The sequence below is a fragment of the Gordonia namibiensis NBRC 108229 genome (assembly GCF_000298235.1).
Taxonomy (GTDB): Bacteria; Actinomycetota; Actinomycetes; order Mycobacteriales; family Mycobacteriaceae; genus Gordonia; species Gordonia namibiensis.
Genome location: NZ_BAHE01000002.1, coordinates 287,718 through 382,821, shown reverse-complemented (window position 1 = coordinate 382,821; position 95,104 = coordinate 287,718). Strand labels below are relative to the sequence as shown.

The following is a 95,104-nucleotide window of genomic DNA, read 5'->3' as shown; positions in this document are numbered from 1 at the left end:
TTTCAGAAGGGCCCCGTATTCGATGATTTCTTTCGTCGAATACGGGGCTTTTCTCGTTCGCGCACGTCGTATCGACGTGGCCGGCGATGCTTCCCATCAAGGTTCAAGGGCATAGATTGGCAGCTATGAGTGATCGTGATCGTCCGCGTCGTGACGGACGTGGTGAACGTGATATGCGAGATCAGCGGGAGTCGCGGGGCCAAGGTGGCCCCCGAGGTCAGCGGGGTACCCGCAGCCAGGGCGACTCCAACCGTGGTGATTCGAGTCGGGGCCGTCGCCCGGACCGTCCGGGTCGCGAGCGCGGCGACGGTGGCCGCCGGCAGCAGGGCCCACCGCTGCCCGATGATGTCAATGCGTCGGATCTCGATCCGGAAGTCCGTCGCGATCTCCTGACCCTCGACAAGGCGAATGCCGAGATCGTCGCCAAACACCTGGTGATGGTTTCGCGGCTGCTGCTCGAAGAGCCGGCTCTCGCCCTCGAACATGCCCGAGCCGCACGAGGCCGCGCGTCACGGGTGGGCGTGGTCCGCGAGACCACTGGTATCGCCGCGTACAACGCGGGCGAGTGGCAGGAGTCCGCCACCGAGCTGCGTGCTGCCCGACGCATCACCGGCAACAACGCTCTGCTGCCCCTGATCGCCGACTGTGAGCGCGGGCTCGGGCGTCCGGAACGTGCTGTCGAGATCGCACGTGGCGACGAGGGCCGTACCCTCACCGGTGAGGACGCCACCGAGATGCGGATCGTCGAAGCCGGCGCACGGATCGACCTCGGTGAGCCGGAGAAGGCGGTCGTCACCCTGCAGGCCGAGAACCTCAAGCCGGGCCAGGTGGGAACCGCGCCTGCACGCCTCTACTACGCCTACGCGTCGGCGCTGTACGCATCGGGTCGTCGCGACGATGCCATCACCTGGTTCATGAATGCGGCAGCCGCGGACATCGACGACGTCACCGACGCCGAGTTCCGCCTCACCGAGCTCGCGAATGACGACGCACCCGTCGGAGACGCCGAGCCCGGCGTCGACGGTGTGGATGTTCTCTCCGACAGCGCGGTGTCCGAGGTTCCGCCGACAGCCGAGCAGGCGACGCCGGAGCCCGTCACTGCCAAGCCCACGTCGACAGAATCGATCGTGACCCCGGAGCCGGTGGCTGCACCAGAACCGGTTGCCGAACCCGAACCTGAGCTGGTGACGCCTGAGCCGGTCGCTGCGCCTGAGCCGGTCTCTGCGCCCGAGCCGGTAACGCCCGAGCCCGTTACCGCACCCGAGCCGGTCGCTCCCGAGTCGGTTGCTTCACCGGAGCCCGCCGACACCGACACGATCGACAACCTGGAAGGGACCGCCGACCTGTCGGCGACGTCGAGCTACGTCGCCGAAGGCAGCACCGGGTCGCAGGCACTCGTCGACCGGTACGACGCGCTGCTGCTGGATCTCGACGGGACCGTCTTCGCGGGCCATCAAGCGCTGCCGAACGCGGTCGACACCCTCGACCGGCTCGACATCCCCCGTTTCTTCGTGACCAACAACGCGAGTCGTCGGCCCGCCGATGTCGCGGCACACCTACGTGACCTCGGCTTCGACGCGACCGACGACCTCGTCGTCACCTCTGCGCAGTCGGGGGCGCGGTTGCTGTCCGAGCATCTGCCTCCCGGGTCGCGGGCGCTGGTCATCGGCACCGACGGTCTGGCGCAGGAGGTCCGCGAGGTCGGCATCGGTGTCACGCGGAGCGCCGACGACCGTCCCGCAGCGGTCATCCAGGGCCATTCGACCGAGACCGGCTGGGCGCAGCTCTCGGAGGCCGCTCTAGCGATCCGCGCCGGCGCACTGTGGGTGGCGACGAACGTCGACGCCACTCTGCCGTCTGAACGCGGTCTGCTCGTCGGCAACGGCTCGATGGTCGCCGCATTGCGCAACGCCACCGGCAAGGAGCCGCTCGTCGCGGGCAAGCCCGCCGCCCCGCTGATGGCAGACGCCATCGCCCGTGCGGCGGCGAATTCGCCGCTCGTCGTCGGGGACCGTCTCGACACCGACATCGAGGGCGCACACGCCGTCGGGATCGAGAGTGCACTGGTCCTCACGGGTGTCAGCACGGTCACCGACCTGCTGGCCGCACCTCCGGAGCAGCGGCCCACCTACGTCATCGACGATCTGGCCGGCGTGTTCGACGACATCGACGCGGTCCGCGTGGCCGACCAGCCGGGCTGGACCGTGACCGTGGACGCATCCACCGTGACGGTCTCCGGCTCGGGTGACGAGATCGGTCTCGTCCCTGCTCTCGCTGCTGCCACCTGGGCCGCGATCGACGCGGGCACCGCCGATCCGGAGGAACTGCGGATCCGTGCCGAGGGCACGGCGCGGGAGAAGCTGGCGTCGCTGGGTGTCACCCTCGTCGGCTAGCGTGGTTCACGATGACTTATCCGAGTGACGAGAACAGTCGTTCGGACCTGAGCAGCGGTCCGACACCGAACAGCCTGGCGCCCCGACCCGGTCCGGGCGCCATGCCGCGTCGCCAGTACGACCCGATGGCAGCATTGCACGACGCCCCGTCGTCGGAAGCGGACACCGAGCTCGATCTGCCCGACGTCGAGGCCACGGTCGCGCAGCTTCTCGCGCAGGTCGACGAGCTCCGGGAGTCCGTCGGGGACACCTTCTCGCTGGCTGCGCTCGAGCGCCAGGCGAACCTCCTCGAGCAGGCCCACGACGCGCTCACCGCGGCGCTCGACGCGGTTGACCGCCGATGATCCGACTCCGGATGCGGTACTGACGATGGCGACCAGAGCACGACTCGACGCGGAACTCGTCCGGCGTGGGCTGGCCCGATCCCGCGAGCAGGCGCGCGAACTCGTCGATTCCGGCGTCGTGAAGGTCAACGGAACGGTGGCGGCGAAGGCCGCGACCGGCGTCACCCGGGATACCCCGATCGTCGTGGTGGAGACCCCGAAGGACGACTGGGCGTCGCGTGGCGCCCACAAACTGCTCGGTGCTCTCGAGGCGTTCGAACCCCAAGGGTTGACCCTGGCGGGTCGCCGGTGTCTCGACGCCGGCGCCTCGACCGGCGGCTTCACCGACGTCCTGCTGCGGCGCGACGTCCGGGAGGTCGTCGCCGTGGATGTCGGATACGGACAACTCATCTGGCGCCTGCAGAACGACGATCGCGTACACGTACACGACCGCACCAACGTCCGGCACCTCGAACCGGAGGCAATCGGCGGGCCGGTCGACGTCGTGGTCGCCGACCTGTCGTTCATCTCGTTGGGACTTGTCCTACCGGCGTTCGCACGCTGCGCGGTGCCGGGTGCCGATCTGCTGCCGATGGTCAAGCCGCAGTTCGAGGTGGGAAAGGAGCGCGTCGGCTCGGGCGGCGTCGTGCGCGACCCCGCTCTGCGAGCCGAGGCCGTGCTGGCCGTGGCGACAGAGGCGGCCGCTCTCGGGCTCGAGACCCGCGGCGTGGTGGCCAGTCCGCTGCCGGGCCCGTCGGGCAACGTCGAGTTCTTCCTCTGGCTGCGCAAGGAGCACAGTGGCCGGGCGGGCGAGGAGTCGGGGGAGAGCGATAGGGTCGACCCGTCGGCCTCGACCGACGAGCTCCGCTCGATGATCGAGCGTGCGGTCGCGGAGGGGCCGAGCTGATCGGCCTACCGGCCGGCGCCCGCTCATCCCGTTCTCGCTCGACCACACACGTCCGACCACACTTCTCTGGAGGGAACCACCAGTGACCGACGATTCGGTAGCCGAGTCCGCCGGTGCCCGCGAGTTCTTGGTGGTCGCCCACACCGGACGTGAGAACGTCCTCGAGACGATCGAGGCCATCGCCCGCCACTGCGGTGCCGCCGGTGTCGCGCTACGCGTCGTCGACCACGACACCCTCGACCGGGATGCCCCCGATCACGACGTGATCTACCGCAACCGCGACGATCGGCAGTCGCGACCCGGGAACGTGCCCGTCGATCCCGAGTACCTCCGGTCGCTGGGCGCTGTCGTCGAGGTGACCACCGCCGAGTCCGCATCGGCCGAGGGATGTGAGCTCGTCATCGTCCTCGGTGGTGACGGCACCTTCCTCCGTGCCGCCGAGCTGGCGTGTCCGGCGGGGGTGCCCGTCCTGGGCATCAACCTCGGGCACATCGGTTTCCTGGCGGAGTCGGAGGCGCACAAGGTCGACGAGGTGATGGCTCAGCTCATCGCCCGCGACTACCGCATCGAACCGCGGATGACGCTCGAGATCGACATCGTCGACCCGGCCGACCCCGACCCGCCGACGGCGAGCAGTTGGGCGCTCAACGAGGTCGCGATCCTCAACACCAGCAAGAACGGTGTGCTCGAACTCGTCACCGAGGTCGACGGCCGACCGGTGTCGGCATTCGGCGCCGACGGCGTGCTGGTCGCGACCCCGACCGGGTCGACGGCCTACGCCTTCTCGGCGGGCGGCCCGGTGATGTGGCCCGACCTCGAGGCGATTCTCGTGGTGCCCAACAACGCACACGCGCTGTTCGCGCGGCCCATGGTGACGAGCCCGCGGTCGCGCATCGCGGTGGAAGTGGACAAGAACGGACGCTCGGCGGTGGCGCTGTGCGACGGCCGTCGAGCACTCGACGTGCCGGCCGGCGCCCGCGTCGAGGTCGTACGCAGCGATCGTTCGGTGAACTGGATCCGGATCGACTCCGATCCCTTCGCCGACCGGCTCGTCACCAAGTTCGCCCTCCCGGTCACGGGATGGCGAGGGAGGCAGGCATAGGGGTGCTCGAAGAACTGTCGATCACCGGACTCGGTGTCATCGAGGAGGCGCAGGCGCGTTTCCATCCGGGCTTCACGGTGCTGACCGGCGAGACCGGCGCGGGCAAGACGATGATCGTCACCAGCCTGCATCTGCTGTCGGGTGCGCGTGCCGACGCGACCCGCGTCCGAACCGGTAGTGCCAAGGCGATCGTCGAAGGCCGCTTCCGGCTGGCGAACGCCGAGGGGGTGCAGAAGGATCCGGTGGTCGCCGACATCCTCGACTCCACCGGAGCCGAACTCGACGACGACGACACCGTGATCGCGGTGCGCTCGGTCAGCGCCGACGGACGCTCCCGCGCTCACCTGGGTGGCCGCTCGGTGCCCGTCGGCGTGATGGGTCAACTCACCACCGCGGTCCTGGCCATCCACGGTCAGAACGATCAGCTGCGCCTGTTGCGCCCGGAGCATCAACGTGCAGCTCTCGACACGTTCGGCGGATCGAAGGCTGCGTCCGCGCTCGAGGCCTACCGGAAAGCACGAACAGCGTGGGTCGACATCCTCGACGAACTCGATGCCCGTCGTGCCAACTACCGCGAGCTCGCCCAGGAAGCCGACCGCCTCCGCTTCGGCATCGACGAGATCACCGCGGTCGACCCGCTCCCGGGCGAGGACGAGGAGCTCACCGCGACGATCCGGCGCCTGTCCGACCTCGAGTCGATCCGCGGTGCCGCCGATCAGGCCCACCACATCGTCGCCGGCGACTCGGGATCGTCGGTCATCGAGGGACTGGGTTCAGTGCGCACGCTCCTCGAGGGCGCAGCCGACGACACCCTGCGAGGACTGGTGCCCCGCGTTTCCGAGGCGCTCACCGTCATCACCGACGTCGGTGCCGAACTGACCGCGTTCACCTCGAGCCTCCCGGCGGACGCCGACGAACTCGACAAACTGCTGGCACGCCAGGCCGAACTGAAATCCCTGGTGCGCAAGTACGCGCCCGACGTCGACGGCGTCATCGACTGGCGGCACAAGGCACAGGCCCGGCTCGCCGAGATCGAGGACCCGCGGGCGTCGATCGAGGAACTCGAATCCGCGGCTGCCACGGCGCTGGAGAAGGTCGAGGTCGCCGCGGCCAAACTGCACACGCTGCGCGTCAAGGCGGCGTCGTCGATGGCGGACAAGGTGTCCAAGGAGCTGAAGGGCCTCGCCATGGGCGACTCGGCGCTGGCGGTCTCCGTCAGCCCCGAACCGGCCTCGCCCGAGGATCGGCTCGCGATCACGGTCGACGGGACCCGCGCCCACGCCGGGGCCGACGGCGCCGACAAGGTGGAGTTCGCACTCGTCGCGCACCCCGGGGCCACGCCGCTCCCGATCGCGAAGTCGGCATCGGGCGGCGAGCTGTCGCGCGTGATGCTCGCGCTGGAGGTTGTCCTCGCCGCTCCGACCTCCGGCTCGGTCATGGTGTTCGACGAGGTCGACGCCGGTGTCGGCGGTCGTGCGGCGGTGGAGATCGGCAAGCGCCTTTCGAGGCTGGCCCGAGCCCATCAGGTCATCGTCGTCACGCACCTGCCGCAGGTCGCGGCATTCGCCGACAACCACCTCGTGATCGGCAAGTCCAAGAAGGGCGCGCTGGTCACCAGCAGCGTGCGGACCCTCGACCGCGACGAGCGTGTCGCCGAACTAGCACGCATGCTCGCCGGCCTGGGGGAGTCCGACACCGGACGCGCCCACGCCGAGGAACTGCTCGCGACCGCCGAGGCGGAACGGGCCGCGCACTGACCTCGGACGGGCTGGTGCCCGTGTTGCTTGTGTGACAAAAGTTTCTCGTGTTACGGCGCGCCTCCCGGGCTCCGTCGTGTGTTCGGTCAATCATTGCGGGCATGAAGATGCCTGCACTGCTCGCGCGTAACACCGAAGAACTGCCTGGCGTGACCGGTATCGCCAGGATCGACAAGAACACCAAGCGGCTGCTCAGTCGGGTCGGCCCGGGTGACATCGCCATCCTCGACGAGGTCGACCTCGACCGCGTCACCGCCGACGCCCTCGTCGAGGCCAACGTCGTCGCGGTGGTCAACGCCTCCCGCTCGATCACCGGCCGCTACCCGAACCTCGGTCCGGAGGTGCTCGTCGCCTCCGGCATCGTGCTGCTCGACGATGTGGGCCCGGAGATCTTCAAGCGCGTCAAGGACGGCGCCAAGGTGCGCGTCCACGACGACCGTCTGTTCGTCGGGGAGCGTCGTCTGGCTCTGGGCACCGAACTCGACGAGCGCGACATCGCCGATATCATGATCGGCGCCAAGGCAGGCCTCGTCGATCACCTGGAAGCCTTCTCGGGCAACACGATCGAGTTCATCCGCAGCGAGTCCCCGCTGTTGATCGACGGTGTCGGCGTGCCGGACATCGACGTCGACCTCGCCGGCCGGCACGTCATCATCGTCGGCGAAGGCGCCGACCGTGCCGGAGATCTGCGTGCGCTCAAGCCGTTCATCAAGGAGTACCAGCCGGTGATGGTCGGCGTCGGTACCGGTGCGGACACCCTGACGAAGGCCGGTTACAAGCCCGCGATCATCGTCGGCGATCCGGAGAACATCAAGACCCCGACGCTCAAATCCGGTGCGCAGCTGGTTCTTCCGGCCGACACCGACGGACACGCCGCGGGACTCGAACGCATCCAGGATCTCGGTATCGGTGCGACCACCTTCCCCGCAGCCGGCTCTGCGGAAGACCTCGCCCTGTTGCTGACCGACTACCACGGTGCCGACTTGATCGTCACCGTCGGCTACCCCGGCACGCTCGACGACTTCTTCGACCGTTCGCGCCGTGAGAGCAACCCGTCGATGTTCCTGACCCGACTCAAGGTCGGTCAGAAGCTCGTCGACGCGAAAGCCGTTGCGACGCTGTACCGCAGCCGTGTCTCCGGTGCTGCGATCGCCTGTGTCGTCCTGGCCGCACTGGTCGCGGTGATCGCGGCGCTGCTGCTGTCGAACACCGGCACCGACGTCACCGATTGGATCGTCGCGCAGTGGAATGCGCTGCTCGACTGGGCACGAGAGGTCTGGAACCGATAGGCGATGATTTCGCTACGACAACATGCGATCTCACTGGTCGCGGTATTCCTGGCATTGGCGCTCGGACTGTTCCTCGGCTCGGGGTTCGTCGGCGATCGCGTGAACTCGATGACCGGCACCAGCCGGGACCGCATCGGTGATCTCGAGGAGCAGCGCGACGACCTGAACGCGAAACTGAACGCCGCCAACAGTTTCGATCTGGCGATCGGGCCGCGGCTCATCGCCAACACCTTGCGCGGCCAGTCGGTTCTCGTGGTGACGGCGCCGAATGCGGCAGAGGCCGACGTCGACGCCGTGAAGGAGAACATCTCGGGAGCCGGCGCGCGGTTCGCCGGTCAGATAGCGCTGTCGGAGTCTCTCCTCAGCGACCAGAACGCCGAGCAGCTGCGCACCATCGTCGACCAGACGATCCCGCCGGGAGCGATTCTGCGTGCTGAGCTGACCGACTCGGGCAGCCGGGCGGGTGACCTGCTCGGAACGCTGGTTCTGTCCGGAAAGTCGACCCGCCCCGCGTCGTCGGCTGACCGTCGGACCGGGCTCGCCGCCCTGCGTGACGGCGGGTTCATCGACTACGCCAACAACGCCGTCACGCCCGCCGATCTGATGGTCGTGGTGACGGGTGACGAGTTCGGGCCCGATTCGGGCGCCCAGGGGGCGCTCGTGGCACGCCTGGCCGCCGCGGCATCCGTGCGCGGTGTCGGAGGTGTGCTCGTCGGTCGTACCGGGTCCGCGAACGGCGGCTCGCCGATCGCGGTGGTCCGTGCGGATCCGTCGCTGGCCAACGCCGTGTCCACCGTCGACAACGTCGACCAGCCGACCGGCCTGATCACCACCGTCCTGGCGCTCGCCGCCGAGGGCAAGGGTGCGACCGGGTCCTACGGGACCGGCGCCGGGGCGACTGCGGTCACCGTCGGGGCCGACGGCAAGCCGGCCGCCTGACGCCGCCGAAACCGCCACGAATCGAGCCGATCACGTCCTCGGAGTGAGTACCGCCACGCCGCGTCCGGGTGTGGCGGTACGGCGTGGCGGCCCAGTGGTGTTACCCTGGAGTCCCGTAGGTAATCAGGGCATCCGCTCCGATTCGGCCGACGGGAGACACGCTTTTGCGACCTTTGCGACACGTTCACGACACCAAGCACATTTTCGTCACTGGTGGCGTCGCTTCTTCACTGGGTAAGGGCCTCACGGCCTCGAGCCTGGGTCAACTTCTCACCTCTCGGGGCCTGCGGGTCACGATGCAGAAGCTCGATCCCTATCTGAATGTCGATCCCGGCACGATGAATCCGTTCCAGCACGGTGAAGTCTTCGTGACCGAGGACGGCGCCGAGACCGACCTCGATGTCGGGCATTACGAGCGCTTCCTGGACCGCAACCTCTCGCAGTCGGCGAATGTGACCACGGGACAGGTGTATTCGACGGTCATCGCCAAGGAGCGACGCGGCGAGTACCTCGGTGAGACCGTGCAGGTCATCCCGCACATCACCGACGAACTCAAGGCCCGCGTGCTGGCGATGGGCGAGCCCGACGCCGACGGCGAGGTCCCGGACGTCGTCATCACCGAGATCGGTGGCACGGTCGGCGACATCGAGTCGCTGCCGTTCATCGAGGCCGCGCGCCAGGTGCGCCACGAGGTGGGCCGCGACAACGTCTTCTTCCTCCACGTCTCGCTGGTGCCGTACCTGGCGCCGTCGGGCGAGCTGAAGACCAAGCCGACCCAGCATTCGGTCGCCGCGCTGCGCAACGTCGGTATCCAGCCCGACGCGCTGATCCTGCGGTGCGACCGCGACGTGCCCGAGGGGCTCAAGAAGAAGATCGCGCTGATGTGCGACGTCGAGCTCGACGGCGTGATCTCCACCCCCGACGCACCGTCGATCTACGACATCCCCAAGGTGCTGCACAACGAGCACCTCGACGCCTACGTCGTCCGCAAGCTCGGACTGCCGTTCCGCGACGTCGACTGGACGGTCTGGGGCGAGCTGCTCCACCGCGTCCACGAGCCGCGCGAGACGGTGCGCGTCGCCCTGGTCGGCAAGTACGTCGACCTGCCCGACGCCTACCTGTCGGTCACCGAGGCCATCCGCGCCGGCGGTTTCGCCTGGAAGGCGCGCACCGAGATCAAGTGGGTGCCGTCGGATGACTGCGACACCCCGGCGGGGGCGCAGGCCGCCCTCGGCGACGTCGACGCGATCCTGATCCCCGGCGGCTTCGGCATCCGCGGCATCGAGGGCAAGGTCGGGGCCATCTCGTACGCCCGCCGCCGCGGCATCCCGCTGCTCGGTCTGTGTCTGGGCCTGCAGTGCGTGGTCATCGAGGCCGCCCGCTCGGTGGGTCTCGACGAGGCCAGCTCGACGGAATTCGATCCCGACACCCCGCATCCGGTCATCTCGACCATGGCCGACCAGGCGGACGCGGTCGCCGGCGAGGCGGACCTGGGCGGCACGATGCGCCTCGGCGCCTACGACGCCGTCCTGAAGGCGGGTTCGGTCGTGGCCGAGTCGTACGGCTCCCGTGAGGTGTCCGAGCGTCATCGTCACCGCTTCGAGGTGAACAACGCCTACCGCGACAAGATCGCCGATTCAGGTCTGGTGTTCTCGGGCACCTCGCCCGACGGTCACCTCGTCGAATTCGTCGAGTACCCGAAGTCGGTGCACCCGTTCTTCGTCGCCACCCAGGCGCACCCGGAGCTCAAGAGCCGGCCGACGCGCCCGCATCCGCTGTTCCGCTCGTTCATCGAAGCAGCACTGAAATACAAGGCGGCCGAACGGCTCCCGGTGGATCTCGGTGACGACTACGAGTCGAACGACGCGCCGGCCGACACCGTCGCGGCGGTCAACGACGTCACCGTCGAACCGGTTGCCGGAATCGACCAGACCGGCGCCGAGGGCTGACCGGGTTGGGCGGCCACGAGTTCGACGTCAAGAGCACTCGCACCGTCTACGACGGGGCGATCATCACGCTGCGCGTCGACGAGGTCGCCATGCCCGGCGGTCGCGTCGCGGAGCGGGAGGTCGTCGAGCATTTCGGTGCGGTGGCGATCCTCGCCCGCGACGAGAACGGCCGCATCGCCATGGTGCGGCAGTACCGCCACCCGATCGGTCGGCGCCTTCTGGAGTTGCCCGCCGGTCTGCTCGACCAGGACGGTGAGGCGCCGCTGACGGCGGCGCAGCGCGAACTGGCCGAGGAGGCCGACCTGGCCGCCGACACCTGGCACGTCCTGGTCGACCTGGCGTCGTCCCCGGGATTCTCCGACGAGGCGCTGAGGCTGTACCTCGCCGAGGACCTCCATCACCTCGACGAGGCGGAGCGCGTCGACGAAGAAGCCGACATGACGGTTGAGTGGCTGTCCCTCGACGACGCGGTCGCGATGGTGCTGTCCGGGGAGATCGTGAACGCCACGAGCGTCGCGGGCATCCTGGCCGCCTCGGCGGCGGACCGGACGGGAATCGCGCTGCGGGACGTCGACGCGCCGTGGACCGACGAACCGACCGCGCTGCGCGATCGCCGGCGCTCGTGAGCTCGGCAGTCGTGGGTCGCCTGTGACGATCGCCGCCGACATCTCGCGCTTCCTCGACCATCTCACCGTCGAGCGGGGTGCGGCGGCCAACACCGTCTCGTCGTATCGCCGGGACCTCGAGCGGTACCGGCGGTACCTCGAATCGCGCGACATCGAGTCGATCGACGCCGTCACCGAGGAGGACGTCCGCGAGTTCCTCGTCGACCTGCGACGCGGCGACCCGGACGCCGGGCACACTCCGCTCGCGGACAGCTCGGTCGCGCGAACCCTGGTCGCCACCAGGCGTTTCCACAAATTCGCGGTGGAGGAGGGGATCGTCGCGACCGACGTCGCGCATGCGGTCCGTCCGCCTCGTCCGGCGCGGCGTCTACCCAAGTCGCTGCCGGTCGAGGAGGTGCTGGCGATTCTCGAAGCTGCCGGCGCCGAAGATCATCCCCGCGCTCTCCGCGACCGTGCCCTGCTGGAGTTCCTCTACAGCTGCGGGGCCCGCATCACCGAGGCAACCTCACTCGACATCGACGACCTCGACCTCGACACCCGGGCCGTGCGTCTGAGAGGCAAAGGTGGCAAGGAACGTCTCGTCCCGCTCGGCGGGCCGGCGATCGACGCCATCGACGCCTACCTGGTCCGCGGTCGTCCCGCGTTGGTGTCACGGGCGACCCCGGCACTGTTCCTCAACGCCCGGGGCGGACGCCTCTCGCGGCAGTCGGCGTGGCAGGTGCTGGTCACCGCCGCCGAACGGGCCGGGTTGGACAAGGCCGTCTCCCCGCACACCCTGCGGCACAGCTTCGCGACGCATCTGCTCGACGGCGGCGCCGACGTCCGCGTCGTCCAGGAGCTTCTCGGGCATGCGTCGGTGACCACCACGCAGGTCTACACACTCGTGACGGTGAACACGATGCGTGAGGTCTATGCCGTCGCACATCCGCGTGCCCGCTGACCGCGCGCCGACCGCGGGAGAACGTCCGCGATGTCCTAGGCTGATACGAGTCGTCGACCAGGGACCGGCATCCGCCGCCCGGCCGACACGCATCGGACACCGAAGAGTGAAGGGAGCGGCGGGCACGTGACCACTCCGAGCGCACCGCGGTCTGGCACCCGCCTCGAGTGTTCGGGGACGTGGTCGTGACCTCCGCGGGGGACCAGTACAGCATCCAGGTCTCACCGGGTCATGACGCCGACGAGGTCGATCACCACGCGGCCGACGAGATCGGCCCCACCGGACGGCCCTATCGCGAGGTTCCCGAACCGCGACCCCTCGATCGTCACGGTCCGGCGACCGTCATCGCCGTCTGCAATCAGAAGGGCGGGGTCGGCAAGACCACCTCGACCATCAATCTCGGTGCCGCGCTCGCCGAGTACGGGCGTCGCGTCCTGCTCGTCGATCTCGACCCGCAGGGTGCGTTGTCGGCGGGTCTCGGTGTGCCGCACCACGAACTCGAGCAGACGGTCTACAACCTCCTCGTCCCGCCGCAGGTGGCCACCGACGACGTGCTGATGCGTACACGCGTCGACGGACTCGACCTGCTGCCCAGCAACATCGATCTCTCCGCCGCGGAGATCCAGCTCGTCACCGAGGTGGGCCGGGAGCAGTCCCTGGGCCGTGCACTGCACCCCGTCTTGGACCGCTACGACGTGGTGCTCATCGACTGCCAGCCCTCGCTCGGGCTCCTCACCGTGAACGCCCTGGCCTGCGCGGACACCGTGCTCATCCCGATGGAGTGCGAATACTTCTCACTGCGCGGCCTGGCGCTGCTCACCGACACGATCAACAAGGTGCGCGACCGCCTCAACCCGCGCCTGGACCTCGGCGGCATCCTCGTCACCATGTTCGACGCCCGCACGCTGCACTCCCGCGAGGTGATGGCACGTGTCGTCGAGGTGTTCGGCGAGGCCGTCTACGACACCGTGATCTCGCGTACCGTCCGCTTCCCCGAGACGAGCGTCGCCGGTGAACCGATCACGTCCTGGGCACCCCGCTCGGCCGGTGCGAAGGCGTATCGGGCGCTGGCGCGTGAGGTGATCGCGCGCAACCTCAAGGGCGCATGACCGTCGACACCGACCCGGCCGTGTCCGATCCTTCTGCGCCGGAAGTGGACGGACCCGACGTGGACGGGCCTGAGGTGGACGGACCCGGAGCGGCCGCGCCGATCGAGGCGTCGGCGCCGGCCGGTGACGCGCCCGAGGAGAACGACGAGGCCACCGAATCCGGCTTCCGGGTCAAACTGCGCAACTTCGAGGGCCCGTTCGACCTGCTGCTGAACCTCATCTCGCAGCACCGGCTCGATGTCACCGAGGTCGCGCTGCACGTGGTGACCGACGACTTCATCGCCTACACCCGCGAACTCGGGCCGGAGGTCGGGCTCGACCAGACCACCGAGTTCCTCGTCGTGGCGGCCACGCTGCTCGACCTCAAGGCGGCACGGTTGCTGCCCTCGGGCGAGGTCGACGACCCCGAGGACCTCGCACTTCTCGAAGCCCGCGACCTGCTGTTCGCACGACTGCTCCAGTACCGCGCGTACAAGCAGGTGGCGCAGCTGTTCGGCGAGCTGGAAGCCGCTGCACTGCAACGCTATCCGCGTGCGGTCTCGCTGGAGCAGCGGTTCGAGGACCTGCTGCCGGAGGTCACCCTGGGTGTCGACGCCGCTGGTTTCGTGCAGGTCGCCGCGACGGCGCTGACCCCGCGGCCGGTGCCGACCGTCGGACTCGACCACCTGCACGACGTGCAGTCGGTTTCGGTGCCGGGTCAGGCGCGTCGGATGGCGGCGCTGCTCAGCGCGTCGACCGGCGAATGGGTCCCGTTCCGCGTGCTCACCGCCGACTGTGAGACCGGCCTGGAGATCGTCGGCAGCTTCCTCGGCCTGCTGGAGCTCTACCGCGAGGCAGCCATCACCTTCGAACAACCCGAGGCTCTCGGCGATCTCGCGGTGATGTGGACCGGAGAACGCGAGATCGACGACCTGCGCATCGACAAGGCAGAGGATTACGGATGACCGACGGACCGATCGACGACGCCGACGATGTGAACGACGAGGCCATGAACGACGAAGCCGTGGCGGACGCGGACGAGCCGGGTGCGGTGGCCGAGGCCGTGCCGTCTGACAACGGTGCGAGCGATCCCGGCCCGGCCGATCCCGAACAGACGGCGCTGACAGGGGAGGACGAGGTCGAGGTCCTCGATGACGCGACGCTGCGGGCGGCGCTGGAGGCCGTGCTGCTCGTCGTCGACACCCCGGTGACCACCGAGGAACTGGCCAACGCCGTCGACCAGGACCGGTCCCGGGTGCGCGACATGCTCAACGCGATGTCGTCCGAGCTCACCGCGGCGCGCAGCGGCATCGACCTGCGGTTCGCCGGCGACGGCTGGCGTTTCTACACCCGCGCGGACTACGCGCCGTACGTCGAACGATTGCTGCTCGACGGGGCACGGTCGAAGCTGACGCGCGCGGCACTGGAGACACTGGCCGTGATCGCCTACCGGCAGCCGGTGACCCGCGCGCGGGTCAGCGCGATCCGAGGTGTGAACGTCGACGGCGTGATCCGGACCCTGGTCGCCCGTGGCCTGATCAACGAGGTCGGCCAGGACCCGCAGACCAACGCCACGACCTATGCGACCACCGAGTTGTTCCTCGAACGACTCGGCCTCGCATCGCTGTCGGAACTGCCCGATCTGGCGCCCCTGCTACCCGACGTCGACCTCATCGACAGCCTCGACGACGAGCTGCTGTCGGATCCCCGATTCGCCAAACTGTCGCCTCAGGCGTCAGACTCGAAGGTACTGGTCACCGACGGTGACCTGAACGATGACTAGATCCGCACGGATCCGACGAACACAGGATTGAGAAGAATGGCTTCCGCTGGCCGAGATGGCTCACCGGGAAAACGCCGTAAGGGCGCCCCCGCACAGCAACCGCGAACGAAGAAGACGCACCGCAAGGGGTCGTCGAAACCCAATGCCGACGTCGGGAAGATCCGGCTCAACAACGCCCGGCCCGCACGCCACCAGGTGGCTCCGGAGCAGGTGAGCGGCAACGGGCCGGAATTCGTCGCAGACGGCGTCCGACTCCAGAAGGTCCTCGCCCAGGCCGGTGTGGCCTCGCGCCGCGGCGCCGAGGAGATGATCGCCGCCGGACGTGTGAAGGTCGACGGCAAGGTCGTCACCGAGCAGGGTCTGCGCATCAACCCCGACACCGCGATCATCCACGTCGACGATGCGCGCGTGATCATGGACGAGACCAAGCAGTACCTCGCCTTCAACAAGCCCAAGGGCTGGCAGTCGACCATGGCCGACGACCAGGGGCGTCCGTGCGTCGGTGACGTGGTCGCCGAACGCGTGATGGCCGGCCAGCGTCTGTTCCACGTCGGCCGGCTCGACGCCGACACCGAGGGTTTGCTGCTCCTGACCAACGACGGGGAGCTGGCCCACCGGCTGATGCACCCGTCGTTCGAGGTGCCCAAGACCTACCTCGCCACCCTGAAGGGCGAGGTGCCGCGCGGCATCGCCCGTCACCTCCGCGAGGGCATCGAACTCGACGACGGCCCGGTCAAGGTCGACAAGTTCACCGTGATCGAGGTCCACGAGGGACAGTCGCTGGTGCGGATCACCTTGCACGAGGGTCGTAACCGCATCGTGCGCCGCATGATGGACGAGGTCGGTTTCCCGGTCACGAAACTCGTTCGCACCCATGTGGGTACGGTCGCGCTGGGGGAGCAGCGGCCCGGCAGCCTGCGTGTTCTCGGCAACGACGAGGTCGGCGGCTTGTACAAGGCGGTCGGACTGTGACCGCTGGCACGACGCGCGTCGTCGCGATCGACGGGCCGGCCGGCACGGGCAAGTCGTCGGTGTCGAAGCTGCTCGCCGACAAGGTCGGCGCCAGCTACCTCGACACCGGTGCGATGTACCGCGCGGTGACCCTGGCGGTTCTCGACGCAGGTGTGGCACTTGATGATCCGGCCGGTATCGCCCGGGTCGTCGATGCGGTCGACATCGAGCTGATCCCCAACGGCGACGGGTCGTCGACGGTGCTGCTCGACGGTCGCGACGTGTCCGGCCCGATCCGGACCGACCACGTCACCAGTGCGGTGTCGGCGGTGTCCGCGGTTCCCGAGGTGCGCACCAAACTCGTTGCGCTGCAGCGACAGAACGCGCAGGGACGCTTCGTGGTGGTCGAGGGTCGCGACATCGGGACCGTGGTGTTCCCGGCTGCCGACGTCAAGATCTTCCTGACCGCGACGCCGGAGGCCCGAGCAGACCGGCGGCACAAGCAGAATGTGGCCGCGGGACGCGACAGCGATTACGCATCGGTCCTCGACAGCGTGAACCGTCGAGATCATCTGGATTCGACGCGCGCGGTGTCGCCGCTGCGTGCCGCCGACGACTCCGTCGTCGTCGACACCAGTGACAAGACCCTCATGGAGGTGCTCGACGAACTGAGTGGCCTCGTCGAGACCCGGATCGGAGTATCAGAACGGTGAGCGACAACTTCGAGACCGACCTGACAGCGTTGCCCGGCGACGGCATCTGGTCGGACGAATCCGATTGGCAGCTGGCCGATATCGAGGGCGCCGACGGCGCCGCCGAGGTCGAGCACATGCCGGTGCTGGCGATCGTCGGACGCCCGAACGTGGGCAAGTCCACCCTCGTCAACCGCATCCTCGGCCGGCGCGAGGCCGTCGTCGAGGACATCCCCGGCGTCACGCGCGACCGTGTGTCCTACTCGGCGAGCTGGTCCGGACGCAGCTTCACCGTCGTCGACACCGGCGGCTGGGAGCCTGACGCGAAGGGCCTGCAGCAGGCCGTCGCGGCGCAGGCCGAACTAGCGATGCGCACCGCTGATGCGATCGTCGTGGTCGTCGACGCAACGGTCGGTGCCACTGCGACCGACGAGGCCGTGGCACGCGTCCTGCGCCGGTCGAAGACGCCGGTGATCCTGTGCGCCAACAAGGTCGACAGCGAGCGGATGGAGGCCGACACGGCCGCCCTGTGGTCGCTGGGGCTCGGTGAGCCCCACCCGGTGTCGGCGGCACACGGCCGCGGTGCCGGCGACCTGCTCGACGTCATCCTGCAGAAGCTGCCGGCGACTCCGCGTGAGGCACCCGTGCTGGGCGGTCCGCGCCGCGTGGCGCTGGTCGGCAAGCCGAACGTGGGCAAGAGCTCGTTGCTGAACAAGCTGGCCGGCACCGAACGTTCGGTGGTCGACAACGTCGCCGGGACCACCGTCGACCCCGTCGACGAGATCGTCGAACTGGGCGGCAAGGTCTGGAACTTCGTCGACACCGCCGGTCTGCGTCGCAAGGTGCGCACCGCGAGCGGTCACGAGTACTACGCGTCGCTGCGCACGCGGGCGGCGCTCGACGCCGCCGAGGTGGCGATCCTGCTGATCGATGCCTCGCAGCCGATCACCGAGCAGGACCTGCGGGTGTTGTCGCTCATCATCGAGAGCGGTCGCGCGCTGGTCATCGCGTTCAACAAGTGGGATCTGGTCGACGAGGATCGTCGCTACCAGCTCGACAAGGAGATCGACCGTGAGCTCGCGCGCGTGCCGTGGGCGCGTCGGGTGAACATCTCGGCGTCGACGGGTCGTTCGGTGCAGAAGCTGGTGCCCGCGATGGAGAGCGCGCTCGAGGCGTGGGACAAGCGCATCTCGACCGGACCGCTGAACAGCTGGCTCAAGGACGTCATCGCGGCCAACCCGCCGCCCCTGCGTGGTGGTCGCCAGCCGCGCGTGATGTTCGCGACCCAGGCGTCGGTGCGTCCGCCGACCTTCGTGCTGTTCACCACGGGCTTCCTCGAGGCCGGCTACCGCCGCTTCCTGGAGCGTCGTCTGCGCGAGGAGTTCAACTTCGACGGTTCGCCGGTGCGCATCAACGTGCGTGTCCGCGACAAGCGGGAGCAGCGCCGCAAGCGCTGATGGCCGCCGTCACAAACCCCACCCTTTTTCGGCAAACCCACCCCCTCGTCGGGTGGAGCGTTTGCCGAAAAAGGGTGGGTTTGTCCATTCCTGGTGCTCGCTCGTCGGCGCGTTGATCGTCGCCGGCGGCTGGATCTGGTTCAAGAAGCGTTCCGCGGGCTAGGCCCCGGCAGTAGATGTCGTTGATCGTGGCGGTCGACGCCACGTTCCGCGACATCTGCAGACCGGCCGGAAAGACCGTCTGACCAGGCGATTGGTTCCGAACGGCAGTCGTCGGCTAGGCTTTACATCGCTCCGCTTCAGCAGGGGAGCAAACGGGCTGTGGCGCAGTTTGGTAGCGCACTTGACTGGGGGTCAAGTGGTCGCAGGTTCAAATCCTGTCAGCCCGACAATATGGCCAGCACTGAAGGTGCTGGCCATTGTTGTTTGTACTGCGAGCCGTCAGCGATACTCGAGCTCACCGAATCGCGCGAGCAACCGGTCGATCGCGCTGCAGTCCTGGAGGAATCGCCGACGCTCGGGGTCCGCGGCGACGTCGCGCAGCATCTGATCTGCGTCCGGGACCTGCTCTGCGGCCAGGATTGCCGACCACACAGCCCCGTCGGTGGCGGTGAACGCGTCGACGCCGTCGCGTAGTGCCCGCGCCAGGAAGCTCCGGTCCTCGGCACCGAGTTTGTCGTGGACCGAGGCGATCATCTCGGCGGCCACCGAGGCATGGGCGCGCTCGTCGCGGCGGTGGAGCGCGATGGTGGCCTGGTGTACCGGCTGGATCGTCTGGTCCCCGGCGATCAGGCTCAGGTAGTCCGCGATCGACGTCTCCGCGACCGTCGCGAACGCCAGTGTCGTGAGCGCGGCCGCTCGTGGGGACTCCGCCTGTGCGCGGGCCTCCCGATGTCGCCGCACCGTCGACGACTCCGGCAACGTCGTGTCCGGCAACGCCCAGCCGCGACGACGTCGGGTCAGCGCAGACGCGTTCAGGTGCATGAGCGTGTGGTATTCCTCGTCGACCATCGACTGCACCACCGCTGCGCGGTCGGCGTCAGAGAACCCGGTGCCGAACACGTCCCGGAACAGGAGCCCGAAACCGGGTGTCACGACGTCCTGTTCGATGTCGACCACGTTCTTGTTGTACGCGATCCACGCCCATGCCCGGACCCGGGTCCGGACGTCTTCGTCGAGCTGCTCCCAGGTCGGATGCCCCGTGAACGGGAGCAGCACCTCGGGATAGTCGTCGCGGGTGTCGTCGTAGAGGTCGTCCATCGTGGGGATGTCGAGCTCGGGTTCGGTGCGCCGCACCGTCGCCCGCCGCGGCCAGCTACGCACCAGACCCTCGATGACCGCCGACTCCACCGGGTCGGACGCATCGTGTTCGGGCAGGTGGCCGGTCATCGTGACAGCCCCTCGAACATCTGCGCACACAGTCGCGCGTAGTCGTCTGCGTGACTGCCCAACGATTCACCCGCTTCGGTGAGCAATGTCGCGAAATCCTCGGTGTCGCCCGCGGACGCATCGGACACCCGGGAGACCGCCCGCGCCAACGCCTCTCGCGCGGCAGGTGCACATGGGTTCGACGCCTGCACGTCCCGATACACCTCAGGTGTGCCGCCGGTGATCCGTGCCAGCAGTGCCGACATCGTCGTGAACGGAGGTGTGGCCAGAGCGGCCGCTTCGTCGGCGTCGACTCCGAGGTCGGCGAGCGCGTACCCGAACGCCAGGATCGCCGCATGGGTGAGGGCCTGCACCGCCGCACACACGTGGTCGTGCCGGTCCGCGGTCGTCATCTCCACCCGTGCGCCCCACCGCGCGAGGTCGTCGCGAAGGCGATCCGCACCAGGACCGTCTCGATGAACGACGACTGCAACCGTCCGGCTCGAAAGGCCGAGGGACGGAGCGAACATCGGGTTGATCCCGACGATCGGACCGCTCCCGTCGACGTCGTCCCCGGCGAGTTCGGCGACGGCGGAGGAGAACCGGGACTTCACCGAGAGCGTTTCCAACAGCAGCGCTGTCGGCCGCAACAGCGTGCTGACCGCCTTCACGGCCGCCAACGCCACGTCCTCCGGGACCGCGAGGACGACCACGTCGGCCTCGCCCAACAGTGCGGCCGCCTCCGGCCCAGGCGATCGGATGTCGTCGCCGCCGCGTGCGTCGAGCACGTGCACGGTGTCCCCGTCACCGCGCCACAGGTCAGCGAGCATCGTGCCGACCGCCCCCGCACCGCCGGCCACGACGACCGACCGGGCACCGGGGGTAGGTGACGAGGTCACGGTTCGCTCTCGTCGGCGACGGACAGGCAGCGTCGCATCGACAGCGCCTTCACCATCGTCTCCTCGAACTCGTCTTCCGGGTCCGACAGCGCGACGATCGCACCCCCGACCCCGAAGGTGACCTCGGATTCGGTGGCCACCATGGTTCGGATCACGATCGACAGGTCGGCGGTCCCGGTCAGCGAGAAGTAGCCGATCGCCCCCGAATACACCCCTCGCGGACCGGCCTCGAGTTTGTCGATGATCTCCATCGTGCGGATCTTCGGCGCCCCGGTCATCGAGCCGCCCGGGAACGCCGCCCGCACACAGTCCACCGCGGACACTCCCTCGCGCAAGGTCCCGCGCACCGTCGACACCAATTGGTGTACCGGCGAATAGGTTTCGACGTCGAACAGCGACGGCACGTGCACGGAGCCGGGTTCGCAGACCCGAGACAGGTCGTTGCGGACGAGGTCGACGATCATCAGGTTCTCCGACCGGTCCTTCTCGCTGTGTCGCAGGTCGTACTGGAACCCCTCGTCCTGCACGGGATCTGCCGACCGCGGCCGGGTGCCCTTGATCGGTTTCGACTCCACCGTGCGATCGGCACCCACCTTCAGGAACCGTTCGGGGGATGCGCTGAGCACCGACAACCCCGAGAACTGGAGTAGTGCGCTGTAGGGCATCGGACTGATCTCGCGGAGGCAGGAGTAGCCGGAGACCGGGTCGAGGCTGCGGTGCACGGTCGCCGAATTCGTCAGGCATACCTCGTACGACTCCCCGGACCGGATCTCCGCCAAGCACTGCTCGATGAGCCTCAGGTAGGTCGGGTGGTCGTGCCGGAACAGGATCGGCGCCTCGTGCGACTCCTGGACCAGCGGGGGAGCGGTCACCACAGGTTCGGAGGCATGGTCTTGGAGCTCCCGGATGGCCGATGCCGTCTCGCACAACCACCGCGCCGTCTCCGGGTCGACGGTGCCGGGCTCCGCGCCGTTGACCGGTTCGAGAGCGAGGAGGTGGGCGCACCCGCGTTCGTGATCGATCACGACGGCCCGGTCCGCGAACACCAGAGCCGCATCGGCCTGTTCGGACGCGTGCGCCAACTGGCCGCCGGTGTCCGCCTTGAGCTCGTAGCCGAGATAACCGACATAGCCGAGGCAGAACCCGAATGGCAGATCCGGCCTGGGCGCCACCGACCGCTCCCGCAACCGGGCATCGAGATAGTCGAAGAAGGTGCTGCGGATCTCTTCTTCGGTTCCATCCGAATGTTGCACTCGCACAGTCATTTCGGGGACCCGGTACGTCACGTATTCGGCGCGCGGGCCCGAGCAGTCACCCATCACGGAAAACCGGCTCCCCGCTTCGTTCGCCGCCGACCCGTCGAGCCAGAAGCTGTTCGGTCCGTCGGCAAACAGGCGCTCGTACACCGCGGACGGATCGACGACCCGGTCCATCTGCTCTGACCGCACCCGGAAGTCGTGCGCCGGCTTCACCGGTGTCGGCTGTTCCTCGGAGGTGGTTCTCGCCGCCAGAGGTCGCCGCGCTCGCTCCGGCGTGGCTGCAGCGAAGTTCGACAGCAGTTCGCGCCCGTACTCGGTGCAGATCGACTCCGGATGGAACTGCACCCCCCACAACGGGAGCTCCCGGTGACGCACCGCCATCAGGACGCCGTCGTCCGACCACGCCTGGGCCTCCAGCTCGGCCGGGACCTCCAGGACCGCCAAAGAGTGGTACCTCACCGCCCGGAACGGAGACGGAAGACCAGCGAACAGGCCCTGTCCGTCGTGGTGGACCGCGCTGATCCGTCCGTGCCGAGGTTCCGGTGCCGAGACCACCGGACTGCCGAACAGGTGACACAACCCTTGGTGTCCCAGGCACACTCCGAGCACGGGGAGTCCGCTGTCGGTGAGGGCCCGCCGGCTGATCCCGAAGTCGCGGGCGCAGTCCGGCCGCCCCGGGCCGGGGGAGACCACCACGTTGTCGAATGCCGAAAGATTCACCGACGACCACGGCGCATCGTTGGCGACGACCACTGGTTCCTGGCCGTTCACCTCTGTCAGCAGGGCGAAAAGGTTATAGGTGAACGAGTCGTAGTTGTCGATCAGCAGTGTCCGCACCGCGACCACCTCAACCCACGCTGGTATCGGGAGCGCCGTCCGCGGGTGAACGCCGGACGAGGACGCGATCGGGGTCCGCATGGTCGATCGGAGCGCCATTCGTGCGCAGTTCGTCGGTCGCCACGATGAGGTCCTCCACCCGGCAGGTCTCCGAGATGAGCAGGTCGTAGAGATCGTGCAGGAACTGTGGTGAGAGTCCGTGATCGAGGGCGTAGCGGTGCGCGTGATCGTGCACCGCTCCCACTCGGCGCGGCTGCATCACGGGAATGGCGTGGCGTTCTTTGAGATACGCGATGCGGGTGCAGATCTCTATCCGGGCGCGGACGTCGTCGAGCAACCGGTTGTCGATTTTGTCCAATTCCGCACGGAGGCCCGCGAGTTCGCGCTCGCCGGGGTTGCCCTCGGTCACCATCTGCCCGTTGTTGCCCGACGACTCGTTCATCGCTCGACCACCTTGCACTGTCCGAAGGAGAGTGCGGCCCGCCGACTTGAACCGCTGAAAACGCGACGCGGGCCCGAACTGACACTGCGCCCGGTCCGCGCTCGCGAACCGCAACCCCCGACTCGGTCCATGGTCGCACCGACCACGAGCAGCATGAGGGCGTAAGCGTCACCGGGAGATCACGATTCGCCAACGACCGTGCCGTCACCGTCATCCGTTCAGATGGTCGAACGCCCGTTTTATCGGACTTGTCCTTGACTGCCTCGTCCGTCCGACGGTCGGTACAACGGTTGTGGCGCAACCCGGGATCGGGCTCGACGCGCGCCGATCCGGGGGCGCCGCCGGGGCCGGCTCAGGCGAGCAGCGGCACCCCGACGTCGGCGCCGCCCTCTTCGGTGATCCGAGCGCCCATCCGGGTGAAGGTGGGTGTGGTGATGAACCCGCCCGCGAAGAGTGCCTCGCCCTGCCGGAACTCGGGTGACTCCGCCAACATGTGTTCGCCGACGAATCCGAAGGTGTCGGCGAGCTCGGCCAGGTCGCGTGGCGCGTTCATCCGCATCAGGCAGAGGTTGTCGCACTGGGACAGCACGTTGGGGTGGATCTTCGTCGGTCGTTGTGTCGACAGGAGGAGCCAGAGTCCGAACTTCCGTCCCTCGGCGGCGATCTGCACGACGCGGTCGATGAGGGCCTGCTCGACCGCGCTGGTGGCGACGGGCGGGCAGATGTTGTGGGCCTCGTCGATCACGATGAGGACGGGCCGCCGCTCTTCGCGATGCGCCCACAGATGTTCCAGCACGGACAGCGCCGCCACCTTGGGTTCTGCGGGATGGGCGAACCCGCCCAGATCGAGCACGGTGGCCTGGGGGCGTTCGTCGATGATGTCGGTGGCCGCGACCTCGCCTCGAGCCCACAGATCCCAGTCGAGGACCTGGAGATTCTCGATCCGCTTGGCCAGCCGCTGGTGACCGGGCTCATCGGATGCGCGCAGCGCCGAGATGTAGGTGTCCTGGTCGGGTGCGTCGTCGGCGCCGCCTCCGCTGAGGGTGGCGTCGGCATGAAGCAGGACGTTGTACTCGTCGGCGTCGGCGATCGGATCCAGCTGCAGCACCGCGGCCTTCGCGGTCAGTGGCAGATCGGTGAACCGCGCCCGTAACTGCGGGAGGTCGCGTCGGGTCGAATGCAGCACCTGGATGTCGGTTGCGGCGATGGCCGCGGCGAGATCGGGGTCGGTGGTGTCGCGCGTCTCCGGAAGCCGGGTGAAGTCGGCGTTCGGGTCGAGGATGAGCAGCGGCAGTCGGGTGTTCAGCAGCAACTGCTCCAGCACCACCCCGAGCGCATAGGTCTTCCCCGAACCGCTCTGGCCGCACCAGAAGGTGTGCCGGTTGAACTTGTGCGCGGAGAGGACGACGTCGGACGTCGCGTCGTCGCGATGACTTCCCACTGTCAGTTGAACCACGCCTGAAGAATACGGCGTGGACGGACTCGGCACCGACTCGAAGCACCGCACGATGTGTGCCGGATTCACCTCGGGAAAGCGGTCAGAGCCGTTCGACCTCGACGAAGACGATGGTGTTCGTCGAACCCCGGTTTTCGACGCGGTGTTCGACACCGGCGCTCCGGGTGTAGCTCTCGCCGATCCGGAGCTCCGCGGCGACCTCCGAACCGTCCGGTGCGACGGCGTACATGGTGTCGTCGACGAGCGGAACGACGACGTAATCGTGGTCGTGCCGGTGCATGGGGATGGCCCCACCCGGCTCGATCGTCCACCGGGTGACCCGGAATCGTCCGTCGTCCTGCTGCACCTCGCCGTGCGAACCCGTGCCCATTGCGTCCTCCGTGTTGTCGATGGTCACTTGCCGGCGTGCCGCAGGTGCCCGTACAGCGCCGCGCGGTAACCGCGGGTGTAGCTGGGCTCCTCGTCGTCCGGGTCCGGCGGGCAGGCGAGCGTCGACGACGCGAGCTGACGTGCCCACGGGGCCGGGAGCGCACACAGCGCGGCCTCCGCGTCCTCGAACCCCTTCTGGAAGAGATCGGGATCGAGGTGCTCGTCGAGGTCGGCATCGTAGATCGGGAAAGACGTGGGTAGCCGGGTGACGACGCCGTATTCGGTGACGATGTCGAGGTCGGGGAGCTCGTTCTCGTGATTCGTCAACGGACCGTGCGCCTTTCGGCGAGGGTGCGATAGAGCGTTGCCCGGCTGACCCCCAGCGCCTGGGCGATCCGCGGCACGGATTCGCCTGCGGCGCGCATCTGTTCGGCGCGGAGTACCTGCTCGTCGTCGAGGACACGGGGTCGGCCGACCGTCGACGTCGACCGCCGGTGGGGTGTGGTCAGTGGCCTCGCCGAGCTGAGCGCGGGGGAGGGGTCGTCGAGTTCGGCCAGTGACGCCAGCACACCGACGACCATCGCGCCGGTCGGGTCGTCGGTGTCGATGCCCTCGCGCAACGAGCGGAGACCGATGCGTCGTCTCGCGAGTTCACGTGTGATGGCCATGACCTCGCGGATGTTACGGCCCAGTCGGTCGATGCCCACGACCACCGTCGTGTCACCGGCTCGCGCGTAGTCGAGTAGGGCGTTCATCCCAGCCCGACGGTCCGCGGGTTGCGTCCGGTCGGCGGCATCGGTGTAGATCCGGCCCGGGTCCACCCCTGCCTCGGTCAGTGCATCGATCTGTGGCCCGAGAGCGTGCGCTCCCGGGGTCTCGCGCGCGTATCCGAGGGACATCCCCGGTGCGCCACCTCTCGCTTCGTCTGTCACAAGCGGAACTCTATCTCAAAAGTCTCGATACCGATTCCGAGACGCGCCCGAGATTCGAGACGGATTCGATGGGAGTTTCGAGAGATCGCGGACTTTCGGGATTCGGTGTCGCAAAAGGGGGTCTCATAAGTTTCGAGACCTGGCTCGGTATGCCAGATTGCGTTCTGTCCCGGTTGCCGACACAGAACGCAACCGGATCGAACTCATCCGGCAACGACAGCACGAAGGGCCTGGCGACGGAATGTCGCCAGGCCCTTCGTGGTTCGTCGCTTTCGCTCCTCACACCTCAGGGAGCGAGGGGAGCGTCACTTGTGTTCGTATCACCTCAGGAGCGAGGGTCAGAAATAACCGTTCGCCGGGAGGGGAGTGTCGTTGACCAGCAGGTCGCCGAGTGCGATCGCCTTGTACGACGTGGGGTTGTGGAGCGTGACGGTGCGGATGTTGCGCCAGTGGCGGTCCAGGTTCTTGGCCCGGCTGGCCGATGACGCGCCGCCGACGTCGAACAGGTCGGCGGCGGCACGCAGTCCGACGCGGTCGACGTGGACCTTGACCCGTGCTGCCGCGATGGATGCCTTGACGAACAGGTCCGGCTCGATGACGCCGCTGCGTGCCGGTGCGAACGCCTCCTCGATGGTCTGTGCGGCGTCGAGGACTGCCGCCCGCGCGACGTGGGCGGCCGCGTCGATCTCACCGACGGTGCCGAGCAGCACAGGGTCGTGCCGCGGTGACTCGGCGGGGGCGTGGTCGAAAGTCCGTGTTCGTGACCGCAGAAGTGTGGTCGCATCGTCGCCGACCGACAGCAGAATTCCGGTGATCAGTGCCTGCAGGTAGAGCTGCAGGAACGGTCCGTCGTTGGCGACCGCGGCGGTCGACGCCGGGTCGGTGAAGGCCAGGACGTCGTCGGCGGTCACCCGGACACTGTCCAGGGTGGTGGTTCCGGTACCGGTGCGGTTCTGGCCGATCCCGTCCCAGTCGTCGACGACGGTGACCCCCTCGCGACCGACGGGCAGGACGATTCGAGCGACCTGGCCGTCGAACTCGCCGCCGCGTACCGTCGCGGTGACCGACACGTAGTCCGAGAATGCGGTGCCGGTGCTGTAGAACTTGGCCCCGGTCAGCAACCACCCGCCGTCGATGGCACGCAGTTCGGTCCGGAAGGAGAGCGAACCCGCGTTCCCGGTGCGTTCACTGGTCGCGTTGCCGAACACCTTCCCCGCGGCGATCTCCGCGGTCCAGCGGTCGCGGACGGGTCCTTGGGGGAGTCGGCGGATCTGCTCGACGAACCAGAAGTGTGCCCGCAGGATGTGGGCGACGATCGGATCGGCGCGGGCGAGGTCGATGAGGAATCCGAACAGCTCGGGCGCACCGGCACCGGGGCCGGATGCGTCGTCGAGAGTCAGAGCGGTGTAACCGGATTCACTCAGCAGTCGTACCTGGGCGTGCGGGTCGACCCCGGTCAGTTCGCGCGCGGCGGCTTCGGCGGCGATCTCGGACAGGATCGTCGAGCGATCGGAGACGACACGGGTCAGGACGCTCATGCGGGCACCTCGACCTTCTCGGCGAACGCGCCCCGGTAGGCCGCGGCGGGATGCGTGTCCGGGAGGGTGTCCCGGCCCGTCAGCTTGCGCCGGCTGGTGCCCGGCGCGTACTCCCGTTGGGCCAGTCCGCGCTCACGCAATACCGGCAGGACATGCTCGGCGAACTCGATGTAGCTGTTCGGGATCGTCGCGTTGATGACGTTGACGCCACCGACCCCCGCGTCGCGCCATTCGGCGAGGCGATCGGCGATCTGCTCCGGCGTGCCGACGACGCGTCCACTGCGGCTGCGCAGTTCTGCCAGGTCGCGGACGGTCGGCTCACGGTCGGGCACGGCCTCGCGCAGCCACAGCAGCGTGCTCTGCGTGCCCTCGGTCTTGATCTCGCCGATCGGGGTGTCGAGGTCGTAGAACCCGAGATCGAACCCGAGACCACCCGCAGAGTGGGCGATGATCGTGCTCGGATCGATGTACTCGTCGAGCTCGGCGGCCTTCCGCCGTGCCTCCTCCTCGGTGCTGCCGATGACGAAGGAGAGTCCCTGGAAGAACTGGATGTCCTGCGGATCGCGGCCGGCCGCGGCGGCCAGACGGCGGGTGTCGTCGACGAGTCCCTTCGCCGCCTGCGGCGTGGGTGACACGATGAACTGTGCCTCGGCGTTGCGTGCGGCGAACCGACGGCCCGTGGGCGACGAGCCTGCCTGGAACAGCACCGGTGTGCGCTGCGGCGACGGGGCGACCAGGTGGGGTCCCTCGACGCGGTACCGGTCGCCGACGTGATGGATCTTGTGCACCTTGTCGAAATCGGCGTGGATGCCGCGGACCTTGTCCTGGATCAGGGCGCCGTCGTCCCAGCTGCCCTCCCAGAGCTTGTAGACGACGTCGACGTACTCCTCGGCCCATGCGTAGCGATCGTCGTGGGCGGTGATGCCGTCGTATCCGAAGTTGCGCCAGGCGTTCTGGGACAGGCTGGTGACGATGTTCCACGCGATTCGACCGTTGGAGGCGTGATCGAGTGTGGAGATCTTGCGGGCGAAGTCGAAGGGGTGTTCCTGCAGGATCGAGCTGGTGATCGCGATGCCGAGGTTCTCGGTGTGCGATGCGAGCGCGGAGGCGAGAACCAGCGGATCGTTGCTCGGGATCTGTAGGCCGGTGTCGACGAACTTCTTCCAGTCGCCCTGGTAGTCGTCGTAGAGTCCGACGACGTCGGCGAAGAAGATGAAGTCGAATCTGGCCTCTTCCAACGTCTTTGCGAGGTCGATCCAGTGCTGGAGGGAGTTGAAGTCCGTCTGTCGCGCATCGGGAGCACGCCATGCCCCGTGCAGGATGTGGGACGTCGTGTTCATCACGAATGCGGCGAAACGCAAGGGTTTTGGCTCTGACACCCGGACGACGGTACTTTCGCCCATCGTCCCGTGCGTCGTTGTGCTCAGGGTGAATCCAAAGACTGACGTCGACGCCGCCGATCATTACCGTACGAGCTGACCGCGGGTCACCGCTGCCGTTTCAGCGTGTCGCGACATCGGCGCCGGCCCGCCGATCCCCGCGGTCCGACCTTGTTCTAGTCGGCTTTCCACCACTGTCGATTCACGACTCTCGATATCGAGGAGTACCTGGCGTGTTCAGATCTGTCCGTTCCAGACGGACTCGAGCCCTACTGGCAGTCGGCCTGTCGGCCGCTGCGCTGCTGTCGGCGTGCGGCGAACGCCCGGCCACCGGAGACGGTACGTCGACTGGCGTTCCCGCAGCGGCCGGCGACTACCTCGACGGCGGCGTCATCGAGTACGGACACGAGCAGGAACCACCGTGCATCCACGGCGGCTGGGTGCAGAACGCTTATCTCGCACGGCAATATCTCGACAACCTCGTCTCGCTCGACGACGACGGGACGGTGGTGCCGTGGCTGGCGACGAGCTGGGAGATCTCCCCGGATCGCAAGACCTACACCTTCCGCCTCAAGCCCGATGTGAAGTTCAGCGACGGAACCGATCTCGACGCGGCCGCGGTGAAGACCAACTTCGACAAGTACCTCGATCCGGACGCCCCCAACGGAACGGTGATGGCCTACATCGGGCAGTACTACGCCGGCGGCGAGGTTCTCGATCGCAACACCTATGCCCTGCACCTGAAGCAGCCGTACAGTCCGCTGCTGACGGTTCTGACCCAGGGCTACTTCGGGATTCAGTCGCCGACCGCGCTCGCGCGGGGGAAGAAAGAGAACTGCTCCAAGCCCGTCGGGTCCGGACCGTTCATCATCGAACGCTGGGATCGCAACCGCAGCATCACCTTCGTGCGGAACCCGGACTACAACTCGGCACCGGCCAACGCGAAACACCAGGGCCCCGCCTATGTCGACAAGGTGATCTGGAAGTTCCTCAAGGACCCGGTGCTGCGGTACGGCTCGTTGACCAGCGGATCATCCGATGTCATCTACAACGTCCCGGCCATCAACTGGGCTGACGCGACAACGCGGTTCCAGACCAAGCAGTACGTGACGCCGGGACGCCCCAACGCGATCACTCTCAACGTCGACCACGCACCATTCGACGACGTCCGGGTGCGTCAGGCGTTCGCCTACTCGGCCGACCGCGAGAAGGCAGTCGAGACAGCCTTTCTCGGCGTCGTGCCGTTCAACTCGAACGGCGCGCTGAGTCAGAGCACCCCAGACTACGACCCGGCCGCCGGCGCCTATGTCCGGAACCCGGACAAGGCGAATGCTCTGCTCGACCAGGCCGGTTGGACTGCCCGCGACTCCGACGGCATCCGCACCAAGGACGGCCGGCGTCTCACCGCACGCGTGGTGTACGCCGCCGACGCCATCGTCGGACCCGAGGGGGCGGCGATCCTGCAGAACATCGCCTACCAGGCGCGCGACGTCGGTTTCGACATCGAACTCGTCCCGGCGACGCAGAGCGAGTACTTCGGCGGCAACTACGCCAAGGCGCCCACCTACGACGCCTACGTCGGCTACTGGACGAGCCCGACCCCGGGACTGCTCCACATCAACTGGCGTCAGCGGCTCGAGGATTCGCCCAACCCGCACAACACGGCCTACTACAACGACCCGGTCCTGCAGGGTTTCATCGAGAAGGCCAACAGTTCGGCGGACCCGGCCGAGCAGCGCGAGTTCTACAGCAAGGCCCAGAAGCTGATCGGTGACCAGGCACTGTCGATCGGCCTCTACACACAGACGACCTCGATCGCGGCCGATCCCAAGCTGCACGACGTGTGGGTCGAGAAATCCCAAGGTGAACCAGTGTTCGCGGATGCGAGGTTTGTGCGATGACCATCCGGGTCGACAAGACGACGATCATCGACCCGGAGTCGGCGCCCGAGCGGGTCCGGAGTCGACGCCGCGGAGGCTCCGCGGTGTGGCTCCGCTGGCTCGGCAAACTCGGCTCGGCCGTGTTCGTGCTGTGGGCGGCTGCGACGGTCACGTTCCTCCTGCAGGTGCTCGCACCCGGTGACCGCGCGACGTTGCTGTTGAACCTGTCGTCGGGGGAGAGCCGCGAACGCACTCCTGACGAACTGGGCCCGGTCAACGACCAGTTCGGGTTCACCGATTCGATCTGGCAGCAGTACCTGCACTACCTCCAGGGCCTGCTGCGCGGTGACCTCGGGACGTCGTACCAGCTGAGTGAACCCGTCACCGACGTGATCGCCGCCCAGCTGGGTCCCACCCTGGTACTCACCGTCAGCGCCCTGGTCGTGGCCTGGCTGCTGGTCCTGGTGACCACGACGCTGACCGCCGGCCGCCGCGGTCCGGGCGGAGCGCTCGGCGCCCTGCTCGAGACCGTGAGCGCCGGTCTCCCGCAGTACTGGCTGGGGTCGATCCTGTTGGTGGTCTTCGCCATCGATCTCGCCTGGTTCCCGGTCGAGAGCGGCAACTCGCTGCGAGGACTGGTCCTGCCGGTGCTCACGCTGGCGATACCGCTGGCCGGGTTCCTCGGCAGCATCGCTCGCGACGAGTTCGCCCGGGCACTCGACCAGCCTTTCGTTCTCACTGCTCGAAGCCGTGGTCTCGGCGACCTGTCGGTTCGTGCTCGACATGTGCTGCGCCACTCGGTCATCCCTGCTGTCACCGTGTCCGGTTGGGCCATGGGTGCGCTGCTCTCGGGTGCGGTCATCGCCGAGACCGTCTTCGCCCGGGCCGGAATCGGACAGACCCTCGTCGCAGCCGCCAGCTCGCGCGACGTCCCGCTGGTCAGCGGCATCGTCGTGCTCGTCGCCGCCATCTACACCGTCGCCAACCTGCTGGTCGACTTCCTCTACACCGTCATCGACCCCCGGATCGAGGTCCCGTGACCATCCAGAAACCGTCCACCGGGACGGCACCCAACTCGGCGTCGTCTGAGGCGACATCATCCGACAAGACCTCGTCGATCAAGACCTCACGGAGCACGGTCACCGCACTGCCGGAGACCTCGCGCCGGCCGTGGGCGCTGCCACCCACCGTGATCGCCGCGCTCGGCGTCCTCGTCCTGCTGTTCCTGGCAGCGGTCGTACCTGGTCTGATCGCTCCGTACGACCCGCTTGCCATCGACCTCGATGCGACGCTGTCGCCGCCGACGTGGGCGCACCCGTTCGGTACCGACCTGTCGGGTCGAGACTTGCTGAGCCGCATCATCTTCGGCACCAAGCAGTCCCTCGCCATCGGTCTCGGAGCGGTGGCGGTGGCACTGGTCCTCGCCGTGGCGCTGGGAATCACGGCCGGCCTGTCGGGGCGGATCGCGCAGGCTCTGGCCAATCGTTGGATCGATGTGCTGTTCGCCTTCCCGACGATCCTGCTCGGGCTCCTGCTGACATCGGTGTTCGGCCCCGGCCCGTACACGCTGATCTTCGCGATCGGGATCGGTATCGCCCCGGGCTATGCACGTATCATCCGCGGCCAGGTCCTGACCGTCCGCAATGCCGCCTACATCGAGGCGGCGACGGCGCTCGGGCACTCGCGGACGCGAATCCTCGTGCAGCACATCGCTCCCAACGCACTACGACCGATGATCGTCACCGCGACACTGGGCGTCGGTCAGGCGATCATCTGGGCCTCGGGGTTGGCCTATCTCGGTCTCGGCGTCGCGCCCCCGTCACCCGAGTGGGGCGCCCTGCTCGACGCCGGACGCACCTACATCACCGTGGCCTGGTGGCTCGAGATCTTCCCGGGCCTTGTCATCGTGATCACCGCCCTGGCATTCACCACCGTGGGACGCCACCTCGGCGCCCGTCTGGAAGGAACCACCCGATGACCGTAGTCGCGACTCCCCTCGAGGCCCGGACCGACGACGTCGCCGACACCGGCGACTCCACCACACCGCTCGCCGAGATCCGGGACCTGCACGTGACCTTCGGCGGCCGCGAGGTGGTCAAAGGAGTCTCGTTCTCGGTGAACGCAGGCGGATGCCTCGCGATCGTCGGCGAATCCGGGTCGGGTAAGTCCGTCACCGCCCGCACCCTCATCGGACTCACCGGTGAAGGGGCCCGGATCAGCGCCGAGACGGTTGCTTTCGACGGTCGCTCCCTCCTCGGGTACAAGGACCGGGACTGGCGTCGTCTGCGCGGTCGGGGCATCGGATTCGTCCTCCAGGACGCCCTGGTGTCGTTGGATCAACTGCGCACCGTCGGAAGCGAGATCGGGGAGGCCCTGACCGCCCACTCGGGCTCCCACGGCGGCGGTCTCTTCCGGAACCGATCACCGCGCCGACGTGCCGAACGGGAGGAGAAGATCATCGAACTACTGACGCTGGTCGGGGTTCCCGAACCCGGCGTTCGCGCTGCCCAGCGACCGCACGAACTCTCCGGTGGTCTCCGACAGCGTGCGCTGATCGCCTCGGCTCTCGCCCAGGACCCGAAACTGCTCATCGCGGACGAACCGACCACCGCTCTCGACGCCACCGTCCAGGCCCAGATCCTCGACGTCCTCGGCGAGGCGAAGGACCGGGGCAACGGCGTCATCCTCATCTCCCACGACCTCGCGGTCGTCGCGCGTCTTGCCGACCGCGTCGCGGTGATGCGGCAGGGGGAGATCGTCGAGTACGGCTCCACCGACGATGTGCTGCGCAACCCGACGCACGACTACACGAAGAGCCTGCTGTCGTCGGTGCCATCGCGCACCTCCAAGGGCACGCTCCTGACCAGCGGCGAGACGCTGCCGGAACCCCCGACGGCCTCCGCTGCCGGTGCGCCTCCCGCGCTGCGTGTACGCGATCTTCGAAAGTCCTTCGAGGGCAGGAACAAGACGGAGCGACCCGCGGTACAGGGTGTGAGCTTCGACGTCCTGCCCGGCAAGACGCTCGGCATCGTCGGCGAATCCGGGTCGGGCAAAACGACAACTGCACGCATGGTCCTCGGGCTGACCGACCCGGACTCGGGGACCGTCGAGTTGAACGGGCGCCCGTGGAGTGCGCTGTCCGATGTCGAACGACGCGCGAACCGTCATCAGATTTCCGTCATCTACCAGGACCCGCTCAGCTCTTTCGATCCCCGGTGGAACGTCGAACGCATCCTGCGCGACAGCCTGCGTTCGCGGAACCTGCGCGGAACAGCGCTCGACGACCGCATCTCCGAGTTGCTCGACAGTGTCGGACTCTCGGATGCGTTCCGCCGGCGTCACCCGCTGCACCTGTCCGGAGGGCAGCGACAGCGTGTCGCCATCGCCCGTGCGCTGGCGCCGGAACCGTCGGTGATCGTGTGCGATGAGCCGGTGTCGGCTCTCGATGTCTCGATCCAGGCCCGCATCCTCGACCTGCTCGCGATGTTGCAGGTGGAAACCGGTGTCTCGCTGGTCTTCATCTCGCACGATCTCGGCGTCATCCACCACGTCGCCGACGACATCCTGGTGATGCGCGGGGGAGAGGTCGTCGAATACGGAGAGGCCGACCGCGTCTTCGGTGACCCGGAGCATCCCTACACGCGCGAGTTGCTCGCTGCGGTCCCGACGATCGGGGCCGGGGAGCTCATCGTCTGAGCCTCCCGGTCAGCGCACTCCGGGCGGAGGGCCCCACCTCGGGTCAAGGGCTCATCGAGAGGGGGCTGCGTCCGGATCAGAACAACGTCGGCGGGAGCGCACCTTCGAACTCGAGGAGCCACCGTTTGGTCGCCAGACCTTCACCGGGGAGGCCGCCGGAGAATCCGCCCAGGCCGTCACCTGCGACGACGCGGTGGCAGGGGATCAGCAGGGGAGTCGGGTTGATGCCCATGATCGAGCCGACGCTGCGCGCGGGGATGCCGGTGCCACTCATCGTCGCGAGTTGCCCGTAGGTGACGGTTGTGCCGGACGGGACGTCGCGGTGCAGGGCGGTCAGGACCGCGCGGGCCGATGCGGACACCCCGGACAGTTCGATCGGGAGGTCGAACGTCGTCAACGAACCGTCGAAGTAGGCGTGGAGCTGACGTACCGCTTCTGCGACAACCGGTTTCGCGGACGAGAGATCGGACTGTGCGTCCTCGTTGCTCCAGGCGACGCGGACGATCGAGGCGTCGTCTCCGGTGATCAGTAGCCGCCCGACCGGTGTCGAGATGGCAACGGTGCTCGTCGTCTCGGCATCTGGATCGTGTGCTGCGGTCATCGGCGTCTCTGTCGCTCGTGCGGGGTCCGGCGTCACCCACGGTAGCGGCATGGTCTGACATCTGGCGGGTGACGACACCGGGCCGCATCATCGGTTCGGGTCAGGCGGCAGGGCGTGAACAGGACGACGTCTCAGGGCTGGGTCGAGGAGAGCAGGGGGCAGATAGGTCTGGTCGAGCCTGCCGATATCCGTTCCGGGTGGGACGATCTCGTCGATGCGGTCGAGGACATCGTCGGGCAGCGCGACCTCGAGCCCTTTGAGAAGGTCTTCAAGCTGCGGGATCGTGCGCGGCCCGATCAGGGCGCTGGTGATTCCGGGATGTGTGATGGCGAACGACATCGCCATGTGGGTCATGGGGATACCCGACTCGGCAGCCAGCGCGGCGAGTTCCTCGACCGCGTCGAGCCGGTTCTCGTCGTCGAGGGCCTTGATCATGCCGGAGCGGACCAGGTCGTTCGCTTGTCCCCGGCGGACCCGGCCGGTGAGCATCCCCTGGCCGAGTGGGCCCCAGGCGATGACTCCCATGCCGAAACGTTGCGCAGTCGGCAGTACTTCGGTTTCGATGCCCCGGTTGAGAAGTGAATACGGTGCCTGCTCGGTGCGGAACCGGCGCAGGCTGTGTCGGTCGGCGATCCACTGCTGATCGACGATGTCCGAGACCGGGGTGTTGGAGGAACCGATGGCGCGGATCTTGCCGCTGCTCATCAGATCGGTGAGGGCGGAGAGGGTTTCCTCCGGATCGGTGTCGGGGTCGGGGAGGTGGACCTGATACAGGTCGATGTAGTCGGTCTGTAGGCGACGCAGGGACTCTTCCACCGCGGTCACGATCCATCGACGTGAAGCGCCCCGACGGTTTGGGTCGTCGCCCATCGGGCGGCTGAATTTCGTTGCCAGCACCACATTTTCGCGGCGACCACGGAGTGCTTTGCCGACGACGACCTCCGACGCACCGTGCGGCGGTAGGGAGTAGGCGTCTGCGGTGTCGACGAAGTTGATGCCGGCGTCCAGGGCGGTGTTGATGAGGCGGACCGATTCGTCGTGGTCGGGGTTTCCCATCGACGCGCCGAGTAGCAGTGTGCCGAGCGCGTAGGGGCTGACCTTGATCCCGGTTCGGCCGAGTGGGCGGTAGTGCATGAGGTTCTCCCTGAGGGGTGGGTTCGGAGTCGGCCGACGGCCGTGACCCCTAAGCGGAATGCTATTCCGCTAATATACGGAACGGCGTTCCGGTACACAAGGGTTTCCGGAATGCTTTTCCGGAAAGTCTGTTCGTGAAAGAGTGGGGGCGTGGACTTCAACGACGCCGACACGGCCGAGGTGGCCGAGGGCGGATCCCGACCGCGTCCGAAGCGGGCGGATGCGCAACGCAACGTCGTCGCGCTGATCGATGCCGCGAAAACCGTCTTCGCGAAGGTTGGGGTGGACGCGCCGGCCAAGGAGATCACCGACCTCGCCGGAGTCGGCGTGGGCACTCTCTATCGCCACTTTCCGAAGCGTTCGGATCTGGTGGCCGCCGTACTCGAGAAGGAGATCGACGCCTGCGTGGAACTGGCCGAGGAGCTACGGAGTTCTCATCAACCGGCCGAGGCGCTGAGGACCTGGGTCCGGCGGTACACCGAGTTCGTCGGCACCAAGCGGGGTCTCGCCTCGGCGCTGCACTCTCCAGATCCGGCGTTCGATGCACTGGCGGATCACTTCGCGAATCGCCTCGAACCGGCAGTTGCCGCGCTGCTGGCGGCCGGCTCGGACGAGCTACGTGCAGACGTCGGCGCTGCCGAAGTACTGCACGCGATCGCGCTGCTGTGCCAGCGCGTGCCCGGAAGAGAACTCGACTACAACCAGCGGCTGGCCGGTGTGTTCGTCGACGGTTTGTACCGTCGGCCCGAGGACGTCCCGGAATAAAGAAGTCAGGCGGGGTGTTATCGCCCCCATGAGTGCCAACGCAGAATTGAGTCCTGAAGGCTGGGTCCGCGAGCAGACCCAGAAAATCCTCGAGCAGGGCACCACCGAGGGTGTCCAGGTCATGGACCGCCCGATCGTCCTGTTCACCACCACCGGCGCGAAGTCCGGCAAGAAGCGGTACGTCCCGCTGATGCGGGTGGAGGAGAACGGCAAGTACGCGATGGTCGCGTCCAAGGGCGGTGCTCCCGAGCATCCGGCCTGGTACTTCAACGTCAAGGCCAACCCGCAGGTGACCGTGCAGGACGGAACCGAGGTCAAGGAACTCACCGCGCGTGAGATCAGCGGCGACGAGCGTGCCCACTGGTGGGAGCTCGCGGTGGCGGCCTTCCCGCCTTACGCGGAGTACCAGACCAAGACCGACCGAGAGATCCCGGTATTCATCCTGGAGTGATCCTTCTGCAGCCCGCAGGCACTAGAGCCCCCGACACCGTCGGGGGCTCTAGTGTTGTGGCCACCAGGTGTGCGACAGCGAAGCGGGAGTAGGCATGGGACACGTCGTCGATTTCAAGCACGTCTCCACACAGGGCCTCGAGTCCTCACCGGTGACGGACGCCCTCGCCGGCCTGAGAGCCAACGAATCCCGGTACTACAAAACGAAGTACGCACACGACTTCACTGTCGTACCAGCCGACGCTGCGCCGGAGGTTCTCGAGCGGGTCACCCGCATCCTCGCCGAGGAACGCGACATCGCGATCGGCTCGCGCCCACTCGAGGTCAGCGACTTCGAGGTCGACGGCCTCCACATGTCGTACGTGTTCTACGAGTCGGGGCTCGCGGTCAATGTCATGTACAGCATCGATCCGGCAGGCAAACGCGCCGTCGGCTTCAAGCTGTCCGACGGCATGGACGTGCCCGAGGAACTCGAGTCGAAGTTCAAGTTCGCGCGGCAGAAGTCGAAACTCGCCGGCACCATCCGCGGTTCGTACTTCGTCATCAAGGGTGAGTACTGACCGAGTGTTCGTCACGGCGACGATCCTCATGCGCGGGATAGGCGTGGATCAGCGCACTGGCGAGCTTCGGAACAGCATGCGTCAGCTCGTGTTCGGCGTCGTGCGCGATGCTGTGCGCCTCGGTGAGCCGTAGGTTCGGGTCGACGTCGAGCTCGGCGTCGGCATGGAGGCGGTGGCCGATCCAACGCATGCGGATGCTCCGTACCGCGAGCACTCCCGGACGTTCGGCAAGGGTCGTCTCCGCGGTCTCGACGAGGGCCGGGTCCACACCGTCGAGGAGCCGGCGAAAGACGTCGCGCGCTGTCGTACGCAGCACCGCGAGGATGGCGACGGTGATCACCAGGCCGATGATCGGGTCAGCGAGTGGGATTCCCGCTGCCACGCCGCCTGCGCTGAGTAGCACGGCCAGCGACGTGAAACCGTCTGTGCGCGCGTGGAGTCCGTCGGCGACGAGTGCCGCTGAACCTATTCGACGGCCGATGCGAATGCGGTAGAGCGCCACCCACTCGTTGCCGATGAAACCGACGAGCCCGGCCAGTGCGACCCATCCGAGGTGGTCGATGGGGCGGGGATCGATGAGTCGTCCCACGGCCTCGTAGCCGGCGATGACGGCCGACAGCGCGATCATCGCGACGACGAACAGGCCGGCCAGGTCCTCGGCTCGTCCGAATCCGTAGGTGTAGCGGCGAGTGGCCGACCGGGTCGCCATCGCGAACGCGATCCAGAGCGGTACCGCGGTCAGAGCATCCGAGAAGTTGTGGATCGTGTCGGCGGCCAGCGCTATCGAGCCCGATGCGGCGACGATCCCGGCCTGCGCCACCGCGGTGACGCCCAGGACCACCAGACTGATCTTCACAGCACGGATACCCGCGCGCGACGATTCCAGAGCGGAGTCGAGACTGTCTGCGGCGTCGTGGGAGTGAGGCGCGAATATCTCGGCGACCACTCCGGCGAACCCGTGGCGGTGCTGGTGATGCGAATGATCGTGCCCGTGGTGCTGGTGATGCGCGTGCGGATCGCGGGGCAGATGCGTCATCGCTCAGGCCTCCCGTCCGGTTCCCGGTTCGACGGCGCGGAGTGCTGGATCGTCGCGATGGTGTGGCGGTATGCCCGGCCCGGCGTGCTCCGCGTTGAACACCGCGTCGGTGACGAGCCGCTGGACGTGCTCGTTCTCGAGGCTGTAGAAGATCGTCGTGCCGGCGCGGCGGGTGCGGACGAGCCGCGCCATGCGGAGCTTGGCGAGATGTTGCGACACGGAGGGGCCGGGCTTGCCGACCGCCTCGGCGAGTTCGCTGACCGACATCTCGGTGTCGGTCAGCGCCCACAGCAGCTGAATGCGGGTCGGGTCGGCAAGCATCCGGAACACCTCGACCACCAATCGCACCTGATCCTCGGCAATAGGAGGACGGGCGATCGGTGAATGCTTATCTGCATTCATATGCAGATAGTAGCTCTCCTGCTGTCAGCGGGCCACGCCCCGACAGAATCGCCGTCAGGCGAAGCGGATGTTCATGGTCGCGAGACCGAACACCTTCCGGCCGCCCGATTTCGCGACGATGATGACCACGCCGGTCCGGGTCTCCGGGTCCAGAGACTTGATGCGTCCGCTGAACTCGATCTCGCCACCGTCGACGGCCGACACGGGAACCGTCTGCGACAGGCGGACCGAATAGCGGGTGACAGCGCCGGGATCGCCGGACCACGAGGCGACGAAGGCCGCGCCGAGGCCCATGGTGAACATTCCGTGTGCGATGACGTCGGGCAGACCGGCGAGCTTGGCCACCGCCTCGTCCCAATGGATGGGGTTGGCGTCGCCGGCGACACCGCCGTAGTTGACGAGGTCACCGCGGGAGATTCGCGCGGTGTGGATCGGCAGTTCGTCGCCGACCGACAGCTCGTCGAAGGACCGGGCTCCGGACGGGCGCGTCGAGCCGTCCGCGACCCGGATCTCGCCCTCGGGCCGGACGGTCTTCTCGTACAGGTGGTGGGTGTCCTCGTGGCTGAAGATGTTGACGTCGTGCATCATCACCCTGCGCACCGCGGCGCTGAGGCCCGGATCGACCTCTTCGGCGGTCACGCCCACGACGGTGGTGTGCATCGTGTGCACCTTCTCGCCCGCGGCGTCGGTCATGGTGTTGGTCACCGTGATCAGTTCACGGCCCGCGACCTTGCGGACGCCGGACAGTTCGACGTCGGTGACGAGCTCGTCGCCGGCCACGATGGGCCGGTGCTGCTCGAAGACCTGCTCGGTCTGCACGTAGGTGTCGTAGCCGACGATCACGGACTCGAACAGCTCGCGGTTCGCCGCCATCGCCGGGATGGACGTGAACGTCAGCGGCGCGACGAGTCCCGAATACCCGAGTGCGACAGCGGCTTCGGGCTCCCAGTGCGCGGGGTGGTAGTCCTGCACCGCGCGGGCGTATTCGCGGACCTTCTCGCGTCCGACCTCGTAGGAGCCGTCGAGGACGTAGTAGTGACCGACGCGCGTCTCGAGGTCGGGCGCCTCGCCGGCTGCCGTCGGTTCCGTGATCGGGGGTTGGGTCATTTCGACAACGCTAATCGCGCGGGTTCCGCTGGCAAAACCGCGGTGGGTGTCCTGTCACGTACTCGACCCTGTCGGGTGGGCGTCAGCGTCGCAGCCCCTTGCCGTGCGCGAACTCCGCAGGACGTCCCGAGGACTGCCAGTCGTGCCAGTTCTCCCGGTGTCGGCACATCGCCTTCTCGTGCAGACGACGGAACGTCGGGGAGATCCGACGCAGCGTCTCGACGAGTGTCACGGCCGGCAACCGCAGCAGGATCAGCGAGAGCCCCGGGACCGGGTTGGGCATGTCATAGCGAAAGCGTGTCGTCGGCATCATGTAGATCGTCGAGTAGGCGGCGTACATCATGGCGTTGTACCTCCCGCGGATCCGCTCGAGGCCGGTCGCGTTCTCGTTGGCGAACGCGGCCGGGAACGACTCGATGAGTTCGGCGCCGTCGGCGCCCGCGTCGTAGCTGCGGGTGGTGTTGACGAAGGCCAGGAGTCGCAGTGAGTCGGCGATGGTCTCCGGGAACCACTGGGTTCGCACGCCGAGGAGGTGCCCGAGGTAGCGCTGATAGTGCAGCAGCACCCGGATCTCCCTGGGCGTGGTCTGGACCCCGGTCAGCCACAGCGCCGACGCCGGCACGACGCTGCCGCCGAGCAGGGTGAGCAGCTGATAGGACTGGCTGATCGGCTCACCCCACCGTTCGACGTCCCACTCGGGGTGCTTCGCGACCGTACGTCGAACCCACACGTGCATCACGCGGACACGCATCGCCGTGGCCCGGCCGGCTGATCCCGGGGTCAGCAGCGCGCCGGGCTGGGAGACGTCGATCCAGAACCGGGCCGTCTCCAGGAAGCGTCGCAGCGCGTTGTCGCCTGCGTACCCGCCTGCCAGCGACAGCGGTTTGGCGACCGCGGCCTCGGTGTACATCTCGAGCGTTATCCCGCCGGCGACACTGAACAGGCCGGTGCCCCATCGGCGCCAGATCGCCTCGCCCTCGGCGATAAGCTGCGGGTCGACCCAGTCGGGAACCGTCTCGAACTCCTCGAACAGCTCGACGAGCGCGGGCGGAGGGTTCTCGACGCTGTCGAGTCCGTCGGTCAGGGCCTTGTCCAGCAGTGCGCGCGCGGCCTCGGGGCCGAGCGTGCCGTAGACCTCGTCGACGAACCGTTCGGCCACCGGATCGGTGCGGAACATGTCCTCGGCGAAGGTGCGCAGGTGTTCGGGCTCGGGGTAGAGGTCCTTGCCGGTGACCCTGCGGACGAGGGCGCGCGCACGGCGAAGCTTCCGGTTCGACATCGCAGCGTCGTAGGTGACCGCACTCGGGAAGCCGGGAACGTCGTCGCTCGAACGACTCGGCAGCACTGCGGACACGGGAACCCCCAACCGTTTGAGACGGATTGAATCATGTGTATCACTCCGGCGTCACGCTTCGCACGTCCCGCCCCTTGACCTGAAGTTCACTTGAAGTTGCACGGTGGGGACGTAATCATCACCGCTCGATGAGGAGATCTGATGCGCCAGGTGCTGCCCGACCTCTGGGAGACTTCCACCGACAACCCGTTCCCCGGCCTCACCACCCATGGCTATCTGTGGACGTCCGACCGCAACGTGCTGTTCTACTCGATGGCATCGGACGCCGAGTTCGACGATCTGGAGAAGCTGGGCGGCGTCGACGACCAGTACCTGTCCCATCAGGATGAGGCCGGCCCGATTCTCGGCCGGATAGAAGACCGGTTCGGGGCGACGCTGCACGCGCCGGCACCCGAGATCGAGCGGATCGGTCGGTTCGCACGTGTGGACATCGCGATCGCCGAACGGTACGTCGACGACAACGGGGTCGAGGTGATCCCGACGCCGGGGCACACGCCCGGCAGCACCTGCTACTTGGTACCCGGTGACGACGGGCTGCGGTATCTGTTCACCGGGGACACGTTGTACGTCAACGCGTCCGGGGGATGGACAGCCGGCTACCTACCGTTCAGTGATGCGTCGACTCTCGCGGAGAGTCTGCATCTGTTGGCGCACGTCGACCCCGATGTGGTGATCTCGAGTGCGTTCGCCGGGGAGTCGGCGGTGCATCAGGTCACCGAAGGGGAGTGGTCGAGTCATCTGGAGGAAGCGCTGGAGGGATTGGCGATCGCGTCCCAAACGCGTTGATGTGCATGCGATCGGTGAAGCGACCCTGTGGAGTTCCCAGGTGCGACGCCAGATCCGCGTGTACGATCGAACACATATTCGATCCACGGAATCTCGGGGGTGATCATCGTGGCCGCTACTGCAACCGTCGACGCCGAAGGCTCGGCACCCTCAGACGCGGTCGCGATCATCGAGCAGATGCACGCCCTCACCAACCGGTTGCAGAATACTGACCTCTCTCGATTGTCAGATGCCGAGATCGCCCAGGTGGCCGCCGAGAACGAGCGTCTGATCGCCCGCCTCACCTACGCCGGCAACCAGCAGATCGTCGAGGCCGAGAACCGCAACCTGGCCCGAAAGACCGGTCATCGCAGCATCATCCAGTACATGCAACACCGCCTGCGGATCACCTTCCCCGGTAGGCGCCATGTCGAGGTGAAAGCCACCGCCACCTACGCCGACCTCACCACCGGACAACCACTCGAACCCGAACTCCCCACGCTCGCCCGGGAAATGGCCGACGGCCGGGTGGGGTCTGCCCATGTTCATGCGGTGATGGACGTGATGGACCAGATTCCGCATGCCATCCCACACGACGTGCGGGCCGCCGCCGAACAGACCCTGGCCGAATACGCCGCCACCCTCACAGTTGCCGAGATCGGTCAGGTCGGTGCCCGCCTGCTGGCCCATCTCGATCCCGACGGCACCCTCACCGACCACGACGACCGCGCACGCCGCCGCAACCTGCAGGTGAACCGGCAACGCGCGGACGGGACCTCCAAACTCATGGCCAACCTCACACCTCTCGCGCGGGCGCGGATCATGACCTTCCTGGCCGTCTGGGCCCGGCCCGGCATGAACAACCCCACCGATCCCGAATCGCCGAGCGGATCGATCGAGGACGCCGACCCCGAGGTGATCGCGGCAGCAGCCGACCGCGACCACCGCACCCCCGCCCAGCGCAATCACGACGCCCTGAACGCACTGCTGGAAGCGGTGTTCGACGACGGAATGCTCGGCAAGACCCACCGAGGCCTGCCGGTCCAGCTGATCGCCAAAGCCGAGCTCGACGACCTCATCCGCGAAACCGGGTTCGCCACCAGCGCCGACGGCACCCTCGTCCCCATCGCAGACCTCATCGCCATCGGCGCCGACGTGCAGCCCTGGTTGGCGGTCTTCAAAGACGCCACGGCGGTCCCGCTGTACTTCGGACGCGGCAAACGACTCGCCACCATGGAACAGCGGCTCGTCTCGTTCGCCCGACCTGACGGCGAGATGTGCTCCAGCCCGGACTGCGACATACCCACCACACACGTGGAAATGCATCACGCCCACACCGATTGGGGAGATGGCGGATTCACCGACATCGACAACCTCACTCCCGCCTGCACCCGCCACCACCACATGGTCGGTGACCAGCCCGGTCAATACTCGACCAGGATGATCGCCGACGGGTCCGACGAAGGCAGATGTGCCTGGCAGTTGAACGCCGAACCAGGGGCGCCACCCAACCCCGAACGCATCAACCGACGACCCGACATAGCCCGATGGTTCAACGAAGTCCTCACCGTCATTCGTGACGAAGTACACGGACAACCCGAACCGTTGTCCGTCGATGCACCACGCCCACAACTGCGGCAGGTCATCGACCTGCGCGATGCCACTCCTGCCGAACTTGTCGTGGCCTCGGCGCTACTCGATGCCGCCTACCGGAACTGAGAACCGGTGGCCGTCAGTCGAACAGCCGCCGGAACACGTTGGTCTCGGCGAGATCGACCAGCTCGTCGCCGCGGCCGGACAACACAGTGCGCAGGGCGTAGAGGGTGAATCCCTTGGCCTGCGCGGCGGTGATGGTCGGCGGGATCGACAATTCCTGTCGGGCCGTCGTCACGTCGAGCAGCGCCGGGCCGTCGTGAGCCAGGAACTCGTCGATGGCACCGGCGAGATCGTCGGGCTGCTCGACCTTGCGTCCACGGATTCCGACGGCCTCGGCGAGTTTCGCGAAATCGGGGTTCTCCAGATCTGTCCCGTAGTTGACGAACCCGGCCGCCTTCATCTCCACCTCGACGAAGTTCAGCGAGGAGTTGTTGTAGACGACGATCTTCACCGGCAGTTTGTTCTGGGTGATGGTCAGAAGCTCGCCCAGAAGCATCGCGAGTCCGCCGTCGCCGGCGAGTGCGATGATTTGGCGCCCCGGAAAGGCGGTTTGCGCGCCGATGGCCTGCGAGACCGCATTCGCCATCGACCCATGGGTGAACGAACCGATCAAGCGGCGGGCGCCGTTCATCACCAGATACCGCGCCGCCCACACGACCGGAGAGCCGACGTCGGGGATGAACACGGCGTCTGCACTGGCTTTCTCGCTGATCAGCCGGGTGAGGTACTGGGGGTGGATGGGTGCCCGGTTACGGTCGTTGTCGGCCAGTTCGTCCAGACGCCGACGTGCCTTGGTGTAGTGGGCGAGCGACGTCGTCAGGTGTTCTGGGTCGCGGCCGGTCGAGATCAGCGGGAGCAGCGCGCGCACGGTGTCGCCGACGTCGCCGACCAGCGGTACGTCGACCGGGCAGCGACGTCCGATCTGTTCGCCGCGGATGTCGACCTGGATGATGGTCGCCTTGGACGGGTAGAACTGCTGATACGGGAAGTCGGTGCCCAGCATCAGCAGGGTGTCGCACTTCTCGATCGCGCGATAGCCCGACGAAAAGCCCAGCAGCCCGGTCATTCCCACGTCGTACGGGTTGTCGTACTCGATGAATTCCTTGCCCCGCAACGCATGCACGATCGGGGCCTGTAGCGCGCGGGCCAGCCCGACGACCTCATTGTGGGCGCCCTGCACGCCGGCACCGGCAAGGATGGTGACGCGCTGGGCAGCGTTGAGCGTGTCCGCGGTGCGGGCCAGGTCGGCATCGGTGGGCCGCACGACGCGCGGCACGTGCCGGATCGGGGCTCCCGCACGGCGTTTGGGGCACGGTTTGAGGAACAGCTCGCCGGGGATTACGAGCACTGCCACGTCGCGTCGCTCCACCGCGGTCCGCAACGCCACGTCGAGCAGTCGCGGCATCTGGTCGGGGGTGCTCACCATCTCGCAGAAGGCACTGCATTCACGGAATAGCTGTTCGGGGTGGGTCTCCTGGAAGTAACCGCTGCCGATCTCGAGTCCGGGGATGTGGGCCGCGATCGCGAGCACCGGGACGCGGCTGCGATGGGCGTCGAAAAGCCCGTTGATCAGGTGGAGATTGCCGGGACCGCAACTGCCCACGCAGACCGCGAGCTCGCCGGCGAGGGCAGCCTCGGCGGAGGCAGCGAAAGCAGCGGCTTCCTCGTGCCGGACGTGCTGCCAGGTGATGGCCTCGGTGGTGCGCAGAGCGTCGGTGAGCCCATTGAGGGAATCGCCCGGAAGCCCGTACACACGCTGCACTCCGGAACGTTCGAGCTCTTCGACGATCCGTTCGGCGACTGTTGTCGACATGGTGATCCATTCGGTCGAGTCCGTGTCCACCCGACTATAGACGCGACGCATGCGGTGCCGACCTGCTTCAACTTCCGCGCGCGATGATTCCAGGCGTGGCGTTCGGTTTCGCCGATGACACAATCTGTCCATGCCACAGCGCGGTGAACCACTGCAGAAACTCGGTTTTCTGACGATCGGCCGGTTTGACGAGAACGACCCACGGGCAGGTCATCTCGAGACCCTGCGGATGATCGAACTCGCCGAGGAACTCGGGTTCGACAGTGTGTGGTTGCGCAATCGGCACCTCCAGTACGGGATCTCGTCACCGGTCGCGGTGCTGGCGGCTGCGTCGATGCGGACCAGCCGCATCGAACTGGGTACCGCCGTCATCCCACTGGGTCTGGAGAATCCGTTGCGGTTGGCCGAAGATCTCGCGACCGTCGACCTCCTCAGCGACGGACGGCTCAATCCCGGCGTCTCCGTAGGTGTCCCGATGCGCTACGACGACTTCAAGACCTCGCTCTACCCGGAAACCCACGGCATGGAGAACTTCTCCAAGGATCGCGTCATCCGTCTCCTCGACAATCTGCGTGGCGAACCGGTCAGTGACTTCGAGGGCACCGTCGGTATCGAACAGTTCTCTCGTAGGGTGCAACCGCATTCACCGGGCCTTGCCGACCGGGTGTGGTACGGCGGCGGCAGGTCGTCGGCGATCTGGGCCGGCGAGCAGGGCATCAACTACCTGACGTCGTCGGTGGTCACGATCGAGGGCACCGACTCCCGGGACTTCGCAACGATCCAGGCCGAGAACATCGACGCTTACCGGGCGCACCACGTCGATCCCGCCCGTGCCCGGGTGTCGCAGGGCCTCGTCGTCATCCCCACCGATTCGGCGACCCCGGAACAGATCCGCAAGTACGAGGACTACGCCGCAGCAAGATTCGAGCGCACCCTCACGCCGCAGGGGCCGCGCGGAATGCTGTTCGCACCTGACTACGTGGGACCGTCCGACGAGCTCGCCGAGCGGCTCTGGGACCACGCCGGCTTCCAGCGGGCCACCGAAGTGGCCATCGCTCTGCCGTTCTCGTTCGACGAGCCGGACTACCTGCAGATCGTCGGCGACCTCGCCGGCCGACTCGGCCCTGCGCTGGGATGGTCGCCTGCTGGCTGAGCGGCACCAGCCTGCCCACCGGCAGGCGTCATTTCGGTGATGCGACCGCGATCGAAGTCGCATCACCGAAATGAGGTCGCATGGACTCAGCCCTGGTGATCCGAGGTCACCGCGAGTTCTTTCGCGGCGTCGAACTCTGCCCGGAGGGTGTTCAGCCGGGCGTCGGCGAACTCGAGCGAGTCCGAACCCAGGAGCTGATGCAGCGGCGCGTCGCCCTGCACGGCGACGGTGATGATGGCCGCCGCGGCGCGGACCGGGTCGCCGAGCTGGGTACCGGGCATGGCCAGGTGCGCCCGGGTCATCTCACGGATGGCGGGGTAGGCGTCGACCGTGGACTCGGGCAGACCCAGCGAGGTGGGACGCAGGAAGTCGGTCCGCAGGTAACCGGGTTCGATCAGGTTGACGGCGATGTCGAAGTCGACGACCTCGGCGGCCAGCGACTCGGTGAGGCCCTCCAGGGCGAACTTGCCTGCGCTGTACAGGCCCCAGCCAGGAAACGTGGTCAGGCCGAGGATCGACGACACGTTGATGATGTGGCCACTGCGGCGTGCCCGCATCTGGGGGAGCGCTGCCCGCAACACGTTCCAGACCCCGAAGATCTGGACGTCGAACATGTCGCGGGCCTCGGCGTCGGTGACCTCCTCGATTGCGGCGAGGAAGCCGTAGCCCGCGTTGTTGACGACCACGTCGATGCCGCCGAAGCGATCCTGCGTGGCCGTGACGGCAGCCGTGACCTCGGTTTCGTCTGCGAGCGACACCTGCAGAGGGAGAAGGCGACTCGTGTCGACACCGGGGAGGGCCTCGATCAGTCGATCCTTCGAGCGGGTGGTGGCGGCGACGTTGTCACCGCGCTGCAGCAGTTGTGTGACCAGCTCCAGGCCGAGGCCGCGCGAGGCGCCGGTGACGAACCAGGTGGCCGGACGGTCGGTGGGGTAGTTCATGATTACCTCCTGTGGGTAGGGCTGATTTCGATACGGCTCCTCGCAAGCTCGTCGCCTACTCGATCAGCTGTATCGCGGTTCTTCTGTCGAACCGGTGACACCAGAATCGCGTTCCGAAAGGCGCTGTGGGACGCCATAACTGACCACCTCGAACCCAGGACCCGGCAACCTGGGACCGACAGACCCAGGCACGGTCCGCACCGGGCGCGCATGATGGTGGGCATGGCCGATCTGAATCGAGAACTCGCGGACTTCCTCCGCCGTGCTCGGGCCGCGCGCGACCCACAGGAGGCCGGCCTCCCCGACGACGGGCGGGTTCGCCGCGTCAAGGGACTGCGGCGCGAAGAGGTGGCAGTGCTGGCCGGAGTGTCCACCGACTACTACACGCGCCTGGAGCAGGGCCGGCGCATTGTCCCGTCGACGCAGGTCATCGACGCGATCGGGCGTGCCCTCGGACTCGACGACGTAGGCCGCACCCATCTGCACGACCTGGTTTCGGCGACTCGAACTCCGCGCACCGCCGCACGCTCGCGCTCTGCGGTACAGCGGGTGCGACCGGGACTGCGCCAGCTGCTCGATTCACTCGACGCGCACCCCGCGCTGGTCCTCGGCCGCCGGACCGAGGTGCTGGCGGCAAACCGGATGGCGTGCGCATTGTTCGCCGACTTCGAGCGCATGCCCGGACACGAACGGAACTACGCCCGCTGGATGCTGCTCTCCGACGACGCGCGCAACCTCTTTCTCGACTGGGAGGTGCAGGCCCGCAACGCAGTCGAGGCACTCCGGCTCGAGGCCGGACGAGCACCAGAGGACCGCGACCTCATCGAACTGGTGGGGGAGCTGTCGGTGTCGAGCCCGGAGTTCCGGCGGTGGTGGTCGGAACATCGGGTCCACCAGCGCACCTTCGGTTCCAAGCAGCTCGTCCACCCGGTCGTCGGCGAAGTCACCGTCGACTACGAGACCTTCATGCTGCCCGGCGACAACGAGCAGACGCTCTACCTCTACACCACCGAGCCAGGATCGGCGTCCCGCCAGGCGATCTCGATTCTGGCCAGCTGGAGTCAGCCTGCGCGTGAACCCGAATCCGAGCCGTCGGACGGTTGAAGCGAACTCGCCGGCACACGCCCGCTGAAGCACATCAGGATGTCGCGGATCGGTGCTTCGATGACCTGACCCGACCCGGCCGCGAAGTCGACGTCGGTGGCCTCGAACCGGAGGCCGCGGTTTCGGCGCCGCGCGAAGAACGGGAAGGCGACGTCCCAGATCTCCTGCGCCGCGGCCGCTGCGGCATCGACCGGCATCGGACGGTCGATACCGAGTGGCACGGCGATGTCCTGGCCGTGCAGGAGGGAGTCGAGAAGGGGCGCCCGCTCGTTGGTGGCGAACGGGTGGCGCCGTGACCCGACCATCGCGCGGAGTTTCTCTGCCGCCTCGGGCGGCGTCGTCGGATCACGGACAGCCATCTCACGGATCATCGTGTTGAAACGGAAGCCGTACCGGATGGCCGCGGGGATCACCTGGCGGGCGTCCGCGTGGGACTGGGTGAGATGCACCGCGACGTCCCGGATCGTCCAGCCTGTGCACAGTGACGGGGTGGCGAGCTGTTCGTCGGAGAGGGAATCGATCAGCGCGGCCAGGTCGATCCGCTGCTCATCGATGTGGTTCCACAGAGTGTCACTGTCCATCGCGGGCTCCCGTTCCGAATTGGTCAGGATGCCTGACAATATTAGTCAGGAGTCCGTACTAAAGTCAACGGTATGACCGACGAACGACCCGCCCTCGGCGTCCTGATGTTCGTGGCCCACCGGTCCATCGAACGGCGGGTCATGGCACGGCTCGCCGCCGTCGGGGCCGACGACATCACTCTCGCGCAGAGTCGCGTGGTGCAACGGCTCGCACCCGAGCCGATGCGGCTGACCGACCTCGCCGAGCAGGCGGGTGTCACCAAGCAGACCGCCGGTGGCATCGTCGATCAGCTCGAGGCCGCGGGATATCTGGTCCGTGTTCCCGATCCGTCGGACCGTCGGGCCCGACTGGTGACCCTCAGCGACCGTGGCGTCGAACTGTGTGAGATCGCGGCGCGGGAGGTCGAGGCCATCGAACAGGAATGGCGTGATCATCTGGGCGCAGACGACTTCGCGGCTCTGGAGAAGTCGTTGATCCGTTTGCGTGAGATCACCGATCCCTACCGCTGAGTCCTCTCGACGGGTTGGCGCAGGATCGTGCGGAGTTTCTCCGGCGGGGTCTTGCGGAAGTCGCTGAAGTAGATCTCGTGGTGTCGCCCGGTCATCCTTAGGTCGTGGTCCGGGATGAACTCGTCGTGCATCCGCGCGAGAACGGGTGCCTCATCGTCGAAGGAACCGAGATGCAGGGTCTGGACACAGAGTCCCTCGTCGAGCGTTGCGGTGCGGAGGTCGTCGAGCCGGGGCGGTGGCTTCTTCGCGCCGACGGTCTCGATCACCGCGGCAATCATGTCGTCGGGCAACCACTCTGGGACCATGACCATCAGTGTCCAGTTCCATTGCGTCTTGTCGCGGGCGCCGGTGAACACGGTCATGTCCTCAGCCCACCACTGGCCCTCGAGGGGCGGGACAACGTAGTCGCGTGCGAGTCCGCGGCTGCTCGCGAACTTGAGCTTGTAGGCGACCGGGTACAGGGTTTCGATCGCGGCAGTGAAGTTCGGGGAGTCGTTGGGATCGCCCTTGCCGTCGATCATCAGGTACCGCATGGGCGGGACCTCGAGGATGAGGAACTCGCCCGTCCGGCCTGGTAGGAGTCGAGTGTCTTCTTGAAGTCGACCTTGTCGCTCAACGGGTTCCGCTCCGGTCCTCGGTCACGAGGTGATGGCCCGGCGTTCGTAGGTGCGCAGGGCGAGTCCGTACGACACCGCGCCGATCCCCAGACTCCAGGCGATCGCGGCGATCACACTGCCAGTGGACACCGTTGCAGCGGTGAGGGCTCCGCGGAGAACCTCGGTCACCGGGGTGAACGGTTGGTACTCCGCGAACTGTTTGACCCCGACGGGCAACGAGTCGGCGGGAACGAAACCGGTGCTGAGGAACGGCATGATCGTCAGGAACATCGGCGAGTTGCTGGCGGTCTCGACGGTGTCCGCGGCGAGGGCCAGGTAGATCGCGAGCCAGATCAGGGCGATCGAGAACAACACGGTGATGCCCAGTGCGCCGAGCCATCCGAGCGGGTCGACGGTGGGGCGGAAGCCGAGGGCGATCGCCACCGCGAGAACAATCGCGATGCTGAACAGCGCCTGGATGAGGCTGGCCAGGACGTGGCCGACGAGGACCGATGACCGTCCGATGTCCATGGTGCGGAAACGGTTGATGATTCCTGAGGTCATGTCCATCGCGACGACGATCGCCGAGCCCTGCACGGCTGACGCGATGGTCACCAGGATGATCCCGGGGACGACGTAGTCGAGGTAGGCGGCACGCCCGGTGGCCCCGCCGGACGTGGTCATCCCGGCACCGAGCTGCCCGCCGAAGACGAAGACGAACAGCAGCAGGAACACTACCGGCAAGCCGACGAGCATGATGGTCAGCGACGGGTACTTGACGAGGCGTCGGAGGTTGCGGCGCAACATGACCCGGGAGTCGGACACGGCGTAGGTGAGGGTGCTCATCACGCGGCTCCAGATGTGTCGGCATCGGTCTCGGTGGAGTCCTCGGCCGGGGATCCGGTCAGGGCGAAGAAGACGTCGTCGAGGGTGGGGGTGTGGACGTGGACGTCGGCAACCTCGACGCCTGCGGCGTCGAACAGATTGAGTGTGGTGCGGATGGTGGAAACCGTGTCGTCGGTGGCGATGTCGAGCCGCCGCGACTCGAGGACGGGCCGGGCGGACGGGAGAAGTCGCCGGGCCGAGTCGAAGGCATCGTCGTCGTCGAAAGCCAGCCGCACCTCGGAATCGTGAACCCGCTTCTTCAGCTCGGCGGCGGTACCCTCGGCGACGATGTGGCCGTGATCGAGCACGGCGATGCGGTCGGCGAGCTGGTCGGCCTCCTCCAGATACTGGGTGGTGAGGAAGATCGTGACCCCATCCCCGGCGAGGCCGGTGATGATGTCCCACAACACCCTTCGGCTGCGTGGGTCGAGCCCGGTCGTCGGCTCGTCGAGGAAGATGACGCGCGGGGTGGAGACGAGGGTCATCGCGAGGTCGAGGCGGCGTCGCATGCCGCCCGAATAGGTCGACACCGCCCGGTCTGCGGCACCGGTGAGGTCGAACTGTTCGAGCAGTTCCTCGGCGCGCCGACGCCCCGCCGCACGTCCGAGGTGTCGGAGATCAGCCATCAGGGTCAGGTTCTCGCGGCCGGTGAACAGGTCGTCGATGGCGACGTACTGGCCGGTGACGCCAATGATCGATCGCACTGCCCGGGCATCGGTCACCGCGTCGTGGCCGTCGATGGTCACACTCCCGGAGTCCGCGGGGAACAGTGTCGAGGCGATGCTCACCGTCGTCGTCTTGCCCGAACCATTGGGTCCCAGCAGGGCGGTCACCGAACCGGCCGGGACGGTCAGATCGATCCCGTTCAGAACCCGGTGATCGCCATAGCTCTTCGTGAGTCCGCGGACGACCATCTCGGCGCCGGTCATCTCGCTGAGGCTCATGATCGTAGGCCTTCCGACGGGGAGGCCGGGATCTCGCCGGCCGCGATCAACACCTCGCGTTCCTTCTGCCACTCGGCGTACAGGGCGGGGATCCGGTTGGTGAGGAATTCGGTGAACGCCGCGATCTCACTCAGGACCGCTCGACGTTCCGCGGGGGCGTCGCGGAGGACTTCGAGTCCTTCGCGTGCGAGCGCTCCCAGCTCCTCGTACTCGGCGTTGTCCATCCCGAGGCCGCGTGCCGAGGTGATGTCGATCGAGATGCGGTCCATCCGCTCACCGGTTGCGCGTGACCGTTTCACCTGGCCCACGGACTCCAAAGTCGTGACGGCATTGGTGATCGCCGACCGACTCGCCAGCAGGGCGTCGCTCAATTCGGCGATCGTGGGGGCGGGCGAATCGCACACCGCGAGAAAGCCGAGGACGCGTCCGACCATCGGCGGATAGCTGTATCGGCGCGCACAGAACCGCGCCATGTGATCGGCGAACGTCAGCTGAGCATCGAGTGCCATACGTCACAGTGTGTACGCATGACTGAGATAACACAAATATGTGTCATCTGAGGCGACTACCTAGGTCAGCCGTCCTGCGCGTCCAACTTCGCGGCGACGTCGGCGGGGAAGCCGCCGGTGGCGATCGGACCCCAGTGGGTCGGGGTGATACGGATCAGCGACTTGCCCTGCAGGCGCATCGCTGCGCGGTACTGGTCCCAGTCGGGGTGCTCGCCGGAGATGCTGCGGAAGTAGTCGACGAGGGCGTCCTCGGCGTCCGGCATGTCGAGGACCTCGGCGTCTCCGTCGACCTGGACCCAGGCGCCGTTGAACTCGTCGGACAGTACGACGACGCTCGCCACGGGGGTATTGCGGAGGTTCGCGGCCTTCGCTCGGCCGGGGTAGGTGGAGATCACGATCCGGCCCTCGCCGTCGACTCCGCCCGTGACCGGGGACAGCTGTGGCCCGCCGCTGGATCGGACGGTGCTGAGGATCATCTTGTGGCGTGGCCGGATGAACTCCAGCAGCGCTTCCCGGTCGACGGCATCGGCTTTCGCAACGGTTCTGGCCATGCCGACGACCCTACGCCGCGGCGGATCAGGGCAGGGCGGAGATCAGGCCGGCGAGGATCGCCGACACCGGCGACTCCTGCTTCCCGTCGACGGTGATGTCGTCGTCACTGTTGACCAGGATGATGATCGTCGTGTCGGAATCGTAGTTGTGGAACAGCGATGAGTTGAAGCCGGGGAAATCGCCGTCGTGGCCCCACCAGCCGTCCCGGTTGCCGATTCCGATGCCGTAGCCGGCGGTGGCGGTGTTCGGCGGGGGAGACGTCAGGATCGAATCGCGCCGCAGTTGTTGCGTTGCGGGATCGAGCACGCCCCGACCGGTGAACAGGGCGTCACCCCAGCGCTGCAGATCGTCGAGGGTCGAGATCACCGCGCCGGCGGTGAAGGCGAAGGACGGGTTCCAGTTCGTGGAGTCGACCGTCTGGCCGGCCGCCTGCCCCTGGCTGGTCACGCCGTCGACATGCGGGTCCGGGATCTCGACGGACCCGCCCGGCCACGACGAATCTGCCATGCCCAGCGGTCGGAAGATCCGTTCGTCGAAGGCGTCGCGAATGGGTTGTCGCAGAACCCTTTCGATGAGGAGCCCCAGCAGCACGTAGTTCGTGTTCGAATACTGCCAACCCGCCCCGGGTGCGAAGGCGGGCGGCAACGACTTCGCGGCGTCGACGAGTTCGCTTGGCGGCCAGTCATATCCGGGATCGGTGAAAAACCTCTGTGTGAAGGTGTCGGACAGGGTGTACGACGGGATGCCGCTGGTCATGTCCGCGACCTGACGAACGGTCGCACTCCCGTTGGGTGCTTCGGGGACGTACTCGCTGATCTGATCATCCAGCGAGACGCGTCCGTCTTGGACGAGCTGGAGCAGGATGGTCGCGGTCATCGTCTTGGTGAGCGACCCGATGCGGGTGTGATCCGCTGCGGTGATCGGCCGGTCCTGGCCCTCGACCGCGGTGCCGGCCGTTCCCGTCCAGATGCCTGCCGGCGAGATGACGCGAGCGATGACGCCCGGGAAGTCGCCGGATGAGCGGAGGTCGTCGAGCACCTGCTGGAAGGCCGCGCTTCTCTCGGCGGACACCGACGTAGGGGTGGTGCTCGACCCTGGTGAGGACGTCTGGGATGGCGAACAGGCCGCGATGCCCAGCACTGCGGCCACGCCGCACACCAGAACTCGCAGGACAAAGGGCGCGCGGGCCGACTGGTCATCCTGGGATCCTCTCGCGCGGGGAGCGCAACAGCGGAGTTTCCCGAGCAATCCGGCGCAGAATTCGCGCTGCCGGGTGTCAGGCGCGGTGCGCCAGGAACGGGGCCACCGGATAGATGTCGAGTGCGGTGCCCACCTTGGCCTCGATGGCGCGCTCACGGTCTCCCGCGCCGAATCCGCCACCGGTGGGGCGGTCGGGGATCGTGTCTCCCGAATCGACGATGCTCCAGGCCGATCCGGCCTCGACGAGGGAACGGTGCTTGGTCGAGTAGTAGACCGGCATCGGCACGATCGCCACGCCCGGGTCTCCCGCCGCAGCCGCGATGAGATGCGGGTGGAAGCGGGTGCTGATCCAGGTGTTGCCCTGCCCGGCGGGCAGGCCGCCGAACCAGACGTCGCGGAAGTTCAGGATGCGAGCGCCGTCCAGACGCGAGCCGAGGTGGAAGGGCACCTCGTAGTCGTGACCCGGGATGCCCTCGACGACGGTGACCGCCGATCCCGGGACCTCCCAGGCGTCGAGGGTGTCGTGGACGAGCGTGGCCAGTGCTTCGACGCCGGAACCCGTTGGCCCGGTGAACTTCTCAGTGAGGTCCGACTGCAGGCAGAGCACGACGCCGCGACCTTGCCCGGGTGTCTCGGCGGGTGCTTCTTCGCGGTAGACCGCCGGCTGCGGCCGGTCCAGCGCGAGCCAGGCGTCGTCCCCGGATTGCCGCACGCCGACCGCACCTTCGAGCGCCTGCGCCGATGCGGTGTCGCGCACGTCGACGATGTCGAACGCGCCCAACGCGGTGACCAGTGCCGTCCATGCCGGTTCCTCGACCGTCGGCACCAGGCCTTGACCGGTGGCCACGAGCTTCGCACCCGACCGGCCGGACACCGCCGCGGCCGCGACGAGCAGCGAGACATGGTGCGGCCACACACTGTTCACGTACCCGCCGCCGAGCAGGTGGATGGTGGTCGCGGAGTGCAGGAGATCGATGCCGGCTGTGAGACGCGGCGCCAGGCCGGCATCGAGGACCGCGCGTCCCACCCAGGACCACGGGGCGTCGGGTTCGGTGTCGGAGGCGTAGTTCGAAAGTTGCCACAGCGTGTCGACGACACGCAGATTCGGGTGCGCGTCGCCCATCAGCGCGCTCGCCGATCCGGGGCTGTGGCAGTCCAGGATGACGATCGCCTGGGGGCGGATGCGTGCGAGGCGACGCAACCATGTGCGCGCGATGAGTTCGTCGCCGTAGTTGGGATAACCGGTCGGCGCGATCAGGTAGATGACCTCGCCGGAACCCAGGGCGCGACCGACAGCGGACTCAGCCACCCGGCGTCGCGCCGATGCCTCCACACGGTTCGCCAGCGCGCGAACACGCTCCACCCGCCCCCATTTCGTCATGGTGAGAGATTACGGTGGCGACCCGGCGGTGCGACTCGGCGGTCGGGAGAGCGGTGCCTCTCGGCGGCTCGGAGTCCGGAATCGCCTCAGGCGAACGTCGCACGGAGGTAGGCGAGTACAGCGGCGGTGTCGCCCAGAGGGCCTCGGTAACCGAGATAGCCATCCGGGCGGATGACGAAGGCGGTCGATCCGTCCGGGAGGTACCCGGCGGCGAAGCGACTCTCGGTGTCGCGAAGCAACGGTAGGTCGGTGCTGCCGACCTGCGCGGTGGGAGCGGCCACCACGTGGGCGGTCATGTGCCCGCGCGCGGCCTCGGTCACCTCGGCGGCGAGGTTTTCGAGCACGGCCACGTCCTCGGCCCCCGCGGTCGCGTCGGCGTACAGCACGAGGGCATGGTCGACGCCACTCAGCAACGAGTACAACCGCAGCGCATGATTCACCGAATCACGACCGAGTCCGGCGGCATCCGGGGCCCGTTCGCCCGCCCGCGGTGCGGCCGGCGCGGAGGGGATCGTCGATCCCGCGGTGATCGGGCTGTCGGCGTAAGAGATCAGCAGTTGGGCTTCGCGGCGCGTCACGAACTCGACATCGGTGGAATCGGAGCCGATCCCCTCCCGCGCGTCGCGGACCGTTCGGCCGACGACCTCTTCGCCGACCGGGCGTCGTTCCAGGTCGTAGGTGTCGAGCAGGCCGGGAGCCGCGTCACCGGAGACGGCCAGGGCGAGTTTCCACGCGAGGTTGTGAGCGTCCTGCACGCCGGTGTTCATGCCCTGGGCGCCGGTCGGCGGATGGATGTGCGCGGCGTCCCCGGCCACGAACACCCGTCCGCGACCGTAGGAGTCGACGATCCGGTGGCTGATGCGGAACACCGACGACCACCGCAGGTCCGACACGGTGGCGGGTTCGGGTGACAACCGGTCGACGACGGCCTGGATGTGTGACAGCTCGGGGGTGCGGGTGCCCTCGAACCCGTGGGCGACGCCGTCGCCGCCGGAGGCCGGACCGATCGCGAGCTCCTCCGGCACGAGCATCGACATGCGGTACCGGCCCCGTCCCGGCAGAGGGATGCACACCAGCAGATCGTCGGTGGCTCCGTCGGGGGCCTGGTGCATGGCGCGGATCGCGTACCCGCGGGGCATCGACCAGTCCACGGCCACGTCGCCCAGCATGTACTGCTCGGCGAAGGCTCCGCCCTCGAAGGTCAGGCCCAGACCCTTGCGCACCGTGCTGTGCGCACCGTCGGCCCCGATCAGATAGCCCGCGCGGACGAAGGTCTCGGCGCCGGCCGAGTCGGTCAGAGTGACCGTGACCCCGTCGTCGTCCTGGGTGAACGCCGAGACGCGGACGCCGCGCTCGACCTCGGCGTCGAGGTCGGTCAGACGGTCCCGCAGGACGCGTTCGGTGGCGTACTGCGGCAGCAGGTGGAACCGGAAGGGCACGTCGGCCGGCGTGACCAGGTCGATTCGTGACACCTGGGCACCGTTGACGAACACGAACTGTCCACGCATCTCCATGCCCGCGTCCAGGATCGGTTCGATCACCCCCATACCCTCGAACACCTCGAGGGTGCGCGGTTGGATGCCAACGGCTTTCGCGTACTGGGGCGGCTCGAGGAGCGGGTCGACGATCCGGGCCCGGACACCTCGTCGGCGGAGTTCGATGGCGGCGGTCAGGCCGATCGGTCCGGCACCCGCGACCAGTACATCGACGTCGTGCATTCAGTGACCCTTCGTCGTCCGGTGTCTGCGGTGTTCCCGGACCGGATTATTCGCCGAACGGCCGGTACCGGTGCGGTACTCGGGAAATGTGGCACGGCATCGTCGTGGACTCAGCGCGGGATCGACGACGGTCCGAGGATCTCGGCACCCAGCGCGGTGACTCGGGCGCGCAGCTCGCGGTCGGCGGTGACGACCACGCGACGACGATCAGGGTGGTCGCGGATGACGTCGACGATAGTGTCGTCCCCCGACGCCGGGGCCTCGACGACCGTCACGTCGGGAACCGATGCGACCCCGCGCGCTCTGCCCTCCACGACGAGCACGACCTCGATCGGTCCGGTCAATGCGTCGAGACCCGGCTCGGCGAGTAGCGCGAGGCGGTCTCTCAGCCGCTGCGCTGCACCCCTCCGATCCCGCCACCAGCCGTCCGGTACCGAACCGACGACGTTCGCACCGTCGACGACGAGCAGCGGGACGGCGAGGTGGGACGGGTTCGGACCGGTCATGTCACCCATCAGCCCACACGTAGGCGTTGTCGCGCAAGCCCTCTCGCGGCTACTCGGTGTGCGCCGGCTCGGGTGTCAGGCGATGTCGCCGTGACAGAAGCGGTCGTGCGGGTCGAGCGTCGCCTTGATGTCCAGGAGCCGACGGCGGTGCTCGGCGCTGTATGCGTCGGCGGCGCGGCCGGCACGTTCGGCACCGGAGGTGAAGTTCAGGTAGGTGGCACCGGTGACGTAGGGCGCGAGCTCGGTGCGGGTCACGCGCAGCGTCGATTCGACGGCGAGCGCCACATGCGGGTCGGGAACCATCGAGATCAGTTCGAGGAGGAATTGCCCGGAGCGTGCCCGGTCGTTCGCCGCGCGGGCCGCACCACGTGCGATCGCGCCGCCGGCGTGGCGGATCTCGGCGGAGACGACGAGCGGTGCCGAGCCCGGCTCCGGGCGAGCGCGACCGGCGACCACCTCGATGGCCTCGTCGTGCAGCTCGTCGAACCACTCGGTGGTGACCATGACCGGCATCGGTTCGGTTGGGTCCATGCTGATCGCGTCCACTGCGTCGAACGGCATCTCGTCCCACAGGTCGACCAGGGGTGTCCGCCAGTTCCGCCACTCGTCGACGATCACGCGGCCGGTGGCGATGTCGCCGGACCAGCATCCGCGCACCACCGCGAAACTCCCGCCGCGCAACGGCTCCGGGACGTCGTCGGTGGGCGGCAGGTTCAGGATGGTGACCGCAGAGGTCAGGGCCTCCGGCTGGGCCGGTGCCCAGTCGCGGAACCGGCGCATGATCTCCTCGGCGTCGTCGGCCGGGTAGAAGAGGTTGCCCGCGTACACCGTGGTCACGTCGACGAGGGCGATCTCCATCGAGGTGACCACGCCGAGGCTGCCCGCGCCACCACCCCTCAGCGCCCAGAAGATGTGCGGGAAACTCGCCTCGCTGACGCGGATCGGCCTGCCGTCGGGAGTCACGAGGTCGAAGGCCAGCACGGCATCCGAACCCAGCCCGAAGCGGCGCCCGAGCCAACCGAAACCGCCGCCGAGGGTGAAGCCGACCGCGCCGACGATGCTCGCCGAACCCATCAGCGGCGCGAGGCCGTACGGAACCGCGGCGTCGAGCACCGCCTTCCAGGTGGCACCGGCGGCGACCCGGGCGGTCCTCGTGACCGGGTCGACGGTCACCGCGGTGAGACGGGACGTGTTGATGAGCAGGCCGCCGTCGGCCGGCACCCCGGTCCCGTGACCGGTGGCCTGGACGGTGATCCGCAGATCCTCCGCCGCGGCGAACCGCACGGCCTCGACGACATCGAAGTGATTCTCAGGGATGGCGATCACCGACGGCCGGTGGGTGACGAGCCGGTTGAAACCGGCGCGTGCCTCGCGGAAACCGGCATCGCCGGGGCCGAGGACGTCGCCGGCTATCCGGTCGCGCAGCTGCGCGAGCACCGAGGAGCGGGTTCGGATGATCAGCCGTTCGGGGCGGCCGGTCGGTGAGGTGGGTGTCGCGGTCATACGGTGAGTCCTCGAATGTGGCCGGCTTCGCCGGGCGGTCGGTCAGGTTTCCGGGCGGGCCGGTTCGGAGACCAGATTCACCGACGGTGCTTGAGGGCGACTTGAGGCGGACTTGGGACCTACGCAGTCGGGGAGACGCCCCATGCCGCCGCGACGGCGTCGACCCGTTCGACCAGCGCTTTTGCCTCCTGCGCGACGGCGATGGCCCGAGCGCGGGCGAGTGTCGTCCCGAACGTCGACGCCGGGCGTCCATTGGCGTACTCGTAGCGGGCGCGGACGAACAGACGGTGAGCGTCCCCGTAGTGTTCCCCGGTCCGTTCGGCGAACTCGTCGGCTCGATCCAGGAGGGCGGCTGCATCGGTCAGCTTTCCGGCGGTCACCAGAATCTCGGCGTGCAGTCCGAGCCAGAATCCGTCGCCGGTGCGCGGGTGGTCGGTGTTGCCGGGCCGGTCGGGGCGGGGGTCACCGGTCTCCAACCGGTCGATACGGACCAAGGCGTCGTCGAGGTCGCCGGCCATGGCACGAGCCCACCAGTACATGCGCTCGCCGCCACGACGCAGATAGGCGAGCGGGCCCGCACTCTCGGAGTCGATGATCTGTCCGGCGTCGAGCGCCCACTCCGCATCGCCGATGGTCGCCGCGGCGCCGACGGCGAAGATGGCGGTGCCCAACCGGGACCTGGGGTCCGGACGCGCGTCGGTGATGGCGGCGAACAGCGCGCGGCCGGCATCTCGGCCGAGATGGACTGTTGCCGCCCAGGCCCGGAAGCCGCGCGCCATCGTCAGCTGGTCGTCACGGAGTCCGTCGACGTCCTCGATTGGTCCGTATGTGTCGAGGATGCGATGGGCCGCACCGAAATTGCCGCGGGTGAACTCGTCGATGCCGGCGGCCTGCATGCCGAGGTGGACGACGACAGGATCATCGGACCGTTCGGCGCGGGCGCGGAGGTCGTTCGCGAGCCGGTGTCCGGTGTGCGCGTCGGCGACCTGGATGTGCGCGGCGCAGCGCGCGTAGTCGAGGGAGGCCAGCAGCCGCCGGTCACCGAGCGTGGTGGCCAGCGTGCGGGCGCGTTCCTGGAGATCGGGATCGGCGGCGAAATAACCGTGCACGGAGACCTCACCGGCGAGTTGTGTGGCGATCGCCCGCAGCTCGGCCTCCTGGTCGCCGGTGGCCCGTGCGAGTGTCGCCGCGTCACCGAAATGCCGCTTCGCGCCGTCGAAGTCGTAGGTACGGAGGGCGATGTCGCCCGCGGTCAGCAGGGCGCTGGTCGTGCGCTGCCGGTCGGCGAGCGGCCCCGCCGACCACAGGTGGCGGGCGACCCGGCTGACCGCATGCGGCGAGGAGTTCCCGGCCAGTGCGTCGGCGATGGCGAGATGGATGCGCCGTGCGCGCCTCGACGGAACCCCGTCGGCGATCGCCTCACGGATGATGTCGTGGCTGAAACCGAATCCGAACGGGTCGTCGGGGCCGAGGTCGATGACCCCGGCGGCGGAGGCGGGTTCGAGGGTGTCGAGCGCCTCGTCCACGGGTCGTCCGGCCGCGGTTGCGAGCAACACCAGGTCCACCCGGGTGCCGATGAGGGCGGCGATGTCGAGGAGTTCGGTTGTCTCCGGCGACAGTCCGAGGAGCCGTTGACGCACGACGTCGAGTACTCCGGACGGCACGGCGTTGCCCGCGATCGAACCCTGGTCGGCGAGGATGCGTGCCAGTTCGCGGACGAAGAAGGCATTGCCGCCGGTGCGTCGCTCGATCGAACTGACCGTTGCGACCTCGGGCCACTGTTGTGTCTCGCGGCGGATCAGCTCGGAGATGTCGTCCCCGCGGAGGGGACCGACGTGGAGACGGCGGTGTTCGGGGAGCCGTGCCAGCGTGGCGAGGGTCGAGGCGACGACGGGTCGGTGGGTCGGTGACCGCAGCGAGGCGAAGAACGTGACGCCCGGCGTCCGTCGAGAGGCCATGTGCGCGAACAGTTCCAACGAGGCGCCGTCCGCCCACTGGAGGTCGTCGAGGACGATGATCAGTTTCGAGGTCTCGGCGACGCCGTCGAGGAGGTCGGCGGCTTGGTCATAGAACTGGAAACGCGCTGCGGCGTCGGGCATCTGACGCGGCGGCGGGATGACGTTGACGCCTTCGGTGACCATGCGGCCCAGAGAGCTGTCGAGGAGTCGTTCCCGGTCGGCCGGATCGAGCTGGGGGAGCACCGTGCCGAGGATCTGGACCCACGGCCACATCGACGGTGCCGCGGGATCGTCGACGCACCGCCCCCATAACACCCGCAGGTCGGCCGCCCCGGCCGCGCGTCGTCCCGCCTCGTCGATGAGGGCCGTCTTACCCGCTCCCGGTTCACCTTCCACCACGACGACCCCGCCGTGTCCGGTCATAGAGGCGAGAACCGCGCGGTGCAGCGCGGCCAGTTCGTCGGTTCGCCCGACCAGCGTCGGCGCGTCGTCGACGGGTTCCCGATCCGGTGGTGTCTCGGTGGCTTCGACGCGACCGGCACTCGGGGGAGTGGTTGCCACCGTGAGGGATTCGCGCGGAGTGGGTGGGGCATCGAGGTGCGGTGCGTGATCGAGGATGTCGCGTTCGAGTTCTCGGAGCCGTGGGCCCGGGTCGACGCCGATCTCGTCGGCGAGGATGCGTCGGGCATTGGCGATCGCGCCGAGTGCATCGGACTGCCGGCCGAGCCGGTACAACGCGGTGGCGAGCAGAACCCAGAGTCCTTCGTCGAGTGGTGATCTCTCGACGGCACTGTCGAGTTCGGTGACCAGCAGATGATGGTCACCAGCGGCCATGCGTGCCTCGAAGGACATCTCCCGCGCCGCGCCGAGCATACGGTCGAGATGGTCGGCGGCCTCGTCGCGGAACGCCAGTCCCTCGAATTCCGGGAGGATCGGCCGGTAGGCGTCGAGGACCTTCTGCAGGAGCGGGGCCGCGGCGGCGGTGTCGCCCTGCTGCATCAGGGTTCGTGCCGAGGTCAGATCCGCGGTCAGCCGGCGCAGGTCGACCTGATCCGGCGTCGTCGGCAGGCTGTAGCCGGTTCCGTGTGTGAGCAGCACGGTCGACGGACTGCGCGGTTTGCGGTCGGGTTCGAGGGCCTTGCGCAGGCCCGAGATGTAGGACTGCAACGACACCTCGGCGCGATCGGGTGGTGAGTCGCCCCAGATGCCCTCGATCAGCCGGTCGGCACGAAGCGGCGCACCCTCGGCGAGGACGAGCTGCGCGAGTGTGGCCCGCTGCTTGCGGGTGCCGAGTTCGACGGGATCGGAACCGATCTGGGCGCCGAGCCCGCCCAAGACCGAGTAAGAGAGTCCGAGCATCAGCGTGAGTGTAGTGCTCCGGACCCCACCGGGGAGGGGTTGTGGGCGAGGTCCGGTCCTTCATCCGACAGACGCCGGCGCCGGATGTCGGTGGCCGGCGATAGGTTGGTGCGCATGAGTCTCGCAGTGGGCATGATCACAGTCGACACCCTCCAGCCGATGCCGCTCGCCACGTGGTGGGCCGAGGCGCTCGGTGGCCGGATCGTCCAGGAGAACGACGGCTTCTTCGTCGTCCTCTCGCTGGCAGAGGGTGCACCCCTCCTCGCGTTCCAGCAGGTAGACGACCCGACGCCGGGGAAGAACCGCATCCATCTCGACCTCACGACCGACGACCGCGAAGCCGAGGTCGAACGACTCATCGCCGCCGGCGCGACGAAGATCGCCGACCGCGAGATGCCCGGCTTCGGCTGGGTGACGCTGGCCGATCCCGACGGCAACCAGTTCTGTGTCGCCGGGCAGCACGAGGCCGAGGTGCCCCCGACCGACGTCTAGCCTCGGGGGATGGGATTCACCAGGGCCGAGCTCCTCGAATACCGGGACCGCACCGTCGACGACCTCGTCGGTGACGACTGCCGATTGCTGTTCGTCGGGATCAACCCCGGCCTGTGGACCGCCGCCACCGGCGCCCATTTCGCGCGGCCCGGCAACCGCTTCTACCCGGCGCTGGCACGCGCGGGGATCGTCGACCGGGTGATCGACGCATCACGTGGCATGTCCGAGGCCGACGCCGAGTTGCTGACCGGACGCGGGATCGGCATCACGAACGTCGTCGCCCGCGCCACCGCGACCGCCGCGGAACTCACGGTCGAGGAGTTCCGGGACGGAGGTCGTCGGCTGCGGGAACGTGTACGTGAGATCCGTCCGCGAGTGGTGGCGGTCGCCGGGATCACCGCCTACCGCAGCGCCTTCGGGCGACGCGACGCGGTGTCCGGTCGCCAGGAGGAGACCTGGGACGGCGCCCAGCTCTGGGTGGTTCCCAACCCCAGCGGACTCAACGCTCACGAGACCGTCGACTCGCTGGCCGCCGCGTACCGGGAGGCCGCGGTCGCGGCGGGTGTGGTGTGAGCGAGTTTCACTGACCCCCACCGAAAACCGCCCCTGAGATCCGCCCGCAGCAACCGCCCCCGATTTGCACCCTGGACAGCTCCGCCGGCGACATAGTGTTAACGGTCGCCCTCTGGAGGGTCCAGTTCAGGGGCGCTTTTCAGTCGGACGACGCGGTTCGGGGCTCAGAGGTCTTCGGAGTGGATGATCCGACGCCGCACCGAGAGCAGTTCCACCTCGGGATGGTTGGCGGCCGATCGCTCGACGGCGTCGAGCACGTCCACGACGTGGCTCCGGTCGGCCGCCACCACGCTCGTGCCGATCACCGCGCGCCGATGCATCTCGAGGTGACCGACCTCAGCCGCGGACACCGAGAAGCGTCGACGGAGTTCGGCGACGATCGGCCGGACGACCGACCGTTTCTGTTTCAGCGAGTGCACATCACCCAGGCGATAGTCGAACTCGGCGAACCCGATCCACATCAGAACGCGATCAGTGGTCGGTGCGGATCAGCGTCGCCACATGGTCGGGAACGTATTTGGACAGTGATCGAGGCGGCCGGTGATAGTTGCCCGACTCGATCGGCCTCTTCGGCAGTGTCACCACCGGGCGGGGCACCTCGGCGTAGTCGATGCTGCCGAGCAGATGCGAGATCATGTTGAGCCGCGCATGTTTCTTCACGTCGGATTCGACGACGTACCAGGGGCTCAGAGCGGTGTCGGTGTGGACCATCATCTCGTCCTTGGCGCGCGAGTAATCCTCCCAGCGATACACCGACTCGAGATCCATCGGGCTCAGCTTCCACTGTCGCACAGGGTCTTTCATGCGCTGCCGGAAACGTTTGAGTTGTTCGTCGTCGGACACGGAGAACCAGTACTTACGCAGGATGATGCCGTCGTCGATGAGCATCTGCTCGAAGATCGGTGTCTGCCGCAGGAAGCGGGTGTGTTCCTCGGGCGTGCAGAACCCCATGACCTTCTCGACTCCGGCACGGTTGTACCAGGACCGGTCGAACAGCACGATCTCGCCCGGCGCCGGCAGATGCGCGACGTAGCGCTGGTAGTACCACTGGCCACGTTCACGGTCGGTCGGGGCGGGCAAAGCTGCGACGCGCGCGATGCGAGGACTCAGATACTGCGTGATCCGCTTGATGGTGCCGCCCTTGCCCGCGGCGTCGCGGCCCTCGAAGACCACCACCACGCGAGCGCCGGTCTCGCGCACCCATTCCTGGAGTTTGACCAGCTCGGTCTGCAGCCGGAAGAGCTCGGCCTCGTAGACCTTGTTCGAGATCTTCTGAGGCTTCTTCTTGTCCTTCTTGGCCATGGGAAGAGCGTACGGGCTGACGACCGTTCAGGAGGTCAGAGCGGCGTCGCGCTCGGCTGCGAGTTCCGCGACCGAGGCATCGATCCGTTCCCGGGAGAAGTCGTTGATCTCGAGTCCCTCGACGATCTCCCACTGACCGTCGACCGAGCGCACCGGGAAGGAACAGACGATGCCCTCGGGCACGCCGTACACGCCCGGTGACGGCAGTGCGGTGGAGGTCCAGTCGTCGGCGGGGGTTCCGAGTACCCAGTCGTGGACGTGGTCGATGGTGGCGTTGGCCGCCGACGCCGCCGAGGAGGTGCCGCGCGCCTCGATGATCGCGGTGCCGCGGCGGGCGACGGTAGGGATGAAGTCGTCGACGAGCCAGTCGCGGTCCGCAGCGAGATCGGCGCCGCTCCGGCCGCCGACGCGCGCATGGAAGATGTCGGGATACTGCGTCGCCGAGTGATTCCCCCAGATGGTGACGCGGCTGATCTCGCCGACCTCGACCCCGGCGCGGTGGGACAGCTGCGCGATCGCCCGGTTGTGGTCGAGGCGGGTGAGTGCGGTGAATCGCTGCGACGGGACCTCGGGCGCGTGGGCGGCCGCCACCGCGGCGTTGGTGTTGGCCGGGTTACCCACGACGATCACCCTGATGTCGTCGGCGGCAACGTCGTTGAGGACCGCTCCCTGCGCCGCGAAGATGTCGGAATTGGCCGCCAGCAGATCTGCGCGTTCCATGCCCTTCGATCGCGGACGCGCACCGATGAGCAGCGCGAAACTCGCACCGTCGAAGGCCTTGCGCGGGTCGTCGAAGACGTCCACGGACTTCAACAGGCCGAAGGCGCCGTCGTCGAGTTCCATCGCGGTTCCCACGGCGGCCGGGACCGCCTGGGGCAGCTCGAGGAGTCGGAGGGCGATGGGCTGGTCGTGACCGAGCATTGCACCCGCGGCGATGCGGAAGACGCTGGCGTATCCGATGCTCCCGGCCGCACCGGTCACGGTGACGACGGCCGGTGCGGGTCGGCTCACGAGTACTTTTCCGTCAGCAGGATCTGGGTGCCCGGTCCGGACAGCACCAGTGCGTGGCCCACCGAGTACCAGGTGAGGGGGTCTCTGGTGAGCGTGGTGATCCACTCGTCGGCGCCCGCTCGGGGTCCGGGGCAGGCCATCATCGTCGAGGCGAGCGAGCCGACGCGCAGCACCGAACCCTCGACCGTCATCTCGCCGACGTGCCGGTTGCAGCCGGCGAACAGAGAGATTCGGTTGGCGGCGGTGAAGGTCAACTGGAGAGGGCCGCCACCGGGGATCTGGGGGCCGGTCACCGCCGTCGACGAGTAGGACTTGCCGACGAAGGGCGGAACTGCCGGCGCAGCATCACCCGGACCGGCTGCGAACGCACCGAGACCCGACACGAACAACACCGCGCTGACCAGCGCAACAATGCGTAAGCTGATGCGATGTTCGCGGGCTGTGTGGAGTACGCGTGCCGTCTGACGGCGATCCCCGAGGCTCACGTTCAATACGGTAGCCGACCGGATGGGGAATGCGATATGGCCATCGGAGGTGAGATGTGGTTTCGGTGACCTGCCGGACCGAATATCTAACGGGACGCCACCACGCCTCCGCGGGGGCCGCATGGATCGTCATGATGGTCGCGCTCGTCGCCCTCGTCGGGCTCAACATCGCCGGCGTCGAGGGTCTGCTCATCGCGGTGGTGGTTGCCGGACTGCTCGCCGTGTCGCTGTTCGCGGCTGCATACGGCCGACTGGGCGAGCGGGGAGCGGTGTTGCTGACCGTCGACGAAGACACCGTCTACTTCGGCGACGAAGACCATACGTTGGTGTCCTATCCGCTGAGCGCGCTGCAGTCATTCGCGATCGGTGGTCCGGCCTACGAAACCTCGTCGATGACCGGCCGGCAGGCCCAGCAGCTCACTGTCCTGGGGCAGAAGTACCTCAAGTTGACCCTCGCGCGTCCACAACACGGCTCCGACGCCGGGGCCGATGAGGGCGTCGACCCCGACCTCTGGCAGGTCGCGATCGTCGAGGGCGATCCGGCGGCGGCCGCGGTGATCGACCGGCTGCGAGCGCATGCGCCGCAACGTGTTTCGACGACAAAGAACGCGGCACACAAGTCCGATCGGGAGAAGGCTGCCGACCGGCCGGCGACGGTGTCGGTGGGGTCGATGCCCCCCGACCATGACGTCACCGACCACGACTCCTCGGATCGCGAGCCCACGCCGGTCGATCTGCGCCGGCCCCGCATCGCCGACGCGGGCTCGGAGGAGGCCGCGCAACGGCTGTGGGAAGAGGCGACCCGCCGCCACGACGAGGTGCTCACCGCCTACGGCACCTACGAACTCGACCCGGCGCTGCTGCTGAAGTATCCGGCGGTCACCGACGTCACGGTCGAACAGACCCAGACCTTCCACCTCGCTCTCGACGAGGCCACCGCCCTGCGTACCGACGCCTACCCGGGGAACCGCGGTCGCGCCGACGCCTACCAGCAGTCCGTGGCCGCCCTCCGGCGGGCCTGGATCGCATGTGAGAAGCATGGACGACGGATCGGCGCGGGCTACCTCGAACCCGCTGACCAGAACGCCCTCGACACCGCACTCAAGCTGTACAACCACGCCGAGGCGAGCAACACCCCCGCCGAGCAGGCCACGTACTACGGGCGGGTTCGCGACATCGTCACCACAATGACCGATCGCGGGGTTCTGCACCCGCCGGAGGCGGCGGTCGCGGAACTGAACGCAGTCACGCGTCGTGCACTGGAGGCCGGCAAGTCCAACGCGTGAGGTCAGTAGTGCGCCGCCTTGATGAACTGTCCGTCGAGTGTGTACATGCCCTTCGACGCGTCGACCCTGGCCATCTCGACGCGGATCACGAAATCGGTGTCGTCGTGGAGGTGTGGCTCGGTGACGTCGATGGCGACCGCGCCGCGGTCGTATTCGGGGATCGAGCCGCGCCTCATCGCGTCGTCGCGGACGCGATCGAACAACTGCGGTGAGATCGCGTCGAAGGCGAAGCCGTCCGGGCGGTAGCGCCCCTCCCTGCCGGAGACGTCCGGGAACTTGCCCGGCGCGATGACGATCTGCCCGCTGCGGGCCAGGGTCGTGTACCGGAAGAGGACACCGCCACTGTTCTGGATGCTGCTGGCACTGATGATGGGGGTGTTGTCGGCGATGCCGCGGATCACGAACTCGTCGAGTACCGGTGCGTTCGGGGCGATCCCGGCGAGTGGCAGTGCGGAGCGGGCGATCGTGAACGCGGTGTCGAAAATCGCGGGGTCGAAGTACTTTGCGATGGCGCCGTCGGTGTGGGCCTCGATCTCGATGTCGCGGATGAAGGCGTCTCCGGGGTCGAAGGAACCGGTGAGGACGACGGGTTCGTTCGCTGTGGGGCGTCGGATCTCGAACCCGTCGAGTCGTGCGTCCGAGACGATGGGCGTGACCTCGGCCTGCATGGACCCGGCTATGTCACCCAGTGCACCCGCGTTGATCGTGGCCGCGTCGAAGGTCTTGTCCGCCCGGTCCATGGTGGGCATCGCGGATGCGTTGGAACCACCGTCCCAGACATTGATGTTCGTCGCGCGGCCGTTGGAGGGATCGAAAACGATGGCCTGATCGGAGGTCGAGTCGAGGTTGTAGCTCAGGCGCAACACATTTCGGGTCGCACCGGGGCCCAGGTGGTCGACGATCTCATCGAGGAGTCGTTGGTGGCGTTCGGCAAGAGAGGCCTCCGCGTCGTCGCGGCCGGGGATGTCGACGGCCGAACCGAAGGACGGCAGCGACGGGACCGAGATCGTCCAGCTCTCGGCGACACCGAACAGCAGCGCGACGGCCGTCACCAGCGTCACCGCCGGGTAGATGATCGCCAGCCGGCCGGGATGGTCGTCGAACTCGGGGGTGGTGGTCTGACCGCGCGACGGCAACTGGTCGGGCGGGAGGGTCGTGAACGGGTTCGACGCCAGTGCCTGGAAATGCCCCTTGCTCATCGAGGTGATCCACCGCGCCTCGTAGGCGGTGTCATTCGGCGGGTTGACGGTCGCGGTCACCATCGTGGGCTGCATGTCCTCGGCGGTGAGGGTACTGCGCGTGAGCGCCCCGACCTCGATCTGCGGGCCGTCCCGGGTGACGCCGCGCCGGAACTCCGGCAGCTCCGAGACCCGCGACGCGCGCGGACTGATCACGATCCCCACGACGACCAGCGGAACGCCGAAGAACAAGGCGACCCACCAGGCGTTGAACGCACCGAGTCCGACGCCGCTCGCCACCAGGAACCCGGCCACGACGGCCCGGACCAGTCGTCGGCGTGTCCTGCTCGGGAAGGTCGCGCTCATCGGCCGTCCTAGGGTCAGGGGAGCAGGGGCGAATGCGCCGTCGGCGAAATGGGTGGACTGATCATAATGTCGCCGACCCCGCTCTACCAGGGGCCGCGTACCGTTGTTGCTGACCTGACGGCGCCGCGAGGCCCGACGGGTCGTGTAGTTGGCCGGGAAACGATCAGGAGAAGTGTTTCGGTGGGAAAGCTGACCAACAGCATGTGGCGACTTCTGGGCGCCCAGTCGACTCGCAATCAGTCGAAGTCGCTGAGTGTGATCAAGGAGGCCGAAGCCCACACCGATTGGGCCGCCGAACTCGCCGACGACGCCTTCGTCGGTGAGGCCGAGAAGCTCGACATCGGGTCCAAGCCCGGCGACCGGGCGAAGTTCCTGGCGCTCGTCCGCGAGGCCGCGGACCGCTCGATCAACCTGCGTCCCTTCGACGTCCAGCTGCAGGGTGCGCTCCGTCTCCTCGAGGGCGACATCGTCGAGATGGCCACCGGTGAGGGCAAGACGCTCGCCGGCGCGATCGCCGCGATCGGACACGTCCTCGAAGGACACCAGGTCCATGTCATCTCCGTCAACGACTACCTCGCCACCCGCGACGCCGAGTGGATGAAGCCTCTCTTCGACGTCTTCGGCATTGCGGTGCATGCCATCTCGGAGAACTCCAGCCGCGAGGAGCGTCGACGCGCCTACGCCGGCGACGTCACCTACGGCTCGGTCAACGAGATCGGATTCGACGTCCTCCGCGACCAGCTGGCCCTGTCCGAGGCCGACCTCGTCTCACCCAAGCCCGACGTCGCGATCATCGACGAGGCCGACTCGGTGCTCGTCGACGAGGCTCTCGTTCCGCTGGTGCTGGCCGGATCGACCGAGACCGAGGTTCCCGACCAGGCCATCCACGACGTGGTGTCGCGGATGAAGAAGAAGCACTACGAGATCGATGCCGAGGGTCGCAACGTGACGCTCACCGACGAGGGTGCGGCCTTCGTCGAAGAGGAACTCGGCGGGATCAACCTCTACAGCGAGGAGCACGTCGGTTCGACACTCGTGCACGTCAGCATCGCGATGCACGCCCATTACCTGCTCGAACGCGACATCCACTACATCGTCCGCGACGGCGGGGTCCACCTGATCAACGCCTCGCGCGGCCGGGTGGCCCAGCTGCAGCGCTGGCCGGACGGCGTCCAGGCGGCCGTCGAACTCAAGGAGGGTCTCGCGCAGACCGACTCGGGCGAGGTCATCGACACCATCACGGTGCAGGCGCTCATCGGTCGCTACCCGAAGGTGTGCGGCATGACCGGTACGGCCCTCGCCGCGGGTGAACAGTTCCGGCAGTTCTACGACCTCCGGGTGTCGCAGATCCCGCCGAACACCGAGAACATCCGCACCGATCTGCCCGACCGGGTCTACGACACCAAGGCCAACAAGGTCGAGGCGATCGTGGCCTACGTCAAGGAGATCCACGAGACCGGCCAGCCGGTCCTCATCGGCACCCACGACGTCGCCGAATCCGAGGAACTCGCGTACTTCCTCGAGAAGGCCGGTGTGTCGTCGGTGGTCCTCAACGCCAAGAACGACGCGCAGGAGGCGAAGATCATCGCCGAGGCCGGTGCGCGCAACGCGGTGACGGTCTCGACGCAGATGGCAGGCCGCGGTACCGACATCCGGCTGGGCGGCTCGGCCGATGACGCCGCCGCCCGCGACGCGGTCGTCGAACTCGGCGGACTGTGCGTGGTGGGCACCGGACGGCACGACACCGAACGTCTCGACAGCCAGCTGCGAGGTCGCGCCGGACGCCAGGGCGACCCCGGCACGTCGGTCTTCTTCTCCAGCCTCGAGGACCCGGTCGTCACGAAGAACCTCGCGTTCAAGCGTGATCCGGTGTCGCCCAACTCAGACGGCTCGATGGGCAGCAAGCGCATCGACCTCATCGAGCAGGCGCAGCGGATCGCCGAGGGCGTGCGCCTGGAGTTGCATGCCAACACCTGGCGCTACAACAAGCTGGTCAACCAGCAGCGGGACATCATCGTCGACCGGCGGATGAAGATCCTCACCACCGACACCGCGCTCGACGAGCTCGCCGAACTCGAGCCGGAGCGCTACGCCGAACTGGCGGGGGAGAAGCCCGCGAAGTCGGACGATGCGGAGAAGGCGGCCGAACCGTCGAAGGTCGACACCGAGGTCGCCGTCGACGCCGTCCCACGTGAGGTGCTGAGCCAGGCGGCCCGCGAGATCGTGCTCTATCACCTCGACCGCGCATGGGCCGACCATCTCGCGTTCGTCTCCGATGTCCGGGCCAGCATCCATCTGCGATCGCTGGGCAAGGAGAGCCCGCTCGACGAGTTCCACCGGATGATCCTCGCGGAGTTCTCCGATCTGCCCGCCCAGGCGCTCGAGAAGGCGCGGGAGACGTTCCGGGAGGCGAAGATCACCCCGGACGGGGTCGACCTCGGTTCCTCGGATCTGCACCGCTCGACGACGACGTGGACCTACATGGTCCACGACAACCTCTTCTCCTCCGGCGGGGCGAAGACGCTGCAGGGCATCATCGGGATCTTCCGGTGACCGATCCGGAGGCGGCACCCACGCCGGCTCCGGACCGGATCGTGACGGTGCCGAACGCGCTGAGTGTGCTCCGGCTCGTCCTCATCCCGGTCTTCCTCTGGCTGCTGCTCGTCGAGAAGGCCGACGGGTGGGCCTTCGCGGTGTTGATCTTCTCCGGGGTCTCCGACTGGCTCGACGGGAAACTCGCCCGCCTGCTCGACCAGTCCTCGCGGATCGGGGCCCTGCTCGACCCGGCCGCCGACCGGCTGTACATCGTGATCATCCCGCTGGCCTTCGGCGTGCGGGAGTTCATCCCGTGGTGGCTCATCGGCATCATCATCGGACGTGATGTGCTGCTGTTCGCGACGGCGCCACTGCTGCGTTCGCGCGGTGTTCTCGCCCTCCCGGTGCTCTATATCGGCAAGGCGGCGACCTTCGCGCTGATGAGCGCGTTCCCCTGGCTGCTCGCCGGTCAACTCGATCCGGTGAGCGGCTTCGCATACCCGATCGGGTGGGCGTTCATGATCTGGGGTGTGGGGCTCTACCTGTGGTCCTTCGTCCTGTACTGGTATCAGACGATCCTGGTGATGCGACACATGCCGTCGCGTCGTCAGGCCGACACCTCGCCAGACAGTAGAGTCTGACGGGAACGAAAGGGGCCCTTGTGACCGACAGCAAAGTGCCAGAAGACCTGCGCTATACCGCAGAACATGAGTGGATCGAGAAGATCGGACCGACGACCGTGCGCGTGGGCATCACCGACTTCGCCCAGGATGCACTCGGCGACGTGGTGTTCGTGCAGCTACCCGACTCCGGTGCAGAGGTCGCCGTCGGCGAATCCTTCGCCGAGGTGGAATCGACCAAGAGTGTCTCCGACATCTTCGGGCCGCTGACCGGTACCGTCAGCGCGGTCAACGACGCACTGGACGCCTCGCCGGAACTGGTCAATTCGGACCCGTACGGTGAAGGCTGGCTGGTAGAGATCGAGGCCGCCGACGAGGCGACCCTCGAAGAGCAACTGGGTGATGTTCTCGACGCCGCGGGGTACCGCGCCGTCATCGAAGGGTAAGAGTTCCCGCCGATCCGTCCCGGTGGCTCTGATCGACCTGGCTGATCGCCCCGGTGACGATATGATCGACCGTGCCGGAGTCGACTCGCTCGCCGGTGCGATCTACATGACCGGTACGGTTACGGCAGTGGGAAAGAGGCGTGACGTGAACCGACTTCGCGATCACGCTCCGAGATCTACCCGTCCGCACATGTCATGTAGATTCAACCGGCCATCGTGGCGAGAGCCGATTCCGAACCGACGCGAGACCGCGATCGGGACCGGAGACGTGGACGGCCGGACAGTGCGGTTGGCCGAACAGTGCGGTGTGCACTGACAGTGCGATTGCACTGACGACGACGAAGGAGAAGTGGTGAGCGAAAACGACAGGGACTTCGAGGCGCCGGTGGAGACCACCTCGGTGTTCCGGGAGGAGTTCATCAATGAACTCGATGCCGGAACCAGCACCTCGAGTGAGCCGGCCGAGACGGGAGTCGAGCGACTCGCTCCCGGGACCGCGCTGCTTGTCGTGAAGCGGGGACCCAACGCGGGATCGCGGTTCCTCCTCGACCAGCCGACGACCTCCGCGGGTCGGCACCCCGACAGCGACATCTTCCTCGACGATGTGACGGTCAGCCGTCGTCACGCCGAATTCCGACTCGGCGACAACGAGTTTCAGGTGGTCGACGTGGGCAGCCTCAATGGCACCTACGTCAACCGGGAGCCCGTCGACACCGCATCGCTGAGCAACGGCGACGAAGTCCAGATCGGCAAGTTCCGTCTGGTCTTTCTGAGTGGCCCGCGCGACGAAGCCGACGCCTGATAAGTCGTGACGGCGTCCACGGCCCCTCGCGGCGAGGGATCGATGTCCATCGGCACGGTCCTCGCCCAGTTGCGTGATGACTTCCCGGACATCACGATCTCGAAGATCCGGTTCCTGGAATCGGAGGGTCTGGTGACCCCGGAGCGGGCGCCGTCCGGCTACCGGCGATTCAGCGAAGCCGACTGTGAACGGTTGCGCTTCGTCCTGACTGCTCAGCGGGACCGCTATCTCCCGCTGAAGGTCATCAAGGAACAACTCGACGCGATCGACAACGGGAACGGTGGCTTCGGTTCCGGCGGGACCGTGGCTCTGTCCACGGCCCGCGGCACCGTGGCACCCGCAACCGATTTCGGCGCGCGCGCCGGTCGCGTGTCCCGGGAGACGCTCATCGAGCGGACGGGCGTCGACTCGGCGTTCGTGACCGAACTGCAGCGCAACGGTCTGCTGACCCCGGGGCCGGCCGGTTTCTTCGACGAGGACGCGGTCCGCCTCGTCGAGGCGGCCGCGGCGCTCGCCAGCTATGGCCTGGAGACACGCCATCTGCGTGCCTTCAAGGTGTCTGCGGACCGGGAGGCCGGCCTGGTCGCACAGATCGCCAACCCCATCGCCAAGGGCAAGGGGACCGGCGCGCGCGACCGCGCCGAAGAACTCGTTCGCGAGATCGCCGCGCTGTCGGTGACCCTGCACACGCAGTTGGTCAAGGCGGCCGTGCGCGACGTGCTCGACTGAACTCCTTCTCGACCAGCGCACTCCAGGCCCTCGGGTGTTCCCGGCGGCCTGGAGCTGTCGTATCGCCCAGCAGCGAGTCGGCCGCCGTCCATCGTCTGAGCGGTGTAGCGTCGAGGACATCAATCGATCGCCCTACGAGGCGTCTGGGAGGTGCGAGATGAGCGAGATGCGTGTGGTGGGCATCAGGGTCGAGCCCCCGCAGAGCCAGCCCGTGCTCCTGCTCCGTGAGGTCGACGGCGAGCGCTACCTGCCGATCTGGATCGGGCAGAGCGAGGCCGCGTCGATTGCCTTGCGGCAGAAGGGGATCGAGCCGCCGCGCCCGCTGACCCACGATCTGATCGTGAATCTCATCCGGGAGTTCGGCCAGACGCTCCTCGAGGTGCGCATCGTCGACATGCAAGAGGGCACCTTCTACGCCGAGATGATCTTCTCGGGTGATCTCCGCGTGTCCGCGCGGCCTTCCGATTCCATCGCCGTCGCGATGCGTGCCGAGGTGCCGATCATCGCCGACGAAGAGGTTCTCGCCGAGGCCGGCCTGCTGATCCCGGAGGAAGAGCCCGAGGACACCACCGTCGAGGCGGTCGACGAGACCAAAGAGGACGAGGTCGAGAAGTTCAAGGAATTCCTCGACAACGTCTCGCCCGACGACTTCAAGGCCAGCGGCGCCTGACGCGGTTCCCGGTTACGGAACGGCAACCGGGAGGTCACCATTTGTCTCAATCTCAACTTGAGGTTGAGCTTCATGGCGCGTCGCATTGATCCGGTGTCCCGCTCGGCATAGCGTCGAACTCGACATCGCGCACCACTCAGGGGCCGATGAAGATGTGATCGGCTGACCCGAGCAGGGCCTGGACCGCGTACTGTGGACGTGGATGTCAGGCATCTGATGCGGCATCCGGTCCGAGCTTTGCGAGGGAGACATCAAGTGGGCGATCGTCCGGTCGACAGTGAAGTGACGTCGAGCGACCCGTCACCCGACCATGCTGTGACCGATCGTCCCGCGGGCCCGACGCAGGGCAGCCTCGAGGAGGTCGCACCGGGTCTCTTCCCCGATGACACCGTGCCCGACGAGCTCGTCGGCTACCGAGTGCCGAGTGCCTGCCAGATCGCCGGCATCACCTACCGCCAGCTCGACTACTGGGCACGCACCTCGCTGGTCGTCCCGTCGATCCGCGGCGCCGCGGGGTCGGGCAGCCAGCGTCTGTACTCGTTCAAGGACATCCTCGTCCTCAAGATCGTCAAGCGTCTCCTCGACACCGGCATCTCCCTGCAGAACATCCGTGTCGCAGTCGACCACCTCCGCCAGCGCGGCGTCGAGGACCTGGCCAAGATCACGCTCTTCTCCGACGGCACCACCGTCTACGAGTGCACCTCCGCCGAAGAGGTCGTCGACCTCCTCCAGGGCGGACAGGGCGTCTTCGGTATCGCGGTCAGTGGCGCCATGCGCGAACTCACCGGCACCATCGCCGACTTCCCGGGTGAACGGGCCGACGGCGGCGTCAGCGAGGCAGCGCCCGAGGACGAACTCGCGGCACGCCGCAAGAACCGCACCCGCCGCACCGGCTAGAACGCATCCGCGCGCGTCAGCGCGTGATCCTCATGACTCTCCCGACGTCGTCTGGACCAACGCGACGTCGACCTGCGTACACTGGTGCGCGCGTCGCTACGCCACGGGAGAGCGTCACCGAGCAGTCCAAGGTGACCGCCGAAGGAGCAACACCTCTCCGTCAAACTCTCAGGCACCCGGACCGTGGTGGTGACGGCGTCTCTGGAAAGTGACGACTCGTCGTCCGCCCACGGTGAAAGGTCGTCACGCAACGCCGCGTGGCACCGAATCTCTCAGGCGTCTCCCGGCCACCGGCCGGCGACATGACAGAGGGGGAGGGCGAGCCTGCCGGCACCGCGCCGGCGCCTGCGAGAGGTTGCCCTCACCATGCCCTCAGCCGACACGTCGTCAGCGCCAGTCACCTTCGTGGACCGCCACGTCGGACCCGACCCCGACGAGACGCAGCGCATGCTCTCGGTGATCGGTGTGTCGTCCCTCGACGAGCTGGCCCATCGCGTCATCCCCGCGGTCATCGCGGACGAACTCGACTCGAACGTCCTGGGTGCACTGCCGCAGCCGCAGGGTGAGAGCGAGGTGCTCGCCGAACTCAGCGGACTCGCGGCCCGCAACACCGTTGCCCGTTCCATGATCGGTCTCGGCTACTACGGCACCCACACGCCCGGCGTCATCCTGCGCAACGTCCTGGAGAACCCGGCCTGGTACACGGCGTACACGCCCTACCAGCCGGAGATCAGCCAGGGACGCCTCGAAGCGCTGCTGAACTTCCAGACCATGGTCGCCGACCTCACCGGCATGGAGGTGGCGAACGCGTCGATGCTCGACGAGGCCACCGCGGCCGCGGAGGCGATGACGCTGCTGCGGCGCGCCGGCAAGTCGAAGTCGCCGCGTGTCGTCGTCGACGCCGACCTCTTCCCGCAGACCCGCGCGGTGATCGAGACCCGCGCCGAGCCGCTCGGCATCGAGGTCGTCGAAGCGTCGCTGAACCCGGAGCTACCGGACCGCGGTCTGCCCGAAGGTGACTTCTTCGGCGTCGTCCTGCAGGTGCCCGGCGCGTCCGGCCGGATCGTCGACGCCGCCCCGATCATCGACGCCGCCCACGAGCGCGGCGCACTGGTCGCCGTCGGTGGCGATCTACTCGCGCTGACGCTGATCACGCCGCCGGGGGAGCAGGGCGCCGACGCGTGCTTCGGCACCACCCAGCGTTTCGGCGTGCCGATGGGCTTCGGCGGTCCGCACGCCGGTTACCTCGCGGTCGGCTCGAAGCATGCCCGCCAGCTGCCGGGTCGCCTGGTCGGCATCTCCAAGGACGCCGACGGCAACCTCGCCTATCGTCTGGCCCTGCAGACCCGTGAGCAGCACATCCGCCGCGAGAAGGCCACCAGCAACATCTGTACGGCGCAGGTCCTGCTCGCCGTGATGGCGGCGATGTACGCGTCGTACCACGGACCGGAGGGTCTCCGGGCCATCGCGCGCCGCACCCACGACGCCGCGGTCCGCCTGGCGAATTCGCTGGCGGCGGCCGGCTTCTCGGTCGCGCACGCCTCGTTCTTCGACACGGTGGAGGTCCACACGCCCGGCCAGGCCGACGTGATCGTCGCCCAGGCCCGTCGCGAGGGCATCAACCTCCGCCGCGTCGACGCCGACACCGTCTCGATCGCCTGCGACGAGACCACCACCGAGGCCGACCTCGACGGCGTGCTGCGGGCATTCGGCGCCGGCGGCGTGGAGCCTCTCGACTTCGCGCGGCCCATCGAGAACCGCACGAGCGAGTACCTGACGCATCCGGCGTTCAACCGGTACCGCACCGAGACGGCGATGCTGCGCTACCTGCGGGCCCTGTCCGACAAGGACATCGCGCTCGACCGCAGCATGATCCCGCTCGGCTCCTGCACCATGAAGCTCAACGCGACCACGGAGATGGAACCCATCACGTGGCCCGGGTTCGCGGGTCTCCACCCGTTCGCACCCGTCGAGGACACCGTCGGCATCCGCGAGCTCATCTCCACCCTCGAGGACTGGCTCGTCGCCGTCACCGGCTACGACCGCGTGAGCCTGCAGCCGAACGCGGGTTCCCAGGGCGAGTTCGCCGGACTGCTCGCGATCCGCGGCTACCACCGCAGCCGGGGCGACCTCGACCGCGACATCTGCCTGATCCCGTCGAGCGCCCACGGCACCAACGCCGCGTCGGCGGTCATGGCGGGCATGCGCGTCGTCGTAGTCGGCTGCCGGGAGAACGGCGACGTCGACCTCGAGGACCTGCGCGCGAAGATCGCCGCGAACGAGGGCCGGATCGCCGCCATCATGATCACCTATCCGTCCACCCACGGCGTGTTCGAGCACGACATCCGCGAGGTCTGCGGTGCCGTCCACGATGCCGGCGGGCAGGTCTACGTCGACGGCGCGAACCTCAACGCGCTGGTGGGCGTGGCGCGTCCGGGGCACTTCGGCGGCGACGTCAGCCACCTGAATCTGCACAAGACCTTCTGCATCCCGCACGGCGGCGGCGGGCCCGGCGTCGGACCGGTGGCGGTTCGCCAACACCTCGCGCCGTTCCTGCCCGGACACCCCCTCGCCGACGAGCTGCCCGGCACCGCGACCATCGCCGCGGCACCGTACGGTTCGGCGACGATCCTGCCGATCACCTACGCCTACATCGCCATGATGGGTGCGGCCGGTCTGCGTCGAGCGACGCTCACGGCGATCACCGCGGCGAACTACGTCGCCAAGCGGCTCGGCGACCACTACCCGGTGCTGTACACCGGAGAGGGCGGCTTCGTCGCGCACGAGTGCATCCTCGACCTGCGAGCGCTCACCAAGGAGACCGGCGTGACGGTCGACGACGTGGCAAAGCGCTTGGCCGACTACGGTTTCCACGCGCCGACGATGAGCTTTCCGGTGGCCGGCACGCTGATGGTCGAGCCCACGGAGAGCGAGAACCTCGACGAGATCGACGCGTTCTGCGACGCCATGATCGCCATTCGCGAGGAGATCGATCGGGTCGGCAGCGGTGAGTGGCCGGTCGACGACAACCCGCTGCGTGGGGCACCGCATACCGCCGAGGCGCTGGTGGGCGAGTGGGACCACCCGTACTCGCGCGAGGTCGCGGTCTACCCGCAGGGCCTCCCGTCGGCCGGTGCCCGCGCCAAGGTGTGGCCCTCGGTGCGACGTATCGACGGCGTGTACGGCGACCGCAACCTGGTGTGCAGCTGCGCGCCGATCGAGGCCTACAGCAGCTGACCTGAGTGAACGTGGCTCCGCTCCTCATCTGCTCGTCGAGTAGGTGAGGAGCGCAGCGTCGAGCCGTCCACCTGCTCGTTGAGTAGGTGAGGAGTGCAGCGTCGAGTCATCCACCTGCTCGTTGAGTAGGTGAGGAGTGCAGCGTCGAGTCGTCCAGCTGTTCGTTGAGTAGGTGAGGAGCGCAGCGACGAGCCGTATCGAAACGACTCGGGCGTCTGCTATCCGCCCGCGGTTCCCGAAGGTGCCGGCGAGACCGCAGAGCTCGCCGGCACACTCGTTGGTCCGTAGACCACGCGGTTGATCGCGACGATCGCGCCGTCCTCCGGCGTGGGCATCGGGTTGGGGGTACGGGGGAAGGTGACCGTGGCGGTGGCGGCCGGCATCGGGGCGTCGCCGCGGAAGCCGAGCTCGGTGAGCAGCTGCAGCTGTTCGGGCTGCGAGGCGTAGGAGATGAACTCCGCGACCGCGTCGGCTGCGACGTCGCCGACCTCCGGTCCGGAAAGACGGACGACCGGGTAGTCCGCGATCGGAGTCGGCCCGGACGGGATCACCTCGGCCAACTTCGCGGGCTGGTCGGTCCTGGTCATCTGGAACAGTCGTTGCTCGGTGATCGGCACGGCGTGGATACCGGCCTTTGCCGGGTCGGCGGCATTGGCGATCGCGGTGGCCGCGCCCTGCGGGGTTCCGTCGGGCGAGAGCGGCGCGCCGCCGAGCATCGCCTTCACGCTCGAGGTCACCCGTGGCGACTCCGCGTCGGCAGTGGTCAGCGGGCCGGTTGTCCGTGTCACGCGGGTGGCGACCGCCTGAGCTGCCAGCGCGCTCGCGTCGGACTGAGCGCCGATCGGCATCGCCATGCGCAACGAGCCCCAGCCCTGCAGGCCGAACTCGGTGAGCGAGGCGTCCCGTTGTTGCAAGAGTGGGATCTGTGACCAGTCGAGCTGGTCGCCGGCGGCCTTGGCCAGCTCTGGTGAGACCGCGAGGACGACCGGTGTCGAGACGAGTGAACGGGAGTTGCCCTCGATCAGATCGGGTTTGGCCGAGGCCAGATCCGCCGACCACACCGACGACTGCGGCACCCAGGCGGCGGGGTAGGCGCCCATGGAGTCGGCTTCCCACGTCCCGGTCAGACCGTCGAGGGTGATCTTCGCGTCGCCGGGCCGGACGGCGATGGTGATGCAGTGGTCACGGACCACCGGTTTCGTGTTCGCGAACGAGGTCGCGATCGCCGCAAGACCGGGTGCGATGTCGGGATCGGCGATGATCGGTACCGAGGTGGCACCTTCGACGCACTGCGCGGCGGCGTCGTCGGCCTGCCGGTTGATGCGGTCGCCGAGGTCTCGCCAGGTGACGACGATGGCCGCGACGAGCAGGATCGACAGCATTGCGAAGACGACACCTCGGCTGACGCCACGGTTCCGGATGCTCTCCCCGCGGTTCCGATGATGTGCCAACGCTGATGCCCTCCCTGCTCTGAGCGTGCTGTCCCCGGGCTCCACCCGGTCGATGTGCAGCGCAGGGTACGACGATACGCCGTGCCGGTCCATCGGGGACCGGCACGGTCGTATCAGTGCGTCGTGGCCGGGGTGTCAGCCGGCCGCGTTGGCGGCCTTGTACTCGCGGCGACGGCGATGCAGGATCGGCTCGGTGTAGCCGCTGGGCTGCGTCGTGCCCTCGAGGATCAGCTCCTTGGCCGCCTGGAAGGCGATGTTGGAGTCGAAGTCCGGGGCCATCGGCTTGTAGGCCTTGTCGCCGGCGTTCTGACGGTCGACGACCGGCGCCATCCGCTCGAGCGAGGCGACGATGTCGGCCTCGGAGACGATGCCGTGACGCAGCCAGTTCGCCAGCAGCTGGCTGGAGATACGCAGGGTGGCGCGGTCCTCCATCAGCGCGACGTCGTGGATGTCGGGCACCTTCGAGCATCCGACACCTGCATCGATCCAGCGGACCACGTAGCCCAGGATCGACTGGCAGTTGTTGTCGAGCTCCTGCTGCTTCTCCTCGTCGGACCAGTCGGTCTTCGCGGCCAGCGGCACGGTGAGGATGTCGTCGACCGAGGCCGGGTCGCGCTTGGCGATCTCGTCCTGACGCTCGAAGACGTCGATCTGGTGGTAGTGCAGTGCGTGCAGGGTCGCGGCGGTCGGGGACGGCACCCATGCGGTGGTGGCACCGGCCTTGGGGTGACCGATCTTCTGCTCGAGCATGTCGGCCATCAGATCCGGCATGGCCCACATGCCCTTACCGATCTGCGCCTTGTGCTGCAGTCCCGCGTGCAGACCGGTGTCGACGTTGAAGTCCTCGTACGCCGCGATCCACTTCTGCTTCTTCATCTCGGCCTTGCGCACCATGGCGCCGGCCTCCATGGAGGTGTGGATCTCGTCGCCGGTGCGGTCGAGGAAGCCGGTGTTGATGAACACCACGCGCTCCGAGGCGGCCTTGATGCAGGCCTTGAGGTTGACCGTGGTCCGGCGTTCCTCGTCCATGATGCCGACCTTGAGGGTGTTCTTCGGCAGACCGAGGACCTGCTCGACGCGACCGAAGAGCTCGACGGTGAAGGCGACCTCGTCGGGGCCGTGCATCTTCGGCTTCACGATGTAGACCGAACCGGTCCGCGAGTTCTGCAGACCCTCGCTGCTCAGGCCATGGATGCCGATCAGCGAGGTGACCAGACCGTCGAGGATGCCCTCGGGGACCTCGTTGCCGTCGGCGTCGAGGATCGCGTCGTTGGTCATCAGGTGACCGACGTTGCGCACGAACAGCAGCGAACGACCGTGGAGGTCGAAGGCGGTGCCGTCGGGAGCGGTGTACTCGCGGTTGCCGTTGAGCACACGGGTGAAGGTCTTGCCGCCCTTGGTGACCTCTTCGGACAGATCGCCCTTGTTCAGGCCCAGCCAGTTGCGGTAGCCGGTGACCTTGTCCTCGGCGTCGACCGCGGCGACCGAGTCCTCGAAGTCCATGATGGTGGTGATCGCGGACTCGACGACGACGTCCTTGATGCCGGCCGGGTCGGTGGAACCGATCGGCGAGGACGGATCGATCTCGATGTCGAGGTGAAGTCCGTTGTTGCGCAGCAGGATCGAGGTCGGCGAACCGGCCTCGCCGCGGTAGCCGACGAACGCGGCCGGATCGGCCAGCGTCGACGTTGCGTCACCGTCGAGCGTGACCTGCAGCGCGCCGTCGACCACGGCGAAGGACCGCACGTCGGTGTAGCTGCACTGCTCGAGCGGGACAGCCTTGTCCAGGAAGTCCTTGGCGTAGGCGATGACCTTGTCGCCGCGGACCTTGTTGTACGACGAACCCTTCTCGGCGCCGTCGGTCTCCGGGATCGCGTCGGTGCCGTAGAGGGCGTCGTACAGCGAACCCCAGCGGGCGTTGGAGGCGTTCAGCGCGAAGCGGGCGTTGAGGACCGGCACGACCAGCTGCGGGCCGGCGGTCTCGGCGATCTCGCGGTCCACGTTGTCGGTGGTGATCTGGAAATCGGCGGGGACCTCGGCGAGGTAGCCGATCTCGGTCAGGAAGCTCTTGTAGGCGTCGAAGTCGGCGGAGCCGGGGGTGAGGTCGGCGCCCTGGTGATCGCGGTGCCAGGCATCGATCTTGGTCTGCAGATCGTCGCGGACGGCGAGCAGCTCGCGGTTGCGCGGGGCGAGGTCGGCGATCACCGATGCTGCGCCCGACCAGAAGGCGTCGGCCTCTACACCGGTACCGGGCAACGCCTCGTTGTTGATGAAGTCGTACAGGACGGAAGCGACCTGCAACCCGTTGACGGTGATCCGGTCCGACATGACTGCCTTTCTCGAGCGAATGAAGACGAGATCCATGCTACTAGCCGGTAAGGCTGAACCGTACAGGCGTCCTGTTTAGGCGTGGCGGGCGATCTCGGCCAGGTGCGTACACCGCCCCAACAACTCCGCACGGAGTTGTGTTCCGGCGTCGGCGATGGCCGACTGTTCGCGGACGTACTCGGCTCGTCCGGCAGGGGTCTCGATCGGGACCGGCTCGTATCCCAGGTGGCGCAGATCGTAGGGACTCGCCCGCATGTCGAGATCTCGGGCGCGCAGGGCGAGCCCGAAACAGTCGACGGTGAGGTCGGCGGGCAGCAGCGGCGCCAGGGTGAAGCAGTGCCGGTAGAGGTCCATGGTGGCGTGCAGGCAGCCCGGTTGTTCGTGGTCGACCTGCGACGCGCGGCTCAACTCGTGCTCGTTGCGCGGCCGGGCCGGCTCGGTGAAAAAACGGTAGGCGTCGAAGTGGGTGCAGCGCAAAGGCATCTGTTCGACGACCCGATCGACGCCCGCGGCGCCCAAGCGCAGCGGGATGTCGTGCCGGGTCTCGTCGGTGCGGTAGACCATCGCCCACTCGTGGAGTCCGAAGCAGCCCAGGCGAGCCGGTCGCGCGGCTGTCGCTCCCAGGAGGGCCACGGTTGCCTGCAAGGCGTCCTGGCGACGCCGGACATAGTCGGTGCCCACGCGAACGCCGGAGCCGGCTCGCTCGTAGCCGCGCAGGGGTAGGAACTCGTCGGCGTCCTCGAGCTGCACGCCGAAACCCGGATGCCAGCGCAGCACGTGGGACGGCCGCGACGAGTAATAGGTGAACAGGAAGTCGATGACGGGATGCTTCCCGCCCTTGCGGCGCGCCTCGAGGTACGGGCCGATGAGCGCGTCAACGCGACGCTGATGGTCGTCGCGGCGGGCGCGCCACTCATGGCCCGCCAACACCGTCTGTTCTTCCACGTACACGGTCATGGTGCTCACACCCGATGGGTCTCGTCCCGGACGTTGCCGACGAACTCCTCGACGAGATCGGCGAGTGGGACGATGCCGATCGTGCGGCCGTTGTCGTCCACCACCGCGCCGAGGTGCGAGCTGGTGCGGCGCAGCACAGTGGTCGCCTCGTCGAGGGGCGTGGTGGACGCGATGACCGGCAACGGGCGGATCTTGTCGACACCGATGATGGTGTCGGGGCCGATGTGCTCGTCGAGGATCTCGTCGAGGACGTCCTTCAGATGCAGGTAGCCGGTGAAGGTGCCGTCGGATCCGCGGACCGGGAAGCGGGAGAACCCGGTCTCGCTGACGGCCTTCTCGACGGCACCGAGCGTCGGCCCGATCCCGCCGGTCGCCGACACCTGAACCTTGACGCTGCGCATCTTCTCGAGGGGGATCATCACCTCGGCGACGGTGCGGCCGATGGACTGCAGGGCCCGGGTGAGGCGCTCGTGTTCCTCGGCGTCGATGAGGCCTTCCTGCTTGGACTCGCCGAGCATCTGCGCGAGTTCACCCAACGACACCGTGGACTCGAGTTCGTCCTTCGGTTCGACGCGCATCAGGCGAAGGGAGATGTTGGCGGTCCAGTTGTAAAAGGAGATCAGCGGACGCACCAGGCGGATGAACATGAGATGCACCGGAACCAGCAGCATGGCCGCCGATTCGGGTCCCGCGAGTGCGATGTTCTTCGGCACCATCTCACCGAGCAGGATGTGCAGGACCACCACCAGCGACAATGCGATGGCGAACGAGATCGGGTGCAGCAGCGCGTGCGGCACGTGCGCGAGTTCGAGTGGTTTCTCGATGAGGTGCGCGACCGCCGGTTCGCCGACGCGGCCGAGCAGGATCGAGCAGATCGTGATGCCCAGCTGCGCGCCGGCCAGCATGAGCGACAGGTGTTCGCCGGCCTTGATGACGGTCCGCGCGCGACTCTTGCCACTCTCGGCCAGCGCCTCGAGCCGGTCGCGGCGGGCCGAGATCAGTGAGAACTCGGCGCCGACGAAGAAGGCGTTTCCGCCGAGCAGCGCGAAGGCCAGTACGACAGCCCAGAGGTCACCCATTGTCGGCCTCCGTGTCTCGTGGCTCGTCTCCCAGGAACTCGCCGGCCGGGGCCGGTCGAAGTGCGACGACGTCGACGCGCCGGCCGTCCATCTGGGCGACCGTGGCCCGCCAGGTGATGTCGTCGCGGGTCTCGGGCATCTCGGGTGAGTCGTCGTCGCCGTCGCCGACCGGGGAGCGGCGGGGCAGGTCGACGACGTCGTCGACCTCGGGGATGCGTCCGAGGCAGTACATGACCAGACCGCCGAGGGTGTCGTACGGGCCGTCGGGCGCGTGATAGCCGGTCGCGTCGTAGAGCTCGTCGATGCGCAGCAGGCCCGCGCACAGGTAGCCGTTGCCGTCGATCGCGACGTCGGCGCGTTCGTCGTCGTGCTCGTCGGTGACGTCACCGAGGATCTCCTCGATGAGGTCCTCGGTGGTGACGATGCCCGCGGTCCCGCCGTATTCGTCGATGACGACGCACAACTCCATGCCGTCGGCCCGGATGCGCTGCATCAGCGCGTCGCCGTCGAGGCTGGCCGGGACGCGCGGCACGCTGCGTGCAATCGAGGTGACCCGCGTGGTGGCCTGACGCTCGGGCGGGATGGTGAAGGCCTGCTTGATGTGGACCACGCCGACGAGGTCGTCGAGGTCGCCGTCGACGACGACGGGGAAGCGTGAGTGCCCGGTGCGTGACGACGCGATCACCAGGTCGCGGACGGTGTCCTCGCGGTCGAGGGTGTCAATGGTGACCCGCGGGGTCATCAGATCCTCGGCGGTGAGCTCACCGAACCGCAGGGAACGGTCCACCAGCGTCGCGGTCTGCTCGTCCAGCGCCCCGCGTCGGGCCGAGTTACGGACCAGCGACACGAGTTCCTGCGGTGATCGGGCGGAGGCGAGCTCGTCGGTCGGTTCGATGCCGAACCGGCGGACGATCCAGTTCGCGGTGCCGTTGAGCCCCCGGATCGCCCAGCGGAACACCGCGGAGAACGCCGTCATCGGGCCTGATGTGGCACGCGCGACGGCCAACGACTTGGCGATCGCAAGGTTCTTCGGGATCAGCTCACCCAGAACCATCGACAGCGAGGTGGCTATCACCAGCGCGAGGATCAGTGAGGTCGCCGAGGCGACCGACGGACTCACGCCGGCCGCTTCCAGTGGCGGCTTGATGATGCGGGCGAGGACGGGTTCGGCGATGTAGCCGGTGATCAGGGTGGTGATCGTGATGCCGAGTTGGGCGCCGGACAGCTGGAACGACAGCGTCGAATGCGCGCGCTGCACCAGCCGTGCGCGCCGGTCTCCGCGTTTGGCGACATCCGCCGAGATCGTCGAACGTTCCAGTGCGGTCAGCGAGAACTCGGCCGCGACGAACAGCGCGGTGCCCAACGTGAGGGCGATGAAGCCGACCAGACTCGCGACGAGTATGAGGATCTCCACGTCACCACCCGCCCGGCAGGGGACGCCCTTCGGCGAAACCGGCGGGCGACTGGACTCCGAGGACGACCTTGTCGTGCAGCTCCCGCAGGTTCCTGGCCCCGGTATAGGTTGCGGTGCTGCGAATCCCGGCACAGATGTGGTCGATGAGGTCCTCGACGCCGGGGCGATCGGGGTCGAGCCGGATCCGGGACGTCGAGATCCCTTCTTCGAAGAGGCTCTTGCGGGCGCGGTCATACGGGCTGTCGCCGGTCGACCGCGCCGCCACGGCCCGCTTCGAAGCCATGCCGAAACTCACCTTGTACGGACCTTGTTCGTCCTCGAGGAGATCGCCGGGTGATTCGTGGGTGCCGGCGAACCAGGAACCGACCATCACGTTCGACGCGCCGGCGGCGAGGGCCAGGGCGACGTCGCGCGGATGACGGACACCGCCGTCGGCCCACACCGACGCACCGTGACTTGCTGCGACCCCGGCGCACTCGGCCACCGCGGAGAACTGGGGTCGACCCACGCCGGTCATCATGCGGGTGGTGCACATCGCGCCCGGACCGACACCGACCTTGATGATCGAGGCGCCGGCGGCGATGAGGTCGAGGGTTGCCTCCGCGGAGACCACGTTGCCCGCCGCGATCGGGACACCTAGGTCCGCGTCGGCGACCGATCTCAGTGCGGTGAGCATCTTCTCCTGGTGGCCGTGCGCGGTGTCCATGACGAGCACATCGGCACCTGCGGCGACGAGGGCTCGGGCCTTGCCGACCACGTCGCCGTTGATCCCGACGGCGGCGGCGATCCGCAACTTGCCCGACGCGTCGACGTTGGGCTCGTAGATCGCGTGGCGTAGCGCACCCACGCGGTTCAGTACACCCGCCAGCCTGCCGTCGGCGTCGACGAGTACGGCGACTCCGAGATGGAGGTCGCCGAGTTCGTCGAACACCTCGCGCGGCGGGGTCTCGACGGGCAGCGTGACGATGTCGGGATCGAGTACGTCACGGACGCGGGCGAAACGGTCGACGTCCCGGCAGCGCTTCTCGGTGACGACACCGACCGGGCGTCCGTCCTCGACGACGACCGCGACGCCGTGGGATCGCTTGGGGATCAACGCGACCGCGTCGGTCACCGAATCCGACGGGGTGAGCGTGACCGGGGTGTCGGCCACGAGGTGGCGCGACTTCACGAACGCGATCGACGACGCGGCGGCCTCGATGGGGAGGTCCTGCGGGAGGACCACGAGTCCGCCGCGGCGCGCGACCGTCTCCGCCATGCGCTTGCCCGCGACGGCGGTCATGTTCGCCACGACGATCGGGATGGTGGTCCCGCTGCCGTCCGACGTCGACAGGTCTACATCGAATCGCGAACTGACATCAGACCTGTTGGGGACGATGAAGACATCGTCGTAGGTCAGGTCGTGGGTCGGCCGATGGCCTTCGATGAATCGCACCGGTTCTCGCAGGCTCCTATTCGGTCACTTCCGAGCGGTCGCCGCTCCACAGGGTGTGGAAGGTGCCTTCCTTGTCGACGCGCTGGTAGGTGTGGGCGCCGAAGAAGTCGCGCAGACCCTGCGTGAGCGCGGCGGGCAGGCGTTCGGCGCGCAGGGCGTCGTAGTAGGACAGCGACGAGGCGAAGGCCGGCACCGGGATACCGAGCAGGGTGGCGGTGGACACCACGCGGCGCCAGCTGTCGATGCCGACCTCGACCGCTTCGCGGAAGTAGGGGGCGAGCAGCAGGCTGGGCAGCTCGGGATCGTCGGCGTAGGCCTCGCGGATGCGGTTGAGGAACTGCGCGCGGATGATGCAGCCGCCGCGCCAGATGGTGGCCAGCGATCCGCGGTCGACGTTCCAGCCGTACTCGGCGCTGCCGGCGGCGATCTGGTCGAAGCCCTGGGCGTAGGCGACGACCTTGGAGGCGTAGAGCGCGGTCTTGATGTCGGCGATGAACTGCGCCTTGTCGGTGGGCGCGTCCCCGAGGTTGCCCGAGGACAGGCCGCGGGCCGCGACGCGCTGGTCGGTGGCGCTGGACAGGGCGCGGGCGAAGACGGCCTCGGCGATGCCGGTGGTCGGGATGCCCAGGTCGAGTGCGGACTTCACGGTCCAGCGGCCGGTGCCCTTCTGGCCGGCGGCGTCGACGATGACATCGACGAGGGGCTTGCCGGTCTCGGCGTCGACCTGGCTGAGCACGTCGGCGGTGATCTCGATGAGGTAGCTCTCGAGCTCGGTGCCGTTCCATTCGCGGAAGACATCGGCGATCTCGGCGACGGGCATGTCGAGGGCCTTGCGCATCAGGTCATAGGCCTCGCCGATGAGCTGCATGTCGGCGTACTCGATGCCGTTGTGGACCATCTTGACGAAGTGGCCGCTGCCGTCGGGGCCGATGTGCGTGCAGCAGGGTTCGCCGTCGACCTGGGCCGCGATCGACTCGAGCAGCGGGCCGAGCGACTCGTAGGACTCGGCGGGTCCGCCGGGCATGATCGACGGGCCGTTGAGGGCGCCTTCCTCACCGCCGGAGATACCGGCGCCGACGAAATTCAGTCCGCGTGCCGACATCGCGGCCTCGCGGCGGATGGTGTCGGTGTAGAGGGCGTTGCCGCCGTCGATGATGATGTCGCCCGGCTCCATCGCGTCGGCGAGCTCGTTGATCACCGCGTCGGTGGCGTCGCCGGCCTTGACCATGATCAGCACGCGGCGGGGGCGCTCGAGCGCGGCGACGAACTCGGCGACCGTCTCGGTGCGGATGAAGTTGCCGTCGCTGCCGTGGTTGGCGAGCAGTGCGTCGGTCTTGGCGACGCTGCGGTTGTGCAGCGCGACCGTGTACCCGTTGCGGGCGAAGTTACGCGCGATGTTCGAACCCATGACGGCCAGACCGGTGACGCCGATCTGAGCTTTCCCGGAAGGTGACGATGCCTCGACGTTGTTCATGCCCGACAGCCTATTGCCTCACGATCCGATACGGCGATCTGCCTCACCATTCGGGCCACGTGCGAAAGGTGTTCACCGAGCTGGTTCGGACGGCTCAGAACGCCGACATCAGGCGGTTGAGCTCGGTGAGCCAGGGGATCGCGACCGCGAGGGTCGGCAGCACCAGGATGGCGGCGGCGGTCGCGTAGGCGCTGACCGCGATCCAGCGGGCGGGGCGGTCGTCGCGCAGCCGGTGGACGCGAGTGAGAGTGGTCGGCCCGCCGACGGCCATCGCGCCGCGGGGAGCGACCGCATCGGCGCAGGCGACGAGTGCGCGGCCGAGGGTGGTCGGAGCGGTGGCTCGGACGGCCTGGTCGTCGGCGAGGGCTTCGACGAGCAGTTCGGCGGCGCCGAGAGCCGAACTGGAGCGGACGAACCGCGGGAACGCCTCGTGCAGCGCGATGAACGCCTCGAGGACGAGGTCGTGCCGGGCCCGCAGATGTGCGCGCTCGTGGGCGATCACGGCGATGAGCTCGTCGCGGGTCAGTCGGTGGACGACGCCCTCGCTGACGACGACGCGCTGGCGCAGGCCGGGGAGGCAGTAGGCGAGCGGCTGCTCGACGTCGATCATCCGGACGTCGCGCGCGTAGAGGGGGTCATCGGCGTCGGTCCGGTCGCAGCGATCGAGGATGTCGATCAGCTGGCGGTGGGCCTTGCGACGGGCGCGGGTGCGCAGTCCGACGCGGATCGTCGTGTAGAAGAGGCGGGCGCCGACCAGCAGGGTGAGGACGAAGACGCCCACGCAGGCCAGCCAGAGGGGGAGGCCCAAGCGGTCGATCTCGTGCAGCGGATGCGTCGTCGGCGTGCCGTCGGCCCCGATCACCAGGAGGTTGGCGGCGATCGCCAGGCCACAACTGAACGCCGACAACACGGCGGCGAGTGCGATGGCCTGCCACAGCGTCATCGCCGCGCGTGGCGCTCTGATCGGCCATTTGGCCCGGGACAGTGCCTCGGGTACGGGTCCGGCGAGCACCAGGCTGACGATGCCGAAGAGCAGGGCGGTCATCCGGTGGGCTTCCTCAGGGGTGGGCTGTTGGGGGGTGTGCCGCGAATCTAACCGGTGTCGCGGGTTCCTCGGGCGGCTTCGAGTTCATCGAGAGCATGACGTAGGGCCGCGGCCTCGTCGGCACCGACCCGTCCGACGAACGAGACGAGGGCTGCGTGCCGGGACCCGGGAGCGTCGGCTTCGCTGAGGGCGTCGACCATCAGACTCGCGACGAGGTCCTCACGGGGGTGGGTGGGGACGTACTTGTGGGCGCGGTCGTCGCGGATCTGGGTCACGAGGTTCTTCTTCGCGAGACGCTGCAGGACGGTCATGACCGTCGTGTAGGCGAGCGAGCGATCCTGGGACAGTTCGGCGTGCACCTGCCGGACGGTCTTCGGTTCGGAGCCGGCCCACAATGTGTCCATCACCGCGCGCTCGAGGTCGCCAAGCCCATTCATCTTTCGCATTTTACTGCTGTGCCTCCCGTTGTGCGCCCCTAGGCTCACGTCTTCTTCGGTTGTCGCGTCCGCGCAGGCGGTTTCGCCTCTCACGTGGCCTTTCATCCGACCCCTTGACACGTTGGTAAGGCTAGCCTACATTAAGTGTCACGTCGGACCGCGCGAGAGTCCTGAGGGCTGCAGAGACCCCCGGTCCACGCCACGGAAGGTCCCGCATCTCATCGAGGTGCGGGGCCTTTCGGTTTGTCTGGACTGACAACGTCGGGGGCGGCATCGGTGTTCCCGGGTCGGTATCGCCAAGGCCGGACGGGCGTGCCAATCTTGACGCCATGACTGCGAACAGTGCGGACGAGATCCTCCAGAACTCCTTCGGCAAGGGACTCGACGGCGTGCTCGGACTCGAGGTCGTCGAGGCGGGTCCGGATCGGATCGTCGCCACCATGGAGATCACCGAGAGCCACCACCAGCCGTTCGGGATCGTCCACGGCGGTGTCTACTGCGCGGTCGGCGAGAGCGTGGCGAGCATGAGCGGCTTCCTCTGGCTTCAGGACACGGGTATCGGAGGGACCGCGGTCGGCGTCAACAACAACACCGACTTCCTCAAGTCCGTCAGCACCGGCACGGTCACCGCGACGTCGACGCCGATCCACCGCGGTCGACGTCAGCAGCTGTGGGCTGTCGACATGGTGGACCAGGACGGCACGCTGCTGGCCAAGACGCAGGTGCGTCTACAGAACATCGAAGCCCGATAGCCGATCGGTCTCCGGCTCCCGGGCCCCTTCGGATGGTCACGATCTGACCGCCCGACCCGTGAGCCGTACGGTCCCCGGTTCGCCGTCACCCGTCGACGAGCCGAGGTCTCCTCGGCGTGGCAGGATGACTCCACCGCCAACAACCACGACCACCCGTCGGCCACCTACGAGGAGCGAACCCGGTGCGACTGTCGCCGCATGAACAAGAACGGCTGTTGATCTCCTACGCGGCCGAACTCGCGCGACGGCGGCAGGCCCGCGGCCTCAAGCTCAATCATCCCGAGGCGGTCGCGCTCATCACCGACCACGTCCTCGAGGGTGCCCGCGACGGTAGGTCGGTGGCCGAGCTCATGACCTCCGGTCGTGAGGTGCTCGGACGTGACGACGTGATGGACGGCGTGCCCGAGATGCTGCACGACGTCCAGGTCGAGGCGACGTTCCCGGACGGCACCAAGCTGGTGACCGTCCACGACCCGATCGCCTGAACTCCGCTCCGCCAACCGATTTCCAGCTGCCGAAGAGAGGCCGAGATGTCGGGTACGCCACCCACTGCCACACGCTCCTCCATCGTCCCGGGCGAGGTGATCCCTGCCGAGGGCACCATCGAGCTGAACGCCGGCGCCGACGTCGTCGAGCTGACCGTCGTCAACTCGGGGGATCGCCCGGTGCAGGTCGGCAGTCATGTTCACTTCCCGCAGTCCAACCCTGCACTCGACTTCGACCGCGCGCTCGCGCACGGACGACGCCTCGACATCCCGGCCGGGACCGCGGTGCGGTTCGAGCCAGGCATCGAGATGGCCGTCGGTCTGGTCCCGCTCGGGGGAACGCGTGAGGTGTACGGGATCTCGATGGATCCGCCGGGTGAATGCGGGCCGGTGGGCTCGTCGGCGCCCGCCGCCGACGCCGACGGGAGCAAGTGAGATGGCGACACTCGGACGCGACCGCTACGCGCAGCTCTTCGGTCCCACGACCGGCGACCGAATCCGACTCGCCGACACCGATCTGCTCATCGAGGTCACCGACGACCTCTCGGGCGGCCCCGGCCGGGCAGGGGAGGAGGCGGTCTTCGGCGGCGGCAAGGTGATCCGCGAGTCGATGGGCCAGAGCCGGGCGACCCGCGCCGACGGTGCTCCCGACACGATCATCACCGGCGTCGTGATCCTCGACCACTGGGGAATCATCAAGGCGGACCTGGGAATCCGGGACGGACGCATCGTCGCGATGGGCAAGGCCGGTAACCCCGACACGATGGACGGTATCCACCCCGACCTCGTCATCGGACCGTCGACCGAGATCATCGCCGGCAACGGCAAGATCGTCACGGCCGGCGCAATCGACTGCCACGTGCATTTCATCTGCCCACAGATCATGGACGAGGCGCTCGGTAACGGCATCACGACCCTGATCGGGGGCGGTACCGGTCCGGCCGAGGGCAGCAAGGCCACCACCGTCACGCCGGGCGCCTGGCATCTCGCGTCGATCCTCGCCGCGACCGACCACTGGCCGATGAACATCGCCCTGCTGGGCAAGGGCAACACGGTCAGTCCGGCCGCGATGCACGAGCAGATCCGCGCGGGCGCCTCGGGTTTCAAGTTGCACGAGGACTGGGGGAGCACCCCCGCCGCGATCGACGCCTGCCTGCGGGTCGCCGACGAGACCGGGGTGCAGGTCGCCCTCCACTCCGACACCCTGAACGAGGCGGGCTTCGTCGAGAGCACGCTCGGCGCCATCGCCGGGCGCAGCATCCACGCGTACCACACCGAAGGTGCCGGCGGCGGCCACGCGCCCGACATCATCACGGTCGCGGCGTACCCGAATGTGCTTCCGTCGTCGACGAATCCGACGCGGCCGCACACCGTGAACACTCTCGACGAACACCTCGACATGCTCATGGTGTGCCACCACCTCAACCCGACGGTGCCGGAGGATCTGGCCTTCGCAGAGAGTCGGATTCGTCCGTCGACCATCGCCGCCGAGGACCTGCTGCACGACCTCGGCGCGATCTCGATGATCGGTTCGGACTCGCAGGCGATGGGACGCGTGGGCGAGGTGGTGTTGCGCACATGGCAGACCGCACACGTCATGAAGCGCAAGCGCGGAGCGCTGCCGGGAGACGGTCGCGCCGACAACAACCGTGCCCAGCGGTACATCGCCAAGTACACGATCTGCCCGGCCGTCGCGCACGGTTTCGACGACGAGATCGGGTCGGTGGAGGTGGGCAAGCTCGCCGACCTCGTCCTGTGGGACCCCGCGTTCTTCGGTGTCCGGCCCGATCTGGTCATCAAGGGCGGCGCGATCGCGTGGGCGGCGATGGGTGACGCGAATGCGTCGATCCCCACACCGCAGCCGGTTCTGCCGCGCCCGATGTTCGGTGCCGCACCGAAGCTGGCGGCCGCCACGTCGGTGAGCTTCGTCGCCCCCGGCGCAGACCCCGACCTCGCCGAGCGGATCGGCGTCGACCGTCGTCTGGTCCCGGTCAAGAACACCCGCGGCGTCGGCAAGGCGGACATGGTGAACAACGACGCGTGCCCGACGATCGAGGTCGACCCCGACACGTTCACGGTCAAGGTCGACGGCGAGGTGTGGGATGCCGAGCCGGTGTCCGAACTGCCGATGGCACAGCGATACTTCCTGTTCTGATGTCCGACCGTCCTCGAACGCAGTCCTCGCCCGCGAACGCCCCGCTGGCGATGATGCTGTCCCTGGCCGACTCCCGGCTGCCGGTCGGCGGGCACGTGCACTCCGGCGGTGTGGAGCAGGCGATCGCGGACGGATTCATCCGTACGGCAGCCGATCTCGCGGATTTCCT

General features: G+C 67.8%; 87 protein-coding genes, 1 tRNA gene, 1 pseudogene and 2 riboswitches (1 of these 91 running past the window's edge). Of the genes and pseudogenes, 45 read left to right on the top strand and 44 right to left on the bottom strand.

What is annotated here, in order from left to right; all coding sequences use genetic code 11:
* Nucleotides 1-125 precede the first annotated feature (125 nt).
* The 17 genes from GONAM_RS01975 (at nt 126) to GONAM_RS01895 (ending at nt 18,585) form a co-directional block, all read left to right on the top strand.
* Nucleotides 126-2,393 carry an HAD-IIA family hydrolase gene (locus GONAM_RS01975; protein ID WP_245548549.1) on the top strand — a complete coding sequence of 756 codons (2,268 nt, stop codon included), beginning with the start codon at nt 126-128 and terminating at the stop codon, nt 2,391-2,393.
* Nucleotides 2,394-2,404: 11 nt separating this feature from the next.
* Nucleotides 2,405-2,737: a hypothetical protein gene (locus tag GONAM_RS01970; RefSeq protein WP_006865098.1), complete on the top strand. Its 333-nt coding sequence runs from the start codon at nt 2,405-2,407 to the stop codon at nt 2,735-2,737.
* Between the two features lie 25 nt (nt 2,738-2,762).
* Nucleotides 2,763-3,623: a TlyA family RNA methyltransferase gene (locus GONAM_RS01965; protein ID WP_006865097.1), complete on the top strand. Its 861-nt coding sequence runs from the start codon at nt 2,763-2,765 to the stop codon at nt 3,621-3,623.
* Nucleotides 3,624-3,705: 82 nt separating this feature from the next.
* The gene (locus GONAM_RS01960; RefSeq protein WP_006865096.1) at nt 3,706-4,725 is read left to right on the top strand and encodes an NAD kinase; all 1,020 of its coding nucleotides are present in this window, start codon (nt 3,706-3,708) and stop codon (nt 4,723-4,725) included.
* Between the two features lie 2 nt (nt 4,726-4,727).
* Complete coding sequence (gene recN / locus GONAM_RS01955) at nt 4,728-6,482, top strand: DNA repair protein RecN (protein WP_006865095.1); 1,755 nt, start codon at nt 4,728-4,730, stop codon at nt 6,480-6,482.
* Nucleotides 6,483-6,583: 101 nt separating this feature from the next.
* On the top strand, nt 6,584-7,771 hold the full coding sequence (gene steA, locus GONAM_RS01950) for a putative cytokinetic ring protein SteA (RefSeq protein WP_006865094.1): 1,188 nt from the start codon (nt 6,584-6,586) through the stop codon (nt 7,769-7,771).
* A gap of 3 nt (nt 7,772-7,774) precedes the next feature.
* Nucleotides 7,775-8,710: a copper transporter gene (locus tag GONAM_RS01945; RefSeq protein ID WP_006865093.1), complete on the top strand. Its 936-nt coding sequence runs from the start codon at nt 7,775-7,777 to the stop codon at nt 8,708-8,710.
* A gap of 164 nt (nt 8,711-8,874) precedes the next feature.
* Nucleotides 8,875-10,659, top strand: coding sequence for a CTP synthase (pyrG, locus tag GONAM_RS01940; RefSeq protein ID WP_083876356.1), 1,785 nt, complete (start codon nt 8,875-8,877; stop codon nt 10,657-10,659).
* A gap of 5 nt (nt 10,660-10,664) precedes the next feature.
* Complete coding sequence (locus GONAM_RS01935) at nt 10,665-11,285, top strand: NUDIX domain-containing protein (protein WP_006865091.1); 621 nt, start codon at nt 10,665-10,667, stop codon at nt 11,283-11,285.
* A gap of 22 nt (nt 11,286-11,307) precedes the next feature.
* Complete coding sequence (gene xerD, locus GONAM_RS01930) at nt 11,308-12,225, top strand: site-specific tyrosine recombinase XerD (protein ID WP_006865090.1); 918 nt, start codon at nt 11,308-11,310, stop codon at nt 12,223-12,225.
* 167 nt (nt 12,226-12,392) lie between these two features.
* Nucleotides 12,393-13,334, top strand: coding sequence for a ParA family protein (locus GONAM_RS01925; RefSeq protein WP_006865089.1), 942 nt, complete (start codon nt 12,393-12,395; stop codon nt 13,332-13,334).
* Nucleotides 13,331-14,278 (top strand): segregation and condensation protein A, encoded by a 948-nt coding sequence (locus tag GONAM_RS01920; protein WP_006865088.1) that lies wholly within the window; start codon nt 13,331-13,333, stop codon nt 14,276-14,278. The genes GONAM_RS01925 and GONAM_RS01920 overlap by 4 nt, the downstream gene beginning before the upstream one ends.
* Nucleotides 14,275-15,096 carry an SMC-Scp complex subunit ScpB gene (scpB, locus tag GONAM_RS01915; protein ID WP_006865087.1) on the top strand — a complete coding sequence of 274 codons (822 nt, stop codon included), beginning with the start codon at nt 14,275-14,277 and terminating at the stop codon, nt 15,094-15,096. Before GONAM_RS01920 ends, scpB begins: the two co-directional genes overlap by 4 nt.
* A 36-nt stretch (nt 15,097-15,132) precedes the next feature.
* Nucleotides 15,133-16,068: a pseudouridine synthase gene (locus GONAM_RS01910; protein ID WP_006865086.1), complete on the top strand. Its 936-nt coding sequence runs from the start codon at nt 15,133-15,135 to the stop codon at nt 16,066-16,068.
* On the top strand, nt 16,065-16,760 hold the full coding sequence (cmk, locus tag GONAM_RS01905) for a (d)CMP kinase (RefSeq protein WP_006865085.1): 696 nt from the start codon (nt 16,065-16,067) through the stop codon (nt 16,758-16,760). The genes GONAM_RS01910 and cmk overlap by 4 nt, the downstream gene beginning before the upstream one ends.
* Entirely contained in the window at nt 16,757-18,196 is a 1,440-nt protein-coding gene (gene der, locus GONAM_RS01900) for a ribosome biogenesis GTPase Der (RefSeq protein WP_006865084.1), read from the top strand. Before cmk ends, der begins: the two co-directional genes overlap by 4 nt.
* A 315-nt stretch (nt 18,197-18,511) precedes the next feature.
* Nucleotides 18,512-18,585 (top strand) — tRNA-Pro (locus GONAM_RS01895).
* 52 nt (nt 18,586-18,637) lie between these two features.
* On the opposite strand, the gene GONAM_RS01890 is transcribed toward GONAM_RS01895, so the two are convergent.
* From GONAM_RS01890 to GONAM_RS01845, 10 genes are all read right to left on the bottom strand, one after another.
* Nucleotides 18,638-19,585: a diiron oxygenase gene (locus GONAM_RS01890; RefSeq protein ID WP_006865083.1), complete on the bottom strand. Its 948-nt coding sequence runs from the start codon at nt 19,583-19,585 to the stop codon at nt 18,638-18,640.
* The gene (locus GONAM_RS01885) at nt 19,582-20,463 is read right to left on the bottom strand and encodes a prephenate dehydrogenase dimerization domain-containing protein (RefSeq protein ID WP_006865082.1); all 882 of its coding nucleotides are present in this window, start codon (nt 20,461-20,463) and stop codon (nt 19,582-19,584) included. Before GONAM_RS01885 ends, GONAM_RS01890 begins: the two co-directional genes overlap by 4 nt.
* Nucleotides 20,460-22,568, bottom strand: coding sequence for an aminodeoxychorismate synthase component I (gene pabB, locus GONAM_RS01880; RefSeq protein ID WP_040534957.1), 2,109 nt, complete (start codon nt 22,566-22,568; stop codon nt 20,460-20,462). Before pabB ends, GONAM_RS01885 begins: the two co-directional genes overlap by 4 nt.
* A 1-nt stretch (nt 22,569) precedes the next feature.
* Nucleotides 22,570-23,001 carry a chorismate mutase family protein gene (locus GONAM_RS01875; RefSeq protein WP_006865080.1) on the bottom strand — a complete coding sequence of 144 codons (432 nt, stop codon included), beginning with the start codon at nt 22,999-23,001 and terminating at the stop codon, nt 22,570-22,572.
* A gap of 352 nt (nt 23,002-23,353) precedes the next feature.
* A complete protein-coding gene (locus GONAM_RS01870; RefSeq protein WP_040534954.1) occupies nt 23,354-24,457 on the bottom strand; it encodes an ATP-binding protein in 1,104 nt (367 codons plus the stop codon).
* 82 nt (nt 24,458-24,539) lie between these two features.
* Nucleotides 24,540-24,827, bottom strand: coding sequence for a cupin domain-containing protein (locus tag GONAM_RS01865; RefSeq protein WP_006865078.1), 288 nt, complete (start codon nt 24,825-24,827; stop codon nt 24,540-24,542).
* Nucleotides 24,828-24,850: 23 nt separating this feature from the next.
* Nucleotides 24,851-25,153: a hypothetical protein gene (locus tag GONAM_RS01860; protein WP_006865077.1), complete on the bottom strand. Its 303-nt coding sequence runs from the start codon at nt 25,151-25,153 to the stop codon at nt 24,851-24,853.
* Nucleotides 25,150-25,725, bottom strand: coding sequence for a recombinase family protein (locus GONAM_RS01855; RefSeq protein ID WP_006865076.1), 576 nt, complete (start codon nt 25,723-25,725; stop codon nt 25,150-25,152). Before GONAM_RS01855 ends, GONAM_RS01860 begins: the two co-directional genes overlap by 4 nt.
* 371 nt (nt 25,726-26,096) lie before the next feature.
* Nucleotides 26,097-27,296 (bottom strand): acyl-CoA dehydrogenase family protein, encoded by a 1,200-nt coding sequence (locus tag GONAM_RS01850; protein WP_006865075.1) that lies wholly within the window; start codon nt 27,294-27,296, stop codon nt 26,097-26,099.
* Nucleotides 27,293-28,675 (bottom strand): LLM class flavin-dependent oxidoreductase, encoded by a 1,383-nt coding sequence (locus GONAM_RS01845; protein ID WP_006865074.1) that lies wholly within the window; start codon nt 28,673-28,675, stop codon nt 27,293-27,295. The genes GONAM_RS01850 and GONAM_RS01845 overlap by 4 nt, the downstream gene beginning before the upstream one ends.
* Before the next feature lie 233 nt (nt 28,676-28,908).
* Between GONAM_RS01845 and GONAM_RS01840 the strand changes: the two genes are divergently transcribed.
* From GONAM_RS01840 to GONAM_RS01825, 4 genes are read left to right on the top strand one after another with little or no spacing between them, the layout of a single operon-like run.
* Nucleotides 28,909-30,576 (top strand): ABC transporter substrate-binding protein, encoded by a 1,668-nt coding sequence (locus GONAM_RS01840; RefSeq protein ID WP_006865073.1) that lies wholly within the window; start codon nt 28,909-28,911, stop codon nt 30,574-30,576.
* Complete coding sequence (locus GONAM_RS01835; RefSeq protein ID WP_006865072.1) at nt 30,573-31,595, top strand: ABC transporter permease; 1,023 nt, start codon at nt 30,573-30,575, stop codon at nt 31,593-31,595. Before GONAM_RS01840 ends, GONAM_RS01835 begins: the two co-directional genes overlap by 4 nt.
* A complete protein-coding gene (locus GONAM_RS01830; protein WP_006865071.1) occupies nt 31,592-32,533 on the top strand; it encodes an ABC transporter permease in 942 nt (313 codons plus the stop codon). The genes GONAM_RS01835 and GONAM_RS01830 overlap by 4 nt, the downstream gene beginning before the upstream one ends.
* Nucleotides 32,530-34,251, top strand: a complete 1,722-nt coding sequence (locus GONAM_RS01825; protein ID WP_006865070.1) for a dipeptide ABC transporter ATP-binding protein — start codon at nt 32,530-32,532, stop codon at nt 34,249-34,251. Before GONAM_RS01830 ends, GONAM_RS01825 begins: the two co-directional genes overlap by 4 nt.
* Before the next feature lie 76 nt (nt 34,252-34,327).
* Here the strand turns inward: GONAM_RS01825 and GONAM_RS01820 are convergent, their stop codons facing one another.
* The gene (locus GONAM_RS01820) at nt 34,328-34,852 is read right to left on the bottom strand and encodes a methylated-DNA--[protein]-cysteine S-methyltransferase (RefSeq protein ID WP_006865069.1); all 525 of its coding nucleotides are present in this window, start codon (nt 34,850-34,852) and stop codon (nt 34,328-34,330) included.
* An 87-nt stretch (nt 34,853-34,939) separates the two neighbouring features.
* Nucleotides 34,940-35,986 (bottom strand): aldo/keto reductase, encoded by a 1,047-nt coding sequence (locus tag GONAM_RS01815; protein WP_006865068.1) that lies wholly within the window; start codon nt 35,984-35,986, stop codon nt 34,940-34,942.
* A gap of 150 nt (nt 35,987-36,136) precedes the next feature.
* Here GONAM_RS01815 and GONAM_RS01810 point away from each other — a divergent pair, with 150 nt between their 5' ends.
* From GONAM_RS01810 to GONAM_RS01800, 3 genes are all read left to right on the top strand, one after another.
* The gene (locus GONAM_RS01810) at nt 36,137-36,751 is read left to right on the top strand and encodes a TetR/AcrR family transcriptional regulator (RefSeq protein WP_006865067.1); all 615 of its coding nucleotides are present in this window, start codon (nt 36,137-36,139) and stop codon (nt 36,749-36,751) included.
* 28 nt (nt 36,752-36,779) lie between these two features.
* Nucleotides 36,780-37,202, top strand: coding sequence for a nitroreductase family deazaflavin-dependent oxidoreductase (locus GONAM_RS01805; protein WP_006865066.1), 423 nt, complete (start codon nt 36,780-36,782; stop codon nt 37,200-37,202).
* A 94-nt stretch (nt 37,203-37,296) separates the two neighbouring features.
* Nucleotides 37,297-37,761 (top strand): DUF8821 family protein, encoded by a 465-nt coding sequence (locus tag GONAM_RS01800; protein WP_006865065.1) that lies wholly within the window; start codon nt 37,297-37,299, stop codon nt 37,759-37,761.
* Here GONAM_RS01800 and GONAM_RS01795 read toward each other — a convergent pair.
* The 4 genes from GONAM_RS01795 to GONAM_RS01780 all read right to left on the bottom strand — a co-directional run bounded on the left by GONAM_RS01795 (nt 37,745) and on the right by GONAM_RS01780 (nt 41,660).
* Nucleotides 37,745-38,797, bottom strand: coding sequence for a cation diffusion facilitator family transporter (locus tag GONAM_RS01795; RefSeq protein WP_006865064.1), 1,053 nt, complete (start codon nt 38,795-38,797; stop codon nt 37,745-37,747). The two genes, GONAM_RS01800 and GONAM_RS01795, sit on opposite strands and share 17 nt — an antisense overlap.
* Before the next feature lie 3 nt (nt 38,798-38,800).
* Nucleotides 38,801-39,199: an ArsR/SmtB family transcription factor gene (locus tag GONAM_RS01790; protein ID WP_051992439.1), complete on the bottom strand. Its 399-nt coding sequence runs from the start codon at nt 39,197-39,199 to the stop codon at nt 38,801-38,803.
* 54 nt (nt 39,200-39,253) lie between these two features.
* Nucleotides 39,254-40,306 (bottom strand): fused (3R)-hydroxyacyl-ACP dehydratase subunits HadA/HadB, encoded by a 1,053-nt coding sequence (locus GONAM_RS01785; RefSeq protein WP_006865062.1) that lies wholly within the window; start codon nt 40,304-40,306, stop codon nt 39,254-39,256.
* A gap of 82 nt (nt 40,307-40,388) precedes the next feature.
* Nucleotides 40,389-41,660 (bottom strand): oxygenase MpaB family protein, encoded by a 1,272-nt coding sequence (locus GONAM_RS01780; protein ID WP_006865061.1) that lies wholly within the window; start codon nt 41,658-41,660, stop codon nt 40,389-40,391.
* Between the two features lie 141 nt (nt 41,661-41,801).
* Between GONAM_RS01780 and GONAM_RS01775 the strand changes: the two genes are divergently transcribed.
* Together GONAM_RS01775 and GONAM_RS01770 are read left to right on the top strand one after the other, a co-directional pair.
* A complete protein-coding gene (locus GONAM_RS01775; RefSeq protein WP_006865060.1) occupies nt 41,802-42,446 on the top strand; it encodes an MBL fold metallo-hydrolase in 645 nt (214 codons plus the stop codon).
* A gap of 99 nt (nt 42,447-42,545) precedes the next feature.
* Nucleotides 42,546-44,144 carry an HNH endonuclease signature motif containing protein gene (locus GONAM_RS01770; protein ID WP_006865059.1) on the top strand — a complete coding sequence of 533 codons (1,599 nt, stop codon included), beginning with the start codon at nt 42,546-42,548 and terminating at the stop codon, nt 44,142-44,144.
* A 13-nt stretch (nt 44,145-44,157) separates the two neighbouring features.
* Here the strand turns inward: GONAM_RS01770 and poxB are convergent, their stop codons facing one another.
* Complete coding sequence (poxB, locus tag GONAM_RS01765) at nt 44,158-45,894, bottom strand: ubiquinone-dependent pyruvate dehydrogenase (protein WP_040535068.1); 1,737 nt, start codon at nt 45,892-45,894, stop codon at nt 44,158-44,160.
* A gap of 130 nt (nt 45,895-46,024) precedes the next feature.
* Here poxB and GONAM_RS01760 point away from each other — a divergent pair, with 130 nt between their 5' ends.
* Nucleotides 46,025-47,047: an LLM class flavin-dependent oxidoreductase gene (locus GONAM_RS01760; protein ID WP_006865057.1), complete on the top strand. Its 1,023-nt coding sequence runs from the start codon at nt 46,025-46,027 to the stop codon at nt 47,045-47,047.
* An 86-nt stretch (nt 47,048-47,133) separates the two neighbouring features.
* Here GONAM_RS01760 and GONAM_RS01755 read toward each other — a convergent pair whose 3' ends face one another.
* On the bottom strand, nt 47,134-47,988 hold the full coding sequence (locus tag GONAM_RS01755; RefSeq protein WP_006865056.1) for an SDR family NAD(P)-dependent oxidoreductase: 855 nt from the start codon (nt 47,986-47,988) through the stop codon (nt 47,134-47,136).
* 222 nt (nt 47,989-48,210) lie between these two features.
* Here GONAM_RS01755 and GONAM_RS01750 point away from each other — a divergent pair, with 222 nt between their 5' ends.
* Nucleotides 48,211-49,092 carry a helix-turn-helix transcriptional regulator gene (locus tag GONAM_RS01750; protein WP_006865055.1) on the top strand — a complete coding sequence of 294 codons (882 nt, stop codon included), beginning with the start codon at nt 48,211-48,213 and terminating at the stop codon, nt 49,090-49,092.
* On the opposite strand, the gene GONAM_RS01745 is transcribed toward GONAM_RS01750, so the two are convergent.
* Nucleotides 49,050-49,673 carry a maleylpyruvate isomerase family mycothiol-dependent enzyme gene (locus GONAM_RS01745; RefSeq protein WP_040534952.1) on the bottom strand — a complete coding sequence of 208 codons (624 nt, stop codon included), beginning with the start codon at nt 49,671-49,673 and terminating at the stop codon, nt 49,050-49,052. The genes GONAM_RS01750 and GONAM_RS01745 overlap by 43 nt on opposite strands.
* 72 nt (nt 49,674-49,745) lie before the next feature.
* On the opposite strand from GONAM_RS01745, the gene GONAM_RS01740 reads away from it, so the two are divergent.
* Nucleotides 49,746-50,183, top strand: coding sequence for a MarR family winged helix-turn-helix transcriptional regulator (locus tag GONAM_RS01740; protein ID WP_006865053.1), 438 nt, complete (start codon nt 49,746-49,748; stop codon nt 50,181-50,183).
* Here GONAM_RS01740 and GONAM_RS01735 read toward each other — a convergent pair.
* The 11 genes and pseudogenes from GONAM_RS01735 to GONAM_RS01685 all read right to left on the bottom strand — a co-directional run bounded on the left by GONAM_RS01735 (nt 50,174) and on the right by GONAM_RS01685 (nt 63,294).
* Nucleotides 50,174-50,799, bottom strand: a pseudogene (locus GONAM_RS01735) (GyrI-like domain-containing protein). The gene GONAM_RS01740 and the pseudogene GONAM_RS01735 sit on opposite strands and share 10 nt — an antisense overlap.
* A 22-nt stretch (nt 50,800-50,821) precedes the next feature.
* On the bottom strand, nt 50,822-51,625 hold the full coding sequence (locus GONAM_RS01730) for an ABC transporter permease (RefSeq protein ID WP_006865051.1): 804 nt from the start codon (nt 51,623-51,625) through the stop codon (nt 50,822-50,824).
* Nucleotides 51,625-52,608 carry an ATP-binding cassette domain-containing protein gene (locus GONAM_RS01725; RefSeq protein ID WP_006865050.1) on the bottom strand — a complete coding sequence of 328 codons (984 nt, stop codon included), beginning with the start codon at nt 52,606-52,608 and terminating at the stop codon, nt 51,625-51,627. The genes GONAM_RS01730 and GONAM_RS01725 overlap by 1 nt, the downstream gene beginning before the upstream one ends.
* Nucleotides 52,605-53,117 (bottom strand): GbsR/MarR family transcriptional regulator, encoded by a 513-nt coding sequence (locus GONAM_RS01720; protein ID WP_006865049.1) that lies wholly within the window; start codon nt 53,115-53,117, stop codon nt 52,605-52,607. The genes GONAM_RS01725 and GONAM_RS01720 overlap by 4 nt, the downstream gene beginning before the upstream one ends.
* Nucleotides 53,118-53,182: 65 nt before the next feature.
* Nucleotides 53,183-53,668: a PPOX class F420-dependent oxidoreductase gene (locus GONAM_RS01715; RefSeq protein WP_006865048.1), complete on the bottom strand. Its 486-nt coding sequence runs from the start codon at nt 53,666-53,668 to the stop codon at nt 53,183-53,185.
* Nucleotides 53,669-53,693: 25 nt separating this feature from the next.
* Nucleotides 53,694-54,740 carry a serine hydrolase domain-containing protein gene (locus GONAM_RS01710; protein ID WP_006865047.1) on the bottom strand — a complete coding sequence of 349 codons (1,047 nt, stop codon included), beginning with the start codon at nt 54,738-54,740 and terminating at the stop codon, nt 53,694-53,696.
* Nucleotides 54,741-54,945: 205 nt separating this feature from the next.
* Nucleotides 54,946-56,250 carry a polysaccharide pyruvyl transferase family protein gene (locus GONAM_RS01705; RefSeq protein WP_006865046.1) on the bottom strand — a complete coding sequence of 435 codons (1,305 nt, stop codon included), beginning with the start codon at nt 56,248-56,250 and terminating at the stop codon, nt 54,946-54,948.
* Between the two features lie 86 nt (nt 56,251-56,336).
* On the bottom strand, nt 56,337-57,968 hold the full coding sequence (locus tag GONAM_RS01700; RefSeq protein WP_006865045.1) for an FAD-dependent monooxygenase: 1,632 nt from the start codon (nt 57,966-57,968) through the stop codon (nt 56,337-56,339).
* Nucleotides 57,969-58,078: 110 nt separating this feature from the next.
* On the bottom strand, nt 58,079-58,474 hold the full coding sequence (locus GONAM_RS01695) for a PIN domain-containing protein (protein ID WP_040535061.1): 396 nt from the start codon (nt 58,472-58,474) through the stop codon (nt 58,079-58,081).
* A gap of 75 nt (nt 58,475-58,549) precedes the next feature.
* Nucleotides 58,550-59,977, bottom strand: coding sequence for an FAD-binding oxidoreductase (locus GONAM_RS01690; RefSeq protein ID WP_006865043.1), 1,428 nt, complete (start codon nt 59,975-59,977; stop codon nt 58,550-58,552).
* A 119-nt stretch (nt 59,978-60,096) separates the two neighbouring features.
* On the bottom strand, nt 60,097-63,294 hold the full coding sequence (locus GONAM_RS01685; RefSeq protein WP_006865042.1) for an ATP-binding protein: 3,198 nt from the start codon (nt 63,292-63,294) through the stop codon (nt 60,097-60,099).
* Between the two features lie 114 nt (nt 63,295-63,408).
* Between GONAM_RS01685 and GONAM_RS01680 the strand changes: the two genes are divergently transcribed.
* Together GONAM_RS01680 and GONAM_RS01675 are read left to right on the top strand one after the other, a co-directional pair.
* Entirely contained in the window at nt 63,409-63,786 is a 378-nt protein-coding gene (locus GONAM_RS01680; protein WP_006865041.1) for a VOC family protein, read from the top strand.
* Nucleotides 63,787-63,795: 9 nt separating this feature from the next.
* On the top strand, nt 63,796-64,359 hold the full coding sequence (locus GONAM_RS01675) for a mismatch-specific DNA-glycosylase (protein WP_006865040.1): 564 nt from the start codon (nt 63,796-63,798) through the stop codon (nt 64,357-64,359).
* Between the two features lie 164 nt (nt 64,360-64,523).
* On the opposite strand, the gene GONAM_RS01670 is transcribed toward GONAM_RS01675, so the two are convergent.
* From GONAM_RS01670 to GONAM_RS01655, 4 genes are read right to left on the bottom strand one after another with little or no spacing between them, the layout of a single operon-like run.
* Nucleotides 64,524-64,820, bottom strand: coding sequence for a DUF503 domain-containing protein (locus tag GONAM_RS01670; protein WP_006865039.1), 297 nt, complete (start codon nt 64,818-64,820; stop codon nt 64,524-64,526).
* 10 nt (nt 64,821-64,830) lie between these two features.
* Entirely contained in the window at nt 64,831-65,661 is an 831-nt protein-coding gene (gene ppk2, locus GONAM_RS01665) for a polyphosphate kinase 2 (RefSeq protein WP_006865038.1), read from the bottom strand.
* 27 nt (nt 65,662-65,688) lie between these two features.
* Nucleotides 65,689-66,672 (bottom strand): malate dehydrogenase, encoded by a 984-nt coding sequence (locus GONAM_RS01660; protein ID WP_006865037.1) that lies wholly within the window; start codon nt 66,670-66,672, stop codon nt 65,689-65,691.
* The gene (locus tag GONAM_RS01655) at nt 66,669-67,157 is read right to left on the bottom strand and encodes an META domain-containing protein (protein WP_439644539.1); all 489 of its coding nucleotides are present in this window, start codon (nt 67,155-67,157) and stop codon (nt 66,669-66,671) included. Before GONAM_RS01655 ends, GONAM_RS01660 begins: the two co-directional genes overlap by 4 nt.
* 56 nt (nt 67,158-67,213) lie before the next feature.
* Between GONAM_RS01655 and GONAM_RS01650 the strand changes: the two genes are divergently transcribed.
* Nucleotides 67,214-68,443 (top strand): hypothetical protein, encoded by a 1,230-nt coding sequence (locus GONAM_RS01650; RefSeq protein WP_006865035.1) that lies wholly within the window; start codon nt 67,214-67,216, stop codon nt 68,441-68,443.
* 2 nt (nt 68,444-68,445) lie between these two features.
* Here GONAM_RS01650 and GONAM_RS01645 read toward each other — a convergent pair whose 3' ends face one another.
* Nucleotides 68,446-69,987 (bottom strand): hypothetical protein, encoded by a 1,542-nt coding sequence (locus GONAM_RS01645; RefSeq protein WP_006865034.1) that lies wholly within the window; start codon nt 69,985-69,987, stop codon nt 68,446-68,448.
* A 180-nt stretch (nt 69,988-70,167) separates the two neighbouring features.
* Between GONAM_RS01645 and secA2 the strand changes: the two genes are divergently transcribed.
* The 8 genes from secA2 (at nt 70,168) to gcvP (ending at nt 79,923) form a co-directional block, all read left to right on the top strand.
* Nucleotides 70,168-72,540 (top strand): accessory Sec system translocase SecA2, encoded by a 2,373-nt coding sequence (secA2, locus tag GONAM_RS01640; protein WP_006865033.1) that lies wholly within the window; start codon nt 70,168-70,170, stop codon nt 72,538-72,540.
* Nucleotides 72,537-73,163, top strand: a complete 627-nt coding sequence (locus tag GONAM_RS01635) for a CDP-alcohol phosphatidyltransferase family protein (protein ID WP_006865032.1) — start codon at nt 72,537-72,539, stop codon at nt 73,161-73,163. The genes secA2 and GONAM_RS01635 overlap by 4 nt, the downstream gene beginning before the upstream one ends.
* A 20-nt stretch (nt 73,164-73,183) precedes the next feature.
* Nucleotides 73,184-73,588 carry a glycine cleavage system protein GcvH gene (gene gcvH / locus GONAM_RS01630; protein WP_006865031.1) on the top strand — a complete coding sequence of 135 codons (405 nt, stop codon included), beginning with the start codon at nt 73,184-73,186 and terminating at the stop codon, nt 73,586-73,588.
* Nucleotides 73,589-73,937: 349 nt separating this feature from the next.
* The gene (garA, locus tag GONAM_RS01625) at nt 73,938-74,390 is read left to right on the top strand and encodes a glycogen accumulation regulator GarA (RefSeq protein WP_005199386.1); all 453 of its coding nucleotides are present in this window, start codon (nt 73,938-73,940) and stop codon (nt 74,388-74,390) included.
* Nucleotides 74,391-74,432: 42 nt separating this feature from the next.
* Nucleotides 74,433-75,119, top strand: coding sequence for a transcriptional regulator FtsR (gene ftsR / locus GONAM_RS01620; RefSeq protein WP_006865029.1), 687 nt, complete (start codon nt 74,433-74,435; stop codon nt 75,117-75,119).
* 157 nt (nt 75,120-75,276) lie between these two features.
* Nucleotides 75,277-75,789, top strand: coding sequence for a bifunctional nuclease family protein (locus GONAM_RS01615; RefSeq protein ID WP_006865028.1), 513 nt, complete (start codon nt 75,277-75,279; stop codon nt 75,787-75,789).
* Nucleotides 75,790-76,044: 255 nt separating this feature from the next.
* Nucleotides 76,045-76,686 carry a MerR family transcriptional regulator gene (locus tag GONAM_RS01610; protein WP_006865027.1) on the top strand — a complete coding sequence of 214 codons (642 nt, stop codon included), beginning with the start codon at nt 76,045-76,047 and terminating at the stop codon, nt 76,684-76,686.
* 94 nt (nt 76,687-76,780) lie between these two features.
* Nucleotides 76,781-76,880, top strand: a riboswitch (glycine riboswitch).
* Nucleotides 76,881-77,005: riboswitch (glycine riboswitch) on the top strand.
* A gap of 47 nt (nt 77,006-77,052) precedes the next feature.
* The gene (gene gcvP, locus GONAM_RS01605; RefSeq protein WP_006865026.1) at nt 77,053-79,923 is read left to right on the top strand and encodes an aminomethyl-transferring glycine dehydrogenase; all 2,871 of its coding nucleotides are present in this window, start codon (nt 77,053-77,055) and stop codon (nt 79,921-79,923) included.
* A gap of 218 nt (nt 79,924-80,141) precedes the next feature.
* On the opposite strand, the gene GONAM_RS01600 is transcribed toward gcvP, so the two are convergent.
* The 9 genes from GONAM_RS01600 to GONAM_RS01560 all read right to left on the bottom strand — a co-directional run bounded on the left by GONAM_RS01600 (nt 80,142) and on the right by GONAM_RS01560 (nt 91,552).
* Complete coding sequence (locus GONAM_RS01600) at nt 80,142-81,374, bottom strand: hypothetical protein (RefSeq protein ID WP_040534947.1); 1,233 nt, start codon at nt 81,372-81,374, stop codon at nt 80,142-80,144.
* A gap of 135 nt (nt 81,375-81,509) precedes the next feature.
* A complete protein-coding gene (locus GONAM_RS01595; protein WP_006865024.1) occupies nt 81,510-83,702 on the bottom strand; it encodes a malate synthase G in 2,193 nt (730 codons plus the stop codon).
* 75 nt (nt 83,703-83,777) lie between these two features.
* Nucleotides 83,778-84,668 carry a hypothetical protein gene (locus tag GONAM_RS01590; RefSeq protein WP_006865023.1) on the bottom strand — a complete coding sequence of 297 codons (891 nt, stop codon included), beginning with the start codon at nt 84,666-84,668 and terminating at the stop codon, nt 83,778-83,780.
* Nucleotides 84,665-85,738 (bottom strand): hemolysin family protein, encoded by a 1,074-nt coding sequence (locus GONAM_RS01585; RefSeq protein ID WP_006865022.1) that lies wholly within the window; start codon nt 85,736-85,738, stop codon nt 84,665-84,667. Before GONAM_RS01585 ends, GONAM_RS01590 begins: the two co-directional genes overlap by 4 nt.
* Nucleotides 85,731-87,152, bottom strand: a complete 1,422-nt coding sequence (locus tag GONAM_RS01580; RefSeq protein WP_006865021.1) for a hemolysin family protein — start codon at nt 87,150-87,152, stop codon at nt 85,731-85,733. The genes GONAM_RS01585 and GONAM_RS01580 overlap by 8 nt, the downstream gene beginning before the upstream one ends.
* Nucleotide 87,153: 1 nt before the next feature.
* Nucleotides 87,154-88,587 carry a GMP reductase gene (gene guaB1, locus GONAM_RS01575; protein ID WP_006865020.1) on the bottom strand — a complete coding sequence of 478 codons (1,434 nt, stop codon included), beginning with the start codon at nt 88,585-88,587 and terminating at the stop codon, nt 87,154-87,156.
* A gap of 16 nt (nt 88,588-88,603) precedes the next feature.
* Nucleotides 88,604-90,061: an NADP-dependent phosphogluconate dehydrogenase gene (gene gnd / locus GONAM_RS01570; protein ID WP_006865019.1), complete on the bottom strand. Its 1,458-nt coding sequence runs from the start codon at nt 90,059-90,061 to the stop codon at nt 88,604-88,606.
* Between the two features lie 94 nt (nt 90,062-90,155).
* Nucleotides 90,156-91,106: a M56 family metallopeptidase gene (locus GONAM_RS01565; protein WP_006865018.1), complete on the bottom strand. Its 951-nt coding sequence runs from the start codon at nt 91,104-91,106 to the stop codon at nt 90,156-90,158.
* A 47-nt stretch (nt 91,107-91,153) separates the two neighbouring features.
* Entirely contained in the window at nt 91,154-91,552 is a 399-nt protein-coding gene (locus GONAM_RS01560; RefSeq protein WP_006360917.1) for a BlaI/MecI/CopY family transcriptional regulator, read from the bottom strand.
* A 320-nt stretch (nt 91,553-91,872) separates the two neighbouring features.
* On the opposite strand from GONAM_RS01560, the gene GONAM_RS01555 reads away from it, so the two are divergent.
* From GONAM_RS01555 to GONAM_RS01535, 5 genes are all read left to right on the top strand, one after another.
* Nucleotides 91,873-92,295 carry a PaaI family thioesterase gene (locus GONAM_RS01555; RefSeq protein WP_006865016.1) on the top strand — a complete coding sequence of 141 codons (423 nt, stop codon included), beginning with the start codon at nt 91,873-91,875 and terminating at the stop codon, nt 92,293-92,295.
* 182 nt (nt 92,296-92,477) lie between these two features.
* Nucleotides 92,478-92,780: an urease subunit gamma gene (locus tag GONAM_RS01550; protein ID WP_006360919.1), complete on the top strand. Its 303-nt coding sequence runs from the start codon at nt 92,478-92,480 to the stop codon at nt 92,778-92,780.
* 45 nt (nt 92,781-92,825) lie between these two features.
* Nucleotides 92,826-93,215, top strand: coding sequence for an urease subunit beta (locus GONAM_RS01545; protein WP_006865015.1), 390 nt, complete (start codon nt 92,826-92,828; stop codon nt 93,213-93,215).
* 1 nt (nt 93,216) lies between these two features.
* Complete coding sequence (locus GONAM_RS01540; protein ID WP_006865014.1) at nt 93,217-94,935, top strand: urease subunit alpha; 1,719 nt, start codon at nt 93,217-93,219, stop codon at nt 94,933-94,935.
* A protein-coding gene (locus GONAM_RS01535) for an urease accessory protein UreF (RefSeq protein ID WP_006865013.1) crosses the window boundary here: on the top strand, nt 94,935-95,104 show its 5' end (the start). Its footprint extends 502 nt past the window's final position; only the first 170 of its 672 coding nucleotides appear in the window; it begins with the start codon at nt 94,935-94,937; its stop codon lies off the right edge, out of view. Before GONAM_RS01540 ends, GONAM_RS01535 begins: the two co-directional genes overlap by 1 nt.

Coding starts and splice junctions, on each gene's coding strand:
- GONAM_RS01790 (WP_051992439.1), bottom strand. CDS start 39,199: ATGAATGCAGATAAGCATTCACCGATCGCCCGTCCTCCTATTGCCGAG.
- GONAM_RS01615 (WP_006865028.1), top strand. CDS start 75,277: ATGAGCGAGATGCGTGTGGTGGGCATCAGGGTCGAGCCCCCGCAGAGC.
- GONAM_RS01720 (WP_006865049.1), bottom strand. CDS start 53,117: ATGGCACTCGATGCTCAGCTGACGTTCGCCGATCACATGGCGCGGTTC.
- ppk2 (WP_006865038.1), bottom strand. CDS start 65,661: ATGGCCAAGAAGGACAAGAAGAAGCCTCAGAAGATCTCGAACAAGGTC.
- GONAM_RS01835 (WP_006865072.1), top strand. CDS start 30,573: ATGACCATCCGGGTCGACAAGACGACGATCATCGACCCGGAGTCGGCG.
- GONAM_RS01585 (WP_006865022.1), bottom strand. CDS start 85,738: ATGGGTGACCTCTGGGCTGTCGTACTGGCCTTCGCGCTGCTCGGCGGA.
- GONAM_RS01560 (WP_006360917.1), bottom strand. CDS start 91,552: ATGCGAAAGATGAATGGGCTTGGCGACCTCGAGCGCGCGGTGATGGAC.
- GONAM_RS01920 (WP_006865088.1), top strand. CDS start 13,331: ATGACCGTCGACACCGACCCGGCCGTGTCCGATCCTTCTGCGCCGGAA.
- GONAM_RS01755 (WP_006865056.1), bottom strand. CDS start 47,988: ATGAACTACCCCACCGACCGTCCGGCCACCTGGTTCGTCACCGGCGCC.
- gnd (WP_006865019.1), bottom strand. CDS start 90,061: ATGAACAACGTCGAGGCATCGTCACCTTCCGGGAAAGCTCAGATCGGC.
- ftsR (WP_006865029.1), top strand. CDS start 74,433: ATGTCCATCGGCACGGTCCTCGCCCAGTTGCGTGATGACTTCCCGGAC.
- GONAM_RS01700 (WP_006865045.1), bottom strand. CDS start 57,968: ATGCACGACGTCGATGTACTGGTCGCGGGTGCCGGACCGATCGGCCTG.
- GONAM_RS01965 (WP_006865097.1), top strand. CDS start 2,763: ATGGCGACCAGAGCACGACTCGACGCGGAACTCGTCCGGCGTGGGCTG.
- GONAM_RS01805 (WP_006865066.1), top strand. CDS start 36,780: ATGAGTGCCAACGCAGAATTGAGTCCTGAAGGCTGGGTCCGCGAGCAG.
- GONAM_RS01745 (WP_040534952.1), bottom strand. CDS start 49,673: ATGGACAGTGACACTCTGTGGAACCACATCGATGAGCAGCGGATCGAC.
- GONAM_RS01820 (WP_006865069.1), bottom strand. CDS start 34,852: ATGACCGCAGCACACGATCCAGATGCCGAGACGACGAGCACCGTTGCC.
- GONAM_RS01910 (WP_006865086.1), top strand. CDS start 15,133: ATGGCTTCCGCTGGCCGAGATGGCTCACCGGGAAAACGCCGTAAGGGC.
- scpB (WP_006865087.1), top strand. CDS start 14,275: ATGACCGACGGACCGATCGACGACGCCGACGATGTGAACGACGAGGCC.
- GONAM_RS01705 (WP_006865046.1), bottom strand. CDS start 56,250: ATGACGAAATGGGGGCGGGTGGAGCGTGTTCGCGCGCTGGCGAACCGT.
- GONAM_RS01865 (WP_006865078.1), bottom strand. CDS start 24,827: ATGGGCACGGGTTCGCACGGCGAGGTGCAGCAGGACGACGGACGATTC.
- GONAM_RS01670 (WP_006865039.1), bottom strand. CDS start 64,820: ATGTGGATCGGGTTCGCCGAGTTCGACTATCGCCTGGGTGATGTGCAC.
- GONAM_RS01875 (WP_006865080.1), bottom strand. CDS start 23,001: ATGAACGAGTCGTCGGGCAACAACGGGCAGATGGTGACCGAGGGCAAC.
- GONAM_RS01565 (WP_006865018.1), bottom strand. CDS start 91,106: ATGACCGCCCTGCTCTTCGGCATCGTCAGCCTGGTGCTCGCCGGACCC.
- GONAM_RS01890 (WP_006865083.1), bottom strand. CDS start 19,585: ATGACCGGCCACCTGCCCGAACACGATGCGTCCGACCCGGTGGAGTCG.
- GONAM_RS01540 (WP_006865014.1), top strand. CDS start 93,217: ATGGCGACACTCGGACGCGACCGCTACGCGCAGCTCTTCGGTCCCACG.
- GONAM_RS01680 (WP_006865041.1), top strand. CDS start 63,409: ATGAGTCTCGCAGTGGGCATGATCACAGTCGACACCCTCCAGCCGATG.
- GONAM_RS01545 (WP_006865015.1), top strand. CDS start 92,826: ATGTCGGGTACGCCACCCACTGCCACACGCTCCTCCATCGTCCCGGGC.
- GONAM_RS01685 (WP_006865042.1), bottom strand. CDS start 63,294: ATGCTCGGACTCTCTTACTCGGTCTTGGGCGGGCTCGGCGCCCAGATC.
- GONAM_RS01695 (WP_040535061.1), bottom strand. CDS start 58,474: ATGACCGGTCCGAACCCGTCCCACCTCGCCGTCCCGCTGCTCGTCGTC.
- GONAM_RS01825 (WP_006865070.1), top strand. CDS start 32,530: ATGACCGTAGTCGCGACTCCCCTCGAGGCCCGGACCGACGACGTCGCC.
- GONAM_RS01730 (WP_006865051.1), bottom strand. CDS start 51,625: ATGAGCACCCTCACCTACGCCGTGTCCGACTCCCGGGTCATGTTGCGC.
- GONAM_RS01775 (WP_006865060.1), top strand. CDS start 41,802: ATGCGCCAGGTGCTGCCCGACCTCTGGGAGACTTCCACCGACAACCCG.
- GONAM_RS01750 (WP_006865055.1), top strand. CDS start 48,211: ATGGCCGATCTGAATCGAGAACTCGCGGACTTCCTCCGCCGTGCTCGG.
- GONAM_RS01725 (WP_006865050.1), bottom strand. CDS start 52,608: ATGAGCCTCAGCGAGATGACCGGCGCCGAGATGGTCGTCCGCGGACTC.
- steA (WP_006865094.1), top strand. CDS start 6,584: ATGAAGATGCCTGCACTGCTCGCGCGTAACACCGAAGAACTGCCTGGC.
- GONAM_RS01785 (WP_006865062.1), bottom strand. CDS start 40,306: ATGACCCAACCCCCGATCACGGAACCGACGGCAGCCGGCGAGGCGCCC.
- gcvP (WP_006865026.1), top strand. CDS start 77,053: ATGCCCTCAGCCGACACGTCGTCAGCGCCAGTCACCTTCGTGGACCGC.
- GONAM_RS01675 (WP_006865040.1), top strand. CDS start 63,796: ATGGGATTCACCAGGGCCGAGCTCCTCGAATACCGGGACCGCACCGTC.
- GONAM_RS01645 (WP_006865034.1), bottom strand. CDS start 69,987: ATGAGCGCGACCTTCCCGAGCAGGACACGCCGACGACTGGTCCGGGCC.
- GONAM_RS01690 (WP_006865043.1), bottom strand. CDS start 59,977: ATGACCGCGACACCCACCTCACCGACCGGCCGCCCCGAACGGCTGATC.
- GONAM_RS01715 (WP_006865048.1), bottom strand. CDS start 53,668: ATGGCCAGAACCGTTGCGAAAGCCGATGCCGTCGACCGGGAAGCGCTG.
- GONAM_RS01970 (WP_006865098.1), top strand. CDS start 2,405: ATGACTTATCCGAGTGACGAGAACAGTCGTTCGGACCTGAGCAGCGGT.
- GONAM_RS01795 (WP_006865064.1), bottom strand. CDS start 38,797: ATGACGCATCTGCCCCGCGATCCGCACGCGCATCACCAGCACCACGGG.
- poxB (WP_040535068.1), bottom strand. CDS start 45,894: ATGTCGACAACAGTCGCCGAACGGATCGTCGAAGAGCTCGAACGTTCC.
- GONAM_RS01975 (WP_245548549.1), top strand. CDS start 126: ATGAGTGATCGTGATCGTCCGCGTCGTGACGGACGTGGTGAACGTGAT.
- GONAM_RS01850 (WP_006865075.1), bottom strand. CDS start 27,296: ATGAGCGTCCTGACCCGTGTCGTCTCCGATCGCTCGACGATCCTGTCC.
- GONAM_RS01855 (WP_006865076.1), bottom strand. CDS start 25,725: ATGTCCCTCGGATACGCGCGCGAGACCCCGGGAGCGCACGCTCTCGGG.
- GONAM_RS01945 (WP_006865093.1), top strand. CDS start 7,775: ATGATTTCGCTACGACAACATGCGATCTCACTGGTCGCGGTATTCCTG.
- GONAM_RS01815 (WP_006865068.1), bottom strand. CDS start 35,986: ATGCACTACCGCCCACTCGGCCGAACCGGGATCAAGGTCAGCCCCTAC.
- GONAM_RS01800 (WP_006865065.1), top strand. CDS start 37,297: ATGGGACACGTCGTCGATTTCAAGCACGTCTCCACACAGGGCCTCGAG.
- GONAM_RS01760 (WP_006865057.1), top strand. CDS start 46,025: ATGCCACAGCGCGGTGAACCACTGCAGAAACTCGGTTTTCTGACGATC.
- GONAM_RS01740 (WP_006865053.1), top strand. CDS start 49,746: ATGACCGACGAACGACCCGCCCTCGGCGTCCTGATGTTCGTGGCCCAC.
- GONAM_RS01555 (WP_006865016.1), top strand. CDS start 91,873: ATGACTGCGAACAGTGCGGACGAGATCCTCCAGAACTCCTTCGGCAAG.
- GONAM_RS01595 (WP_006865024.1), bottom strand. CDS start 83,702: ATGTCGGACCGGATCACCGTCAACGGGTTGCAGGTCGCTTCCGTCCTG.